Origin of the sequence: Helicobacter pylori FD535 (assembly GCF_000296015.2) — a bacterium.
Lineage (GTDB): Bacteria > Campylobacterota > Campylobacteria > Campylobacterales > Helicobacteraceae > Helicobacter > Helicobacter pylori_CT.
Genome location: NZ_AKHP02000045.1, coordinates 1 through 115,343, shown reverse-complemented (window position 1 = coordinate 115,343; position 115,343 = coordinate 1). Strand labels below are relative to the sequence as shown.

86 protein-coding genes, 1 other RNA gene and 7 pseudogenes (1 of these 94 running past the window's edge) are annotated in these 115,343 nt (G+C 39.3%); 29 read left to right on the top strand and 65 right to left on the bottom strand.

What is annotated here, in order from left to right; all coding sequences use genetic code 11:
* From DV63_RS15260 to DV63_RS15245, 4 genes are all read left to right on the top strand, one after another.
* On the top strand, nt 1-1,593 hold the 3' portion of the coding sequence (locus DV63_RS15260; protein WP_000634011.1) for a ribonucleoside-diphosphate reductase subunit alpha. It extends 774 nt beyond the left edge of the window; only the last 1,593 of its 2,367 coding nucleotides appear in the window; its start codon lies off the left edge, out of view; its stop codon occupies nt 1,591-1,593.
* A gap of 61 nt (nt 1,594-1,654) precedes the next feature.
* Nucleotides 1,655-2,602 carry a Gfo/Idh/MocA family protein gene (locus DV63_RS15255; RefSeq protein ID WP_000895523.1) on the top strand — a complete coding sequence of 316 codons (948 nt, stop codon included), beginning with the start codon at nt 1,655-1,657 and terminating at the stop codon, nt 2,600-2,602.
* Nucleotides 2,603-2,712: 110 nt separating this feature from the next.
* Nucleotides 2,713-3,480, top strand: coding sequence for a sulfite exporter TauE/SafE family protein (locus DV63_RS15250; protein ID WP_000356006.1), 768 nt, complete (start codon nt 2,713-2,715; stop codon nt 3,478-3,480).
* A 3-nt stretch (nt 3,481-3,483) separates the two neighbouring features.
* Nucleotides 3,484-3,990, top strand: coding sequence for a methylated-DNA--[protein]-cysteine S-methyltransferase (locus tag DV63_RS15245; RefSeq protein WP_031202622.1), 507 nt, complete (start codon nt 3,484-3,486; stop codon nt 3,988-3,990).
* Between the two features lie 64 nt (nt 3,991-4,054).
* Here the strand turns inward: DV63_RS15245 and xerH are convergent, their stop codons facing one another.
* From xerH to mqnE, 18 genes and pseudogenes are all read right to left on the bottom strand, one after another.
* Nucleotides 4,055-5,143, bottom strand: coding sequence for a tyrosine recombinase XerH (gene xerH / locus DV63_RS15240; RefSeq protein ID WP_000682391.1), 1,089 nt, complete (start codon nt 5,141-5,143; stop codon nt 4,055-4,057).
* Nucleotides 5,144-5,878: a hypothetical protein gene (locus tag DV63_RS15235; protein ID WP_238554914.1), complete on the bottom strand. Its 735-nt coding sequence runs from the start codon at nt 5,876-5,878 to the stop codon at nt 5,144-5,146.
* A 203-nt stretch (nt 5,879-6,081) separates the two neighbouring features.
* Nucleotides 6,082-7,254, bottom strand: coding sequence for a pyridoxal phosphate-dependent aminotransferase (locus DV63_RS15230; protein WP_000263084.1), 1,173 nt, complete (start codon nt 7,252-7,254; stop codon nt 6,082-6,084).
* A 158-nt stretch (nt 7,255-7,412) separates the two neighbouring features.
* The gene (locus tag DV63_RS15225) at nt 7,413-8,225 is read right to left on the bottom strand and encodes an outer membrane protein (RefSeq protein ID WP_000714967.1); all 813 of its coding nucleotides are present in this window, start codon (nt 8,223-8,225) and stop codon (nt 7,413-7,415) included.
* A gap of 240 nt (nt 8,226-8,465) precedes the next feature.
* Nucleotides 8,466-13,304, bottom strand: a pseudogene (locus DV63_RS18040) (type ISP restriction/modification enzyme).
* 78 nt (nt 13,305-13,382) lie between these two features.
* Nucleotides 13,383-14,672, bottom strand: coding sequence for a (Fe-S)-binding protein (locus tag DV63_RS15210; RefSeq protein ID WP_001014022.1), 1,290 nt, complete (start codon nt 14,670-14,672; stop codon nt 13,383-13,385).
* On the bottom strand, nt 14,669-16,042 hold the full coding sequence (gene hemN, locus DV63_RS15205; RefSeq protein WP_001193109.1) for an oxygen-independent coproporphyrinogen III oxidase: 1,374 nt from the start codon (nt 16,040-16,042) through the stop codon (nt 14,669-14,671). The genes DV63_RS15210 and hemN overlap by 4 nt, the downstream gene beginning before the upstream one ends.
* Nucleotides 16,042-16,557, bottom strand: coding sequence for a DUF2603 domain-containing protein (locus DV63_RS15200; protein WP_000413475.1), 516 nt, complete (start codon nt 16,555-16,557; stop codon nt 16,042-16,044). The genes hemN and DV63_RS15200 overlap by 1 nt, the downstream gene beginning before the upstream one ends.
* Nucleotides 16,558-16,594: 37 nt before the next feature.
* Nucleotides 16,595-17,692, bottom strand: coding sequence for a chorismate synthase (gene aroC, locus DV63_RS15195; protein WP_001094074.1), 1,098 nt, complete (start codon nt 17,690-17,692; stop codon nt 16,595-16,597).
* Complete coding sequence (rnc, locus tag DV63_RS15190) at nt 17,689-18,408, bottom strand: ribonuclease III (RefSeq protein WP_000792213.1); 720 nt, start codon at nt 18,406-18,408, stop codon at nt 17,689-17,691. The genes aroC and rnc overlap by 4 nt, the downstream gene beginning before the upstream one ends.
* Nucleotides 18,383-18,851: pseudogene (gene rnhA, locus DV63_RS0209415) on the bottom strand (ribonuclease HI). The gene rnc and the pseudogene rnhA overlap by 26 nt, the downstream one beginning before the upstream one ends.
* Nucleotides 18,838-19,854, bottom strand: coding sequence for a hypothetical protein (locus tag DV63_RS15185; RefSeq protein WP_001163490.1), 1,017 nt, complete (start codon nt 19,852-19,854; stop codon nt 18,838-18,840). The pseudogene rnhA and the gene DV63_RS15185 overlap by 14 nt, the downstream one beginning before the upstream one ends.
* 10 nt (nt 19,855-19,864) lie before the next feature.
* A complete protein-coding gene (locus DV63_RS15180) occupies nt 19,865-21,091 on the bottom strand; it encodes a SurA N-terminal domain-containing protein (protein WP_001225983.1) in 1,227 nt (408 codons plus the stop codon).
* Entirely contained in the window at nt 21,091-22,515 is a 1,425-nt protein-coding gene (gatB, locus tag DV63_RS15175; protein WP_031202610.1) for an Asp-tRNA(Asn)/Glu-tRNA(Gln) amidotransferase subunit GatB, read from the bottom strand. The genes DV63_RS15180 and gatB overlap by 1 nt, the downstream gene beginning before the upstream one ends.
* Nucleotides 22,515-23,813: a M16 family metallopeptidase gene (locus DV63_RS15170; RefSeq protein ID WP_000721888.1), complete on the bottom strand. Its 1,299-nt coding sequence runs from the start codon at nt 23,811-23,813 to the stop codon at nt 22,515-22,517. Before DV63_RS15170 ends, gatB begins: the two co-directional genes overlap by 1 nt.
* Nucleotides 23,814-23,818: 5 nt before the next feature.
* Complete coding sequence (locus tag DV63_RS15165) at nt 23,819-24,880, bottom strand: dehypoxanthine futalosine cyclase (RefSeq protein WP_017179817.1); 1,062 nt, start codon at nt 24,878-24,880, stop codon at nt 23,819-23,821.
* A 1-nt stretch (nt 24,881) separates the two neighbouring features.
* Nucleotides 24,882-27,677, bottom strand: a complete 2,796-nt coding sequence (gene bamA / locus DV63_RS15160) for an outer membrane protein assembly factor BamA (RefSeq protein WP_172635381.1) — start codon at nt 27,675-27,677, stop codon at nt 24,882-24,884.
* A 37-nt stretch (nt 27,678-27,714) separates the two neighbouring features.
* Nucleotides 27,715-28,797, bottom strand: a complete 1,083-nt coding sequence (mqnE, locus tag DV63_RS15155) for an aminofutalosine synthase MqnE (RefSeq protein ID WP_000346599.1) — start codon at nt 28,795-28,797, stop codon at nt 27,715-27,717.
* Nucleotides 28,798-29,094: 297 nt separating this feature from the next.
* Here mqnE and DV63_RS15150 point away from each other — a divergent pair, with 297 nt between their 5' ends.
* The 3 genes from DV63_RS15150 to DV63_RS15140 are packed head-to-tail and all read left to right on the top strand — an operon-like array spanning nt 29,095 to nt 31,655.
* On the top strand, nt 29,095-29,598 hold the full coding sequence (locus DV63_RS15150) for a ferritin (protein ID WP_000949223.1): 504 nt from the start codon (nt 29,095-29,097) through the stop codon (nt 29,596-29,598).
* Nucleotides 29,599-29,613: 15 nt separating this feature from the next.
* Entirely contained in the window at nt 29,614-30,237 is a 624-nt protein-coding gene (gene serB / locus DV63_RS15145) for a phosphoserine phosphatase SerB (RefSeq protein ID WP_001170396.1), read from the top strand.
* A gap of 38 nt (nt 30,238-30,275) precedes the next feature.
* Nucleotides 30,276-31,655 carry a glycosyltransferase family 10 domain-containing protein gene (locus DV63_RS15140; RefSeq protein ID WP_020982457.1) on the top strand — a complete coding sequence of 460 codons (1,380 nt, stop codon included), beginning with the start codon at nt 30,276-30,278 and terminating at the stop codon, nt 31,653-31,655.
* An 8-nt stretch (nt 31,656-31,663) separates the two neighbouring features.
* On the opposite strand, the gene DV63_RS15135 is transcribed toward DV63_RS15140, so the two are convergent.
* The 12 genes and pseudogenes from DV63_RS15135 to DV63_RS15080 form a co-directional block, all read right to left on the bottom strand.
* On the bottom strand, nt 31,664-32,254 hold the full coding sequence (locus DV63_RS15135) for a uracil-DNA glycosylase family protein (protein WP_031202604.1): 591 nt from the start codon (nt 32,252-32,254) through the stop codon (nt 31,664-31,666).
* Nucleotides 32,255-32,298: 44 nt separating this feature from the next.
* Nucleotides 32,299-33,705, bottom strand: coding sequence for an aspartate ammonia-lyase (gene aspA, locus DV63_RS15130; RefSeq protein WP_001217515.1), 1,407 nt, complete (start codon nt 33,703-33,705; stop codon nt 32,299-32,301).
* Between the two features lie 57 nt (nt 33,706-33,762).
* Nucleotides 33,763-35,031, bottom strand: coding sequence for a UDP-N-acetylglucosamine 1-carboxyvinyltransferase (gene murA, locus DV63_RS15125; RefSeq protein WP_000346558.1), 1,269 nt, complete (start codon nt 35,029-35,031; stop codon nt 33,763-33,765).
* A gap of 2 nt (nt 35,032-35,033) precedes the next feature.
* Nucleotides 35,034-35,441: a hypothetical protein gene (locus DV63_RS15120; RefSeq protein ID WP_000527569.1), complete on the bottom strand. Its 408-nt coding sequence runs from the start codon at nt 35,439-35,441 to the stop codon at nt 35,034-35,036.
* An 11-nt stretch (nt 35,442-35,452) separates the two neighbouring features.
* Nucleotides 35,453-36,274 (bottom strand): UTP--glucose-1-phosphate uridylyltransferase GalU, encoded by an 822-nt coding sequence (gene galU / locus DV63_RS15115; RefSeq protein WP_000591503.1) that lies wholly within the window; start codon nt 36,272-36,274, stop codon nt 35,453-35,455.
* Nucleotides 36,271-37,953: a lytic transglycosylase domain-containing protein gene (locus tag DV63_RS15110; RefSeq protein ID WP_001210354.1), complete on the bottom strand. Its 1,683-nt coding sequence runs from the start codon at nt 37,951-37,953 to the stop codon at nt 36,271-36,273. Before DV63_RS15110 ends, galU begins: the two co-directional genes overlap by 4 nt.
* 8 nt (nt 37,954-37,961) lie before the next feature.
* Entirely contained in the window at nt 37,962-38,255 is a 294-nt protein-coding gene (locus DV63_RS15105; protein ID WP_000577968.1) for a YggT family protein, read from the bottom strand.
* Nucleotides 38,252-39,571: a glutamate--tRNA ligase gene (gene gltX, locus DV63_RS15100; RefSeq protein WP_000943292.1), complete on the bottom strand. Its 1,320-nt coding sequence runs from the start codon at nt 39,569-39,571 to the stop codon at nt 38,252-38,254. Before gltX ends, DV63_RS15105 begins: the two co-directional genes overlap by 4 nt.
* Before the next feature lie 165 nt (nt 39,572-39,736).
* Nucleotides 39,737-40,389 (bottom strand): annotated as a pseudogene (gene frxA, locus DV63_RS15095) (NAD(P)H-dependent flavin oxidoreductase FrxA).
* A gap of 1 nt (nt 40,390) precedes the next feature.
* Entirely contained in the window at nt 40,391-41,248 is an 858-nt protein-coding gene (locus DV63_RS15090) for an NAD(P)-dependent oxidoreductase (protein ID WP_000690572.1), read from the bottom strand.
* A gap of 14 nt (nt 41,249-41,262) precedes the next feature.
* The gene (locus tag DV63_RS15085) at nt 41,263-41,766 is read right to left on the bottom strand and encodes an SRPBCC family protein (RefSeq protein WP_000605652.1); all 504 of its coding nucleotides are present in this window, start codon (nt 41,764-41,766) and stop codon (nt 41,263-41,265) included.
* Nucleotides 41,763-42,986, bottom strand: a complete 1,224-nt coding sequence (locus DV63_RS15080; RefSeq protein ID WP_000462335.1) for a CCA tRNA nucleotidyltransferase — start codon at nt 42,984-42,986, stop codon at nt 41,763-41,765. The genes DV63_RS15085 and DV63_RS15080 overlap by 4 nt, the downstream gene beginning before the upstream one ends.
* Nucleotides 42,987-43,048: 62 nt before the next feature.
* Here DV63_RS15080 and queC point away from each other — a divergent pair, with 62 nt between their 5' ends.
* Entirely contained in the window at nt 43,049-43,729 is a 681-nt protein-coding gene (gene queC / locus DV63_RS15075; protein ID WP_000434409.1) for a 7-cyano-7-deazaguanine synthase QueC, read from the top strand.
* A 42-nt stretch (nt 43,730-43,771) separates the two neighbouring features.
* Here the strand turns inward: queC and oipA are convergent, their stop codons facing one another.
* Complete coding sequence (gene oipA, locus DV63_RS15070) at nt 43,772-44,701, bottom strand: outer inflammatory protein OipA (protein WP_000709752.1); 930 nt, start codon at nt 44,699-44,701, stop codon at nt 43,772-43,774.
* A gap of 185 nt (nt 44,702-44,886) precedes the next feature.
* Between oipA and DV63_RS15065 the strand changes: the two genes are divergently transcribed.
* Together DV63_RS15065 and DV63_RS15060 are read left to right on the top strand one after the other, a co-directional pair.
* The gene (locus tag DV63_RS15065; RefSeq protein WP_000554076.1) at nt 44,887-45,333 is read left to right on the top strand and encodes a hypothetical protein; all 447 of its coding nucleotides are present in this window, start codon (nt 44,887-44,889) and stop codon (nt 45,331-45,333) included.
* 86 nt (nt 45,334-45,419) lie between these two features.
* Nucleotides 45,420-45,884 carry a hypothetical protein gene (locus tag DV63_RS15060; RefSeq protein WP_080220056.1) on the top strand — a complete coding sequence of 155 codons (465 nt, stop codon included), beginning with the start codon at nt 45,420-45,422 and terminating at the stop codon, nt 45,882-45,884.
* Between the two features lie 4 nt (nt 45,885-45,888).
* Here the strand turns inward: DV63_RS15060 and hydE are convergent, their stop codons facing one another.
* From hydE to DV63_RS15035, 5 genes are read right to left on the bottom strand one after another with little or no spacing between them, the layout of a single operon-like run.
* On the bottom strand, nt 45,889-47,427 hold the full coding sequence (hydE, locus tag DV63_RS15055) for a hydrogenase biosynthesis protein HydE (protein ID WP_000896172.1): 1,539 nt from the start codon (nt 47,425-47,427) through the stop codon (nt 45,889-45,891).
* 1 nt (nt 47,428) lies between these two features.
* Entirely contained in the window at nt 47,429-47,965 is a 537-nt protein-coding gene (gene hydD / locus DV63_RS15050) for a hydrogenase biosynthesis protein HydD (RefSeq protein WP_001290844.1), read from the bottom strand.
* Complete coding sequence (gene cybH / locus DV63_RS15045) at nt 47,962-48,636, bottom strand: Ni/Fe-hydrogenase, b-type cytochrome subunit (protein WP_000359964.1); 675 nt, start codon at nt 48,634-48,636, stop codon at nt 47,962-47,964. Before cybH ends, hydD begins: the two co-directional genes overlap by 4 nt.
* A 12-nt stretch (nt 48,637-48,648) precedes the next feature.
* Entirely contained in the window at nt 48,649-50,385 is a 1,737-nt protein-coding gene (locus DV63_RS15040; protein WP_000038102.1) for a nickel-dependent hydrogenase large subunit, read from the bottom strand.
* 9 nt (nt 50,386-50,394) lie between these two features.
* The gene (locus DV63_RS15035) at nt 50,395-51,537 is read right to left on the bottom strand and encodes a hydrogenase 1 small subunit (protein ID WP_020982455.1); all 1,143 of its coding nucleotides are present in this window, start codon (nt 51,535-51,537) and stop codon (nt 50,395-50,397) included.
* A gap of 158 nt (nt 51,538-51,695) precedes the next feature.
* Between DV63_RS15035 and mdaB the strand changes: the two genes are divergently transcribed.
* Nucleotides 51,696-52,280 (top strand): NADPH:quinone oxidoreductase MdaB, encoded by a 585-nt coding sequence (gene mdaB / locus DV63_RS15030; protein ID WP_000756639.1) that lies wholly within the window; start codon nt 51,696-51,698, stop codon nt 52,278-52,280.
* Between the two features lie 55 nt (nt 52,281-52,335).
* Here mdaB and DV63_RS15025 read toward each other — a convergent pair whose 3' ends face one another.
* The 4 genes from DV63_RS15025 to ispG all read right to left on the bottom strand — a co-directional run bounded on the left by DV63_RS15025 (nt 52,336) and on the right by ispG (nt 57,957).
* Nucleotides 52,336-54,384, bottom strand: coding sequence for a DUF262 domain-containing protein (locus tag DV63_RS15025; RefSeq protein WP_001264046.1), 2,049 nt, complete (start codon nt 54,382-54,384; stop codon nt 52,336-52,338).
* 215 nt (nt 54,385-54,599) lie between these two features.
* A complete protein-coding gene (locus DV63_RS15020; protein ID WP_000914838.1) occupies nt 54,600-55,658 on the bottom strand; it encodes a tetratricopeptide repeat protein in 1,059 nt (352 codons plus the stop codon).
* A gap of 11 nt (nt 55,659-55,669) precedes the next feature.
* Nucleotides 55,670-56,875: a 2,3,4,5-tetrahydropyridine-2,6-carboxylate N-succinyltransferase gene (locus DV63_RS15015; protein WP_000608579.1), complete on the bottom strand. Its 1,206-nt coding sequence runs from the start codon at nt 56,873-56,875 to the stop codon at nt 55,670-55,672.
* 2 nt (nt 56,876-56,877) lie between these two features.
* Nucleotides 56,878-57,957 carry a flavodoxin-dependent (E)-4-hydroxy-3-methylbut-2-enyl-diphosphate synthase gene (gene ispG, locus DV63_RS15010; protein WP_000892442.1) on the bottom strand — a complete coding sequence of 360 codons (1,080 nt, stop codon included), beginning with the start codon at nt 57,955-57,957 and terminating at the stop codon, nt 56,878-56,880.
* A gap of 119 nt (nt 57,958-58,076) precedes the next feature.
* Between ispG and DV63_RS15005 the strand changes: the two genes are divergently transcribed.
* Genes DV63_RS15005 through DV63_RS14990 form a run of 4 tightly spaced genes read left to right on the top strand, consistent with a single transcriptional unit; the run spans nt 58,077 to nt 63,169 of the window.
* Nucleotides 58,077-59,204 carry a succinyldiaminopimelate transaminase gene (locus tag DV63_RS15005; RefSeq protein WP_000142400.1) on the top strand — a complete coding sequence of 376 codons (1,128 nt, stop codon included), beginning with the start codon at nt 58,077-58,079 and terminating at the stop codon, nt 59,202-59,204.
* A complete protein-coding gene (gene murC / locus DV63_RS15000; protein ID WP_000894817.1) occupies nt 59,197-60,546 on the top strand; it encodes a UDP-N-acetylmuramate--L-alanine ligase in 1,350 nt (449 codons plus the stop codon). Before DV63_RS15005 ends, murC begins: the two co-directional genes overlap by 8 nt.
* A complete protein-coding gene (locus DV63_RS14995; protein WP_000500524.1) occupies nt 60,546-60,920 on the top strand; it encodes a hypothetical protein in 375 nt (124 codons plus the stop codon). The genes murC and DV63_RS14995 overlap by 1 nt, the downstream gene beginning before the upstream one ends.
* A complete protein-coding gene (locus tag DV63_RS14990) occupies nt 60,920-63,169 on the top strand; it encodes an endonuclease MutS2 (RefSeq protein WP_001063744.1) in 2,250 nt (749 codons plus the stop codon). Before DV63_RS14995 ends, DV63_RS14990 begins: the two co-directional genes overlap by 1 nt.
* 151 nt (nt 63,170-63,320) lie before the next feature.
* On the opposite strand, the gene ppa is transcribed toward DV63_RS14990, so the two are convergent.
* From ppa to DV63_RS14965, 5 genes are read right to left on the bottom strand one after another with little or no spacing between them, the layout of a single operon-like run.
* Entirely contained in the window at nt 63,321-63,842 is a 522-nt protein-coding gene (gene ppa, locus DV63_RS14985; RefSeq protein ID WP_001047358.1) for an inorganic diphosphatase, read from the bottom strand.
* A gap of 55 nt (nt 63,843-63,897) precedes the next feature.
* Nucleotides 63,898-64,911 carry a glycosyltransferase family 25 protein gene (locus DV63_RS14980; protein WP_000564176.1) on the bottom strand — a complete coding sequence of 338 codons (1,014 nt, stop codon included), beginning with the start codon at nt 64,909-64,911 and terminating at the stop codon, nt 63,898-63,900.
* 25 nt (nt 64,912-64,936) lie between these two features.
* Nucleotides 64,937-65,512 carry an adenylate kinase gene (locus DV63_RS14975; RefSeq protein WP_000811290.1) on the bottom strand — a complete coding sequence of 192 codons (576 nt, stop codon included), beginning with the start codon at nt 65,510-65,512 and terminating at the stop codon, nt 64,937-64,939.
* 16 nt (nt 65,513-65,528) lie between these two features.
* Complete coding sequence (aspS, locus tag DV63_RS14970) at nt 65,529-67,262, bottom strand: aspartate--tRNA ligase (protein WP_001256440.1); 1,734 nt, start codon at nt 67,260-67,262, stop codon at nt 65,529-65,531.
* 34 nt (nt 67,263-67,296) lie between these two features.
* Complete coding sequence (locus DV63_RS14965; protein ID WP_000251173.1) at nt 67,297-68,238, bottom strand: chemotaxis protein; 942 nt, start codon at nt 68,236-68,238, stop codon at nt 67,297-67,299.
* Nucleotides 68,239-68,316: 78 nt separating this feature from the next.
* Between DV63_RS14965 and ligA the strand changes: the two genes are divergently transcribed.
* The 4 genes and pseudogenes from ligA to DV63_RS14945 all read left to right on the top strand — a co-directional run bounded on the left by ligA (nt 68,317) and on the right by DV63_RS14945 (nt 72,518).
* Nucleotides 68,317-70,287: an NAD-dependent DNA ligase LigA gene (gene ligA / locus DV63_RS14960; protein WP_000597571.1), complete on the top strand. Its 1,971-nt coding sequence runs from the start codon at nt 68,317-68,319 to the stop codon at nt 70,285-70,287.
* Between the two features lie 106 nt (nt 70,288-70,393).
* On the top strand, nt 70,394-70,726 hold the full coding sequence (locus DV63_RS14955) for a ribbon-helix-helix domain-containing protein (RefSeq protein WP_000399938.1): 333 nt from the start codon (nt 70,394-70,396) through the stop codon (nt 70,724-70,726).
* 325 nt (nt 70,727-71,051) lie between these two features.
* Nucleotides 71,052-71,763: pseudogene (locus DV63_RS14950) on the top strand (ATP-binding cassette domain-containing protein).
* Nucleotides 71,763-72,518, top strand: a complete 756-nt coding sequence (locus DV63_RS14945; protein ID WP_000500922.1) for an ABC transporter permease — start codon at nt 71,763-71,765, stop codon at nt 72,516-72,518. Before DV63_RS14950 ends, DV63_RS14945 begins: the two are co-directional and overlap by 1 nt.
* A 56-nt stretch (nt 72,519-72,574) precedes the next feature.
* Here the strand turns inward: DV63_RS14945 and DV63_RS14940 are convergent, their stop codons facing one another.
* From DV63_RS14940 to DV63_RS14900, 9 genes are all read right to left on the bottom strand, one after another.
* Nucleotides 72,575-82,138 (bottom strand): vacuolating cytotoxin domain-containing protein, encoded by a 9,564-nt coding sequence (locus DV63_RS14940; protein ID WP_000639552.1) that lies wholly within the window; start codon nt 82,136-82,138, stop codon nt 72,575-72,577.
* A 118-nt stretch (nt 82,139-82,256) separates the two neighbouring features.
* Nucleotides 82,257-82,826 carry an outer membrane beta-barrel protein gene (locus tag DV63_RS14935; RefSeq protein ID WP_000725035.1) on the bottom strand — a complete coding sequence of 190 codons (570 nt, stop codon included), beginning with the start codon at nt 82,824-82,826 and terminating at the stop codon, nt 82,257-82,259.
* A complete protein-coding gene (hefC, locus tag DV63_RS14930; protein ID WP_000278419.1) occupies nt 82,823-85,909 on the bottom strand; it encodes an efflux RND transporter permease subunit HefC in 3,087 nt (1,028 codons plus the stop codon). Before hefC ends, DV63_RS14935 begins: the two co-directional genes overlap by 4 nt.
* A 12-nt stretch (nt 85,910-85,921) precedes the next feature.
* On the bottom strand, nt 85,922-86,626 hold the full coding sequence (hefB, locus tag DV63_RS14925) for an efflux RND transporter periplasmic adaptor subunit HefB (protein ID WP_000619649.1): 705 nt from the start codon (nt 86,624-86,626) through the stop codon (nt 85,922-85,924).
* A 10-nt stretch (nt 86,627-86,636) separates the two neighbouring features.
* Nucleotides 86,637-88,070, bottom strand: a complete 1,434-nt coding sequence (gene hefA, locus DV63_RS14920; protein WP_000848853.1) for an efflux RND transporter outer membrane subunit HefA — start codon at nt 88,068-88,070, stop codon at nt 86,637-86,639.
* Between the two features lie 9 nt (nt 88,071-88,079).
* Nucleotides 88,080-89,099, bottom strand: a complete 1,020-nt coding sequence (hemE, locus tag DV63_RS14915) for a uroporphyrinogen decarboxylase (RefSeq protein ID WP_020982454.1) — start codon at nt 89,097-89,099, stop codon at nt 88,080-88,082.
* 69 nt (nt 89,100-89,168) lie between these two features.
* Nucleotides 89,169-89,786 (bottom strand): hypothetical protein, encoded by a 618-nt coding sequence (locus DV63_RS14910; RefSeq protein ID WP_000577358.1) that lies wholly within the window; start codon nt 89,784-89,786, stop codon nt 89,169-89,171.
* Complete coding sequence (locus DV63_RS14905; protein ID WP_000887228.1) at nt 89,783-90,439, bottom strand: 3-methyladenine DNA glycosylase; 657 nt, start codon at nt 90,437-90,439, stop codon at nt 89,783-89,785. Before DV63_RS14905 ends, DV63_RS14910 begins: the two co-directional genes overlap by 4 nt.
* 117 nt (nt 90,440-90,556) lie before the next feature.
* Nucleotides 90,557-92,089, bottom strand: coding sequence for a flagellin A (locus tag DV63_RS14900; protein WP_000885496.1), 1,533 nt, complete (start codon nt 92,087-92,089; stop codon nt 90,557-90,559).
* A 123-nt stretch (nt 92,090-92,212) separates the two neighbouring features.
* Between DV63_RS14900 and DV63_RS18665 the strand changes: the two are divergent.
* The 4 genes and pseudogenes from DV63_RS18665 to pbp1a all read left to right on the top strand — a co-directional run bounded on the left by DV63_RS18665 (nt 92,213) and on the right by pbp1a (nt 98,218).
* Nucleotides 92,213-93,721 (top strand): annotated as a pseudogene (locus tag DV63_RS18665) (ATP-binding cassette domain-containing protein).
* A gap of 71 nt (nt 93,722-93,792) precedes the next feature.
* Nucleotides 93,793-95,094 (top strand): chemotaxis chemoreceptor TlpD, encoded by a 1,302-nt coding sequence (tlpD, locus tag DV63_RS14890; protein ID WP_000467794.1) that lies wholly within the window; start codon nt 93,793-93,795, stop codon nt 95,092-95,094.
* A 22-nt stretch (nt 95,095-95,116) separates the two neighbouring features.
* Nucleotides 95,117-96,238, top strand: a complete 1,122-nt coding sequence (locus DV63_RS14885) for an aminotransferase class I/II-fold pyridoxal phosphate-dependent enzyme (RefSeq protein WP_000491941.1) — start codon at nt 95,117-95,119, stop codon at nt 96,236-96,238.
* The gene (gene pbp1a / locus DV63_RS14880; protein ID WP_000913667.1) at nt 96,239-98,218 is read left to right on the top strand and encodes a penicillin-binding protein 1A; all 1,980 of its coding nucleotides are present in this window, start codon (nt 96,239-96,241) and stop codon (nt 98,216-98,218) included. It abuts the gene before it with no gap.
* Between the two features lie 2 nt (nt 98,219-98,220).
* Here the strand turns inward: pbp1a and DV63_RS14875 are convergent, their stop codons facing one another.
* From DV63_RS14875 to mltG, 11 genes and pseudogenes are all read right to left on the bottom strand, one after another.
* Entirely contained in the window at nt 98,221-98,799 is a 579-nt protein-coding gene (locus tag DV63_RS14875) for a tumor necrosis factor alpha-inducing protein (protein ID WP_000890848.1), read from the bottom strand.
* A 125-nt stretch (nt 98,800-98,924) separates the two neighbouring features.
* An RNA gene (rnpB, locus tag DV63_RS17715) (RNase P RNA component class A) lies at nt 98,925-99,240 on the bottom strand.
* A gap of 35 nt (nt 99,241-99,275) precedes the next feature.
* Entirely contained in the window at nt 99,276-100,748 is a 1,473-nt protein-coding gene (locus DV63_RS14870) for a disulfide bond formation protein B (RefSeq protein ID WP_001031082.1), read from the bottom strand.
* An 8-nt stretch (nt 100,749-100,756) separates the two neighbouring features.
* Nucleotides 100,757-100,921 carry a hypothetical protein gene (locus tag DV63_RS14865; RefSeq protein ID WP_000394834.1) on the bottom strand — a complete coding sequence of 55 codons (165 nt, stop codon included), beginning with the start codon at nt 100,919-100,921 and terminating at the stop codon, nt 100,757-100,759.
* A 103-nt stretch (nt 100,922-101,024) separates the two neighbouring features.
* A pseudogene (locus DV63_RS14860) lies at nt 101,025-102,900 on the bottom strand (site-specific DNA-methyltransferase).
* Entirely contained in the window at nt 102,897-105,833 is a 2,937-nt protein-coding gene (locus DV63_RS14855; protein WP_000575716.1) for a restriction endonuclease, read from the bottom strand. The pseudogene DV63_RS14860 and the gene DV63_RS14855 overlap by 4 nt, the downstream one beginning before the upstream one ends.
* Before the next feature lie 160 nt (nt 105,834-105,993).
* Nucleotides 105,994-106,554, bottom strand: a complete 561-nt coding sequence (locus tag DV63_RS14850) for a 2-oxoglutarate:acceptor oxidoreductase subunit OorC (protein ID WP_000388054.1) — start codon at nt 106,552-106,554, stop codon at nt 105,994-105,996.
* Nucleotides 106,554-107,375, bottom strand: a complete 822-nt coding sequence (locus tag DV63_RS14845) for a 2-oxoglutarate ferredoxin oxidoreductase subunit beta (RefSeq protein ID WP_000885323.1) — start codon at nt 107,373-107,375, stop codon at nt 106,554-106,556. The genes DV63_RS14850 and DV63_RS14845 overlap by 1 nt, the downstream gene beginning before the upstream one ends.
* A gap of 1 nt (nt 107,376) precedes the next feature.
* On the bottom strand, nt 107,377-108,504 hold the full coding sequence (locus tag DV63_RS14840) for a 2-oxoglutarate synthase subunit alpha (protein WP_001206901.1): 1,128 nt from the start codon (nt 108,502-108,504) through the stop codon (nt 107,377-107,379).
* Nucleotides 108,504-108,845 (bottom strand): 4Fe-4S dicluster domain-containing protein, encoded by a 342-nt coding sequence (locus DV63_RS14835; RefSeq protein WP_001096898.1) that lies wholly within the window; start codon nt 108,843-108,845, stop codon nt 108,504-108,506. The genes DV63_RS14840 and DV63_RS14835 overlap by 1 nt, the downstream gene beginning before the upstream one ends.
* Before the next feature lie 184 nt (nt 108,846-109,029).
* The gene (gene mltG, locus DV63_RS14830) at nt 109,030-110,019 is read right to left on the bottom strand and encodes an endolytic transglycosylase MltG (RefSeq protein WP_000208778.1); all 990 of its coding nucleotides are present in this window, start codon (nt 110,017-110,019) and stop codon (nt 109,030-109,032) included.
* On the opposite strand from mltG, the gene DV63_RS14825 reads away from it, so the two are divergent.
* The 6 genes and pseudogenes from DV63_RS14825 to DV63_RS14800 all read left to right on the top strand — a co-directional run.
* Nucleotides 109,937-112,870 (top strand): DUF3971 domain-containing protein, encoded by a 2,934-nt coding sequence (locus tag DV63_RS14825; RefSeq protein ID WP_001042336.1) that lies wholly within the window; start codon nt 109,937-109,939, stop codon nt 112,868-112,870. The genes mltG and DV63_RS14825 overlap by 83 nt on opposite strands.
* A 1-nt stretch (nt 112,871) precedes the next feature.
* A complete protein-coding gene (locus tag DV63_RS14820) occupies nt 112,872-113,102 on the top strand; it encodes a FeoA family protein (RefSeq protein WP_000174125.1) in 231 nt (76 codons plus the stop codon).
* 2 nt (nt 113,103-113,104) lie between these two features.
* Nucleotides 113,105-113,755, top strand: coding sequence for an endonuclease III (gene nth / locus DV63_RS14815; protein ID WP_031202567.1), 651 nt, complete (start codon nt 113,105-113,107; stop codon nt 113,753-113,755).
* 81 nt (nt 113,756-113,836) lie between these two features.
* A complete protein-coding gene (fliN, locus tag DV63_RS14810) occupies nt 113,837-114,208 on the top strand; it encodes a flagellar motor switch protein FliN (RefSeq protein ID WP_000004825.1) in 372 nt (123 codons plus the stop codon).
* Nucleotides 114,205-115,086, top strand: a complete 882-nt coding sequence (locus DV63_RS14805) for a hypothetical protein (RefSeq protein ID WP_017179684.1) — start codon at nt 114,205-114,207, stop codon at nt 115,084-115,086. The genes fliN and DV63_RS14805 overlap by 4 nt, the downstream gene beginning before the upstream one ends.
* Nucleotides 115,070-115,343, top strand: a pseudogene (locus tag DV63_RS14800) (siderophore-mediated iron transporter); the annotation flags it as partial. The gene DV63_RS14805 and the pseudogene DV63_RS14800, both read left to right, overlap by 17 nt.

Sequence of the window (115,343 nt, the reverse complement as noted above, 5' to 3'; positions counted from 1 at the left end):
ATTGACGGGCATAAAAATGCGAGCGCTGGCACGATCCCTTTTTTAAAAATCGCTAATGATGTGGCGATTGCGGTGGATCAATTAGGCACACGAAAGGGCGCGATTGCGGTGTATCTGGAAATTTGGCACATTGATGTGATGGAGTTCATTGATTTAAGGAAAAATAGCGGCGATGAAAGGCGAAGAGCGCATGATTTGTTCCCGGCTCTTTGGGTGTGCGATTTGTTCATGAAAAGGGTTTTAGAAGATGCGATGTGGACTTTGTTTGACCCTTATGAGTGTAAGGATTTGACTGAACTTTACGGGCAGGATTTTGAAAAACGCTATTTAGAGTATGAAAAAGATCCTAAAATCATTAAAGAATACATTAACGCTAAAGATTTATGGAAAAAAATCTTAATGAATTATTTTGAAGCCGGCTTGCCGTTCTTGGCCTTTAAAGATAACGCCAATCGGTGCAACCCGAACGCTCATGCAGGAATCATTCGATCCAGCAATCTGTGCACGGAGATTTTTCAAAATACCGCGCCCAACCACTATTACATGCAAATAGAATACACCGATGGCTCCATAGAGTTTTTTGAAGAAAAGCAGTTGGTAACGACAGATAGTAATATCACTAAATGCGCTAACAAGCTCACTAGCACGGATATTCTTAAAGGCAAGCAAATCTATATCGCTACCAAAGTCGCTAAAGACGGTCAAACGGCGGTGTGCAATCTGGCGAGCATCAATTTAAGCAAGATCAACACTGAAGAAGACGTTAAAAGGGTTGTGCCGATCATGGTTAGGCTTTTAGACAATGTGATTGATTTGAATTTCTACCCTAACCGCAAAGTCAAAGCCACTAATTTGCAAAATAGGGCCATAGGGTTAGGGGTTATGGGTGAAGCGCAAATGCTCGCAGAACACCAAATCGCTTGGGGGTCTAAAGAGCATTTAGAAAAAATTGACGCTTTAATGGAGCAAATCAGCTACCATGCGATTGACACGAGCGCGAATTTAGCGAAAGAAAAAGGGGTTTATAAGGATTTTGAAAATTCAGAATGGAGTAAGGGGATTTTCCCCATTGATAAAGCCAATAACGAAGCCTTAAAGCTCACCGAAAAAGGGCTTTTTAACCACGCTTGCGATTGGCAAGGTTTGAGGGAAAAAGTCAAAGCCAACGGCATGCGTAATGGCTATTTAATGGCGATCGCTCCTACTAGCTCTATTTCTATTTTAGTAGGCACAACCCAAACGATTGAACCCATTTATAAGAAAAAATGGTTTGAAGAAAATTTGAGCGGGCTTATCCCTGTCGTAGTGCCTAATTTGAGCGCAGAAACCTGGAATTTTTACACATCAGCTTATGATATTGACGCTAAAGATTTGATTAAAGCAGCGGCCGTGCGCCAAAAGTGGATCGATCAAGGACAAAGCATTAATGTGTTTTTACGCATAGAAAACGCTAGCGGTAAAACCTTGCATGAAATCTACACGCTCGCTTGGAAATTAGGGTTAAAATCCACTTATTATTTGCGCAGCGAAAGCCCTAGCATAGATGAAAAAAGCGTGCTGGATCGATCGGTGGAGTGTTTTAATTGCCAATAATATAAGCTTAAATAAGCTAATCTTTGCTAAAATGAGATTCAAAATTATTTAAGGAAGATGAATGCTTTTTGCGATGATTGGTTCAGGGGGGTTTATCGCTCCCAAGCACTTGCAAGCGATTAGAGATACAGGGCATTTTTTGGATTGCTCTTTTGATATTCATGATAGCGTGGGGGTTTTAGACGAGTATTTCCCGCAATCAGAGTTTTTTACCAATATTGAAGATTTTGAAAAGCATTTAGAGCAATCTAAGGCTATGGGTAAAGAAATCAACTATTTGAGTGTTTGCACGCCCACGCACACGCATTTTGATCACATCCGTTTCGGGTTGAGAAACGGCATGCATGTGATTTGTGAAAAACCCTTAGTGTTGGACCCTAGCGAAATACAAGAATTGAAAGATTTAGAGATGAAACACCAAAAAAGGGTGTTTAGTCTTTTGCCTTTACGCCTGCATTGCGACACGCTGGCCTTAAAAGAAAAAATTAAGAGCGAATTAGACAAAAACCCTAGCAAGGTGTTTGACATCACGCTCACTTATATCAGCGTTCAAGGGAAATGGTATTTTTCTTCATGGCGAGCGGATGTGAATAGGAGCGGGGGGTTAGCCACTCAAATGGGAGTGAATATTTTTGACACTTTATTGTATTTGTTTGGAAGCGTTAAAGAGAAGGTTATCAACAGAGAAGAGCCTGATTGCGTGTGCGGGATACTCTTTTTAGAGCATGCCAAAATAAGATGGTTTTTTTCCATCAATCCAGAACACATGGGAGTGGCTAAGGAAAAAGTTTATCATAAAATGATCCTAGAGGGCGAAGAAGTCAATCTCACGCAGAGCTTTGATAATCTGTATATAGAAAGCTACAAACAGATTTTAGCTCAAGGGGGGTTTGGTTTAGATGAAGCCACGGCGTCTATCAAATTGGCTTATGAATTAAGAAACCTCTCAGTCAGCGAACCCAATGAAGATTCGCATGTTTTATGTTGCAAAAACAAAACAGACCAATAAAAGCATTATTTTTAAAAGCGTTGTTTAGGGGGTTTTGGTTATCATTTGATTAAAATAGGGTTGTTTTTAATTTTCTTTTAAGAGAGGGTTTTACTTTTTTAAGGGTTTTTATGGATATTTATGCGTTATACATAGCGATAGGGCTTTTTACTGGCATTCTATCAGGGATTTTTGGCATTGGTGGGGGGTTGATCATTGTCCCTACCATGCTCGCAACCGGGCATTCTTTTGAAGAATCCATTGGTATTTCCATTTTGCAAATGGCGCTTTCATCGTTTGTGGGATCTGTTTTGAATTTCAAAAAAAAATCGCTTGATTTTTCTTTAGGCTTGTTGATAGGGGCAGGGGGGCTGATAGGGGCGAGTTTTAGCGGATTTGTTTTAAAAATCGTTTCCAGTAAAATTTTAATGGTTATTTTCGCGCTTTTAGTCGTGTATTCTATGATCCAATTTGTCTTAAAACCCAAAAAAAAAGATTTTACAGCGGATACTAAACGCTACCATTTGCAAGGTTTAAAATTATTCTTAATTGGTGCGCTCACCGGGTTTTTTGCCATCACTTTAGGGATTGGTGGGGGGATGCTCATGGTGCCTTTGATGCATTATTTTTTAGGGTATGATTCCAAAAAATGCGTGGCGCTAGGGTTATTTTTCATCTTGTTTTCTTCTATTTCAGGAGCTGTTTCTTTAATGTATCACCACATCATCAATAAAGAAGTGCTCTTAGCAGGGGCGATCGTGGGCTTAGGCTCTGTTATGGGCGTGAGCCTTGGGATTAAATGGATCATGGGGCTTTTGAATGAAAAAATGCATAAAGCTTTGATTTTGGGGGTGTATGGTCTGTCGCTATTGATTGTTTTATACAAACTCTTTTTTTAATTGATGGTTTTACACCACTACTATTTTAAGACCCCTAAGAGTTTCCCTTTAGAGTATTTGCATTTGTGCGCTAATGAGAGCCATTTATTAAGATTGGATTTTGATGCGGCCCATTTTTCTCATAACACCCCTATGAATACCCCATTAAAACTCAGCGTTCAAGCCTTGGAGCGTTATTTTTTGGGACAACTTTTTGAATTTAATGCGCCTTTGGATTTGATAGGGACTTCTTTTCAAAAACAAGTTTGGTCTGCGTTAATGGCTATCCCTTATGGCAAGACAAAAAGTTACGATGAAATCGCAAAGCTCATCAATAACCCTAGATCTTGCAGGGCTGTTGGCAACGCTAATCGCAATAACCCTATTTCTCTGATCGTGCCTTGTCATAGAGTGGTGCGTAAAAATGGCGCTTTAGGGGGGTATAATGGGGGCATAGAAATCAAAAAGTGGCTCTTAGAATTTGAAAGCAAAATGTTAAACCAGCAAGCTAAAAACTCTTTAATTTCTTAAAAAAATGGGGTTTTGGTTCTTTGATGGTAAAAATCATTTTTTAAGGGGGTAGGGGGGGTTTTTTTCAATTTTCTTCCCAAATGCTCGCCGCTTCTTCTAAACGCTGCTTGTCAAAATGCGTGTAAATCCTGCTCGTATTCAGGCTCGCATGCCCTAGAGCTTCTTGAACTAAAATCAAATCATGGCGTTTTTGATAAAGCAAGGTCGCAAAAGAATGCCTTAACATGTGCGCCCCATTTTTCTCCCGCCTGAGTCCTGCAAAATTGATGATGCGCTCCACTTGTCTATACAAATACGCTTGCGTTAAAGTGCTGCCTTTTTGGTTGCAAAACAATAAATCATTTTTAACAGGATATAATTCCCTTTCTATGAGCCATTCTTTTAAAAGGCTCTCAATGTGGAAAGCTTTGAGCATCACCGCTCTGTATTTATCGCCCTTACCTTTAATCAAAATCGTATAACAGCCATTTTCTAAAGTAAAATCCTTTATTTTAAGCTGTAAGGCTTCGTTGGAGCGCATGCCTGTAAAAACGATGATTTTAATGAGCAGGCGGTTTCTGGCACGCACTTTAGCGGACATTTCTATTTTATCAATGCCCTCTAAAAATTTTTCTAATTCTTCATTATTTAAATGAGTAGGGAGCTTGTTGCCCGCACTTTGATTCACTCCGCTGATGTTTTTAAGCGTGATATTATAAATATAAGATTTTTCATTTTCATCTTGATTTTGCTTGTCTATGTAGCTAAAAAGCCCGAGTAGGGCGATCCGGTAATTTTTCTTAGTAGCTAAACTCAAACCTCCCGTATAGACGCTCAAAAATTCAGCCAGCATGACTTCGTCTATACTTTTGAGCGAATTAAAAGCAAGCCTTTCAGTTATTAGTCTAGCTTTGCTGAAGTATTCATGAAATTTGAGTAGGGGCAATGCGTAGGTGTTGATCCCGAGTAATCCGGCGTTACGGGCTTTTTTACAAACTTTTTCTAATTGGCTTGAGCTGCACGCATGATTTAGTTCGTTCAAGCATTCAAAAACCTTGTTTTGGTCTTTCACTTGGGAATTAGACAGGCTCGTGCATTTGTAACGCAAAAAGCGCCCAATCCATAGCAAAAGATTTTCTATAGGGTCTTTTAATTCTTCTAGAGGGTGCTTCATTTAGGGTTTGTTAATAGAGTTATAAAGTTCTTGTTTGTTTTCAAAAAATAGAATTTCTAATTCTTTTTCCCTATGTTTATGTTTCACATTTATATGCTTACTCTCAAAGGCTTTAAGAATTAGTGGTGTTAAACTTTCTTTTTTAAATTGATTTTCTTCTTTTGTGGAATAAGATAGATTATTGTTGTATTTTATGGGAACAAGTTCAATCAAACATTGTTTATCTTCTTCTTTTAAAGCATATTCAAACTCAAAAACAATACGATTGTAATGTTTAGTGTCATCACTTATAAAATATTCTCGAATAAAATCTACATTAACACACTCGCAACCTATATGAATAGACAACTCATTATTATCATTAGTAGTAAAAAAAAGATAGAAAGCGTAAGAAAAATTTTTAGGATACCTACTGTCTTTGAGATAACTCTTTAGATTAGGATTGATATTATAAGAGCTATCTTTGAAAAATATAGATAACAGACCGCTATCTAGACCGCTATCTAAAAGAGAGTTTTTAACAATAAAAATTTTCTTTGTTTTTGGTGCAATATGTTTATAGTAAAAAATTGTAGGTTTCCATAAATTATTATCATTACTTTTAGGATCAGATGAAATTTTAGGATCAAGTGAGACAGTATAGCCTTCATTTTTTAAATACGCCATTAAAAGTTCAGTACCACTTAATTTAGAAAAAAACATTTTGCTATCTTTTTCACTACTAATAATAGGCATAAAAACACCCATTATCTGCATTTTCCATTTCTTCAGATCCTACAACCATGATTCCTTTATTCCTTTCTCAAAAATTCATTTAGTTATGAAAACTACACTTTTCAAACTTTTAAATCAAACCATTATACCACGCTACGCCACTAACTACAATATAAAATCCCAAACCAGATTAAAATCCCCCCTTTTAAAAATAAAAATTCTTTTTATCCTTTTGATTTGACAAAGCGAGCGATGCGTTCAATCCCCTTTTCAATCTGTTCTTCTGAGCAAGCAAAAGACAAACGGACATAGCCTTCCAATCCAAAAGCCTTTCCAGGCACTAACGCCACGCTTTCTTTTTCCAATAGCTCATGGCAAAATCGCATCGAATCCCCCCCACAAAGACCGCCAATGTTGATAAACAGATAAAACGCCCCATCAGGTTTTAAAGCATCCAGTCCTTCAATTGCATTGATTTTTGCGTGGGCTAAATCACAGCGCTTCTCAAAAGCCTGACGCATCGTTTCAATTTCCTTATCCACCAACCCTTCAAGCGCCACAATAGAAGCCATTTGCGTGATAGAATTGATATTGGAAGTGCATTGGCTTTGCAAGTTATTCATCAATTTGACTAATTTTTTATCCTTGCTCGCCGCATAGCCCATACGCCAGCCTGTCATCGCTACTGACTTGCTCAAGCCGTTAATAGTAATGGTGCGTTTGTTCATCTCTTCACTCACCGCCGCGCAAGAAACAAACTCCCCCTTATAAACAAGCTTTTCATAAATTTCATCGCTAAGCACCCAAATTGGAGTCTCTTTTAAAACTCCGCCTAAAGCCTCTAATTCCGCCTTACTATAAAGCATGCCGGTAGGGTTTGATGGGGTGGTGAGAATGAGCATTTTTGTTTTGGGGCTTAAAGCGTCTTTAAGCTGCTTGGGGGTGATTTTAAAGTGGCTTTTTTCATCGGTTTGAATGAATTTACTCACCCCACCGCTGTATTTCACAAGCTCAGGGTAAGTTACCCAAAAAGGCACAGGGATAACCACTTCATCGCCCTCCCCTATTAAGGCCTGAATCGCATTGAACAGGCTCTGCTTAGCGCCGTTGCTCACTAGAATTTCATTCGGTTCATAATCCAAGCTGTTTTCTTTTTTCAATTTAAAAGCGATCGCTTTTAATAATTCAGGGATCCCGGCCACCGGCGTGTATTTGGTGAAGCCGTCATTTAGGGCTTTTATAGCCGCATCTTTAATCGCTTGTGGGGTGTCAAAATCAGGCTCGCCCGCTGAAAAACTTAAAATATCTTTTCCTTGCGATTTCAATTCTTTAGCGAGTGTGCTGATAGCGATCGTTGCGGATTCTGAAAGGGATTGGATTTTAGAGGAATACACCATGCTTAATCCTTGTTAAATTTTTGAACTATCATAACATGATCAAAAAGATTTTAATTTTAATTTTCAAAAAACTTTTAAAAATGTTTCAAAAGAAAGCAAGAGATTGTGTAAGAAAACTCTAATTGAAAAATCAATTAGAGAAAAACAAGCGTTTTAAATCAGAAATTGTAACGATACCCCACATAAAGGCTGTATTGACGGCGGTAAGTGAAGCTCAAATTCCCATGGTTAAAATAATAAACATTGATAGTGGGAATCTTCACGCCAAAGTCAAATTCTTGGTGCTGACCAATATGGGTGCGAATCCCTAAATTAAAAAGGAACTGGAAAATCGCCGGATCAAGGCTGTAGGAGGTGTGCTTGTAAGGGCTTTTGGTTTCCAAAAAGGCCCCTGTCGTATTACCCCAAGAGTTACCCGCGATTTGAGCCCCAAAAAAGAACCCTAGAGTCGCATCCTCTTTATTGATGACATTGTATAAAGTGTCAATACCCACACCATAAGTGAACATGTCAGACAGATTGCCCATTGTCCCTACTTTGGTCGCGCATGGTTCATTGAGTTTGCACGCCCCACCATTATCTGATGTCAAAGCGTTCGCTCCAAACACGGCATGCCCATAATCCATGAAGCCGTAATAGCGTGCACCAAACCATCTCTTCTCCCCGAAAAACTGCTTATAACCCACAGTAAGCCCTAAGCCTTGCATAACGGCTAGATAGTCGGTTTTACCCACAGGAAACTTAGGATAGTTAAATTCACTGCTTTTGGGGGGGTTTTTAACGCTTTGCGAAGCCTGACCGACTTGATAGCTAATCCCCAAATACCAAGCGTTTTTCTCGCCTTTCACTACTTTATACTCTTTTGGCTTTTCCAATTGCTTTTGCACTTCTGTGCTGCCTTCTGCTGCCAAAAGATTATGACCTAACACTACCGATAAACAGAGCGCTTTAAACACTACAAACTTTTTCATACAACATTTTTCCTTCTAAAAGTCTACATTTCGTATAATAATAACATAATAATCTATAAAAAACCTAAATTCTTAAGAAAAACACCCCTAAAACTTAAAATTTTAAATTTTCTAAGGGGTTTTAGCGGTTTGGCTCGGTGATTTTTTCTGTTTTTGGGGGATTTTGGGATAGGTGGGGTATAAAAAGCGTTTGTTTTCACGCCCTTTTATACCCTTTTTATTCTTTTTGTTGTTGGTTATTCACTCAAACCTCTTCATGCTGATTTTTTCTATCAAATCCACGCTTTTTTCAGAGAGTTTGATGACCCTACAAAGGAGTTCAAAAACGTATTGGCCGCCGGCGTAATCATTCGGGTTGTTTTCAATCAGGCTTTCTTTATCCATAGTCTTTTGGTAGCGTTCGATCACCCAGTCAATCGCGCTTTTGCCATTCACCACATACTCAAAGGCTTTGTCAGGGATTTTAGTGATCGTGATGTTGTTGTTATATTGAATGCTATTCCCTTTTTTAGTCATTTTTTCCACATCATAATAACCCTTTTCTTCGGCGTTCATCAGTGTGGTGTATTTAACGCTTGTGTGCATTTCCCCGCTCTCATAATTCAAGTGCAATTTGGCTAATTCTTTGCCAAGCACAGAAAGTTCTTTAAAATCCTCGCTCAAAGCGATTCGCGGCGCGCTTCTTTGGCGAGGGAATTTTGGTATTTTTCCAAATAGCCTTTATGGTGGAAAATCGCATAAATGTAGTAAAAAATCTCTTCTTCAGTAATAGCATTATCTTTATAATGCCTCCTGAAGAGATTGAGCGCATAGCCGCTGATCGCGTAATGGCGATTCCCCAAATCATCGTAATAATACAAGGGGTAAGCTTGGTTGTTCGCCATTGTTTGGAAATCAGTAATCTCGTTTGCAATCAAGCAGGAAAAATTTCTTGAAGCCATTGAACTTGTATTAATCACCACATTACGCGCGCTTTTGTCCGGGAAAATTTTTTTCATTGAATAAAAACTCCAAGCAAGCTCTCGCTCGTAGTAAAAATATTGTTTATTAAAAGGGCGATACAAACTAACAGAGATTTTTTCTTGCGAGAAATCATCGAGTTTTTTCCCTTTTATCAGTTGCGTTTTAAGATTTTGAACCCATGCGATTTTCGTTTTATCGGTGGTGATTTCTTTATCGTTTAGGTGTTTGTAAAGATCGGCTGATTTGACGCCTTTGGTGCGTTGTTTGAAAGCTTCCCTGAAACGCGCATTGAAGCGCTTCAAATCAGCGTTATAAGTGTCAATGCAGTTTTGCACCGATTGGGTTAAAATGTTTGGAGAAAAGTTATACACCCAAGGATCACGACTTGTTTTCACCCCATTAGAATTGAGATCAAAAATAGTATCAAATATTTTGAGTTTTTTGTCTCTTTTTAAAGGGATGAGTTTGTCAAAAGCGTTGTCCCTCTGGTTGATCCAATCGTCTTTTTCGTTCGGGGTGATTGTTTCAAATTCCACCGAATCCAAATCTTCAAACTCTGCGAGCTTATTAAGCTTGGCCTCTCTTGTCAAATAATCCCCAATATCGTAGTAATGGATCGTGCTATTTTTTACGCTTGTGTCTTTCACAAAAAAGATAACCGCTATCGTCGCCCTGGATCCGCTATCAAAAATTTTCCCTCCCTCTTTTTTTGACACTTCTCCCGAAGTGCGCTGATTGCCCCTCAAATTCAACACATAAAGGTGCGAAAATTCTTTCGCCACGCATTTTCGAAACCCATCCGCGCTTTTAGAGTCAATGAAACTCCCGTTCACCACAAAGCCTAGCACCCCCTTATCTTTTAAAAGATCGCTCGCCATACGGATGCTTTGAATGAGCGCATCTCGTGTGGTTCTCCCGTTTTTGGCGCTGGAATTTTTGCCGTATTTTTCAGTAACTAATTTTTCAAGCTTAGGGTGTGAGAGGTTTTGGTTGTTATCGTTTTCGCTCTTCGCGCCGGCTGAATAAGGAGGGTTGCCTATGATGACTCTGATGTTTTGTTTTTCTATAGTGTCTTTGATTTCTCTGTTTTCTTTCAAATCCTCAAGGAAGTAGGAGAGCACCCCCTTATCGTTCTTTTTCTCATAAAAATCCAAGCTGTCCGTGAGCGCGATGTTTTTGAAAAATTTTAACGAGCCATCCCTATTTTGCGCGGCTTGGGTGATATTGATTAAAGCGATGTAATACGATAAAAGCACGATGTCAAAAGCGAACAAATGGTTTAAAAATTTCTCTTTTAAGGCTTCATCGCTAATGAGCTCATTTTCTTTGGAAAGCAAACGAGCGATAAAACTCCCGGTGCCGGTGAAGGGATCAAAAATCGTGATGTTTTTATCGTTAAAATCCGTGTTGAAATGCTTTTTCAAAATGCCGTTAGTGGCCCTTAAAATGAAATCCACCACCTCTATAGGCGTATAAACGATCCCTAGTTTTTTGCTTTGCTTTTTAAAGGCTTCTTTAAAGAAAGTGTTGTAGAGGTTTTTAATGAGTTCTTGCTGGCTTTTTTGGCTTTTGGCGCGCAAGGCTTCGGTTTTCACGCTTTCATAGAGGTTTTTAAGATCTTTGGTTTCCCCTTGTAATCCCAGATCGGAGAGTTTTTGAACCATTTTATCCAAGGCTTTTGCGATAGGGTTTTGGATATTGTCCCCAAAAAGCGCATCAAAAATGGGCTTAGTGATGATGTGAGAAGTGATCATATCCAAGGCTTCATCTTCTTTGATGTTTTTGATGGATATTGCCTCTTAAGGAATCTAAAAAGTCGTGGAAAAATTCAGGGTTTTTTTCAAAAATCATTTTCAGGCGGTTGTTCAAGGTCCTTGCGATGTTGCCCGTTTTTTTAGTGAAATTTTCCCAATAATTCCTGTCCCCTAATTTAGTGGGCATGACATTATACACAGCGTCCGCTAGATCTTGCAGCAAGATAGCGTCAAAAAGGGTTTTTTGGGCTTGTTTGGGATCTTGCTCTGTTTTATCTTTTTTCAGCCTTTCACCGCACGCCTCTCCATCGTTATGGTTGGTTTCATCGTTGCTGCCAAAGATTTTGATTTTTTCTTTGAAAGTGGCTTCATCAACCAGGCTTGGGTCATGGCTTCTTAAGGCTTTTATTACTTTCCAAATGTTTTTGAAATTGGTGTTATTGACGGCTTCATCGAGGTTTTGGATCTCACTCTCTTCTAAAGCGATAGGCAAAATGATATAGCCTCTTTGCTTGCGTTTGGCTTTTCGCATCACCCTACCCACCGCTTGGATAATATCCACCATAGCGCTTTTGCCATCAAAAAAGACGATGCTATCTAACGCCGGGACATCCACCCCTTCGCTCAAACACCTGGCGTTGCTTAAAACCTTGCAAGTGTTGGGTTGGAATTCATTGAGTTCTTCTAATTTTTCAAGCCTATCCTTACAATTCATGGTGCCATCAATGTGATCGATGCTGATTTTTAGGTTTTTAAAACTCTTTTTCTTCAACTCTTCATCATAGCATTCCATGATCGTTTCAAAGGAGTCTTTAATGCGTTTGCTCGTGTCAATGCTTCTACAAAAGCTTATGGCTCTTTGGGAAGCAACGGCGTCTTTTTTGTTTTGCAAGTCGTTGTCTTCTTGGTTTTCATCGTCTAAAGCGATTATATCCTGCTTGGCTAACCCTTTATGAGTGCCGATAATCTTACAAACAAATTCGTTATTGATGAGCTTTTTATCCAGTTTAGTGCCTTTGGCTTCAAGCTGACTGATCTTTTTATTCACGCTGTTAGTAACACCGCTTAAATTTTTTGATCGCACCGCTAAAATGATGACTTTGTAGTCGCTTAAGAGATCTAAAGCGATCGCTCTTTCAAAATTGAGCGTATAGATTTCTTGGCCAAAAATCTCTTCATCATCCATAGAATAGATGACATTATCGCTCTCTTTGGCTTTAGCTTTAGAGCTTTCGCTATACACTTTAGGCGTGGCGGTCATATACAGGCGTTTTTTAGCTTTGATATGTTCATCGTTATGGCACAGCGTGAAAGCGTTTTTATCGTCCCTTTCATTAGTAGAATACATAGCCCCTACCGTTCTGTGGGCTTCATCGCCAATGATGAGATCGATTTCATTCAAACCCATTCTTTGCGCTTCTTGGATACGCAACGCGCTTTGATAGGTTGAAAAGATGATGAAGCGCTTGTTTTCTTTTTGCGCTTTTTTGTGAACGCTTAAAATGTCTTCAAGGCGGGTGGAGGGCTTTAAAGGGAGCTCAGAAAAATTGATATCATCGCTGTTATCATCGCTTTTATTTTTCTTACCTTTCCCGACTTTATCATCGCTGCACACGATAGAAGCGTAAAAAGGCTCGCTTTTTTCTTGCGCGTATTCCCTAAAAGTTTGAGAAAGCAAAGCGATGCTTGGTGCTAAAAAAAGCGTGATCTTGGGATCTAAAGCTTCCATGATTTTTAAAGAAGTGTAGGTTTTGCCTGTCCCGCATGCCATAATGAGCTTGCCTCTAGTGTTTTTAGGGTCAGAAAAATACTCTTTGGTGGCGTTTATGGCTTCTGTTTGGTGGGTGCGCGGCTTTTTCTTGTCGCACAAGGGGAGTTCGCTTTGCGTGGTATCCAGCTTTTCCCAATCAATTTGAGAATAGATAAAATCCTCTTCAGTGATTTCATCAATATCAATACCCATTCCGTTGCTTCTGATTTGTTCAATGGCTTTAAGAGCGTTAGAGCTTAAGTTAGAAGTGGAAATGATGATCCCTTTTTTAAACCTAACCTCCCCTACCCCGCTTTGCAATTGGGTTAAAAAAGTCGCAATGTCGTTAAGCGAGATGTTGTTTTGATGGTATTTGCATTGCACGGCGATGTATTCTTTTGAAGTCGTTGTAACCACCATATCAATCCCTCGATCGCCTTCTTTCCCCCTTAATTCCCAATCGTTCCAAAGATCAATGGACTCGTATTCATTAGCGCTGTCATGCTCTTTTAAAAAATGCTTAGAAATTTTTTCAAACAAGCTCCCTTTTTGGTTGGGAGGTATGGCTTGCAATTTTTCTTTAATGAGTTTATAGGTGCTGATTTCTGACATTGTCACTCCTTTAAATAGCGGTATTAAAGTTCTGTATTATATAAAAAGATGTTGGGAAAGCGGGGTTAAAAAGGCTTTTTATTCAGCGCTTTTTAAAACTTTAGCGATGAGTTCTAAAGGGTGTAAAAATGGCGGGGTGTTAGGGTTATCTAAAGACTTTAAAGCGTTGTTTAATTGCATGTGGCATGCCCCGCATTCAGCGCTTAAGATTTCAGCTTTGGTGTCTATGATTTCTTTAGCCCTAAGAAGCCCCACTTTTAAAGAAAATCCCGCCTTTTCTGTTTGCATCGTAATCCCCCCAAAACCGCAACAATTGTCCGGCATTTCTTTGATTTCATAATGTGCATTGAGCAAGTTACGCACTTCTTTATGAGCGTTTAGGGTTTTTTTGGCATGGCAAGGGTTATGATAAGTGATAGTCTCTTTTTTTCCTTTAGGGATTGTTTCTAAAAGATTTTTTAAAGGGGTGTGTTTCTCTAAAAACACGCTCGCCAGATAGATTTTAGGCGTGATTTTTTCCAAACGCTTCACATACAAATCCTTATCTTTTTCGCCTAAAAACACCCTGTAATAATCGTTGATGAGCATGCTAGCGCATGTGGCTTCAGGCACAATGATCGCATCCACTTCATCTAAATAGCTTTCAAAGCATTCAATGTTTTTTTTCACTAAAAAAAGCGTGGTGTCTTTATCGCCGGTAAAATACGCAGGCGCTGAGCAGCATTCTTGCTTAGGAATGATCGCTTGAATGTTGAGTTTTTCTAAAATATACAACAAGCTTTCCCCCACTTGCTGGTAATGGTAATTGCTCAAGCACCCTATAAAAACCGCCACTTTTTGAACGGGGTTTTCTAAAGGCTTAATTTTTGCATGCTTTTGTAAAAAACTTTTTTGATTTAAGGGAGGCAGTGCGCTTTTTTTAAAGCGTTTGAACAAGCCTTTAAACACCACTCTAGGCTCTAAACTATCCCCTACTTGCTTGAAGATGCAAGGGGCTAAAAAATGCACCACCGAAAACACCCTATCCATTTTTTTGCGGTTTTTTAAAAGGGAAAAATAGGATTTTTTATACCAAGCAATGCCGTATTTTTGAGCGATTTTTTCTCTGGCTTTTTCTATTAAAGTGTCTATGGGCAAATGAAAGGGGCAAATTTCCACGCAAGCGGTGCATAAAAAACAAGTTTCTAAAAGGTGTTTTAAATTCGTGTCTAGTTTGAGCTTGTTTTGAGCGTTTAAGCGCATCAAATCTAAAAAGCCCCTAGGCGAAGTCGCCTCGTCTTTATGGATACGGTATATGGTGCAACCTGGAACGCATTTAGCGCATTTGACGCAAGCGTCCCCTACTTCTTCAAAAATATTCCCATTCATAGCGTTTTACTGAAATGTTTTTCGCCCCCACGCAAATACGCGTCAAACTCCATAGCCATGTTCCTTACGAGCATGCCCCCTGTTTTGGTCATCTCAAAGCCTTTAGGGTTAAAAACAAGCAAGCCCGCTTCTTCATAAGGCTTTAATTTCTCTAATTCTTTTTTAAAATGCGCTTTAAAATCAATAGGGAATTTTTCTTCAATCTTAGAGTAATCCAATTTTAAATTGCTCATCATCTGCATGATGACTTCCTTTCTTAAAACATCTTCTTTTGTGAGTGCCACACCTCTTTCTACCGGTAAATGCCCCAAATCAAGGGCTTTTTCATAGTGGTGCAAGTCTTTATAATTTTGCGTGTAATAATCGCTCCCTTCGCCAATGCTCGTAACGCCAATGCCAATGGTTTGAGTGAATTTCTTAGTGGTATAGCCTTGAAAATTACGGCGCAATTCTGCTTTTTGAAGGGCCAGATACAATTCATTATCGCTTTTAGCGAAATGATCCATGCCTATCATTTGGTAATGGGCTTTTTCTAAAAAACTGATGAGAGATTCTAAAATCTCTAGCTTGTCTCTAGGGCTTGGCAATAAGGTTTCATCAATTTTACGCATCGTTTTTTTCACCCAAGGCACATGCGCGTAATTAAACACCGCCAATCGGTCCGGATCCAGCTTCAAAACCAATTCCAAAGTTTTTAAAAAACCCTCTTTGGTCTGGTTGGGTAAGCCGTAAATCAAATCAAAATTAATGGATTTGATGCCGTAATCTCTGGCGAGCTTCACGGATTCTTGAACCATTTCAAAAGGCTGAATCCTGTGGATGGCTTTTTGAACTTCAAAATCAAAATCCTGCACCCCAAAACTCAAGCGGTTAAACCCCCTATCAAACAAGGTTTGCATGTGTTCTTTAGTGAAATGCCTAGGGTCAATCTCGCAACTCATCTCAATATCTTGACTGAAATTAGGGAAAACTTCTTGAATGCTTCGCGTGATTTCGTCTAATTGAAGGGGCGAAAAAAAGGTCGGCGTGCCGCCTCCATAGTGGAATTGCGCCACTTCTCTGTTGGTATCCATCGCATTTTTCAAAAGAGCGAGTTCTTTTTTAAGGTAGCTGATATAGCGGGTTTTTTTCTCTTCTAAGCTGGTGTAAATGACTGAACAAGCGCAAAAATAACACGCGCTCCTGCAAAAGGGCAAATGCGTATAAAGCGATAAGGGCATGGGGTTTTTGAGAGTATCATGGTTAAAAAACGCCGCCTTCAAGCTCTCTTCATTAAAATTTTCTTTAAATTCCACCGCCGTTGGGTAGCTGGTGTATCGCGGACCGGGCTTGGAATATTGTGAAAATTTTTCAAAATCAATGGTTTGCATTAAAAATTTTCCTCATCGCTATTGTCAAAGTTTTCAAAATGATTCTCATTGAAAGGGGGTTGTTTGAACATGGTGTCAAAATTAAAAAATAAATTAGGGTGTTCTTTTTTGATCTGTTTGACAAAGTTTAGGGTGTTGATATTAGGCAAATTCCCGTCTTTTTGGCGTAAATTTTCTAACAATTGCAACGAAACTTCGCGTACGTCTTCAAAATCAATCGGCGCTTGGGTGATAATATCCCTTTCTAATTCCGCCCTAAGCCTGGCTTCAAAAGCCTTTCTGGCGTTTTCTGCCAAAAGAGAGATCACATTATCTGGCACTAAAACATAATTTTTATCTTCTTCATCAGAAATAAAATAAGCTTCATTTTTTTTAAACGCCCCTTTTTCCAATTCTAAAAGCATTTCATTAGCGCTGATTTTTTTGAGAAAGGCTCTGTTTTTTTGGGTGGTTAGGCTCTTGATAAGTTTTTGTGATTTGGTTTTAGAAACTCGTTTTTTAGGTAATTTTTCCACTTTATATCCTTTTTAAGCTGATTGTATCCAATTTCGTTTAATTCTCATTATAAATCGTTTTTAAATACTCTATTTTTGAAGTCAAATTGAGTAATACCATATCAGCTAACACCAATGAAAGCAAACTCTCGCACACCACACTCCCTCTAATCGCAATGCAAGGATCATGCCTTCCCTTTAACAAGCATTCGCATTCATTATTGTTAATGTCTATGGTTTGTTGAGGTTGGAAAATGCTTGGCGTGGGTTTGAAATGCGCTTTTATAATAATTTCTTCCCCATTGCTCATGCCCCCTAAAACCCCTCCGCTACGATTGCTCAAAAACCCTTTTTGATCCATTAAATCATTATACTCTGAGCCTTTTAATAAAGAGCTTTCTACCCCCTTGCCTATTTCAACCGCTTTCACCCCGTTAAGCCCCATCATCGCTTCAGCGATTTTAGCGTCTAATTTAGCGTATAGCCCTTGACCTAAACCAATGGGGAGCTTTTGATTGGCTTTCACGCTCCTCGCTCTAATCAAAGCCACGCCCCCTATGCTATCGTGGTTTTTGATAGCGTTTTGAATGGCTGTTTTTTGCACTTCTTCTTGCTCTTTGTCTAGGGCAAAAATCTCGCTTTTTAAGGCGTGATTAAAATCATAATTTTTAGCTTTAATGCCCCCTATTTCCATAATCCCGCTTTCACAAACAATACCAATTTCTCTTAAAAGCATTTTAGCAAACGCCCCAGCAGCCACTCTTATAGCGCTCTCTCTGGCCGAACTCCTCCCCCCACCCCTAAAATCTCTGATGCCGTATTTATGAAAATAAGTGAAATCCGCATGGCTAGGCCTGAAAAGGTTTTTAATGTTATCATAATCCTTGCTCCTAGCCCTTTGGTTGTGGATTAAAAACCCTATGGGAGTCCCTGTGCTGAAATCTTCAAAAACCCCGCTTGTTATTTCCACTTTATCGTCTTCTTTTCGTGGTGTGGTGAAAGCATTCCTCCCCCCTTGGCGGCGCTTCATTTCATTTTCTAATAACGTATAGTCTATTTTAATCCCGCTAGGCATGCCGTCTAATACCCCCCCTATCACATCCCCATGCGATTCCCCAAAAGTCGTGAGTCTTAAAAAACGCCCCAAAGTGTTCATTTTGCTTCCTTCAGTTTTTGAAGCGCTTGATAAGCGCATTGCTGTTCGGCTTCTTTTTTGCTTTTGCCTTTAGCGGTCGCATATATTTTATCTTGAATGTATAGAGCCATTTCAAATTCTTTGTGATGGTCTGGCCCTTTTTCTTTGAGCAATTGGTAAGTGGGGATCACGCAAAATTGCGCTTGGGTTAATTCCTGTAAAGCGGTTTTATAGTCCATAAACAAATGCTCCAAATCCAAACGCTTGTAAGCGCGATTGAGTAAGTTTTGCATGATTTTGCGCACCTTAGCCAACCCCGCTTCTAAATACACCCCAGCCATTAAAGCCTCAAAAGCGCTTGATAAAATAGAGGGTTTTTCCCTCCCCTTAGAAATTTCTTCAGAAGAAGAAACGCGCAAATAATCTTGTAAAGCAATCGCTTTCGCTAATTTAGTAAAACCATGCGCGCTCACAATAGAAGCCCTTAATTTAGAGAGTTTGCCCTCATCGTATTGGTAGAATTTATGGTATAGCAACTCCCCTATCACCAAACCCAACACCGCATCGCCCAAAAATTCCAAGCGCTCATTGTTTAAAGCGAGCTTGCATGATTTATGCGTTAAGGCTTGCTCCAATAAACGCTTGTCTTTAAAAGAATACCCTAAAGCTTTTTCTAGCATTATATAAGAGTTATTAGGCGTTATGTAAGGGCTATTTTGAGAGCGTTTGTTTTTCATCGTTTTTCCCTTTAAGTGGTCGTTTTAGTGCGTTTTTGTGCCTCTAATTTAGCGAGGCTATCGCAGCGTTCGTTCTCGGCATGCCCGTTATGCCCCTTGATCCAAACCGCCATAATCAAATGCCCTTTAGAGACTTTTAAAAATTCTTCCCACAAATCCACATTTTTGACTTTAGAAAAATTCTTTTTTTGCCAGTTAGCCAGCCACACATTGATCGCTTGGCACACGTATTGCGAATCGCTATAAAGCGTGATACGGCATGGGCGTTTCAAAATTTTTAACGCTTCATTGAGCGCTCTTAATTCCATGCGGTTATTCGTGGTGAATGATTCGCCTCCACTGATGATTTTTTCTTTATCTTTATAGCGTAAAATCGCCGCATAACCGCCTGGCCCGGGATTGCCTAAAGAAGAACCATCGCAAAAAATTTCAATTTCTTGCATCCAATCCACTCCCATAGCTTTCTTTAGAAATTTTAAGCACCATATCCATAAACGCTAACTGGTAACACACAGGACACCTATGGCTTTCAAAAGGAAAGATTTGTTTGCAATGCTTGCAGCGGTATTCAAAAGTCAGACTCGCTTTTATAGGGCTATTCAACAGAGCGCGTAAAACCTCTAATTCAAAAACTTGGCAAGGTTTGTTATCCAAAAGCAGCCCTTGAGATCGCGCGATGTCTTGCAAAATGGCATGTTTTTCTAAAAGAAAAGCAGGGATATTCCTATCCCATAAAAGATCGATCACGTTTTCTAAACGCTCAGTTGTATCAATTTCTTGCCAAAAAAGATTTTCATCATGCGATTTTAAGTGATCTAAAGCGATTTTTTTCAAATCTAACGACGCTTTTGAAACATGCAAGATTTTAGCCGCATCTTCCTTATTCTCTATTAAATGCATGAGATAAAGGTAATTTTTAATCGTTTCAATTTCAGGCGTTTCTAATTCTTCCAAACATTCCAAAGTTTCTAAAGCCTTTGAATAGTCTTTTTCTAATTCATACGCATGCAAAAGTTTCAACAACGCTCCCACATTCCTTGGGGAAAAGCGCAAAATTTCTTTCACGGTGTCTTTTGTTTTCTGCAAATACCCCACACTAAAATAATTTTCAGCTAATAAATCTAAAACAGCGATTTTTTCTTCATCTTTTAAAGAGCGATTCAAAAGCCCTTTTAAGATTTCAATACTCATTTGTACATCCGCTTTAGAATACGCCCTGGCTAAAAACATCAAACTAGAAATCTTAGCATGCTTTAAAAGCTCGTCTAAATTCTCACTGCCCGCATAAGCGTTTTGATTTTGGGCGAATTTTTGTAAAAATTTTTTGTTTTTCTTTTGGGTGAAATACGCCCTAGCCTGTTCTAATAGAATCACAAGAGCGATAATGAAAGTGAATAAAGCGATAGAAAATAAAGAATCTTTATAGAGGAAATTGAAGTGTTGCACAATCTAAAAATCACTCTCTAATCATCACAATCCTAGACTTAACGCGCAACTTTTCAAAATGCTCTTCTAAAATCTTATCTTTGGATTCTTCCACTAATTTTTGGGCGATGAATTGCTTGGCCTGGCTGAAGCTCACTTCGTTTTTACCCTTTTTTTCCTTGATATAAAAGGTGATAAACTGCCCTCCACCTCCATTCATAACGGGCGTAAAAGAGCCTTGCTCATGCGAGATAAAGACTTGAGCGATTTGAGGGTTTAGGGTTTTCATCTCTATTTTTTCATTAGCCTTACTCACCCCTGGAATTTCCAAATTAGGGTCTGCCATAGCCCTTTCTAAATCTTCTTGATTGGTGGAAGTGTAGCGCACGGTTTCTATTTCAGTGGGGATACTAAATTGCTCCTTGTGTTTGTTGTAATATTCGCGCATTTTAGTTTCAGAGCTGGTATCCACATTCGTGAGCAAGATATTGCGCAACAATTCTTGCATTTCTAAATGCTCCTTAAGCTGATCCCTATAGAGTTTATAATGCCCCTCAGCCATAAGCATTTGTTTGAAATGATCCAAATCCATGCCTTGTTGTTGCGCCATCATCGCCATTTCTTGGTCTAGCTTGTCGTCATCTACATGGATTTTTAAGCGCTCAATTTCTTGGTTTTTAATGCGTTCAGCGATCAAACGATCCCTGGCTTGAGCTTTGCTCACTTTGGATTTTTCTTGCTCTTCTTGGATTTGATACAGCGTGATAGGCGAACCATTAACAAGCAAAGAAATGCCCCCCACGACCTTATCTTCAAGGGTGTTGCCTGCAGCTTCATTAGGATTACCAAAAATGGAATTGAATTGAGAGCTAGGGCTTGCTCCTTTATTTTTTTCAAGAATTTGGGGGGTTGTATTTTTTTCTTCAGGTTTTGGCGCATTATTTTGCATGTTTTGATTTTGCATGCCTTTAGCGCCCTCTTTGATTTTAGGAGGCGTTATTTTTTGAGCGGGATTTTTGGAATCCCCATGATGGACTTCTGCCCTGGGCTTTCTTTTGGCTTTTATTTCTTTCTTTTCTTCTTTATTTTTCAGTTCTTTATTCTTCAATTCCTTATTCTTCAATTCTTGGCGGATTTTTTTATCCAAAGAAGATTCTCGTTTCTTCCCTTCTAAGGCTTCCACTTTAGATTCAGGCTCTGCATAAGCGATCCCAATAAACAACAAAGCCTTCAAAACATAAGAAAAAATTTTCCTCATCAATCCAATTTCTCTTTCAAAATAGCATTCACCACGCTAGGATTAGCGCCTTTTAAATTTTTCATCGCTTGCCCCACAAAAAACCCAAAAAGCTTGTCCTTACCGCTTTTGTATTCAAGCACCTTATCAGCGTTGTTTTTAAGCACCTCTTCTATAACTTTAACAATCGCTTCTGTGTCATTGACTTGAGATAGGCCCATTTGTTCAATGAGTGCATCCACATCGCCCCCTTGCTCTTCTAAAAGCTTGTCTAACACATCTTTAGCGCTCTTGCCCGAAATCTTGCCCTCATCAATGCGTTTGGCTAAAGTGCCTAACATGCGAGCGCTAACTCCGCAATTTTCTAAAGTGGTTTCGGCTTTCAAGCGCCCTAATAATTCCACGCAAAGCCATGTTACACTCGTTTTAGCCTTAACCCCAAGATCGAGCATGCTTTCAAAATACTCTGCCAATAAAGGATCGCTCACCAATAAATTCGCATCGTCTTCTTTAACGTTAAAATCTCTCATGTAGCGGATTTTTTTCGCGCTAGGCAATTCATTGATCTTTTGAGCTTCTTTTAAAAGTTTTTCATTGATAAAAACAGGATACAAATCCGGATCTTTAAAATAGCGGTAATCCGCTGATTCTTCTTTATTGCGCATAGAAAGGGTGATCCCTTTATTGGTGTCAAAAAGGCGCGTTTCTTGAACCACTTCTTCACTATAACGCCCGCTTTCCCACGCCGCGCTTTGGCGCTCTATTTCGTATTCAATCGCTTTAGCGATGAATCTAAAACTATTCAGGTTTTTAATCTCCACTCTCGTGTAAAGCTTTTCATCGCCTTTGGGTCTAATGGACACGTTCGCATCGCACCTGAAATTCCCCTCTTGCATGTTCGCATCAGAAATCCCTATAAAACGCACGATAGCATGGAGCTTTTTCAAATACGCTATGGCTTCTTCACTATTTCGCATGTCCGGCTTACTGACAATTTCTAATAAAGGGGTGCAAGCGCGGTTCAAATCCACTAAAGAACAGCTGCCCTCATGGATATTTTTACCAGCGTCTTCTTCCATGTGGGCTCTTTCAATACGCACGATTTTTGCGCCCTCTTTAGTGTCAATCTCTAATTTCCCATCGCTCACAATAGGGACTTCAAACTGCGAAATTTGATAAGCCTTAGGCAAATCAGGGTAAAAATAATTTTTCCTCGCAAAAAGGGAATACTGGTTGATATTGGCTTCAATGGCTGTGCCTAATTGGATGGCTTTTTTAACCACTTCTTTATTCAATACCGGTAAAGCTCCCGGTAAACCCAAACACACAGGGCAGGTGTTGGAATTGGGGGATTTTCCAAAGCTTGTAGAGCAAGAGCAAAAGATTTTGGTTTTAGTGTTGAGTTGGACATGGACTTCTAGCCCGATTACAGCTTCAAAGGGCATCATTTGTCCTTCTTTTTATTGCTCACAATGGCAAAAGTCAAGTCGTTGATTTCGGTGTGCTCTTTAATGAAATCATTGATCTCTTTCAAACTCATTTTTTGGATTTGATTGAGTAGCGTTTGGTTGAAATTTAAAGGCAAACCTAAATAAAAATAATTGTAAGTGGTGTTCAAGCGGCTAGAGATCGTTTCATTCCTTAAAGGCTCAGAGCCTAGTAAAAACTTTTTAGCGTCGTCTAATTCTTGTTGAGTCATGCCTTTTTCTATAAATTCTTTGACTATTTTTTTAACTAATGCAACGCTTTTAGCTTGAGTGCTGAGCTTGGTTTGCAAATACCCGCTAGCAAAATGCGCCACTTTAGAAAAATTAGAACGGATATACACGCTATAAGCCAAGCCCTCTTGAACCCTGATTTTTTCCATCAAACGAGAGCCAAACCCTCCCCCAAGCACAAACATCATGACTTTAGATTTCGCTAAATCCTGTTTTAAATCCTTGATTTTAAAGGGCGCGCCAAAATACACGAAAGCCTGTTCAGTGTCTTTATAGAGGATTTTTTCGCTCTTTTGATCGCTCGTTTCAAAATAAGGCTCTTCATACGCTTTACCTTGCGGCAAGAAATTAAGAGCATTATTCAAACGCTTAAGGGTTTGATTGATTTTCAAATCGCCCCCAAGCACCACCACGAGTTTATTGAGTTCAAAGACCTTATCAAATTGTTGTTTCAAATCGTCTAGCTTGATTTTTTGAATGCTCTCTTTAGTGCCTAAGGCTGCGTTAGCTAAAGGGGTGTTAGCAAAAAGTTCTTGCTTTAAAGTCAATTTAGCCAAATAATCAAAATCGCTTTCTTTTTGTAAAAGTTGGGCCAACATTTGGGTTTTGACTTTTTCTAAAGCGCTTTGCGTGAAGTTAGGGGATTTTAAAAGCTCTTTTAAGCGCATGATGGCTTCATCTTCGTATTCTTTTAAAAATTCTAAAGTGATTTGCAAATCTTCTGTGCTGGTATCCACATTCAAACTGATCGCTTTTTGCTCTAACGCTTGCGCAAATCCCACCGCGCCAAGCTCTTTAGTGCCTTCGTTTAAAACTTGCGCAAATAGTTTCGCCAAACCCAACTGGTTTTTATCGCTTAAGCTCCCACCCCCCCTAAAAGCTAAATGGATAAACCCCATAGGCAACAAATGGTTTTCTTCATAAATCACAGGGACTTTAGCTTGATTGATTTCTTGGTGCATCAAAGCGCTCGCTTGTAACCCCATAAAAACTCCTAATAATAAAATGATCAAAATTTTTTTCATGCTGTTTATACCTTTGCTTTAGCCGGATAACGCTTTAAGATTTCATAAGCGGTGTTTCGTTTAGCCGCCACGCTCCCAATGTCTTCAATAAGCTCTATCATTTCCGCTTCATTCATGCAAAAACTCGTTCCGGCCGCTTTCACTACATTTTCTTCCATCATCACGCTCCCTAAATCATTCGCTCCAAATAATAAGGCTAACTGCCCTATCATAGAGCCTTGAGTAACCCATGAGCTTTGTATGTTTTGAATGTTATCTAAAAAAATCCTACTGCATGCCAAATAGCGTAAATACCGATTGGAACTCGCTTTTTTAATGCTTGGGATTTCTTCTTTTAAAGGGGTGTTGTTGGGCTGAAAACTCCATAAAATAAAAGCCCTAAAGCCGCCGGTTTCATCTTGCAAATCGCGCACTCTTTGTAAATGCTCCACCACATCTTCTTCATTATCCACGCTCCCAAACATCATGGTAGCCGTGCTTTTAATCCCACAAAGATGCGCCATTCTATGCACTTCAATCCACCGATCACTGCTCAATTTTTTAGGAGCGATCACACCGCGCACCCTATCGCTTAATATCTCTGCTCCCGCTCCTGGAATGGAGCTTAAACCGGCGTTTTTCAACCTTTCTAAAACTTCTTTTAAAGACAATTTAGAGATTTTAGAAATGTAATCAATTTCAACCGCGCTAAAACCATGAATGGTGATGGTGGGGAATTTTTGAGCGATATGGCTGATTAAATTTTCATAATAGTCTATTTTGAGTTGCGGGTGCACCCCCCCTTGAAAAAGGATCTGCGTGCCACCAATAGCGAGCAATTCTTCAATCTTTTGATCGATTTCTTCATAGCTCAACACATAGGCGTCTTTTTCTTTTAAGGTGCGTTTGAACGCGCAAAACTTGCAATCCACAAAACAAATATTAGTGTAATTGATATTCCTATCCACAATAAAAGTCGTCAAGTTTTCAGGGTGCAAGCGTTGCTTTACTCTCAAAGCCTTTTGCCCTAATTCTTTCAAGGGCGCGTTTTTCATTAAATCCAAAATTTCTTCTCTGTTGATGCGCATTTTAAAACCTTGTTCCCATAGAAAATTCAAAGTGTTGCGTGTAATCGTCCATGTTAGGGTTAAAGCACAGTCCTTTACATTTCTTGCCATTGCCATCGCCCCATTGGTTGAAAAACGCTATAGGGAAAATCAACACCAAAGGCCCCATGGGCGAAATCCATTCAATCTGCAAGCCTGTAGAAGCCCTCCAAGTCGCTCTTTCAAACCCAGCTCCTATAACGCCATAATCTTTAAAATTCGCTGTCGTGACGGGAGCGTTATAGAAGAAACTCCCTCTAGTTGGAGTTTTAAAGGTTAAGAAACCAAAGTCAAAAAACCACGCTAAACGCATTTTGGCCGCTTTTAGCACCCCATAGCTCAATTCAGTAGAAGCGGTAAAAATCCCATCGCCTCCAAGCCACAAGCCAAATTCATCTTTAGGCGTAACCGATCCGTTCCTAAAGCCTCTCACCGTGGTTACGCCCCCCATGTAGAAAGTGGAGTTTAAGGGCAAGTAATCATCGGTGTTATACCTAAAGATATAGCCTCCTTGCGTTTTAAAGCGAGCGATCAAATCTATCAATAAATATTTTTGCAAATGGTGGTAAGCGGCGAATTTACCATAAACTTTAGTGTTACGGACATTCCCGCCTAACCCGTTCCACGAATTGAGCGTGCCAGAGCTTGGCAAACCAGACATTGTCGCATAGGAGCTAAAGATAACCCCATTTCTGGGGAAATAATAATCATCGGTGTTGTCATAGCTCACATCAAGGGTGAAAGAGCTGGTGATAGGCGTATGGTAATCCCTATCCCAAATACCTTTTATTTCTGGTGAAGTGGTGATCGCTCCAGGACTAGAACAGCTTTCAGGTTGTAAGGGGGTTCTACCGCCTGATAAGCGATTGATAATCACTGATGCGGGGGTAGAACATTGCCTTGGAGAAACCACTTCATTAACAGAGGAATAGTAGCGGTTGTATAAAGGGCTGCTGAAACCAAGGAGCTTGGTAACATTCAAGTTATACCCTAAGCTCACATGGGTTCTGTTACCTAGCATGCGCCCGACATTCACCCCAAAGCCCCCGCCTTGTTGGACATATTGGTAGCTTATCCTGTAATCCGCATAAAGATTGATCGTAGAGCTATACCAGCTGTCAAAAATCCTTGGATTAGTCAAGCTCAAATTCCCGGCAAACATACGCCCCGCTCCTCTTGGCATGCCCGGATAAGATCTGCCCCCCCCTGTAGCGATGTTGGCATACAAGCTCATGCTTTGGCCTGTGCCAAAAAGGTTTCTTTCGCTCACGCTCCCATTAAGCATGAGCCCTCCATAAGAACCATAGCCTAACCCAAATTGCAACTGCCCAGTGCGCCCCTCTTCTACGCTCACTAACAAATCCATAAGTGAGCTATTCACCCTTTTTTCTTCAATTTTGACTTTAGAGAAAAACCCTAAACGCCTTAAAGAATTTTCGGAATTTCTCAGTTTGGTCAAGTTGTATTTATCCTTAGGCCCTAACAATAACTCCCTTCTGATGATCCTATCGCTCGTGCGCTGGTTCCCTGAAATGATGACATCATTGATATACACCATATCGCCCACTTCAATACGATAAATGACTTTCACAAGCCCGTTTTTTTCATCTTTATCCAAGTCTGGTTTCACCACCGCAAACGCATAACCCTTATCGGCGATTTCGGTTTTTAAAATTTGCGCATCCGCTCTCAAATGCTCAATATTAAAGACATCTTTTCTTTTAACTTTAAGCGCTTTTTCTAAGGTTTTTAAGGGGACTACCGGGTTGTCAATCTCTATTAAAATGTCTGAAATCCTGTATTGGATCCCCTCTTTGACTTTATAATGAAGCTTAGCGTCATGGGTAGAAAAATCCGTTTTCAAAAAAGGCGAAGAAATATGAGCGTCTAAGTAACCCCTGCGCATATACACATCTTGGATACGCAAAGAATCGTATTCTAATTGATCTAAACGCAATTTCCCATCATTCAAGCCCCACATCCAGCCCATGAAATCTCTTTGCTTGTTCGCGCTCAAAGATTCAATCATGCGGCGTTTTAATTTCGCGCTCCCCTCATAAATGGATTGTTTGATATAAATACTATCCCCCCTATTCACATCAAACACAATTAATAACGCGCCCTCACTGACCTTTTCTGTGCGCACCTCCACCACGCTCCCATAATAGCCCTGCCCCTCTAAAGCCGTTTTTAAAGCCGTTTTAGCATGCTCTAATTTTTGCTCATCAAAGGTGTCGCCCTTTTTGATCCCCATTTGGGATTTTAAGTCGCCTTTTTCCTTTTCGGTCCCATAACCCTTGATTTCTACCCCGGCAATCCTGGCTTTTTCATCAAAATGAAACTCTAATATGCCGCTTTCAAAAGTGGCATAAACGTCTTTAAAATACCCTTGATTGAACAAAGCCAAAACAGCGGTGTCTATTTTTTTAGAATCCACAATATCGCCCACACGAATCTTTACAATCTCATTAGCGAGCATGTCAGACATGTAAGAAAGCCCGACATAAGAAATGGACTTGACTTTCATTTCTTTAGGCGTTTGATCGGATTGAGAGGTTTCTTTTTGAGCTTCATTTTTTTGAACTTCATTTTTTGGAGCCTCATTCTTTGGAGATTCTTGAGAGGCTTCTTTTGGTGGAGTCAAATCGTTTGGTTTAGAGCCGTCATTTTCTAAAGCTTCAACGCTGGTATTCATACATGCGAAAACAAGAGAGGATAGAATAAATTTTTTAATACTGATTTCCTTAATAGATTTTAGCTTGAGTGTTGTTAGTAGCATTATTATAACTAATCATTCTTAAAAACGCTAAAAATTATTAAAATTTCTGTATAAAATTATACAAACTATCCCTTTCTACCGCAACAAAACCAGCGTCCTTGATTTTAAATATCAAATCTTCTTTTTCTAAACCATGCCGGCTCTTCGCGCCTGCTGCGCTTTGAATGCTCTCTATCTCTATTGTGCCGTCTAAATCGTTAGCGCCAAATTCTTGAGCCACTAAAGCCAAATTCAAGCCCAAAGTCGCCCAATAGGCTTTAATGTGGGGGACATTGTTTAAAAGAATGCGGGATATGGCGATGGTTTTTAAGATTTCTATCGTGCTAGGGGATTTTTCCACTTTCAGATAATTGTTTTCTTTTTGATACAATAAGGGGATAAAAGCGTTAAAGCCCCCTTCTTTGTTTTCTACTTTATGTTTAGGGCTCTGGATTTTTTTGATTCTTAGCATGTGATCGATGCGATGGATTTTATTTTCAATATGCCCAAAAAGCATGGTAGCGTTACTCATTTTGCCTAATTTGTGCCAATAAGCATGGATTTCTAACCACCGAGAAGATCCCACCTTACCATTACAGATTTTACGCCTTACTTCTTCATCAAAAATCTCAGCCCCCCCACCAGGCATGGAATCTACCCCGGCTTTGAGCATGTCTTCTAGCACCAATTCAAAAGGTTTGTTGAATTTAACACTTAAAAAATGCACTTCCGCAGCGGTCATGGCCTTTAAATGCAAATTAGGCATTTCTTGCTTGATGGTTTCAAACACCTTCAAATACCATTCATAAGAGTAATTAGGGTTATGAGCGCTCACGATATGGACTTCTTTAATCCCCTTGTTGTAGGAGTTTTTAACCTTTTCTAAGATTTCTTCTAAGCTCATTTCATAAGGGTTAGGGTTTTTTCTGTGGGCTGAAAAAGCGCAAAATTTGCAAGCGTCCGCGCAAATATTGCTGGGGTTTAAATGCCTATTGACATTAAAATACACGATTTTTTGGTGCATGTTCTGGCGCATGCGATCCGCTGCTTCCCCTAGCGTGTATAAATCATAATCATAAAGCCTCACTAATTCTTCACTTTCAGTAACTTGATTGTCTAATACTTTTTCTAAAAAGTCCATGGTTAAATTGCCCTTTCGTTTTAAAGATAAACATTGTAGCATTTTTAGATTTAAGAATGCTTTTTATATATTATATAAAAATATCCCCTTTTAACCCCCTAATTGGTGCCAACCCCTTTTTTTACTTAATTCTCATTAAAAGGATTTTTATGATAAAATCTAAACTTCATCAAGCCATTAGCTGGTGTTCTTTCTCATTTTTATAAGTTTTTAAAAATTTTCATACTCTTGTTTACTTTTTCATTATCATTTATGCTATAATTATGGGACAACTTAAACCAACACAAAGGAGATACTATGTTATCAAAAGACATCATTAAGTTGCTAAACGAACAAGTGAATAAGGAAATGAACTCTTCCAACTTGTATATGAGCATGAGTTCTTGGTGCTATACCCATAGCTTAGATGGCGCGGGGCTTTTCTTGTTTGACCATGCGGCTGAAGAATACGAGCATGCTAAAAAGCTCATCGTCTTCTTGAATGAAAACAATGTGCCTGTGCAATTGACCAGCATCAGCGCCCCTGAGCATAAGTTTGAAAGTTTGACTCAAATTTTCCAAAAAGCCTATGGACATGAGCAACACATCAGCGAGTCTATTAATAATATCGTCGATCACGCCATAAAAAGCAAAGATCATGCGACTTTCAATTTCTTGCAATGGTATGTGGCTGAACAGCATGAAGAAGAAGTGCTTTTCAAGGATATTTTGGATAAAATTGAGTTGATTGGTAATGAAAACCATGGCTTGTATTTGGCTGATCAGTATGTCAAAGGGATCGCTAAAAGCAGGAAATCTTAATTTTAGGGTCATTGAGTGCAAAAACTAGCCGTTTTTGATTTTGACTCCACGCTAGTCAATGCTGAGACGATTGAGTCTTTAGCGAGAGCGTGGGGGGTGTTTGATGAAGTGGAAAAAATCACTTCACAAGCCATGAATGGCGAGACAGATTTTCATAAAAGTCTTATTTTAAGGGTTTCTAAACTCAAAAACATGCCCTTAAAACTAGCCAAAGAAGTTTGTGAAAGTCTGCCTTTATTTGAGGGAGCGCTTGAGCTTGTTAGCGCCTTAAAAGAGAAAAATTACAAGGTGGTTTGCTTCAGCGGAGGCTTTGATCTAGCGACCAATCATTACAGGGATTTATTGAATTTAGATGCGGCTTTCAGTAACACGCTGATAGTGGAAAATGGCGCCTTAAACGGCTTGGTTGCGGGGCATATGATGTTTTCACACTCTAAAGGCGAAATGCTACTCGCCTTGCAACGCTTGTTAAATATCAGTAAAACGCACACTTTAGTCGTGGGCGATGGAGCGAATGACTTGAGCATGTTCAAACATGCCCGCATTAAAATCGCTTTCAACGCTAAAGAGATTTTAAAACAACACGCCACGCATTGCATCAATGAGCCTGATTTAGCCTTAATCAAGCCTTTGATTTAAAGATTTTTTTTGTAAAATACTCCTTTAAAAGGATAACCATGTTCCAACCCTTGCTAGACGCTTATACAGACAGTGCCCAAATAGAAGAGACAACCCATAAGCCCCCCTTAAAAATCGCTGTGGCGAATTGGTGGGGAAATGAAGAAATGGAAGAATTTAAAAAGAGCGTTCTTTATTTCATCTTAAGCCAACGCTATAAAATCACCCTCCACCAAAACCCCAACGAACCTTCAGATCTCGTCTTTGGCAATCCTCTTGGATCAGCCAGAAAGATTTTATCCTATCAAAACGCAAAAAGAGTGTTTTATACCGGCGAAAATGAAGTCCCTAACTTCAACCTTTTTGATTACGCCATAGGCTTTGATGAATTGGATTTCAACGATCGTTATTTGAGAATGCCTTTGTATTATGCCAGCTTGCATTATAAAGCCGAGCTTGTTTATGACACCACTTCGCCTTATAAGATTAAAACTGACAGCCTTTATGCTTTAAAAAAACCCTCCCATTGTTTTGAAGAAAACCACCCCAATTTATGCGCTGTGGTGAATGGAAAAACAGACCCTTTGAAAAGAGGGTTTGCCAGTTTTGTCGCAAGCAATCCTAACGCTCCTCAAAGAAACGCTTTCTGTGACGCTTTAAACGCTATTGAGCCAGTTACTGGGGGAGGAGCCGTGAAAAACACTTTGGGCTATAATGTCAAAAACAAGAGCGAATTTTTAAGCCAATACAAATTCAACCTCTGTTTTGAAAACTCACAAGGCTATGGCTATGTAACCGAAAAAATCCTTAATGCGTATTTCAGCCATACCATTCCTATTTATTGGGGGAGTCCTAGCGTGGCGAAAGATTTTAACCCTAAAAGTTTTGTGAATGTCCATGATTTCAACAACTTTGATGAAGCGATTGACTATATCAGATACTTGCACGCGCACCCAAACGCTTATTTAGACATGCTCTATGAAAATCCTTTGAACACCCTTGATGGGAAAGCTGTTTTTTACCAAGATTTGAGTTTTAAAAAAATCCTGGATTTTTTTAAAACGATTTTAGAAAACGATACGATTTATCACAATAACCCTTCCACTCTTTATCGTGATTTGAATGATCCACTAGTATCCATTGATAATTTGAGGGTTAATTATGATAATTTGAGGGTTAATTATGATAATTTGAGGGTTAATTATGATAATTTGAGGGTTAATTATGATAATTTGAGGGTTAATTATGATAATTTGAGGGTTAATTATGATAATTTGAGGGTTAATTATGATAATTTGAGGGTTAATTATGAGTGGCTTTTTCAAAACGCTTCACCTTTATTGGAACTATCTCAAAACACCTCTTTTAAAATCTATCGCAAAGCCTATCAAAAATCCTTACCCTTGTTGCGCGCCATAAGGAGATGGGTTAAAAAGTAAGGCGTATTTTAAGACTGATTAAGAAACTGGAGCGCTATTTTAAAATGCGCTAACGCTTCTTTTTTGAGCGTGGGGTTTTTGAGCATGTCCTCTAAAGCATGGGTGCTTAAAAAATGTTTTGTTTTTAAAGACACGATGTGCCCAAAGGATTCTTCTTTAGAAAGGTTTAAAAGGCGTTTGGGCAAAATCCCGCCAAAGACCACAATGACTTTTGAAGCGCTGTTGTCTAATTGCCAGGTTAAATGAAACAGGCATGCGTTGATTTCCTCTTCTAAATTAAGGCTGTTAGAGTCGCATTTAAGGAGCGATAAGATACTGCAATCTTTTAAGGGGCAGTTAAAAACCTTTTGGATAATGCTCTCTAACATGGCCGCTTTTAAATTGTTTAAGAAATTTAATTGGCTATCTAACATGGGGGTTAGCGTGATGAAAGTGAGCTTGGAAGTGGGGTTAAAAATCCCGATCACTGGTTTTGAATTTTGATGGCGTTTGCACAGATTGCAATTTTCTATGCCCTCATAAACTTGTTGGTTAAGGGGCTCATTTTGGGGCTTGGTGAGGTTGGTATTGGTGTAAGTTTCGCCCAAAAGACGCTCCATATAAAGGGAGCGTAAAGTTTGAAGGCGTGAATATTGCAAAGCGTTCAGTCTTTATGCTTTTTGAAAGCGTGAGGGCTTAGCATGTTTTCTGGCTTGAAAATATCGTCCAGTTGCTCTTTGGTTAAGATTTTCTTTTCTAAAGCGATGTCATAGATAGAGCGATCGCTTTTTAAGGCTTCTTTAGCGATCATAGCGGATTTTTCATAGCCGATATGAGGGTTTAATGCGGTAACAATGCCAATGCTGTTAAAGACATAATCGTGGCAAATCTTTTCATTAGCCGTGATGCCTTCCACGCATTTAGTCGTTAAGGTTTCAATCGCGCGCCCTAAAATCACAAAGGAATGGAAAAGCTTGTAAGCGATAACCGGCTCAAACACATTGAGTTGCAATTGCCCTCCTTCTGCGGCTAACGCCACGCTCAAATCATTCCCAATCACCGCAAAGCACACCTGATTGACCACTTCAGGGATCACCGGATTGACTTTACCGGGCATAATAGAGCTGCCCGGTTGCATTTTGGGCAAATTGATTTCATTCAATCCGGCTCTAGGGCCTGAGCTGAGTAGTCTTAAGTCGTTACAAACCTTAGAAAGTTTCACTGCAATACGCTTTAACACCCCACTCACTTGCACATACGCCCCCGTGCTTTGAGTGGCTTCTATCAAGTTATTAGCCATGACAAAGGGGCGGCCCGTTACTTCTTGGATTTTCTTTTCAATCAAACTGCGATAATCCGGGTGCGAATTGATCCCTGTGCCAATAGCCGTGCCGCCTAAATTAAGCTCTCTCACCCAATTCCTAGCGTCTAAAACCTGTTCAATATCCCTATCAACCATCAAGGCATAAGTTTCAAACTCCTGACCTAAAGTCATAGGCACAGCGTCTTGAAGCTGGGTGCGCCCCATTTTAATCACATGAGCAAATTCCTTAGCTTTTTGAGCGAAAGCGTCCCTTAAAGCCTTCATGGGAGCGACTAAATTACTCAAGCGCTCATAAATAGCGATTTTTAACGCGCTAGGATAAGCGTCATTAGTGGATTGAGAGCGGTTGACATGGTCGTTTGGGTGGCAAAATTGATACTCGCCCTTTTGATGCCCCATGTATTCTAAAGCCAAATTAGCAATCACTTCATTCATGTTCATGTTCGTGCTTGTGCCAGCCCCCCCTTGAACCATATCCACAATGAATTGATCATGGTATTTGCCATCAATGAGCAAATCGCACGCATGGCAAATCGCAATTTTAAGCTTTTCATCAATCAAGCCTAATTGCACATTCGCTAAAGCAGCCGCTTTTTTGACTTGAGCAAAAGATTTGATAAAAACAGGATAACTGCAAAGCTTATCGTTGGTAATGAAAAAATTTTCACTCGCTCTTAAAGTTTGAATCCCGTAATAAACTTCATCGCTAATTTCCATTTGCCCAATGAAATCATGCTCAATACGCATAAAAGCTCCTTATGTAATAATTGAAAAATATTCTAGCTATTGTAACCAAATATTGAGTTATTTTTCTTTTAAGCGCGCAACTTTTGCCCCTAAGGCGTTGATTTTATCCTCTAATCTCTCATAACCCCTATCCAAGTGGTAAATCCTATGCACCCTACTCACGCCCTTAGCCACTAAAGCGGCTAAAACGAGAGCTGAAGAAGCCCTTAAATCGGTCGCCATCACATCGCTTCCGGTAAGCTCTGTGGATCCGCTAACGGTAGCGACATTCGTTTTTAAGCTGATATTAGCCCCCAAGCGTTGCAATTCGCTCGCATGCATGAAGCGGTTTTCAAACAGCGTTTCTTCAATCACACTCGTCCCCAAACACTGCGTGGCTAACGCCATGAATTGCGCTTGCATGTCTGTGGGGAAGCCCGGGTATTCTTTCGTGGTGATTTCAAAGGCTTGGCGTTTTTTGGCCGGATAAATTTCTATAGAATTTTCTTGAATGTCTAGCGAAAAACCAATTTCTATGAGCTTGTCGGTGATCGCTTGAAGATGGTTAGGGATGATACGATTGATTTTAAGCTGGCTGTTAGTGATAGCCCCCACGCATAAATAAGTGCCCGCTTCAATCCTGTCTGGTATGATTTGAATGCCTTTTAAATTCAAAGCGTCATTTTCTACCCCCCTAATCTTTAACTCACTGCTGCCAACGCCCTCAATTTCTACCCCCCCACTCTGTAAAAACGCGCACAATTGAGTGATTTCTGGCTCTTTAGCAGCGTTAATGATGCGCGTGATCCCTTTAGCCAAGCTTGCTGCCATGAGAGCGTTTTCTGTGCCTGTAACGCTGATTTTATCAAATAAAATATCATTCCCTTTCAAGCCTTTAGGGGCTTTTGCATGGATATAGCCTTGCTCAATTTTGATTTCAGCCCCTAATTGTTGCATCGCTTTTAGGTGCAAATCCACAGGCCTTGCCCCTATAGCGCACCCACCGGGCAAACTCACTAAGCATTCTTTAAAACGCGCTAATAGTGGGCCTAAAACCAAAATGGAAGCGCGCATCTTGCGCACCAAATCGTAAGTGGCTTCGGTGTGGCGCAGGGATTTGGCGCTGAGTTGGAGCGTGTTAGGATTAAGCCATTCTAATTCTGCGCCCAAATTTTGCAACAATAACGCCATCGCCTTTATATCCACCACTTGGGGCAAAGATTTGATCTTGACTTCTTGTCGGCTTAAAAGCGTAGCGGCTAAAATGGGGAGCGCGGAGTTTTTCGCCCCTGAAATTTCTACCCCCCCTTTTAAAGGGACTTGTCCTACAATCTCTAAAAAATCCAATTCTATCCTTTTTCTTTTTTATTCTTAAGGGCTAAGCCGGTAGCGTTAGCGATTTTTTGCGCATGATTAGGGTTAGCGTTTTCTAATTCTTGCCCAAAATTAATAGCGTCTTCTAATTCAAAAAATTCTGAAGCGACTAAATTTTGGAGCGTTTCTAGCCACAGAGTTTCTTTGTCTTTGGGGCAAATCTTAAAACGCTCATTGAAGCTGTTTTTAAGTTTTTCTAAAGCTGGTGCGCTTTTAAGGTTTTTGATTTGTGCGTTCAAATCTTCTAAAGAAAGGCTTTTATTAGGAATATTTTGCTTTAAGGGGGGGCGAAAAAGCCTCCAAGCAAGCCCCATTAATAACACAGGAAGCAAGCATACAGAAAGGATCAAATACATGTAAGCGTAATAAGTCAAATTGCCCATGTTGATAAGATTTACAAGCGTTTTTTATAATAAGCGTTACTCGCTTCAATATAGCCTTCCACGCTCCCGCAATCGTATCGTTTGCCCTTGAATTGGTAAGCGATGATCCGCTTTCTTTTGGCTTGAGTGAGTAAAGCGTCTGTGATTTGGATTTCATTGTTTTTACCCGGTTTCGTCTCGCTTAAAATTTCAAAAATATCCGGGGTTAGAATGTAGCGCCCTATCACGGCTAGATTGCTTGGGGCGTCTTCTTGGCTTGGTTTTTCCACCATGTCTTTAATCTCATACACCCCCTCTTCTAACCATTCGCCCCTGATCACGCCGTATTTTGAAACTTCTTCTAGCGCCACTTCTTCAATGGCTACAATGGAGCATTGGTATTTTTGATACAATGAAGTCATTTGCGTTAGCACGCTTGGATAATCATGGCTTATGCACAAGTCATCGGCTAAAATCACCGCAAAAGGCTCATTGCCTATGAGGGCTTCTCCGGTTAAAATCGCATGCCCTAAGCCTTTCATTTGCTTTTGGCGCACATAGGAAAAACAGCATTTCTCTATAATGTTACGAATGCTTTTTAGGGCGTTTTCTTTGTTAGTGCCCTGGATTTGATGCTCTATTTCATAGCTCGTGTCAAAATAATCTTCTAAGCTTCTTTTGTTTCTGCCTGTAACGATCGCCATCACTTCACAGCCTGCTTCCATCGCTTCTTCTACAGCGTATTGGATTAAAGGCTTATCCACAATGGGCAGCATTTCTTTAGGAATGGTTTTAGTGATCGGCAAAAAGCGCGTGCCGTAGCCAGCGGCAGGAAAAAGGCATTTTTTAATCATGGTTTGTCCTTTGAGTTAAGAGTTTGTTCTAAAAATGCATCAACAGGGATGAAATTCCCAAAAATTTCTTGATAAATCAAGTAATTGAGCATGACCCTAAAGCCATACAAACGGGTTTCGCTATAAGGCATAAGCTCCATGCTAAGCCATGGCTCAAAATGATTTTTTTCTTTAAATCGTTTGGAGCTTTCTAGCCACCTCCTTAAAAACCCAGGCCCAGCGTTATAAGCGTAGGCGACAAAAAGGGGGTGGTTGAATTCTTTTTTCAAATGGTTCAAGTAATAATTGCCAAATTTGAGAGCGATATTGGGGTTAAACATGTCGTTTAGATCAATGTTATCCATGCCAAGGCGTTTAGCGAAAGGCCTTACATTAAAGGGCATGATTTGCATAAGCCCCAGAGCGAACGAGCGCGAAATGACTGCCGGGAGCAAAAAGCTTTCTTGCCTAGCGATCGCATACGCCATAGCCTTTTCATCAACATTTTGCCATTCAATAATGCCTTCATAAGGGGATAAATAATAATAAATCTTGTCTTTATTGCGTTGGCTTAAAAGATAGGTCAATTCAGGGGCGCTTTTTTCATAATACAAGCTTTTTAGCATCGCATTAAACGCGCCCTCATCCTTCAAACTCAAGGTTTTTTCCTTAAAAATTTGCCACGAAAAAGGGTCATAAGTGTTAAAAGGAGGGGCTTCTTGGCTTAAATTTTGGATGTGAGAAATGATGCGATAACTGGGCGTGGTTTGGAGCTTGCGACTCGCATAAAGACTATAGAGGTTTAAGGCAGGGCTTTGTGAAAGGCGTTCCAAAGTTTTTTTCTTTTTAGAGACTAAATACTGCCAAAAGATCGCTCTGTCTTTTGAAAAATCATCGTCCTTGACCACCGCTTCTGAGCGTTCAAAATACTTGAGCGCTTTAGAGGGTTTTTTGCGCAAGATTTCATTGATCCCTAGGATGAAAAAGGTTTGCGCGTTGCTGTGGGTAGCGTTACTTTTAGTGAGAGCGTCTTTAAAATGATCCAATTTAGGATCTAAAATAACCTGATAGATCAAGCGGTTAAACGCCGGGTAATTTTCATCTAAAAGGCGGTTTAACTCTTTAATAGGGATATGCTTTTCAAAAATTTGGAGCTTTTTTTCATAACTCAAATGATTGAAAAGCGCGCTAAACACTTGCGCGTTAGCCTTGAATAAAGAAGCGCTCACGTTCTTATTTTGCAAAATTTCTAATTCTTCATAAAGAATGGGGTAAGCCTCTTTGATTTTAATTTGTAAGGGTTTAAGGGTTTGGAGGGGGATTTTATCAAAATCTCTGATTTTTGATTTTAAAGCGGTAGCGATACAGCTTGCTTGGAAAGTGTCTGTTTCTTCTAGCATGCTTTCTAAAGCCGTTTGCTTGCAATAAATCTCTTCAGGCAATTTAACATCAGGGCTTTTTTCTGAATTGTCTGAGCCTTTTTCTTGCATGGCCTTTTGTAGGGCGTTGTTTTTATTTTGAGTCAATTCATAGGCTTTTTTAGCGTTTTCTAAAGTGGTTTTTTTATCGCTAATATAACGCCACAAATAATAATCCCTAACGATCCCGGCGGGCTTTTTTTCTAAATCTTTTAAATCCAACTCGGTTTGAGAAAAACCAACGCCAAGCATACCGATAAAAAATAAAATAAAAAAACGCATGGTTTTCTTTAGAGGTTTTTGGCGAGCATGAAAAGCCATTGAATGAGGGTTAAATCCAAGAATTTCAAAACAACAACCACCACTAAAGGAGCGAAATCCAACCCGTTAAACACAAGCTTGAATCTAGAGCGTAAAAAATAAAACACCGGCTCACACAAGCGAGCGAGGATTTGCATGATGGGGTTGTTCGGGTTAGGCTGCACAAAGCCAATAAGCGAATAAATGATCACCACCCACATATAAATCGTAATGAGCGAGCTTAAAATCACCGCTATCGCATTAAGAAGAGTGGAAAATATCATGCTTTGAGCCTTAAAACTTCTTGATAATGGCTTTGGATATAGGGGAAAATCAAGGGCAATTCAACGCCATGCGAGTTCCCGGTTAAAAGGATGCGTAAAGGTTTGAAAAAATCCTTACCCTTAAGCTGGCTTAATCGCATGGCTTCCTTTTTAAAACTTTCAAAATCCTTATACGCTTGAAAATCCATGCTTTTTAGAGCGTTAAAAAGCACTAAACAACGCTCTTTAAAATCTTCATTCTCATAAGTTTTAACAATATCTTTTGGCTCTAAAAACAACGAAATTTTTTCTTTCAATTCTAAAAGCGTGCCGCATTCTTCTATGAATAATCTTAAAAGCCCTAAGAGGTTTTTATCTTTGATTAAAGTGAGTTCTAATAATTTTTCATCGTCTAAAAGCTTTAAATGCTCGTGGTTTAAGTGTTTTAAATATTTTAAATTAAAATGAGCCGGGGAACTGGAAAGATTTTCTAAATCAAACCATTCTACCGCTTCATCAAGGCTAAAAACTTCCTTAGGCACTTTATTGCCGATAGTGATGAGGTAATTCACGATCGCAACCGGTAAAAACCCTTGATTCAAAAGCCATTTCACGCTGGACGCTTCGTCTCTTTTGCTCATCTTTTTACCGCTTGTTTCATCTAAAATAATGGGCAAATGCACATAAACAATCGGGTCGTTTGAGCCTAAAGCTTGCTGGATTAAAATTTGTTTAGGGGTGTTGCTCACATGATCTTCGCCTCTAATGATCAGACTGATTTCATAGAGCAAATCATCGCATGCGCAAGCGAAATTATAAGTAGGGCTTTTATCCTGTCTCAAAAGCACAAAAGAATCCAATTCATCAGATTCAAATTCCACTTCTTTTTTAATCACATCATTGAAAGACACCGCATGATTTGGGGCTTTTAAACGCACCACAGGGGCATGGCGTTTGTCTTTTTCTAAAGCCGCCCACTCGTCTAAATACCTGAAAGGGCGTTTTTCATTTTTGGCTTTTTCTTTTTCTCTTTCTAAAAACTCCGTGCTCGCATAGCAATAAAACGCTTTATTTTCTTTCAGTAATTTTTCTGCCATTTCTTGGTGGTAATTCAAGTTGTGGCTTTGATACACGAGTTTGTCCCAGCTTATCCCCATAAGCTTTAAAATCTCTAAAATTTCCTGGTCTTTGCCTTCAATGTTGCGCTCTTTGTCCGTGTCTTCAATGCGGATGAGAAAGGGTTTGTGTTGCTGTTTGGCCACAATGTAGTTGAAAATGGCTGCCCTTAAATTCCCTATGTGCATATCCCCTGTAGGCGAAGGCGCAAAACGAAGCATAAAAACCCTTTATTTAAAAATAGTTTTTGATTATACCTAAAGAATACTTAATTGTGTTGTGGTAGTTCTGTTTTTATCAAACATGAATAGGTGTCATTTAAGAGATTAGCGCTTGGCTAACGCCAAGCTTTTTATGGTTGGTTATCAAAAAGCTAAAAGCGTTGTTTATTCAATCACTTCATAAATAACTTCTGTCTTCCAGCGGGTTTTAGGGGTGATTTCTTGGTTGCGATAACCAAAACTAGCCATTACCGATACCCCAAATTCCGCCGTGTTCAGATAGCCTTTTTCCTTTAAATAAGCCTCCACTTTTTCTTGATCATACCCTTCAATCGGGCAAGAATCAATCCCTAACATGGCCGCTGCCATCATCATGTTCGCCATTTGGATATAAGTCTGCTTGCTGGCCCAATCAAACAAAGATCGTTCGCTATTGAGTTTCATATCGTTCTCTTGGAAATTTTTGATGATTTGAGCGAACCTGGAATTGGTGTCATAATCCCTTTTTTTAACCTCATGCATCACTTTCTTAACATAATCGCTGTCATAAGTAACGCCTTTTCGTGCAAGATAAATGACAAAATGGCTCGCTCCCTCTAAACTAGAAAGCGCCCCCCATGCCATCGGTTTTAAATCTTCTCTCATGCGTTCATTCTTTAATAAAAGCATTTTCCATGGTTCAAGCCCGATTGAAGAAGGGGCTAACCTCCCCACTTCAACCAACGCTTCCCAATCCTTTTGGGAAATACGGCGGTTGGGATCGTATTTTTTGCAGCAAATCGTTGGTGCTGTAAAGCGACCACTTGTTCTCTGTCCATTTTAATGTTCTCCTTTTTCTAAATAATGATAAACGGCCGCCATATCCAATGCGCCTAAACCGGATTTTTCTGCTTGAGAATAAAGCTCTTGCGCTTTGGATAAGAATGGCAATTGAATCGCCTCTCCTGCTTCATTGTTAGCTAAACGAATATCCTTGAGCATGAGTTTCAAACTGAAAGCGGCCGGATAGCTATCTTGTAGCCACATGCCTTTTTTAGCTTGAAAGAGAGGCGAGTTCATGCCAGATTGGCCAATAATTTGCAAAAATGACTCTGCATCAACCCCTAAATGTTTGGCTAACAGCAAAGCTTCTGAATAAGCAACCCCCATTTGAGCTAAAAGGCTATTAATGGATAATTTAGCCCCTGCCCCTTGACCAACTTTTCCCAAATAAAAGGTTTGACTCCCTAAATGCGCAAAAACAGGTTTGAGTTGAGTAACCACCTCTTCTTCACCTGCCGCTAAAATCAATAAAGCCCCGGCTTTGGCTGCGCCAACCGATCCTGAAACGGGCACTTCAAGGTAAGTTACTTGATGCTTTTGAGCGATTTCTTCTAAAGCCAAGCTTTCCAAAGGAGCGATGGTGCTCATATTCACCACGATTTTTTCAGACATCTGTTCCCAAAATTCTGGCACTAAAACAGCATCAATCGCCGTTTTATCCGAAAGCATGATAAAAATCAGATCCACTTTAGCGGCCAAATCTATAGGGTTAGTATAAACCGCTACGCCCTTTTCTTTTAAAGGGGCTGCTTTGCTCTCTGTTCGGTTATAAACCGACACTTCTAAATTTGCATCGTGCAAACGAGCCGCCATAGGAGTCCCCATAGCCCCAAGTCCAATCCATCCGATTTTCATTTAACCCTCACTGATTAGCGCGAATACGCCACTAAACCATCTAACCAAGCTTGATGGCCATTCAACATCGCATTAGGCACAGACGCTGCTAAAGCTTTAGCAGGGACTCCTAACTGAGTTTCTTGGGTTAGAATACGCACACGATTATGATCCAGTTTTTCAACTAGCCATGCATGATAGGCTTCAAGATACTCATCGCCTTTAGCTTCATTCCAACCTCTCCAAGCCAAACGCAGTATGGTGTCTTTCAATTCAAACTCTTCCACTTGCGCTTCAATGAGAAAGCCAAAAGTTTCAAAACAAAAACGAGTCTTATCTTTAAGAATGGTATTATCTTGATTATACACATGGACATTCCCTGAATTTTTGTAATACTTTTCCCAATGGGACGCGTCTCTTAAATGTTGCACCACTTTATTAAAATCCAAACCTTTAACAATGACTTCATTGGACACAAAATTATCAGTCTCTCCTGGAATCCATTTCTTAGGCCATGAAATCGCATTCATCATTATCATGCTTCTCCATTTGTCATTTTTTTGCTTATTGGCACAAGGTTTATAACATCATTAGGTAAATAATGATCCTTAACCCATTTTATCAGCCCTTCTAAAGCGTTGTTTTCAGGGTTAGCGATGACTAAATCTAAGCATGCGTTTAAAATTTTGCCGATTTGTTGGTGCTTATAACCCAAGCTTTGGAGCGCGCCGCCCTTAAGGGCTAGGTGTTCTTTTTTAAAAGGCTCGTTAGCGTTAAATATTTCTTTTAACAAGTTTTTAATTTTTAAAGCGTGTTTGGGGTTTTTGAGCGCATAAAAATCTAAAGCCAAATTAAAAGGCTCTGAATCGTAGTTTTTTAATAAAAATTTTAATTCTGTTTTGTTATGAATGTTTAAAAAAGCTTTATGGCATTCTTTAGCTTGAGCAAATAAAACACAAGTTTTTTTAGGGTAGCGTAAATTTTCTAAACTTTTTTGATGTTTAAAAAACCCTAACAATCTTAATTCCAGATTGAAAGGCGCGTTTTTTAAAAACCCTAAATTTTCTATTTTCTCTTGGGTAACCAACTCTAAAATTTCTTGATATTCTTTAGCCACTTCATAAGCGTTTTTCCCCATAAGAAGCTTATTCAATTCGCTTTGTAAGCGCTCTTTGGAGAGGTGTTTTAACAAATCCTTACACGCAAAAACCGCTCTTTTGGTGCTTGTTGCTATCTTAAAGCCTAAAGTCGCGCTAAATCGCAACGCTCTTAAAATCCTTAAAGCGTCTTCAAAAAACCTTAATCGCGCTTCCCCCACGCATTCAATCACTTGATTTTCAATCGCACTCTGCCCTTTAAAAGGATCAATAATCCCTTTTGTAGGGCTATAAGCGATCGCATTCATGCTGAAATCGCGCCGCTTTAAATCGTCTGTTAAACGAGCGCTAAAAACCAATTCTTTAGGCTTTCGGTGCTTGATATGCCCTTTTTCAATCCTAAAAGTTGTGATTTCATAGCTTTGATGGTTTTTAAGAGCCGTGATCGTGCCATGTTTGATGCCGGTTTCTAGCACCCTAAAATGGCGTTTTAAAAGAAGCTCTTTACTTTCATTGACTAAAGCGTTTGAGGTTAAATCGTAATCTTTAGGCGTAATTCCCATTAAACCATCGCGCACGCACCCCCCTACCAAGTAAAGCTCATGAGAGGATTTTTCATAAATGTCAAACAATTCTTTTAATTCTTTTTCTAACTCAAACACGCTTTTTACTCTTAAAATTTCTTTGTGTTATTATATCTTTTTAGAATTTTTAAGGAATTTTGATGGAACAAGAAATTTGTGTAATCGGTTTTAGCGGCGGGCAAGACAGCACCACTTTAGCCGTATGGGCGAAAAAGCGTTTTAAAAAAGTCTGTTTAGTGGGGTTTGATTACGCGCAAAAACACTCCGTGGAATTGGAATGCGCTCAAAAAATCGCTTCTCTTTTACAACTCCCCTATGAAATTATTCAACTGGATTTTTTAGAAAATATCACCCATTCTGCGCTTTTTAAAAACTCTAACGATTTGATGGGGCGTTCGCATGTGCAAAATAAAGATTTACCCAACTCTTTTGTACCTAATCGTAACGCTATTTTTATCACCCTTTTGCATTCTTACGCGCAAAAAATAGGGGCTAGTAACATCGCTTTAGGGGTTTCGCAAGCGGATTTTAGCGGCTATCCGGATTGTAAAGAAGATTTTATTAAAAGCATTGAGCATACCCTAAATTTAGGATCAAACACGGTGATTAAAATTGTAACGCCTTTAATGTTTTTAAATAAAGCGCAAGAATTTCAAATGGCTAAAGATTTAGGGGCTTTAGATTTGATCATCAAAGAAACGCACACCTGCTATCAAGGAGAGCGAAAGATTTTGCATGCTTATGGTTATGGGTGCAATGAATGCCCGGCATGCCAATTGAGAAAAAAAGGCTATGAAGAGTTTCAAACTAATAAAAAATAAGGTTTTTTAAAAAACCAACTAAAGAGCGATAAAAAGCATGCTTTAATGTTTGTTTTTAAAGTTGTATGTATAGTTAAGATAAACGCTCACCACTCTTTTATAATCCAATTTATCCCCATAATTATCGCTATAGTAATTGACTTTAAAGGCTGGCACTTTAACCCCTAATTCCACGCTAGAACCCCCAAGATATATTTCATCGCCATAGCGATCAACATCGTATTCATCATTATTCCAACGAACACCAAATTTTCCTTGCAACTGAAAAATCGTGTGGCTTTTGACTTGATTGAAAGGGGTGAGATTGTTACTTGCAAACCAAGTGCTACCCCCTATTTCCATGCCAATCACAAGCCCTGAAGATTTTCTAAATACATGCATTGATGCTTTTTTTAATGTGTTAGCGTCTAGCGTTCTGCCGGTCATGTCTTTGTAAAATATAGAGAGCCCTTTTACCCTTCGTTGAACGTATTCTTGGGACGCTCGCTTATCGTTAGTCCAATTAATGAGCAAATCCGTATTGAAACCATAAGGTAAAAAAGCAATTAAACCGCTGCCAGGAACAGAACCAACGCCACCAAGTTGGTAACCGAAAAAAAGAGAGTGCCTAAACCCTATAATCCTTTTTTTACCCAAAAAATATTTATACCCAAAGCTGAGTTCGCTAAAAAGACCGCCCGATCCACCATTTCCTGCGAATCGGTTAGCGATTTTTGTTGAATCTTTCACTTTATTTAAGGCGTTTTGCGCATCTCTTATGGCTTTTGTGTTTTGTTGGGGGAATACTGAATTTTTTGCGTTATTGATCGCTTCATTTAAGGCGTTTTCTGCTGAAGCTTTTTCGCCGATGCTGCCTTGCCCTTTGATATAGCTTCCTTCTAGAAAATTTAAACCTAAATAAAATCCATTCCTTTCAGCGTGGAGCCAGAACGAGAGAGAGAGAGAGAGAGTTAGTAAGAGAGCTTTTTTCATGGTTTTTCTTTGGTTTAAGATTTGATATTATGATTAGGTATTTTATCATAAAAATAAGATTTTAGTGGTTGGGTTTTAATGAAAAACACAATTAAAATAATAAAATAGCCACAAAACCACCGCTTAATGAATATTAAATTAAAAACATGTTAATCTTTAGTTATTTTTAAAATTTAGGAAATCCCATGCATCAAAACAATAAAACTTTTTTACCCAACCAATCCGCTCACCTCTCTAAAATCATTCTTTTTTTAAACACTGGCTTTTTAGCCTATCTGTTAAGCGCTTGTGGGGCGAATGTGCCCATAGAAGAAGTGCTAGTGAAAGATCCTAAAGAGACTAAAGCCCAAGAAGTCGCCAGAGAAGAAAGCGCCATCCAGCAAGAAAACGCCACTATTGATGCGCACACCACGCCTTTAATCAATCGTTTCACTAATTATAACGCTTATGGCTCTTTAAACGGCTTTTACAATTCAGTGGATAATCTCAATTCGCCCATGCAAAACGGGATGTATGGAGGCTATTACATGCCTTATTATTACATGCCTTATTATTACATGCCCTATGGTTTCATGCCTTATGGGTCTTATGGGTATGGAGCGCCTGGATACTTCCCTTACGCTTTTTATTGATTGAGTGGCTTTAGCGAGCGTGATTGGTGTTTTTACTCAAACGCGCTTGTGTTTTCTAATGGTTATTTCTAACATGCTAGGGTGATGTGATGGAAAAAGACTATATAGGAGATCTTATGCGTATAGTTAAAAATTTATTTCTTGTATCGTTTGTGGCTTATAGTAGCATGTTCGCAGTGGATTTAGAAACCGAGGCTAAAAGCGACAAAAAGCTTTATGATTTCACTAAAAATAGTGGCCTAGAAGGCGTGGATTTAGAAAAAAGCCCTAGCCTTAAAAGCCATAAAAAAAGCGACAAAAAGCTTTATGATTTCACTAAAAATAGTGGCCTAGAAGGCGTGGATTTAGAAAAAAGCCCTAGCCTTAAAAGCCATAAAAAAAGCGACAAAAAGTTTTACAAACAACTCGCTAAAAACAATATCGCCGAAGGGGTGAGCATGCCAGTTGTTAATTTCAATAAAGCTCTGTCTTTTGGACCTTATTTTGAAAGGACTAAAAGCAAAAAAACCCAATACATGGACGGCGGGTTGATGATACACATCCGCTTTTAAGCCCTTATTCATAATCCAAAAACGCATGCGTTTTAAGGGTTAGGGTTTTGGGGAAATATTGCACAAACAAATCCAAAAACACTTTTTCGCCGAAGAAATCTCCAGCGATCGTTACTTCTTGGACGCTGAAATTCTGTGCATTATCCCAAATGAAATTCCCTAAAAACTCCGCTAAAGAATCCAAAATCCCCAAACTCAAGATTTCATTTTCCACGCCTGCGAGCCTGAAACTCATCGCGCTGTGCATGATCTTTGAAAAGTTTAAAGCCATTTTGAAAGAATCGTTTTTAAGGATTTTATAATCAATCCTAGGGCCTTTAGGGCGTAAGCATTCTTTAGCCAAAGAAACAACGCTTTGGGCGCAAAAATCCTCACTATAACCCAAAACAAACCCTAAAATTTGGAAAAAATCCAATAAATTCGCGCCCCCTAGATTGTATTTAGAAAGCTCTAAAAGGCGCGCGTAAAAATTAGGGAATTTGGTAGCGTAGTTTTTTAGCATTCTAGAGGCTTTTTCATCTTGTTTGAGGAGGTTAAACGATTGATTGAAATCAAAACTGACGCTTAAAAGCGTTTTCAAAGAACCATTAGCATGCAATAACAACCTTGTAGGGCGCTTGAAACTGAGATACAAAACGATAGAATGCGGCGTTTCTTTTAAAAACTCTAATTCATCTTTAAAAGCAATGGCAGAAAGATTGTTTTCTAACACGAATTTTTTAGTGGGCGTGATCAGGCGCTTAGGGGTTTTAAAAAGCGCTTCATAATGCAAAAGCGCTTCTTGCGGATTGTTTGCATGGATAAAAACAAATTCTATACCCTCATCTTGTAAAATACGGCACAATAAATTCAATATGGGGTCAAAGGGTAGTTGGGCTATGATTTCATCGTTTTTAAAAGTGTCCTTAAACACGCTTTTTAAAGAGGCTTTGATAGAGGGTTTTTCCAAACTAGCCAAATATTTAGCGTCCTCTAAAGGCAATTTAGTGCAGCTCAAAACGCTGGAAAGATCGCTAAAAATAACGCTTGGAGAGGGATTTTTTAAAGAAAGGGATAATGCCCCCCTAGAAGTGTGAATAGGGATAAAATCTTGTGTTTTAAGCGCCTCTTTTAATTGGGTTAAGCAGTCTATAAGCTCTTTAGGGCTATGGATTATAGCCCCCTTAAAAGCGGTGTTTTTGACAAAACCCAACGCATTGGCATACAAAGATGAATCTTTGTCTAAAAAATCTTGATGCTCTTTAGCGTTCATAAAAAGGGGCTTTGAAAGGCTTGTTGTTTGGAAAAGATTTTCATCTAAAGGCTCTGTGATTTCCTTTAAAGACAAAAAGCTAAAATCTAAAGAAAAGGGCAGGATTTCGCTGAGTTTTTGCGCGAATTCTAAAGTGGTTTCAGCGCTCGCTTGGAGGTAGAAAGAAGTCGTATTGTCCTTATAAACGCTATAAAAACGCGCTTGCAAATTGAACGCCATTCGCTCTAAAAGGGGCGTAAAATTCAGGCTTGTTTCTTCATTAACGCATTTAAAAAGAAAGACAAACGCCAATTCAAAAACCCTTATAAGAGAGTTCAGCGATACATTCTAATGCGATATGATCGGTGCGTTGCATTGTAACCCCCCATGCGTTGAGTTGGGTTTCTATGGCTTTTAAGGCTGTTTCTAAAGCGTTTAAAATTTCGCTTGAAAGCTTGAAAGTGGTCTCGCTCCCTATCACAAAAGGCACAAGCCCCACGATAAAAGTTTTAGGCAAATCCCCTAAAAACTCCGTGAGCCTTAAAGTGTGTAGCATTTCCACTTCATGCGTGCTCCCAGCCCATGTGATTTCTTTAGGAGCGTCCTTAAAATCAAAGGCATAGACTGATCCTATCTCAACGCCTTTAGCGCTCACGCAATCCAAAATCAAAACCTTTTCATACGAAGTGATTAAAGGAATGAGTTGCTGAGCCATTGTCCCCCCATCTATAATATCCACGCTAGGGAAAAAAGAAAAATTCCTTTTGAGATAGTGGGCTAGATGCACCCCAATCCCTTCATCGCCAAAAAGGATATTGCCAATGCCTAGAATTAGGATTTTTTCACTCATTCTTTGGTATAACCATAGCCATTAATCATAGAATCCGCCCCCGAACTTTCATACCTGATAGAATGGAAAAACACCATATAAACATGCACAGGGACAAACAAAATAAACCCCCAAGTCGCTAAGTGGTGGATAAAACGAACATTCGCTAACCCCCCACAAAGCGCTTCAAACCACTTAAAAGCGCTTCCTAAAAACGCTCCAAGCCCCGCATGATAGACATTATAATACAGCACTATTCCGCTCAAACTCATCAACACTATCAAAACAATCAAGGTGGAATAAGCCACGAGTTGGATAGGGTTATACGATCCTTTAGTGTGGGGTTTGCCGCTGATAAGAAAATACGCTTTCATCTGATCGATCCAGGCTTTTGGGCTTAAAAGTTGGCTAAAACTCCTGCGCTCCATCAAGCTTTCTTTAGTGAAAAAAAGATAGGTTCTAAAGATTAAGGCGCTAATGAGCAAAAACCCAAACATGACATGAAAAGAGCGCACATAAGCTTGTAAAAGATACACCCCTTTATAAAAGCTGGAATTAGGCTGCAAAAAAGGGTAAGCGATGTAAAACCCTGTAGCGATTAAAGTAAAAATACTCAAAGCCCTAACCCAGTGGAAAAAGCGCACAAAACCGGAATATTCTTTGTGTAAAACGACCTTATTCATTTTATCCATGCGTAACCCTTTTTAGAATTTAGCGAAATTAGGCTCTACTTTAAACTCGTTTAAAGACTGCCCTTTAAAATCCATCACATGCACCGAGCATGCGATGCATGGATCAAAAGAATGGATAGTCCTAATGATTTCTAAAGGTTGGGTTAAATCAGCGATTTTAGTGCCAATCAAACTCATTTCATAAGCCCCCCTTTGATTTTGAGAATCTCTAGGCCCCGCATTCCAAGTAGAAGGCACCACCGCTTGATAATTTTCCACCACGCCGTTTTTAATACGCACCCAATGGCTTAGCATGCCCCTTGGCACTTGACCAATGTAGCGCCCTTTATATTCTTGATTTTTATCAATGTGATAGGGAGCGCAAGTGCTTTGATCGCTTTTTAGATTTTCCACTAACGCATCAAACGCCAAAAGGCCATTATCAGCGATCGTTTTAGCTTCAATACACCTTGCAGCTGTGCGCCCAAGCGTTGAAAACAACGCCTCTAAAGGCAGTTTAGTGTCTTTTAAAAACTTCGTAGCCACTTCAGTAACATAAGGGTTTTTCGCTGCTAAACCTACCACTACGGAACTTAAAGGGCCTACTTCCATGGGCTTACTATCGTATCTGGGCGATTTGATCCAAGAATATTTATTTTTAGTGTCAAGCACTTTAGCAGGGATGATTTTATTTTCAATCCCCACGCTCTCGCCGTCTTTTAAACCGGTATAATGCGGGTTAGTTTGCCCGTCATAAGGGTGGAGCTGCGTTTCTTTAGTGTCTTCATATTGATACCAAGAATGCGTAACTTCTTCTTTAATTAAACTCTCATCAATGGGGTGTAATTTAGAAATATCCCCATCAAGCACCACCCCACTACTCAAAAGGTATTTATCCCTCCCGAGCAACACTTCTTCATAAGCGATAAAATTCCTTAAACCACAGCCTTTAATAACGGATGGCTCATTAGCGAACATTTCGCCTGCCATCACCAAATCAGGATAGTAGGCATGGTTGATGAAATGAGCCACCACTTCAAACTTGCTCTTCCATTCAGCTAATCTAGTCGGATCCAATATATCCATAACACTCGTAACACCCCCTACCGTTAGGCTTTGTGGGTGAGGCTGTTTGGCCCCAAAAATAGCGGTCATTTTCGCTGCTTCCCTTTGGATTTCTAAAAGCTTGAGGTAGTGGCTTAAGACGATTAAATTTTGCTCTGGGCTTAAACGATAGGTTTTATGCCCGTAATAGCCATTACTAAAAGGCCCTAAAGATCCGCCTTTAGCGAAATCGTTCAAGCGTTTTTGAACCGCTTTTAATTCACCCGCACCGGTATTAATGGGATAAGGGCTGTATTTGAAAGAAAGTTTTGCCGCTTGAACGGGGTCGGCTTTTAAAGCGCTCATAATATCGCACCAATCAAGCCCATGCAAAGTATAGAAATGCACCACATGGTCATGAAAAAGCAACGCCATGTTCATCAAAGATCGCACCAATTGCGCGTTCAATGGGGGGGTGATGCCTAGAGCGTTTTCTACCGCAGTGATACCAGCCTTATAATGCGAATAAGTGCATACCCCGCAAATCCTTTGAGCGATAAAGCCTGCATCTCGTGGGTCTCTGCCCTTAATGATCGTCTCTAGCCCCCTAAAAAGCGTAGAAGAAGAAAACGCATCGGTGATCACATTATCATCATCTACAATCACTTCAATCCTTAAATGCCCCTCAATCCTAGTGATAGGATCGACTACGATTTTTTTTGACATGTTAATCCCTTACTCTTTGTTTTTGATCGCTTTAGAAAGGAGCGCATGCGCAGCAATGCCAATAGCGGTTGCGCTGAGTAAAGTCGTGCCGACTTTATCAGCCCCTAATCCATCAAAGGCGGTTTTAATGGAGCGATTCGCCAAAGGCTCTTCAAAAGGACTCATCGTATCCCAAAAATTAGGCTCAGAACACCCTATGCACCCATGCCCTGCACCTATGGGCCAAGAGGTGTGTGAATTGAAGCGGAGTTTGGAGCAATTATTGAAAGTGTAAGGCCCTTTACAGCCCATTTTATACAAACAAAAGCCCCTTTTAGCGTTTTCATCGCCAAAATGCTCCACAAACTCGCCCGCATCAAAATGCCCTCTCCTTTCGCACAAATCATGGATCCTATTCCCATAAGCCCAAGAAGGGCGGTTATACGCATCCAATTTAGGGAGAGCCCCAAACATCAAGTAATAAAGCACATTGCCCACGATATTTTTTTCACTAGGCGGGCAACCGGGAACATTGATCACAGGTTTATTGATGATTTTATGCAAGGGTTGCGCGTTAGAGGGGTTAGGGTAAGCCGCTTGAACGCCCCCAAAACTTGAGCATGTGCCTATGGCAAAAATAGCGGCTGCGTATTGGGCCGCCTTTCTGCACTCTTCAGCCCCCGTTTCAGCGTTCGGGCCTTGAGTGAGAAAGTATTCGGTGCCTTGGGGGATACCGCCCTCTACCATTAAAATGTAATTGTTTTTGTGCTTTTCTATGGCGTCATGCAAGCTTTTTTCAGCTTGAAAACCGCTCGCTACCATGATGGTCTCATGGTATTCTAGGTTGATGTAATCAAAAATGATGCTATCAATGGTGGGGTCTGCACTCCTTAACAAACTTTCGCTACAACCGGTGCATTCTGCCATGTGCAACCAAATCACGGGCAATCTGTTAGCCACCTCTACCGCCTTCAAAGTCAAGGGAGCAAAACTAGCCGGCAAAGCTAAAGTAGTACTCATCATGCCCGCCCACTTCAATAAATCGCGCCTGGAAATGCCCGCACCTTTAAACTCGTCTTGCAAGTTTTTATGCTCGTTGTGAGCGTTAAACGAGCTGACTATCTCAAGGCGTTCTTCAATCTTTTGATAGGTCTTTTTTTCATCGTAGAACATGACCACTCCTTAATTAGAAATTTTCATTATCTTAACATAATAAAAATAATACAACTGCAATGGATTATTTTTAGTTTTTATTTAGATTGAGGGAATTTCTTTAATCTTAAGTTTCATTTGGATAGAATTCCCCCCTATTTTATTAAAAAAGGAACAAAATGAAAAAAGTACTCATCATTAACGGGGCCAAAGCGTTCGGGCATTCTGGGGGGAAACTCAATGAAACCTTGACTGATCATGCAAAAAAGACTCTAGAGTCTTTAGGGCTAGAAGTGGATACAACAATCGTGGATAAAGGCTATGAAAAGAGCCAAGAAGTGGAGAAAGTCTTTAACGCTGATGCGACCATTTGGCAAATGCCTGGTTGGTGGATGGGAGAGCCTTGGATTGTGAAAAAATACATTGATGAAGTCTTTAGCGCAGGGCATGGAAAGCTTTATGCTAGCGATGGCAGAAGTTCGCAAAACCCCACTAAAAACTACGGGAAAGGGGGCTTGATGCAAGGCAAAAAATACATGTTGAGCTTGACCTGGAACGCTCCCATTGAAGCCTTTACTGATCCTAACGAATTTTTTGAAGGGGTGGGTGTGGATGTGGTGTATTTGCATTTGCACAAGGCGTTCCAATTTTTAGGGCTTTCAGCGCTGCCTACTTTTATTTGCAACGATGTAATGAAAAACCCCCAAGTAGAGCAGTATCTTAACTCCCTAACCGTGCATTTGTGCCAAGCTTTTGGCAAGTGATTTTAAAATTTTTTTAACCCCCCCCTATTTCTTTGGGGGGCTTGGGGGGGCTTGTTCATTCCACAATAAAGTCTTTAGGATTGAGATCACAGCCTAAGATGAGATCTTTAAGATTACTGCCCACCGTTTGATAACTCGCATTGCTCACAAAGTAGAATCCGTATTTTTCAAAAGGCACAACAAGAGTGCCATCTCTATCCCTTAATTGCGCTTTTGCCTTATCCCAACAAATATATCTTGGCTCTTCATCTGTGTAGCTTTCAAAGGCTTCTCTGGTGTTTTCTAGCAAGTAGTCTATGACAGCGCTAGCTAATTCCTTAGCGTTTCTTGCTATTTTCCTTTCATAATTGGGGAGCTTAACGCTTTGAAGATTATAGGAAGTTAAGTCATCATCAAGGGTTTTGTGAAGCTCTCTGGTGCGGTATTCTTTAGGCAAATCTTTAAACAATCCCACTTGACAAAATTGATCCGCTAAATATTCGCTCCTAGCCTTCACTTCCTCTATCCCCCAAGAATGGGTGTTATTGATGAAATAGTCGTTTAAATGCAAGGAGCTGTATTTTTCCATAAGCTCTATTTTTGCCTCGTAAGGTTTGTTGCCAAGCTTTTGATTTTGCCCTGATAAGGTTAGATTCCCAAAATTATTGAGGTAGTCTTGCTCAAAAGTGAAATAATCCCCCACCTTATCGCGCCATTCTTGGGTGGGGGTTTTGGGGTAGAAATGCTCCACTTCTAGATTTTCTTCTCTTGGCGGTTCGGCGTTGCTTAATTTTTCAATCTCAAGCAGGATGAATTTGCACACTTGATTTGCTGCATAAGCGTTACGCACAGCAAACGCCGCTTTAATTTTATCGTCATTAGGGAACGCCGTTCGTCCAACGCTCTTGCCCAAATACCGCTTCAACGCATCGGCTGAAACATTTTCCCCTAGCTGTCTGTATAAAGAATAAAGAAGTTCAGCAAGTGCAGGGGCAGGATCCCCACACACGCTCCGGCGCACGAAGTAGCTGATAAGGATTTGCAAAATTTCATGGAAGTTTTCATAATCCAATTTGCCTTCTTCAAAGTCTCTAGCGCAACGCAAAATAAAGGGCTTTGCCACGCCAAATTTGATTTTCACAAGATCTTTAATGCGCAGGCGTAAATTCGCTAACTGTTGCGGGTCTCCACGATGTAAAAAATAATGATCTCTGTCTAAAAAGATTTGATAGATTCTGCCATATTCACGCATATCGCTCATAAGACCTTGTATATTATCAGAGAAATTGTCTCTGTGATGGTCTTTTAGCGCGTAATACACTTCGCGCTCTCCCTCACTTAATTTCTTTTCAAGGTAGATTCTCAAATAGGTTTTGATAAAATCATTCAAATCCTTTTCACCAAGCCAATCTTCTAAAGGAACCCAATAAGTATTATAAAGATGATTTTGGTTATCAGAATTTTCCCCCATCATCAGATAGTTGCGGATGAGATCCAGCCCTTTTAATTGCACGCCTGTAGCGTTGATGCTTTCAAACACCACTTGCGGATCGTCTTCGCCTAACTCTAAGCCTATGGCTACGATTTTGAGCCGCAAAAACGCGCCATAAATCTCTTCTATGCGATACCCTTTGCTGATATAATTGTCAAGCTCTTTGGTGAAAAATTTATAATTATTCCTGATGTGTGATACGCCTTGTATTTCATGCGATCGATTTTGCATGACCAGATCAAAGGCTTCTTTGTCGCTTTTAATGGGTTTTAAGCGCAGCTTTTGTCCTGTAAGATTGAGCAGTCCGTCAATCTCTTTTTTTATCCCTTCATTTGGTATCTTGGTCTCTATGGCTTTAAGCAAAAGCATGAGAGTGGTAATCCTTTGCTGCCCGTCAATGATGACAAATTCTTGCAGTTGTCTTAAGCTCTTTTCATCATCAATCGAATGCAAAATATAAGTGATAGAACCCATGAAATGCGTTTTCTTGTTTTGAGAGATATTGATAATATCTTGCAGTAATTTTTCACAATTTTCTTCTTCCCAAGTGTAGTTCCTCTGATATACAGGGATAGAAAATATCGTGCCTGTTAAGGCAAAAAAGTCGTTAATGGTGCTTTCTTTCACTCTCATCGCTTTTCCTTTTAAATAAGATTAAAATCACACCGAGTATCAAATCAAAAAAAAAAAAAAAAAGATAGCTTAAATTTTTGAAAAAACCGCAATTTGAGGCTGAATTTATCTAAAAAAAGATAAAAGAGCTTGCACAAAGCAAACGCTAATCTCTTAAAAATGCGATCTTTTTGGGGGTTTAGTTATGGGGCGAGAATGATTTCAAAATACCCCTACTAGGGTATCTCATAAGAATGATACGGCATGAACAAGCGCCCGTAATTAGGATTCACGCGCAATAAATGCTCTTTGAAATTCCCGTAATTACGGCAGCTTGACTCAAAACCATTATCGCATGCATACGAGAATAAATCCAAAGCCCTTTGATCATCTTGAGGCACGCCTAAGCCCTTTTGATACAGCACGCCTAAATTGTTACAGCTCCCCAAAATCCCCCCATCGCATGCCATTTGGAAATATTTCGCTGCATAGTGGTTGTTCAAAGGAGCCCCTAAATCCCCATTCGCATAAATCCAGCCTAAATTCGCGCACCCCATCATATCCCCAGCGTTACAAGCCAAATAATTCAAATCCACTTGACTGAGCTTGGCCTTATCAATGCCATAAATATTATTCACATTAGACATCAAGCCCAAATTATAGCACCCCATATCATTCCCATTCTCGCATGAAAATTTATAATAACTTATCGCTTTGTAATAATCTTTTGGGACCCCACTCCCGTTAGCAAACATCCACCCTAAATTATTGCATGCGAGCATATCCCCCCCTTGACAAGCCACCGCATACAATTGCAAAGCGTTTTCTTTATCGTTCGTATCCGCATTTTTCTTGTTTTCATACATTTGAGCCAGATTCGCGCAAGCGGTTGCATCGCCCCCACTGCAACCCATTTCATAATAGCGAGCGGCTTTTAGTCTGTTCGTTTGGATCCCTACCCCGTTAGCATACATCGCCCCCACCGCAAAACACCCGGCCGCATTACCATTATCGCACGATTGGGAAAAAAGCCTAAAAGCCCCTTGATAATCGCCCTTTTTAGCCAGTTCAATACCGGCAGAAAGCTCGGTTTGAGCGTTTTCAGGCGAACCTAATTGGTCTAACAGGTTAGAGTTATCGTTTTTAGGGGTGATCTGGGTGTTAGGGTTTGGTGCGCCCTTAGCGTTAGCGGGGTTTAATTCAGGGGGCGTGTTTTTTGGGGCTTGATTATTTTCTTCAGCACCGCTAAGCTGTAAGGCTAAAAAAACAAGCAATAACAAACTTTTTTTGAGCATTCTTTTAATCCTTAATGCAGGTTTTGATTCAACTCAATTTTTTTCACGCTCCTAAAAGCGATCAGCTTGCCATTTTGGCTGTTGGAACGGAAATGCACGCCATTTTTTCCGGAAAGCTCTTTGCCTTTGTAAAGATTATTGGCATGTTTTTCTAAACCGCTATTCACTTCTAAAAGTTTTTTAAACTCATTTTCTTCAATTTCTACCACGCTCCCAGCTAGTATCGCAACGCCTGCATCCACAATACAGCCATCGCCTAAACTAATACCGGTAACGCTATTAGCCCCTAGCAAACAATTTTTTCCGATGCTAATGGGGTTGTTATTCCCTCCGCTTAAAACGCCTAACACGCTCGCTCCCCCACCAATATCAGTGCCTGCCCCCACCACCACTGACGAAGAAATACGCCCCTCATTCATGCACACTCCCATAGCCCCTGCGTTAAAATTCACATAACTAGCCCCGGGCATTTGAGTGTAACCACCGGTTCCTAAATACGCCCCAAAGCGCGTTTTTGAGCTATCCAATAAGCGGATATTATCAAACTCAGGGATTAGTTGCATCAAATAACGCGGAAATTTATCTATAAAATCAATGCTAGGGAAATGGCCTCGCATTTTTAAAGCCACTTCGTTCATTCTAAGCCATTCCAATTCATAAGGCTTGTTGCCGCTCCAAGCCGCATTAGAAAGCTGGTTAAAAATACCCTCTAAATTCAAACTCCTTAAAGGGGCTTTACCTAAAGAGAGCGCTAAAAGTTTCATATACGCGCTCTCCACACTCTCGCAAGGCTTATCTTCATACAAGATCACCAAGCGATAAAGAGACTCCCCATCGCTATTTTTCAGACGATTTTCTTCCAAAGCTTTTAAAAGCTCTAAAACCACCTGGATGTTTTTATGAGCCATTTTATTAGAATAGGCTTCATTCAAAAAGGGAGTATAAAAATCCAGTGCTTTTAACACAAAACTTTCATCAATCTCAATGACGCGCTCGCTCGCGCTTTCTTTTAGGATTTTTTCTTTAGAAAGCGAGTTGCAAAACACCGCATAAGAGCCTAAATTTTCATCTTTCCAGTTCAAAACGGGGTAAGTGGCGCATAAAATCTTTTTAGAAATAGGGGCAATATCCACTCTGGCAATGCCAAAACCTAAAGGCTCTTTATAGTGGTTGGATTGCTGGTAGTTGCTCACAAAATTTTTAAACTTATTGATCATGCCTAATCCTTTAAACTCTTTTCTCTTTCTTTAGCCAGATTTTCCACTTCTATCACAAAAGTTTCAAACAAATCCTTTTCAGCCAGTTTGTGAATGACTTTACCCTCTTTAATGATCAAACCGCTGCGATTCCCAAAAGCGATCGCCATGTCTGCATGCTTGGCTTCGCCTAAAGCATTCACCACGCAACCCATCACGCTGATGTCTAAAGGGGTTTTAATGTGGCTCAGGCGTTTTTCTACCTTGCTCGCCATATCCACTAAATTGGCTTCAATGCGCCCGCAAGTGGGGCAAGAAATCCAATTAATCCCTTCTTTCAAACGCCCGCTATGGCGTAAAATCGCTCTGGCCACTTTGATTTCATTTTCTAATTCCCCTGTGATGGACACGCGCATCGTATCCCCAATGCCCTCCATTAAAAGCCCCCCTAAAGCCATGGCGGATTTGATACTGGAGCTGAAAAGATTACCCGCTTCAGTAACCCCCAAATGGAAAGGATAGATCACAAGAGGGCGTAGCATTCTATAAGCTTCTATGGTGCGCATGACATCGCTCGCTTTTAAAGAAATCTTAAAATCAGTAAAATCCAAATCCTCTAAAAGCTTGGCGTTATACAAAGCGCTTTCCACCATGCCTTTTGGAGTGGGTCCGTATTTTTGATCAAACTGCTTTTCTAAACTCCCGGCATTCACGCCAATTCTTATAGGAATGTTGTTTTCTTTACAAGCACCAACCACCGCTTTGATCTTGTCTTTAGAACCGATGTTTCCGGGGTTAATCCTAATCGCATCCACGCTTTGAGCGGCAATGAGAGCGAATTTATAATGGAAATGAATATCAGCGATTAAAGGCAAAGGAGACACTTTTTTCAATTCTTTTAAGGCTAGGGCGTCCTTTTCATTACTCACCGCTACCCTCACTAAATCGGCTCCGGCGAGTTTGAGTCGGTCAATTTGATTTTTAGTGCTTTCAATATCAGCGGTTTTACTAAAGGTCATGCTTTGCATGCTTATGGGAGCATCACCCCCTATGGCCACGCCACCGATAAAAATTTGCTTGGTCTTAACTCTATTTTCCAGCATCAAACCTCTTCATCAGTTAAATTCTTACGCGCTATTATACTCTTTCTTGGTGGTTTCATACCATAACGCTTAAATTTTAGGTAAGATTAACCATTCCATTTTAAGATTAAAGTAGCCCTATGACCTTTGAGCCTTATCCTTTTGAACGATTAAGAGCCTTGTTTAAAGAAATCACCCCTAAAAAAAGGGGGCTAGATTTAGGCATCGGCGAGCCGCGATTTGAAACGCCCCAATTCATTCAAGACGCTCTTAAAAACCACGCTCATTCGCTCAATATCTACCCTAAAAGCGTGTTTGAAGAGAGTTTGAGAGAGGCTCAAAGAGGTTTTTTCAAACGCCGTTTTAAAATAGAATTGAAAGAAAACGAACTCATCTCCACGCTAGGATCTAGGGAAGTGTTATTCAATTTCCCTAGTTTTGTTTTATTTGATTATCCAAACCCCACTATCGCCTACCCTAACCCCTTTTATCAAATCTATGAAGGAGCGGCCCAATTCGCTAGAGCTAAAAGCCTTTTAATGCCCTTAACTAAAGAAAATGATTTCACTCCAAGCTTGAATGAAAAAGAGTTGCAAGAAGTGGATTTAGTGATCTTAAATTCCCCCAACAACCCCACCGGAAGAACCCTTTCTTTAGAAGAGCTGATTAATTGGGTCAAACTCGCTTTAAAACATGATTTTATTTTAATTAATGATGAATGTTATAGTGAAATTTATGAAAACACGCCTCCCCCTTCGCTTTTAGAAGCTTGCAAGCTTATTGGTAATGAAGCGTTTAAAAATGTTTTGGTTATCCATTCGCTCTCCAAACGCTCTAGCGCTCCAGGGCTAAGGAGTGGTTTTATCGCTGGGGATAGCCGCATTTTAGAAAAATACAAAGCGTTTCGCACTTATTTAGGCTATACGAGCGCTAATGCGATCCAAAAGGCTAGTGAAGCGGCTTGGCTAGATGATAGGCATGCAGAATTTTTCCGCAATATTTATGCGAATAATTTGAAACTAGCGCGAAAAATATTCAAAAACACGCTCATTTACCCTTATAGTTTTTACGTGTATCTGCCCGTTCAAAACGGCGAAAATTTTGCAAAAACGCTTTATCAAAACGAAGGCATTATTACTTTACCGGCTTTGTATTTAGGGCGTAATCGTATCGGCACTGATTGCGTGCGTTTAGCCCTTGTCTATGACACCCCCTTTTTAGAAAAGCCTTTAGAAATCATAGAATCTTATCGAGAAAGTCATGCTTGAAACCCCAAAAGTTTTACTCAAAAACATGCAAGATTGCAAGATCCATTTTATCGGTATAGGGGGGATTGGCATTTCAGGCTTAGCCAAATACCTTAAAGCGCAAGGGGCTACAATCAGCGGCTCTGATATTGCCATAAGCCCCAGCGTTAAGTATTTGAAAGCTTTAGGCGTAGAAATTAATATCCCGCATGATCCAAAAGCGATCAACAATCAAGATGTCATCATTCATTCCGCCATTATTAAAGAAGACAATACCGAAATACAAAGGGCTAAGGAATTAGAAATCCCTATTTTATCTCGTAAAGACGCTTTGTATTCTATCCTTAAAGACAAGCGCGTTTTTAGCGTGTGCGGGGCTCATGGAAAAAGCAGTATCACGGCCATGTTAAGCGCGATTTGCCCCTTTTTTGGAGCGATTATTGGGGCGCATTCTAAAGAGTTTGATTCCAATGTGCGGGAGAGCGCGAATGATAGCTTGGTTTTTGAAGCCGATGAGAGCGATTCAAGTTTTTTATTTTCTAACCCTTATGCTGCGATTGTGCCTAACACAGAGCCAGAACATTTGGAGCATTATGATCACGATTTGGAGCGTTTTTTCTTTGCTTATGAATATTTTTTAGACCATGCTCAAAAAAGAGTGATCTATAAAGAAGATCCTTTTTTAAAAAACTATTCTAAAGACGCTGTTGTTTTGGAAAAAAAAGACATTTATAATATTAAATACATTTTAAAAGATGGCGAACCTTACACTTCATTTGAATTGAAAGATTTGGGGGCTTTTTTGGTGTGGGGGTTAGGCGAACACAACGCCACGAATGCGAGTTTGGCCATTTTAAGCGCTTTAGATGAATTGGATTTAGAAGAAATTAGAAATAATTTATTGAATTTCAAGGGCATTAAAAAACGCTTTGATATTTTGCAAAAAAACGCGCTCATCCTCATCGATGATTACGCCCACCACCCCACTGAAATCAGCGCCACTTTAAAAAGCGCTAGGATTTATGCTGACTTATTGGACACGCAAGAAAAGATTGTAGTGATCTGGCAAGCGCACAAATACTCCCGCTTAATGGATAATTTAGAAGAGTTTAAAAAATGTTTTTTAGAGCATTGCGACAGATTGATCATCTTGCCCGTTTATAGCGCGAGCGAAGTTAAAAGAGATATTGATTTGAAAGCCCATTTTAAGCATTATAACCCCACCTTTATAGACAGGGTGCGTAAAAAGGGGGATTTTTTAGAGCTCTTAGTCAATGATAATGTGGTAGAAACGATCCAAAAAGGCTTTGTGATAGGCTTTGGAGCGGGGGATATTACCTATCAATTGAGAGGCGAAATGTAATGGGTGCAGCGGTTGTTTTATTTTTAACGCTAGTTTTATTGTTTTTAGTTTTAAGGGATTTTGGTTTAGCAAGCCCTAAACAAAAACTTGTGGCTTTTTTAATCGTAGGGATTATAGGAGCAAGCATAAGCGTTTATACTTATCAACAAAACCAGCAAAACCAGCAAGAAATCGCTTTGCAAAGAGCGTTTTTAAGGGGGGAAACCTTGTTGTGTAAAGGCATTAAAGTGAATAATCAAACCTTTAATTTAGTGAGCGGGACTTTGAGCTTTTTAGGCAAAAAACAAACCCCTATGAAAGACGTTCTTGTGGATTTGGATTCTTGTCAGATGCTTCAAAAAGATCCCTTAATCCAACCCTCAATGAACCCCTAATGAATAATAATAATAATACCCCACCAAAACCCCTAGAAGAAAGCCTGGATTTAAAAGAGTTTATCGCTCTTTTTAAAACCTTTTTTGCCAAAGAACGAGATACTATTGCTTTAGAAAGCGATCTCAAACAGGCTTTCACTTATTTAACTGAAGTGGATGCGATCGGTTTGCCCACCCCTAAAAGCGTGAAAGAAAGCGATCTTATTATCATCAAACTCACCAAATTAGGGACACTCCATTTAGATGAAATCTATGAGATTGTCAAACGATTGCGCTACATTGTCATTTTACAAAACGCTTTTAAAACTTTCACGCATTTAAAATTCCATGAACGCCTTAACGCTATTGTCTTGCCCCCCTTTTTTAATGATCTAATCGCTTTATTTGATGATGAAGGAAAAATCAAACAAGGGGCTAACGCTACCCTAGACGCTTTGAATGAAAGTTTGAGCCGCCTTAAAAAAGAGAGCGCTAAAATCATCCACCATTACGCCCACTCTAAAGAGCTTGCCCCTTATTTAGTGGATACGCAAAGCCACCTTAAGCATGGTTATGAATGCCTTTTACTAAAAAGCGGGTTTTCTGGCGCGATTAAAGGCGTTGTGCTAGAAAGGAGTGCTAATGGCTATTTCTATCTTTTGCCTGAAAGCGCGCAAAAAATCGCACAAAAAATCGCGCAAATTGATAATGAAATAGATTGTTGTATCGTTGAAATGTGTCAAACTCTAAGCCATAGTTTGCAAAAACACCTTTTATTTTTAAAATTCCTTTTTAAAGAATTTGATCTTTTAGACAGCTTGCAAGCACGGCTTAATTTCGCTAAAGCCTACAATTTAGAATTTGTCATGCCAAGCTTTACTCAAAAAAAAATGATTTTAGAAAACTTTTCGCACCCCATTTTAAAAGAGCCAAAACCCTTAAATTTGAAATTTGAAAAATCCATGCTCGCTGTTACCGGCGTGAATGCGGGCGGGAAAACCATGCTCTTAAAATCGCTTTTAAGCGCGGCTTTTTTAAGCAAGCATCTCATTCCTATGAAAATCAACGCCCATCATTCCATTATCCCCTATTTTAAGGAAATCCACGCCATTATTAATGACCCCCAAAACAGCGCGAACAATATCTCTACTTTTGCCGGCAGAATGAAGCAATTTAGCGCTCTTTTATCCAAAGAAAACATGCTTTTAGGCGTTGATGAAATTGAGCTAGGGACTGACGCTGATGAAGCGAGCAGTTTGTATAAAACCCTATTAGAAAAATTGCTTAAACAAAACAACCAAATCATTATCACCACGCACCACAAACGCTTGAGCGTATTAATGGCAGAAAACAAGGAAGTGGAATTATTAGCCGCTCTTTATGATGAGGAAAAAGAACGGCCCACTTACACTTTTTTAAAAGGGGTTATTGGCAAAAGCTATGCGTTTGAAACCGCTTTGCGCTATGGCGTGCCGCATTTTTTGATTGAAAAAGCGAAAGCCTTCTATGGCGAAGATAAGGAAAAATTGAATGTTTTGATTGAAAATTCCAGCGCGTTAGAAAGGGAATTGAAGCAAAAAAATGAACATTTAGAGAACGCTTTAAAAGAGCAAGAAGATTTAAAAAACGCATGGCTTTTAGAAATGGAAAAACAAAAAGAAATCTTTCACAATAAAAAATTGGAATGGGAAAAATCCTACCAACAAGCCCTAAATATCTTAAAAAGCGAAGTCGCTTCAAAAGATACCAGCTCCATGCATAAAGAAATCCATAAAGCGAGCGAGATTTTAAACAAGCATAAAACAAACCAAGAGATCCCCCAAATAATAACGAGCTTTCAAGCCAACGAAAAAGCGCGCTATAAAAATGAAAGCGTGCTGATTGTGCAAATTTTAGACAAGGGCTATTATTGGATAGAAACCGAGCTTGGCATGCGTTTAAAAGCGCATGGGAGTTTGTTGAAAAAAATCCAAAAACCCCCTAAAAACAAATTCAAACCCCCTAAAACAACCATTCCTAAACCCAAAGAAGCGAGCTTGCGCCTTGATTTAAGGGGGCAACGCAGCGAAGAAGCCCTGGATTTACTAGACGCTTTTTTAAACGACGCGCTTTTAGGGGGTTTTGAAGAAGTGCTTATTTGCCATGGCAAGGGGAGCGGGATTTTAGAAAAATTTGTGAAAGAATTTTTAAAAAACCACCCTAAAGTGGTAAGCTTTAGCGACGCTCCCATTAATTTAGGCGGCAGTGGGGTTAAAATCGTTAAATTGTAGTTTTTGGCGCTTTTTTATGGGGAATTAATACAAAAATCCGCTTTAAAACATAAAGCCATTTTTACACCAACACCCAATAAAAACAAAGCCTTTTTAAAAAAGCGTTAAAAAGGGCTTTTAAGCTTAATTGAGCCAAAACCCTTAAGAATCTTTAGCCTTGATAGGCTTTTATCGCTTTCTCTAAAACCTTAATCGCGCTCTCTTTGTTTTCAAACCCCTTGACTTTCACCCATTTATTAGGCTCTAAATCCTTATAAGTTTCAAAAAAATGCTTGATTTTATCTAAAGTGTGTTTGGATAAATCATCAATATCTTTGACATAGGAATGCGTGGGATCGATCTTATCTATGGGTAAAGCGAGTAATTTTTCATCCATTCCGCTTTCATCTTCCATGTTCAAAACCCCAACCAAGCGCGCTTTCACCACGCTCCCGGCTTGAAAAGCCACATCGCTTAAAACAAGCGCATCTACAGGGTCGCCATCAGATCCTAAAGTGTTAGGCACAAAGCCATAATTTGCGGGGTAATTTTGCGCTCCATAAAGCACCCTATCCACCATTAAAGCCCCGCTTTCTTTATCCAATTCGTATTTGATATTAGAATGCTTGGATATTTCAATTACCACGCACAAAGCGTCAGCGTCATGGCTAATTTCTAGTTTTTCTAAATTCATTGCAATCTCCTTTGAATAATAAAAAAGACTTATTCTAACATAAAGCCCGCTCTTTTTAAACCTCTTTAGGGGTTTTTAAAGGAGCGTATTGTTTGCTGTATTTGTGAAAGGCTTTTAAACGCTTTTTAGCATTGAGACTATAAAAGAAAAGCCCCCTAAAAGTTGATTTTTTAGGCGGAAGCGGGTAAGATTTCAAGCTCTTTTTTTGGGGCTTTTGGATGGTGCTGTCTAAAGAATGCTCGCTTAAAGAAACAGGGCAAGGCACATAGGTAAAGTTAGCAATGCCATGGTAAGTGGGGCTGTTTATGAACATATCCACCGGCTCTATGATTTTAAAACGCTCCGTGGCTTCTATAAAAGTTTTAGCTCCTTTAGGTGTGATATAGTATCCTGCTGTAGACGCCACATACACGCTGGTGAGATAGAAATGCTCTAAAAAAAAGGCTTCTTTTTCATGCGTTGAGTAACAGTTTCTTTGTATTTTTTTGAGAAAACCTAAAGCAAAATGGATGCATTTATAAACAGAAAGGCTTGAAAGCTTGCCAATAAAAATATTTGACATTTCTCTACATTTTTCTAAAATAGAGCGATTTTTTAAAGAAGAATCAAAGGGAGGAAATACAAATTCTTTGGGTAAAACATGGAATTTTGTATCGTGGTAATACCAATAGCACCCATAGAGTCTCACAAAATCAAAAGGGCTTTTCAAGCAATCTTCTAGGGCTTGCATCAAGTTAAATTCTAGCGCTGCATCATCTTCCAAAATAACGACCGGTTGGTTTGTTTTAACGCATTCTTTCCATAAAAAATAATGGCTTAAATAGCACCCTAATTCAGGCAAAGTCAAACCATCGCTAATGTCTGAATGATACCAATCAGATTGCAATAAACTCGGAGCGTCATAAAGCTCTTGAACGAATTTTTCAAAATCTTCATGTTTAGGGCTAATAGCGTCAAAGATTTGAAAAACACAACGCCCCTTAAATTTTTCATTGGATTCTGAAACGAGCTTTTCAGTATCCAAACGCCTTTGACTTTCTTTTAAAGAAATGATATAGACACAAATCACAGCTTATTTTCTTTGAGAGTGCATTTTAATTCCCAAAAGACAAAATATATTCTTGCATTTCGCCCACAATCTCTTCAATGCTCCTCTCCCCATTGATCACTTTATACACCTTCTTATTTTTGTAAAAATTTTGGATCTCACCCAACGGATCCAAAAACACCCGCATACGGTTATGAAACACCACCTCATTATCATCAGCCCCCCTAGAGCGTCCTAAAACCCTTTCTTTAGCGGTGTTTTCACTCACTTCCACTTCAATCACGCTTTTTAAGACCACTTCGTTTTGAGCGTTCAATTCCTTATCCAAAGCCCGCATTTGTTCCACGCTCCTAGGATAGCCATCAATTAAAATGATCCCTTTACTAGAACTTTTAATCGCTGAAAGGATCGTTTCTACCACAATTGCTAAAGGCACTAATTCGCCTTGAGAAGTGAATTTCTCAATCAATAAGCCTCGTTCGGTCTTTTTAGCGCTCTCAGCCCTTAGTAAATCACCGGTAGAAAAATGAGCGATTTTTCCGCTGTTATTCTTAGCGATAAGCTCTGCATCAGTGGTTTTACCACTCCCTGGGGCTCCAATAATCAAAAATAGTTGTTTCATATCTTATCCTTTCAAATTATTTTCTCAAGCGAATGTGTAATTCTCTCAGTTGCTCTTCATTAATGGGGCTAGGAGCGTCAGTCAATAAACATGAAGCTTTTTGCGTTTTAGGGAAAGCGATCACATCTCTGATGCTGTTGGATTTGGTCATTAGCATGATCAAGCGATCAAAGCCTATCGCAAAGCCCCCATGAGGAGGAGCGCCAAACTTTAGCGCTTCCAGTAAAAAGCCAAATTTCTTTTGTGCTTCCTCTTCGTGGATATTGATTTTTTCAAAGACTTTTTTTTGCATTTCTTCTTTATGAATCCTAATGCTCCCCCCACCAAGCTCCACGCCATTAAGCACCACATCATACGCATGCGCTTCAATCTCTTCTATATCTTCGCATTCTATATTTTTAGGCATCGTAAAAGGGTGGTGTGCGGCATGATAGCCGTTTTCGGTTTTTTCAAACATGGGGAAATTGACTACCCATAAGAAATTCAAAGCGTCTTTATCAATCAAATCAAGCGTTTCAGCCACCTTCAAGCGCAAACGCCCCATGTAATCTAACACGATTTTTTTATCCCCGGCTCCAAAAAAGACAATATCCCCAGTTTTTGCACCAGTTTTTTCTAAAATATTCTTAAGCCCCTTTTGGCTTAAAAATTTAACTAAAGGCCCTTTAATCCCGTCTTCTTTAATTTGCAAATACGCCAAGCCTTGAGCCCCAAATTGGTGCACAAATTCTTCTAATTCTTTTAAAACGCTGCGGCTAAAAACCGCATCAGCCCCCTTAACGTTCAAAGCTTTAATGCGTTTGTTTTTAGGATCTTGCGCGATATTAGAAAAAATAGCGTTTGAGCTGTCTATAAAACAATCCCCCACTTCTATTAAAGGCAATTCAAAGCGTAAATCCGGCTTATCGCTCCCGTAATTTTCCATCGCTTCCTTGTAAGGCATGCGTTTAAAAGGTTTAGAAATATCATGCCCAATCGCTTTAAAAATCTCTTGCAACAAATCTTCCACCACGCCCATCACATCATCTTCATCACAAAAACTCATTTCCGCATCAATCTGGGTGAATTCTGGCTGCCTGTCCGCTCTTAGATCTTCATCTCTAAAGCAACGAGCGATTTGAAAATACCTGTCCATTCCCCCCACCATTAAGAGCTGTTTGAACAATTGCGGGCTTTGAGGGAGCGCGAAAAATTCACCCTCATGCACCCTGCTTGGCACTAAATAATCCCTAGCCCCCTCAGGCGTGGTTTTAGACAAAATGGGGGTTTCAATCTCTAAAAAACCCTTTTGAGCCAAAGCGTTACGGGCGGTTAAAGCTACTTTGCTACGCAATTTAAAGATTTCATAAGCGTTCAAAGAGCGTAAATCCAAATAGCGGTATTTCAAGCGCAAATCTTCATTCACATTTTTATTGCCGATTTCAATCGGCGGGGTAGCGCTTTTATTTTCAATGACTAACTCTTCTAAAACAATTTCAATTTTACCGGTTTTTAGTTTAGGGTTTTCTAAACCAGGCCCTCTTAAACGCGCTTTTCCTTTAGCCACTAGCACAAATTCACTCCTAACTTCTAAAGCCTTTTCATAAGCCTTAGAGCTAGGATCACAGACCAGTTGCACTAAACCGCTCTTATCCCTTAAATCAATAAAAACCACGCCTCCATGGTCTCTATAAGTGTTACACCACCCAGCCACTTTGATGGTTTTACCCACATCTTTTTCACTGATTTCTGTGCAGAAATGACTTCGCATGTTTTATCCCTTTAAATTAAAACAAAAATTAAATTTATGAAAGCGTTTTTTTAAGCATTTCATGGATTTCAAGAATGTTAGATTTTACCACAAAACCATCCGCTTCTAAAGATTGGGCTAATTGGCGGTTAGAATCGCTGCTCATGGACGAATTGATAATCACAGGAAGATGCTCAGTCCTATTATCAGCTTTAATGGTTTTTAGCACTTCAAACCCTGAAATAACAGGCATTTCTAAATCCGTAATGACCACGCCGACCTGTTGGTAATGTTCTTTTTCATACAAATAATCCAACAATTCCCTCCCGTTCGGGAAGGCCAAATAACGCAATTCTAAAGTTTGAACGATTTTTTCTAGGGTTTTAAGAGCGCTTAGAGAGTCTTCAGCGATTAAAATGAGTTTTTGGCTTTGAATGGCTTCTATGCAACGCAAAGTCAAATCGTCTAAATCTTTCAAGCTAGGGAAAACATCGCTAATCATCTTTTCCACGTCTAAGATCTGCACCACTCTCTCTTCATCAAAACGAGTGATAGCGATAAGCTTACCCTCTTCATTAATGCCTTGTTTGTCCCCGGCGCTAATCTCAGTCCAATTTTTATGAATGATTTTTTCAATTTTTAAAACCTTTAGAGCGATGGAATGGTTAGAAAAATGGCACACAATCACCAAATTATGGTCATCTTTAACGCTGCATTCTGTTAAATTGCGACTTTTATCATTAGCGTTATAATGCAACCACCTTTTCACATCCACTAAAGGGATAGACTCGCCCCTAACGCTCAAAAATCCAAGCATCATGCCATCGCTCCCCCCAAGAATCTCTGTAACCTCCCCATCATAATGGATGATTTCTCGGATCTTAAAAATGTTTAAACCATAAAGCTGGGTGTCTTTTTCTTTATCCAATCTAAAACACAGAAATTGCGCTTCGTTGTTTAAGTGCAACGAAGTCGTTTTGTCAATATCTCTTACCACCTAATTTCCCCTAAAGCCCTATCAAAAGATTAAATGTTATAATACTACCCTAATTTAGTTTAAAAGGTTTTTACAAACATGATAAAAAGCCAAAAAGAATATTTAGAAAGAATTGAATATTTAAATAATCTTTCACACCATTATTACAACCTTGATGATCCGATTGTAAGCGATGCCGTCTATGATGAACTTTATCAAGAATTAAAAACTTATGAAGAAAAAAACCCTAATAATATTCAAGCTAATTCCCCTACCCAAAAAGTGGGGGCTACTACCACCAATTCGTTCAATAAAAACCCCCATTTAATGCGGATGTGGAGCTTAGATGATGTGTTCAATCAAAGTGAATTGCAAGCATGGTTGCAACGCATTTTAAAGGCCTATCCTAGTGCTTCGTTCGTGTGTTCGCCCAAACTTGATGGGGTTTCGCTCAATCTTTTGTATCAACATGGAAAGCTAGTGAGTGCGACCACTAGGGGCAACGGCTCAGAAGGAGAATTAGTTAGCACAAACGCTAAACACATCGCTAATATCCCCCACGCTATCGCTTATAAGGGAGAAATAGAAATCAGGGGCGAAGTGATCATTTCTAAAAAGGATTTTGACGCTTTAAACCAAGATCGTTTAAACGCCAACGAACCCCTATTCGCTAACCCCAGAAACGCCGCATCAGGGAGTTTGAGACAGCTTGATAGTAAAATCACTAAAAAGCGTAAATTGCAATTCATTCCTTGGGGCGTGGGCAAGCATTCTTTAAATTTTATAAGCTTTAAGGAGTGTTTGGATTTTATTGTCTCGCTGGGTTTTAGCACTATTCAATACTTAAGCCTAAACAAAAACCACCAAGAAATAGAAGAAAATTACCACACCTTAATTAAAGAAAGGGATGGCTTTTTTGCTCTGTTAGACGGCATGGTGATCGTTGTGAATGAATTGGATATTCAAAAAGAGCTAGGCTACACGCAAAAATCCCCTAAATTCGCTTGCGCTTATAAATTCCCGGCTTTAGAAAAACACACCAAAATCATAGGAGTCATTAACCAAGTGGGGCGCAGCGGGGCGATCACACCGGTAGCTATCTTAGAGCCTGTAGAAATTGCTGGAGCTATAATTACCAAAGCGACCTTACACAATTATTCTGAAATTGAAAAAAAGAATATCATGCTCAATGATAGGGTGGTAGTGATTAGAAGCGGCGATGTGATCCCTAAAATCATCAAACCTTTAGAATCTTATAGAGACGGCTCGCAACACAAAATTGAACGCCCCAAAGTTTGCCCTATATGTTCGCATGAGCTTTTGTGCGAAGAGATTTTTACTTATTGTCAAAACCTTAATTGCCCAGCAAGGTTGAAAGAAAGCTTGATTCATTTCGCTTCTAAAGACGCTTTAAACATTCAAGGCTTGGGCGATAAAGTCATAGAGCAACTTTTTGAAGAAAAGCTCATTTTTAACGCTCTGGATTTGTATGCTTTAAAATCAGAAGATTTAATGCGGCTAGACAAATTTAAAACTAAAAAAGCTCAAAATCTATTAGACGCTATTCAAAAAAGCAAAAACCCTCCCTTATGGCGTCTGATCAACGCTTTAGGGATTGAGCATATCGGCAAGGGAGCGAGTAAAACGCTGGCCAGATACGGCTTGAATGCGTTAGAAAAAAGCGAAGCCGAGTTTTTAGAAATGGAAGGCTTTGGGGCGGAAATGGCGCGCTCTTTAGTCAATTTTTATGCGAGCAATCAGGAATTTATCCGATCGTTATTTGATTTGTTAAACCCTAAAAACAGCGATATAGCTGAAGAAAAGCAAGAAAGCTCTTCTATTTTCAGTAACAAAACGATTGTTTTAACCGGCACGCTTTCTAAACCACGGCAAGAATACGCTCAAATGTTAGAAAATTTAGGGGCAAAGATTTCTTCAAGCGTGAGTGCTAAAACCGATTTTTTAATCGTTGGAGAAAACCCCGGCTCAAAACTCGCTCTAGCGCAAAAACATGGCGTGAGCGTTTTGAATGAAGAAGAATTATTGAAGCGCCTTAAAGAATTGGATTAAAATTAAATTCTAAAGAAAAATTCCAATTTTCATTCTTAATGGATTTACCCACAAAATCCTATTTTATAGTAGAATGCGAAAAATAAAGATACTTTAAGGAGCAATAATGGAACACCATAAAGTGCACACAACCATTCAAGCTTTACAAGCGAAACGCAAAAAGTTGCTAACCGAATTAGCCGAGTTAGAAGCAGAAATAAAAGTGAGCAGCGAACGAAAGAGCGGTTTTAACATTTCGCTCTCGCCCAGTTTGTTAGCTGAAATAGAAGAAATAGAATACGAAGAAAAAACAAGTAAAGAGCGAAGAATCAACCATAGCGTTTTGCTCTCGCCTAGTTTTATGGCTAAAGTGGATGAATACATGAAAGAGAAAGGTTTTTCTAACCGCTCGCTCCTCTTTGAAAAAGCGTTGGAATTTTACATGTTAAAACACCCATAAAACCAATAACGGACAAAAAATGAGAGGGTATTTAGGGTTTTGATAATGAAAAATCAAAAACCCCGTTGATTTTTTAGGGTCTTTCTTATTTAAAGCTTTGGCTTTGTCTGTTTTTTGGAGTTGGAACGCTTTTTAAAATCGTTTTATATTTATTGTTTTATACGATTAGAGCGTATCTAATAGTAATACTTTTGGCTCGTTTTAACAAAGATTGGTTAATTTTTTAGCAACATTGCGCTAAATAAAACCATCATTTGAATACAATGACCCTAGATGGGATTTTAAATCATTTCTATCAAAGGGGATTTTATGCAAAGGGGATTTTATGATTTCTAATATCAGCATCACGCCTATAAAAAACATGCTCAAAAACGCTTTAAATATACAAGATTTTTCATTTAAAAATCATACTAGCACAGCTATTATTGGCACAAATGGTGCTGGAAAATCAACGCTTATCAACACTATTCTAGGCATTAGATCAGACTATAATTTTAAAGCACAAAACAATAATATTCCATACCACGACAATGTTATACCACAACGCAAACAATTGGGAGTTGTCTCTAACCTATTCAACTATCCACCTGGATTAAACGCAAACGACCTTTTTAAATTCTATCAATTTTTTCACAAAAACTGCACTCCAAATCTATTTGAAAAAAATCTTTTGAATAAAACCTACGAACACCTAAGTGATGGACAAAAACAGCGCTTAAAGATTGACTTAGCTCTTAGCCACCACCACCCCCAATTAATTATTATGGATGAACCAGAAACCAGCCAGTTTAGAGCAAAATGCTCTTATAAGACTATCAAATCTCATAAGCTTGCGCAACACCCAGAAACTTACAAGTATCATCGCCACTCATGATCCTATTGTCTTAGAGAGTTGCGAATGGGTATTGCTCCTTAAGAATGGCAACATTACTCAATACAAACCTTTAAACTCTACATTAAAATCTGTAGCTAAAACTTTTAACTTTAAAGAAAAACCAACCACAAAAGACTTATTAGCATTACTAAAGGATATTTAGTGGGAGCAATTCTATCTATCCTAAAACTTGAAATCAAATCTTATCTCACCAATACAAGCGCACTATTTTGGACTTTTATTTATCCTATTTTAATGCTCCTATTACTAATTTTTGTTTTTTCAAAAAATACCACTGAAATTTTTTACTTTAATAATATTATAGGTCTAATGGGACTCCTTATTATTTCTAGCGCGATCTTTGGTCTCACTCAAGCTATAACAAGCTCTAGATCGCATAATATATTCTTGTTCTACATGCTATCACCAGCAACTTTCAAACAAATAACTCTAGCATTAATCGCTTCAAGACTAATCGTTGTAATCCTATATGCTTTTATCTTTATTGTTCTCTCTTTTTATGCGCTCAATATCATCACTATTCTTAATTTTAAAGCGCTTATTTTGGGGTTTGTTAGTGTTTTTTCAAGCACATTGTTTTGTTTTTGCTTGGCAATTTTTGTAGCTAGAATTTTTCAAAACGAACAAAGCATCTTAGGATTTTGTAATATCATCAATCTCTATGCACTAATGTCTTGTAATGTTTTTGTTCCTTTAGAATACCTACCTAATATTGGTCAATTATTTATCAAAACATCTATTTTTTACTACCTTAATCAACTTCTAATCAAAGCTTTTCAAGGGATTGATATTATACTGGTTTTAGCAACTTCAACATTTTTCATTATTGGTGGCATTATTTTATTTTTACTAAGCGCTAATCGCATGTTACTAACACCAAAAGAACGCATGCGTTAAATACTTCCCATCATTGATTCGTTTAATGGCTCAAAAAAGGGGTAAGCCCCCACCTTTTAAAACGCTAAACGCATTCCAATATTTCCGGTGATGTTGATCATTTTGTAATCCAATCCAAACCTAGCCCCCACCCCAGCATTCGCATAAAAGCTTTTAAACAACCTCACTTCCCCGCCTGTAGTGATGCTCGCAAAAGTGTTATAAAGCTCGCCCTTTCTGTAACTCAAAGTGTTGTTACCAATGAAACGCACCAATTTATCCCCCATAGATCTCACAAGCAAATCCCTGCCAATGCCGCCAATCGCATAAAAATAAGAGTTTGTGTTAAAATAATGGCGGTTCTCAAAAGCAAAATCAATCGTTAAAACGGATTTTTTAGACGGATCCGCATTTGCTTTAAACTGGTTATAGAGCGTGTTATTCATCACTCCTTCTAAACCAGTCATGCCAATATAGTAATACCTTAAACCAATTTGAGGTTTTAAAATGATGCTTTTATTTTTAAACATGAAATCATACCCATAATTGACTCTCGCGTTCGTCGTCCATGTGCTGTAGTTATAAGACTGGTTGATCACAGAAAGCAAAGTGTCAGCAGAACTGATTTGGGTTTTATTAGCCCCCCAAGTTTCATTAACGCTAAAGGTCAGCTCGCTCTTTTTGGTAAAAGCCCTCGCATACAAGCCCACATCTACATTATCCGATTTAGAACTAGTGATGCGTTCATAAAACCCGCTATACCCATAAGCCGCATACCCTCCAACAATCACACCCTTAATGAATCTGTCATAGCCTACATTGACACCATAGAGCGTCCCTGTGCCATTTCCCACAAAGCTTACGCCCCCAACGCCGGTTGCCCAAAGGTTGTTTTTTAATTTATTCCTTTGAGAGTATTTTAAAATCACATCCATCGCGTTAGGGATTGCATCAGCAAATCTTTGGTTTTTAAGGCTGCTCAAGCGTTCGCTAAAATCCGTTGAATCAAAGGAAGCGAAATTAGAAAGCTTGGCTAGACGGCCCATTTGTTGCGTGTAAGTGTTGAGTTGCAAAACATCGGTGGAATTGTTTTTGAGACTGGGTTTAGTGAGCATGCCTAAAGCGCTGCTCACATCTTCCATTAAAGTCACAATGTGTTTGGTGGGCGTGTCTTGCAAATAGTAAGGTGCGAACAAGGGATTACCTCCTTTAGCCACAAAAAGCGCATTCAACCAATTGACAGCGTTATGGTTAGCCGATTTGATCGCATTCAAACCGGCACTGCCTTGAATGTGTTGGATATAGTATTCCAAACTAGGTGCATGAATATCCATGGGTTTCTCTGAAACAGTGACCTGAACCTTATCATAAAGGATAGATGAATACACCATTTGCCCTTGATTGTCTTTAAAGCTTACCACAAGACCCCCATCTTTAATATTGACCGGTTGGTTGTCATAGCTTAACGAATCGCCATTTAATTGCATGCGTTTGCCATTAAAGTCAATCAAAGTGTAGAGTTTGAGGTAATCGCTCAAGCTCCCTCCACGAATGATTTGATTGTCATAACCATAAAGCATGCGTTTAGCGTCCATAAGCGTGTAAGCGCCCTGTTTAAGTTGGGTGTTTAAGTTGATTAGAGTCTGGTTGTTATAAGACATGATCGTGGAAGTGCCAGTTACATTAATAATCGTTTGATGGGTGGGGTTATTAAGATTAAAGATTAATGACCCTTCGCTCTTGAAATCGCCCCCCACATTCAAACCATTTTCATTCGTGCTGAGGATCGCTCCTTTTAGCACATTGAGATTACCGCTAATATCAGCCCTATGATTAGACTTGTTGTTAAAAGCGTTATTCACGATCAAGTTATTGGCTTTAAAAGTGGCGTTCGCCCCTAAATCCAAAGTTCCGATCGTGGTATTTTGTAAGACTTTTGAAAAATCCACTAAGCCGTTCGCTTTAATTGTTCCTAAGAAAGCAAAATTATTCGCATTCACTTCTAAAGTTTCATCGGTTGGAGCGCTTGTGTTTGAAGAATTAGCTTTTTTCTCGCTCATGCAATTTAGCACATTCACGCAAATCTGACCTTTTTGAACGCTAATGTCATTTTTAGGAGCATTCAGCGTTAAGCCGTTGGTAGCGTTTAAGGTATCTAGTGAAATGTTAGAAAAATCTTGAGAAATAAATGAAAGCCTGCCCTGATATTGCGTGAAATTAATGGTGTTTTTCCCGTTAAAGATAATGGACTTGCCCGCTACAAAATCCAATTCCCCCCCTGTGGCGTTATTGAACGAGCTGTTATTCACAAACACATGGTTTTTAGCCACGAAATTAAAATTCCCTTTTTGCCAGAGATTGTGCAAACCTTTAGGTTTGAGCAAAGAACCCATGCCCAATTGTTTTAACTCATCTTGTAAAGGTTTAGGCAGTATGGATCCCAAACCTTGATAATAAACGCCTCCAAAGCCCTTATCGGCAATAATCTTATTGATCATTTGCCCTAAAACTTGATTGCTCATGATTTTATCCACTACGCCTTCGCCTAACAAATCGTTCAGCACTTTTTGACCCATTCCAGAAATCGCGCCCAATAATTCCTTACTAGGATTAGTGATGCTATTTAAAGCGATATTCACTAACACGCTTAAATCCTGCGGACCCAGCCAAGAAATGAGCTTATTGATTAAGGGGGCTTGATGGATCATTTGATTGAGAATATCCCCAAAGGTCGTTTTGTCTAAGAAACTCTGTAAGTCTTTGGTATCAGAGTTAGAACCTATTTTATCAAGGGCTTGATTTAATCCTCCAGGCACAAAATTATTGGCAAAAGAACTCAAGCTTTGTTTTCCATACCAGTTATTGATGAAATTCTCTACATTTTCAATCCCTAAAGTTTTAACGATGAATTTTTCAAACCCTGAAGAATGGGCTTGGATTTGTTCTAAAAGCATTTGATCGATTTCTTTTCTTTTTGCTGGATCCAATGCGTTTAAAAGCCCGTTTTCACCAAAAACATCGCCCACTGTTTTAGAATTTAAGATTTCCATGATCGCGTTTTTGAATGCGCTCACGCCTAAGAGGTTATTCACTTCAGTAGGGCTAAGCAAAGAGTTTAAAGTCTTAGATCCAAAATCTTTAGGGATCATGCTGGCTAGATCTTTAGGGATAGCGTTATTGTTCAAACTCTCTTCATAAATAATATTAGAAAGGATATTCCCCAAGCCCTTTTCCCCAAAAAGCTTTTCAATGCCACCTTGCCCCAGATAAGAAAAGATTTTATCGGTCCCTTGAGCGTCAATATTGGCTTGATTGAGCACCAAATTAGTGCCGCTTTCAAAAGACACATTCGCGCTCCCTCCGCTCCCCCAAGCGTTCCCGCTGCCGATGGTTCCGGTAATGTAAATGTTTTTAGCCCTAAAATTAGCGTTAATGTAGCCTAAATAAGGCGAAGTGGAATGGAGCAGTTGCCCTAAATCAGTTTGTCTGAACATCTGGCAAGTGTTATCCCCAATTGCGCATGGATTTTTATACCCATCGCCTCCAAACCACACCACGCTGTTAGTGTTCGTTTGCCCCTCTTTGATTGCCCCTACCACGAGATTGCCTTGAGAGAAATGATAATTAGCCGTGTTGGAAAAACCATTGATAATACCTAGTAAGCTCTTCCAATTTTCTTGAGTTAAAGTGATACCATATTTCTTTAAAATATCAAAAAGAGTTTCAAAACTATTCGGGCTATTGAGATTGAGATGATCTAAAGCCCCTGAAGATAAAAGATTGGCTATTTTAGGCAAAAATTCCTTACCCAAGCTGGCAATAACGCTTAAATCTTGTTTAGTGATAGCCTGATTATAAATGTGTAAGGCTTGTAAGGGTTGGTTTTGCGCGTTATAAGTCCCGGGTATTTCATGGTTTTGATTAAAGCCTTTGATATTGCTATTCAAATAATAAGTACCGGTCTTATCGCTTGTGTAATTATAGGAATTCGCGCTTTCATCATAAGGGTTTTTTTGGTAATCATACAAGCTAGGAGCGAGATTAAATGCCGTATTATTAGAAGCGCCGTTTTGAGAGATCTGCACTTTCAAGCGGTTGTTATGCAAGGTTTCTGTAATCGTTTCAGTCGTATTGAGCGGGTTAGTGAAACTCCAAGAATGAACGCCGTTATTAAACGAGTAATCAGCCTTGTCAATCTGTATGCCGTAAAAACGGATCTTCTCATAGCCGTTATTCCCCATCAAACCCTGAATGTTTTGAGCTTGTAAAATATTATAAACTAAGGGCTTGTTTTCTGCATCAAATAAATTCACATTAGACAGATTCAAAATCCCTTGAGTTCCAAAGCTGAAATTCCCGCTTGCATTAATAAATAAAGCGTTATTGCCATTGCCTAAAAGGTTTAGAGCGCCATTTAAAAGAACGCTTTGAAAATTCAGGGTGCTGTTGTTGCTTAAATCAAATGAAGCGTCTGCATTAAAGGTTGCTAGTTTAGTGAAAGAAATTTGAGAATTATTGGCATAAAAACTCACAGGAGCGTTAAAAACGCTATCACCATTGAAGTTCAACAAGCTTGAGCCGTTGAGGTTGAAATTCGTTTCCCCTTCTACGCTAAGCGTATTAAAGCTCGCTTGAGAACTTTCAGCTAGATTCATCGCAGAGTTTTGTTTAAAAGTGGAAGCCCCTTGGAAATTGATATGGATATTTTTAGCCCTTAAATTGAGCGTGGCTTGATTAAAATTCGTATTCCCTTTGAAATTGATAAGGCGTGTGGAGTTGCCAAAATCAGGCGTTTTACCAAATAGCGGGATGCCATAAAAGGTTACATTAGCGTTATTGAAATTTGCTTGATTGAAGCTTACTTGAGCGTTAGGGTTCAAATTCAAATAAGACACCCCGTTAAAAGCGGTTGTGCCGTTAAAATTCACCACGCTGTTGTTGTAAAAAGAAAGGCTTGAAGCGTTTTCTAAAGTCGTCTGAGTTTGGCTATCCCCAATATTAATAGCAGCGTTGGGCTTGACTGAAAGCCTGGAATTATTGAAAGTCACATTCCCATTCAATGAAGACTGATTCACATTCTTAGACACATCAATGACTATTTGAGAGTTATTGAAAACAATGTTATTAGCTTTCAAATCATAGCGGATGCCCCCCCCTAAAATGGAATTAGAAAAAATCAAATCCGTATTCGCAACCATATTCACATACGATGAGCCGCTCTCAGTCGCTCCGTTAATATTGGTCCAGCCGCTAAAAGTGGTGTTTTCAAAAGCGATACGCCCTGAATTGAAATTAAAGCCTCCCCATGTGAAATCTCTAAAGTTAGAGTTTTTAATTTCCATAGAAAGCTTGGAATTAAAATTCGCCCATGAATGCTGGCTCGCGCTGGTTTGTAAGCCCATAGCCACGGTTTGGAAATTCGTGTAATCCAACCCGTCAGCGTTCAAGGTTTCATCAGCGTTAAAACTGATCGTCGCCCCACCGCCAGCGTTAGGGTTGCCGACATTAAAATTATTCGTTAAAAAGATATTAGTCGCGTTGAAATTGCCATGCAAATACAGCAAATTATTCTTACCAAACCAGATAGATCCGCCATTGTTATTGGTCTTTTCTTGAGCGCTCCCTAAAAGCAAAGTCCCTACCACCGTAGCCCCAAAGTTCAGCGACCACGCAAAAGCGCTAGAGCCGATAAGGTCTTGATTTTTATAAGGCGCGATATAGCACACGCCAACACACACAGGGGTTTTTCCTGGAATGAAATCAAATTGCTTCCTCACTTGACTCCAAATATCCTTAGAATCAGCGTCTGTGTGGAAAGGCGAAGAATGGATAGTGAAATATTTGTAAGTGATAGAGTTAGAATTAAAAGTTTCTTCAAAAACAAATTTTTGGCCGTTGCTTTGAGTGAATTGCACAAAAAAAGTGTTATTATCCGCTCTTAATAAAGTCCCTCGTTCGCCACCATAATGAATCAGATTCCATAAATTTTTTGAAAAAGCGTTATCCGCCGCAATTTCATTATTATATTTAATGTTATTCCCGCTTAAAAGCGTGTAGGTGGTGTTGTTGGTCAAATCCCTTTCAATGTTAAAAACACTATTATGGTCAATAGCGATTGATCCTTGAAGGCGGCTGAAAGGATCGCTGTTAATGAGCGTGTTTACGCCTTTAAAGGTGGTGTTTTTAGTGTCGTTAAACGAATAGCTCCCGCCATTAAACGAGTTGTTGTTAAAAATTAGATTTTGCGCTCTGGCGTTGATATTGTAAGAATTGAAAGTGTTGTTTTCTAGGGTTAGGGAATTTCCGGCACTGCTTTCACCCCCTTTATAAATCAAAGTGCCGTTATCGCTAAAATTAACATTCTTAATCACGGCATTTCCGTTAGCGCTAGCGTTATCCACGCCAAAATTCCCCTCTCCACTCACAGACCCCCCATTAAAAGTAATATCATTCGCTTTAAGGTTAAAGCCTCCATGCGGAGTTTGGTTTCTAAAATTTGCGTTTGTTGCATTCAAGTTGCCGTTATTGACAATGAAATTCATCCATGAATTTTGCAAACCGGCTTTATCGCTATCCAAACTAGCGTTAGCGATATTCAAACGCTTTTGAGCGTTAAACACCAAAGTCGCACCCCCACCGGTTTTAGCCCCATTGCCGGAGCGAATCGTGCCGGTAATATCAATTTGATTGGCTTTAAAAACGCCTTGAATATAGCCCACTAGCCCCCATTCAGCCCCTGAAGTTTTCCCAAAACCCACCACGCTATTAGAAGCGGGATTCGCTCCAGCAAGAAAAGGGGTGGTTTGGTTGAACACTAAAACGCTGTTAGCGCCGCTATAATCTTGCGTGAAAACGCCTGTGCCAGCAGTCTTCCAAGTCGTCATGCCATTAAGATAGAATACGGTGTTACTGGCGTTATTATTGATATTTTTAAGATGAAATACATCATTATGGATATTCACGCAATGCGTATAGCCTAGAGTGCATAAACGAGTGAGCGTGATCCCATTATTAAAATTTTCTTTGATGTAGTAAGTCAAGCCGTTATCGGTGAATTGGACATTATAAATTTTAGTGCTGCTTGGCGCGGATTGATTTTTATCCACTAGCGTGCCGCTAGGGTTTTCCCCACTAATCCAACGCAACATTTGATACAAAGCGTTATTGTTATCCTTATAATCCACGCTTTTAGCGTTAAGCAATTGGTAAGTCGTGCCTACGCTTAGGCTGCTCAAAAGCCCTTGCATGTTGAAAATAACGCCCTTATTGAAAGTAAAATCCGTTTGAGCGCCGTTTATTTTGAATTGGTTATTCACATTAAAGGTGTCATCAGTAAAACTGACTTTAGGAGTATTATTGAAATTAAACACGCCCCCATTGAACGAGTTCCCACTAAAATCCACTTGCTTGGCGTTAAAATTAAACGATCCGCCATTAAACGAGTTGTTGTTGAAAGCGTCTGTCTGCTCTGCATGGTTGAAATTAAACGAACCACTATTAAATTTGTCTTCATTAAAGGTGTTATTCGCGCCATCAAAAGAATAAGAAGCGTCATCTAAAACGGATTTTTCAATGGTGGTCTTGCCTTGAAACTTAAAATTCCCTGCTAAAAAGTTCGTGTTTTTAAAAGTGTAAGAATTTTCAGCGCCTTGAAATTTGTAATAGGCTTTGTTGAAATTCACGCTATCAAAAGCGCCATTACCGGTAAAATCATACCCCCCACCCGTCCAATCGTAAAAATCAGACTGAGAAACATTGATTTTAGCGCTCCCAGAGCCATTCCCTAAAGCGACAAAAGTCATGTAAGAGTTTTGTGAAGTGGTTTTTAAGTTTTTAAAGGTAGCCCCGGCGATATTGACTTCAGTCGCACCCACAAAATTCAAAGTCGCCCCCCCACCGGTTTGAGCGCCGTTACCAGTCATCATGTTACCGGTGATATAAACCCTATCGGCTGTGAAAGTGCCGGTGATATAGCCCGTTTTCCCCCAATTGACTCCCTCATACCCCCCAAAACGCACCGTGCTGTTAGATTTAGGGATGCTGCCATTAGCCCAAGGGGTCGTAGCGTTAAAGACTAAAGCGCTGTTTTTCCCGCCATAGGTTTGAGCAAATCTCGCATTAGTGTAATTCCAAGTGTTTAAGCCGTTAAGATAAAAAATCGTGTCAGCTCTATCATCTTTAATATTTTTTAAATTAAAAACATTGTCATGGATATTCACGCTATTGGTGTAGTAAATATCGTTCGCGCCATAATAAATAGATTGTAAAACAATAGAATCAGGGCTAAAAATTTGTCTAAAATGATAGAGCGTGCCACCTAAATTGTAGGTTACATAGTAAGTGTGGGTGTTGTTGGAAGTAGCGTTTTTGCTGTTGTCTTTTGTGGCTTGCGTGTTTTTAAGCCTGATGATATTCCATAAATTACCCACATCATTATAAGTGATGTTGCCATTTTTCATGCTAAAAAGCGTGTAAGCGCTCCCTATGCTAGGCGTGTAATTTTGAATATTAAAAATCGCATTAGGATTAATGGTAACTTTAGCGCTCATATTAACAAAGGGTGAAGTGGGGTTGTTGATCGTGGTTGTGCCTTGAAAATTAACATTAGTATTAGATCTATTAAAAACAAACCAACCCCCATTAAAGGTCAAATTATTAAAAGTAATATTACTCGCATTAAGAATGTAGGCGTTTCCTATAGTATTAGCGTTGCCATTAGGCATGCTCCCTAGAGTGCTGTTATTAAAGGTAACGCTATTGGCGTTAAGATTGAGTTTATAATGATTGATATTAGAGTTAGTGAAGGTGATGCTCCCCCCAATACCATTCCCACCCTTATAGGTGAGCGCGCCGTTATTATTGAAAGTCACTCCGCTAATGGTGGTTGTGCCGTTGCTATCCACATTATCAAAGCCAAAATTCCCACCATTGACGATCCCACCATTATAAGTAATCTTTCGCCCCATAGCATTAAAGCCCCCATTAGGGGTTTGGTTGCCAAAATCCGTGTTTGTCAAATTCACGCTGTTATTGGAAATCAAATTGATCCAAGAAGTTTGCGTCCCGGCTCTGTTATTTTGAAAATAAGCCCCGTTAGTGTTTAATTCGTTTGAGCTTTCAAAAACCAGTATCGCTCCCCCACCGGTTTTCCACTCATTACCTGAGCCAACAGCCCCTGTGATAAAAATGTCTTTTGCCTTAAAAACCCCTGTAATAAAACCTACATAGCCCTTTTCCCCAAACCACACAGAAGAATTATTGGGCGTTGAAGAAGCGTTTTTTGTCCCTATATACAATTTGCTGTTGTTGTAGTTTTGCGTAAAACTCCTACTCCCCCCAGCCCAAGTGCGTAAAGGGCTGATATAGTAGGATTTGTTGTTATTATTTTCATTCACGCTATTGAGCCAATACACCGAACTATTATAATCTTCAGCACTCAAAGCTGAAACAAACCCTAGCCCTAAGAAGATTTTTTTGTTAAAGGATAGAGAAGAATTTGAATGCGTTTTTAAGGAGTAAATTGTCAAAGGCGAGTTTTTGATTGTATATTTTTTAGCGATTTTCTTTTTAATGCCCTTAAAAGAGCGGTTTTTGCTAAAGCGTTCATTCTTTAAATCTATTTTATTGTTTTTATAAATCATGGCTTAACCCTTTTAAGAGTTATTATACAGCAAAAATAACCCAACTCCCTTAACAACCAGCAATCTATCTTATCAATCTTAATAGCAACGATCAATCAGTTGCTTGATAACGTGCCCTTTAAAAAGCGTAACTATAAGCCGCATGGATAAAAACGCTCTCTAAAAAATAAGGATTTTTAAAAGAATTTCTGGTGTTTGAAAAAGGGATTTTAGCCCCAATCTCTATGCGGTGGTGGTAATCAATCGTGCTGCCAAGCCCCACATTAAACAAGCCGTTATAACCCATAAACGAACTATTTTTCATGCCCAAATGGTTGCTTTGATAAAAATACCCTATCCCAAGCCCCCCATACACCCCAAAGCTGTATTTTTTGTAAGTGTAAAAATCGCTCAACACATCTACATTCATGCTCAATAAAGAAGTGTTAATCGTGTGCAATGCGGTGGGTTTTACCGCCATAAGGTAGGAAAATTCACCCCTTAGCGCTAGAGCTTTAAAAAAAGCGAATTGATACCCCCCTTTAGCCCCCCATAAAAAAGCCGTATAAGAAGAATCGCTAACGGGTTTTGGGGTTATTTTAATAGGGGCTAAACCGACCATAGCCCCAAAATAAATATGACTTTTTTTAGGCTCAAACGCCCCTAACAAGCCCGCCCATAAAGCCAAAATTAAAACAATTTTTTTCATTCTAAAGTTTTTTGGTTTTGATAAAACCGCTTGATTTTGTCGTCTATGGGAGCGAGCAAACGATAAAACACCGGCACAATGAGTAAGCTTAACACCATAGAAATCATCAAGCCCCCACTCATCGCAATCCCTATAGGGGATTTCATCGCCGCTCCATCCCCACTCGCCAACGCTAAAGGCAGCATGCCGCAAACCATCGCAATGGTCGTCATTAAAATCGGTCTCAGACGGGTTTTGCCGGCAAACAAAATGGCTTCTTGGATATTCAAACCTTTTTTACGCTCTTCATTCGCCACATCAATTAAAAGCGTGGCGTTTTTACCCACCATACCAATGAGCAAGATCAAGCCTATCATAGAGAACATGCTCAAAGGCTGATGGACTAAACCTAGAGCAAAAAACGCCCCTGAAAAGCTTAAAGGCATGGTAACCATGATGATAAAAGGCTCTAAAATGGACTCATACAACGCCGCTAAAATCATATAAATCAACACAAACGCTGTCGCTAGAGCGATCAAAAACTCCCCATTGCTCTCTTTAGCGTTATCCGCTTCACCGGCAAATCGGTAATTCGCCCCTTCAACCAGCCATTCTTTAGTGTTTTTGCTCACTTGCGTTAAAATCTCGCCCAAAGAAACGCCCGCATTCCTATTAGGCTCAGCAAGCACCGTAACGCTGCGTTGGCGGTTATAGCGAGAAATACTGGACGGGCTTTTAGTTTCTGTGATTTCCACTAAAGCGTCTAAAAACATCAATTTATCGTATTTGTTACGCACTTGCAAGCGTTTAATGTCTTCTACAGAAACGCGCTTGTCATCAGGCACTCTAATGATCATGTCGTATTCTTTACCATCCTCTTTGAACACGCTCGCTTGAGAAGTCCCAGAGAAAGCAGAGCTCACCACTGATCCAATGGTTTGAGCGCTCACGCCGTATTTGTTAGCGTTTTGTCTTAAGATTTTCAGTTGCAATTGCGGTTGCGATTCGCTCGTGCTTGTACGATAGCTTTCAACCTTGCCTTTTAATTCAGGGCTTTCTAATAAGAATTTTTTCAAATTCTCCACGCTTTTATCCACCGCTTCTTGAGAATGGGAAAACACAAAGGTTTGAAAAGGCGAACTATCCCCACCGCCCCCTAAAAGAGCGACTTCAGAAAGATTAATAGTATCTAAACCTTTAGCTTCAGGCATGCTTCTTAATTCCTTCCTTAAAGCGCTCATCAACTCAAATTGCCCCAATTGGTGCTCTTTTTTGCGCTCTTTTAAAGGCTTGAGTTGCACAAAAATTTTCGCTCTAAAAGGGTTTTGTGTGGTGCCATAACCCACTTGCAAAGTGGTAAATTCCACTTCAGCATGCTTTTCAATCGCTTTTTGAAAGATCTTACTCTTTTGTGTCATGTAATCTATGCTCACGCCCGGTTTAGCCTTAAGCCACACCAAAAACCTCCCCCTATCTTCTTTCAGCATGAACTCCATACCCAATTTAGAAGCCACAAAAAGCGAACCCACAAACACCAAAACCACCGCTATAGAGATAATGAGCTTGTGGTTTAATACCCATTGGAGCAATCGGGTATAACGAGACTCTAAAGCCTTAAAAAAAGGCTCACTCCACACATAAAAACGAGAATGCCTGGGATTGACCACGACTGAGCTTACCATGGGGATAATCGTAACGACCACCACATACGAGAGAGCGATCGCTAAAGCCACCGTGATCCCAAAGCTTTGGAAAAAGCGCCCGATAATGCCTTTCATGTTCCCTATAGGCACAAAAACAGAGAGCAGCATCGCTGAAATCGCTACTAGAGCAAAGCCAATCTCCCTCACCCCCTCATAGCTCGCTTTTCGTTTACTCATGCCCATTTCTAGCTTTTTATGGATGTTTTCAATCACCACGATCGCATCATCAATGATAATCCCTATCGCTAGCGTTAAAGCCACCATGGTGAGCATGTTTAATGAAAAGCCCATCCATTGGATGAGCGCAAAAGTCCCCATGATAGAAATGGGGATAGAGATCGCTGAAACGAGGGTGATCGTGCCGTTACGCAAGAACACAAACACCACTAAAACCGCTAAAATCGCCCCTAAAATCAAGTCAAATTTCACGTCTTCAATAGAGGTGCGGATATAGCTCGTGGTGTCTAAAAAGGGTCTGATTTCATAACTAGGGCTAATGGCTTGAATGTGTTTTAAAGCTTCATACACCCTATCTACGATTTCAATTTCATTCGCTCCGGCAATCTTTTGGATTTCTAAAATCACACCGGGTTTGTCTTTAAAGCTCGCAAAAGTGTTGTCTTCTTCCAAACCGATTTCAATCTTTGCAATATCGCTAAGACGCACATGATTGCCCACTTGAATCTTTTCTACATCCGCGACGCTGTAACTATTCGCATTCACTAAAATAGACCATTCCCTTTGGCTATTGACAATGCGCCCCCCATCAATTTCCACATTCTCCGCTTTAAGCGTGCTGAAAAGATCGGCATAAGTCAGGTTGTATTTATTCATCAAAGTGGGATCGGCATAAATCCTAATCTGGCGCTCCCTAAAGCCGTTGAGCTGTACGCCCCCTACCCCATTGATTTTTTGGAGCATGGGTTTGATGGTGTTTTTAGCGTAGTCATTAAGGGTTGTAGCCGGCACGCTTGAACTGCTCACAAACAATGAAATAATGGCTTGGCTGTCAGTATCAAATTTATTGATAGAGGGTTTTTTAATGTTAGAGTCATCAAAACGCACCGAAGAAATTTTATTAACCACATCGTTTAAGGCTTCTTCATTAGGTTTTTCTAACTCAAATTCAATGACGACGATACTCACGTTTTTAGAACTCGTAGAAGTAACCTTTTTGATCCCATCAATCCCCATCACCGCTTCTTCAATCTTATCGGTTACCTTACTCTCTATGATTTCAGCGCTAGCCCCAGGATAAGTCGTAGTAACCACCACTGTAGGCAAATCAATTTTAGGGAAAAGCGCCACGCTCAATTTTTTAAAACCCATAGTCCCAAAAAAGACAATCGCCAAAGCAAACATTAAGGTCGTAATAGGACGATTAATCGCTGTTTTATACATCAAAATATCCTATTATTTCGTTTGGATAAACCCATCGCCAAAAAGCCCCACTGCCATAGGCTTAGACAAAAGGGCTTCAGCGCTCACTTTCCTGGTGTTTTCATCAACGGTGGGGTAAATCTTAGTGATTTTAATTTCATGCTGATTGGAATCCCCATCTATAGAATAAGTGTAAGTGTCCCCCACTTTGACTGCATTAATATATTTAGAATCAAATTCAATAACCAATTTCCTAGCATGGCTGACTAATCTCAATAACACGGTGTTATTCGCACTCACCCCTTCGCCCACTTGAATGTTTTTACTCGCTATTACGCCATCAAAAGGGGCTCTTAAAATGGTTTTATTCAATACCGCAATAGAATAAGCGTAATCCGATTCCAAACGCCTGTAATTGAACTCATAACTCTCTAGAGTGTTTTTATCCACAGCGCCCCCAATTTTGCTGTATCGTTGGTATTGCTTTTTAGCGAAAATGAGTTGTTGCTCGGTAGAATCGCTTTGAGCCTGTTTTTCTTGATTATACAAAAGCAACAAAACATCGCCCTTTTTGACCACGCTCCCCTCAGTAACCTTAATGCTATCCACAATCCCTGTGCTATCCAGAGTGAGCTTGGAATCTTGTATCGCTTTCACATTGAAAATCGCATACACTTTTTCGCCAGCTTCCATGCTCAAAAAACTCAAAAAAAGTCCTATTAAAATTTTTCGTATCATTTTTATCCCCTTAATGCACATAGTCGTCTATTTTATGCCCGCTGTTGAAAATGTAATTGGCTTTTTGCACTTCATAATTGTTGAGCGCTAAATTGTAAGCCACTTCCGCATCAAAGCGCGTGGTTAAGCCCCTTAAATAGGTGGTGAAATCCACTAAATTAGCGTCGTATTTCCTTTTAATATTGGCAAAAGAAAGATTAGCTGCATCCAAACTAGCCTTGGAAGATTCAATCTTGGCTCTGGCGATATCAAGCGATTTTCTGTAAAGCTGTTCGTCTTTTTCTTGCTCTAATTTTTTATACGCTAAATTCTTTTCATTCGCTAATTGGCCTAGCATGATAGATTGTTTTTGCAAGCTCAACCCTATATCATCAAAAATATTCAAAGTCGCAGTAACCCCAGCCGTGTTTTGCTGACCGGGGAAGAAGTTCCCAAAACTCCCCAAAGCGTAAGCGGGTTTTTGGATCCAAAAAAGCCATGAGTCATACACATCTATCTTGGGGTAATAATTGAGTTGCTTGTTTTGGTATCTGAGTGCAGAAATTTGCTCCCTTAAAGAAACCAAATCCTGCCTTTCTCTTAATTGCAAATTAGGCGCATCAATCGTAGTCTTTTTTAAATTTTTCACATTGAGATTAGTGAGGTATTCTAAAGTCAAGCGGTTTTGCTCCAAAGCAAATTGCATGTCTAAAATATCGTATTCGCTCAAATTCCCTTGCGCTTTTAAGCTTTGCAAATCATCAATCGTGGTTAGCCCTTTATCATAGAGTTTGGTAACCCTTTTAATGTCCGTTTTGATTTGCTCTAATTTCTTTTGCAAAGCGATCATGCGAGCTAAATTATTAAAATACTCATAATATTGTTGCACCACTTGCAAATACACGCTTTGGCGGCTATACTCTAAATTAGCCACAGTGGATCGGTAAGTCGCAGACTTTTCTTTGACATTATTCACATCGCTAAAACCATTAAACACATTCAATTTGACTTCAACTTGGAGTTGTTGCGTGTTGTATTTCTTAAAGTGCGGAGTATCCCTATTTTCATTCTTAAAATTATAACTCGTATTTAAGGTGGGTAAAAACATCGCTTTGGCGATGGTGTGGTTTTTCATCGCTTGCTTGACGCTGAGTTCTTGCGCTTGCAAACTGAGATTAGAGGTAGCCCCCTTTAGCAATTCATAAAGCCCCAAAGCGGCTTTATCGCTTTTTTCATGGTATTTAGCAATCTCTTGATTGATAGTGGTCGCTGTTTCTTTAGGCGAATGCAAAAAACCCGGTGTTGCTTCTAAAGAACTTGTCGGCGGATCAATGAGCTTTAAATTCTTATGGCTGTAATTGTTAAGGATTTGCTTGATTTCATCGGGGGTTTTAGAGGGGGTTTGGGCTAGAGTTAAAGCCGCACACAAGCCCCATAAACTAGCATATCTTATAATCGTTTTCATCAAATCCCCCTATCGTTTAGTTTTAGCATGCACTAATTGCACTAAATATTTTGCATTTTCTCTGGGTAAATCCGGCAGCATCCCATGCCCTAAATTAAAAATATGCCCTTGATGGCCCATGACTTTTAGAATCCTTTCAACCCCTTCTTCTAAAGCGTTTTTATCATAAAGGCGGGTGGGCTCTAAATTCCCTTGCAAAACATACTTACCGCCTAAAATCTTTTTTGCCGCAGTTAAAGGCGTGCCCCAATCCACGCCAAACACATCAAATTCCCCATCTATGCTATCCAAATAAGCGCCAATCCCTTTAGGGAAAAGGATAACCGGGATATGCGCATAGCGTTTTTTAAGCTCTTTAGAGATTTTTTTCAAATAATCCCAACTGAATTCCAAATACGCTTCTTTTTCTAAAGCGCTAGCCCATGAGTCAAAGATCATCACTGCATTGACCCCTGCTTGGATTTGAAGGCTCAAATACTCTATCAATTCAAGGCTTAATTTTTCTAAAAGCGCTTTTAAAACTTCAGGCTCGCTATAAAGCATTTTCTTGCTTTTAGCATACGATTTGCTCCCCTCGCCTTCTATCATGTAAGTCGCTAAAGTCCAAGGCGATCCGCAAAAACCGATTAACGCTTTCTCTTTAGAAAGCTTTTGGCGCGTTTGAGAAATCGTATCATAGACATAGTTCAGTTGTTTATAAGCCCCTACTTTTAGGCTTTCCACGCTTTTTAAATCCGTAATAGTCTCTAAAAAATGCGGCCCCTTTTTAGGGGTAAACTCCAAATTCAAGCCCATTTCCAAAGGCACTACTAAAATATCGCTAAACAAAATAGCCGCATCCACGCCTAAAATCTCTACCGGCTGTAGGGTAACTTCTGTGGCTAAATCGCTATTTTTACACAATTCCAAGAAACTCCCCGCTTTTTTACGGCTCTCTTGGTATTCGCTAAGGTAACGCCCCGCTTGCCTCATCATCCAAATGGGCGTATAAGGTATTTCCTTTCTAAAACATGCATCAATGAAAATCATCATAAATCCTTAAAGGTTTGTCTAATTATGGTTTTTATACTCTATAATTTGGTTATCAAAATGAATATTTTACCCTAAAAATCTCGTAAAATCATAAAAGGTGAAAGTGATACCAACAGAATAGATGTTCAATCGTGGCGTGCCAAAGGCTTTAGAAAATTTGCTTTGGATGAAATAAAAAGGGATACCACCCCTTGCTTCTATACTCAAGCCAAAATTTTTAGCCGCATTGAAAAACAAGCCCACACTCCCCACCGCTGATTGGATATTGAATTGATACTTATCAATCTTAGCCCCTAAAATTTGGAGCTGGTAGCCTAAGGCGATTTTAGGGATAACCCACCCCTTAAAAAGCCTAACCCCAGCCATAAATCCAGCGCTCATGAAATACGAATCGCCCATTCCTGCATCCAAATACCCCCCTAATAAAGCTTTCTTTTTTAAAACGAACCCTGCTTGAAAGCCTAAAGAAGCGTCATGATAAATTTTATCCATTAAAATAGGCGGGCGGTTTTTAGGGCGGATGGGGGATCTTTTAGTCGTTTCTGCATGCTGGTAAAGGTAGCCGATTTTAAAAGAGCCAAAATATTTTTTAGTAGGCTCTAGAGGTTTGAAAAAATCCCCATCCTTTTTGGCCAATAAAACGCCTTTTAAAAGGCTTAAGATTAAGAAAAATCTAAAAATCAAAGCTTTAATTCCCATTTTTGTTTGGAAAATTCTACAATCTTTCCATGGAATCTCGCATAAAGTTGCGCTAAAGAAATGGTGTTTTCATAAAGCGCTAAGGCGGAATTTAAATTCTCTTGAACGCCTTTTTCAAAAAAATGTTGCAATTCGTCATAATCTTCTATCTCTATGCCTAATTTTTTTAAAAAAAGATAGCTGTATTTATCCACCACCATCACTTCTTTAGCGCACACATAGCATAAAATCGCATCCGCGCTTTCTTTGCCAATGCCCTTTTGGTCTAAAAGCCACTCCCTGGTTACTTCTTGTTTAAAATTTTCAAAACTTTGAAAGTCTTTTAAAATATTCTTGCTCAAATCAATCAGCCGTTTGGCTTTTTGGTTATAAAACCCGCTAGGGCGGACACACTCTGCAAGCTTTGAAAACTCCACATAAGCGATTTTTTTAAGATTGATTTCATCATCATCTTCTAAAATAAAAGCGTTTTTTAGATTTTCTAAAGATTTCAAAACGGCTTCAAATTTCGTGTTTTGCGTTAAAACCACCCCTAGTAGAGCTTCAAATTTCAAAGCGTTAGGCCACCACCAAGCAGGGGCGTTTTTCAATAAATCCAAGCTCTTTAAAGCCTTTAAAATCTCAAAACTATCCAACACAATCACCGCCTGTAATAAAAAGAAATCAAAAAGAGTATTTCATTAAAAAAGAAGTAAAAATTAAAGCCAAAAGCCAACGCTTAAAGCGTTAGCCCCATACAAACACCTTTCTTAAAACTAAGTTAAAAGCCTTAAGATATTTTGTTGGACGGTGTTGGCTTGACTCATCGCGTAGCTGCCTGATTGCGCCAAAATGTTGTTTTTATTGAAATTCGCGCTCTCTTCAGCAAAATCCACATCCCTGATTTGAGATTCAGCCGCTTTAACATTCACTTGAGTGATGCTGATGTTATTCACGGTGCTAATCATTTGATTTTGCACAGAACCTAAATCAGAGCGGACTTTATCCAACATTTTCATCGCAGACTCGGCAATATCAATCACCACCATCGCGCCTCTTAAGGTTGTAACCCCAGATCCCAAGCTTTGATTGCCACTAGCGATGACAGCGTTATAGTTCGCGCCACTAGCTGATTTGACATTAGCGTTAAAATTCCCGGTAACATCGCGCAAATTCACCGTGGTTTCTGCCACTTGAGATTCCCCAAAACCAATCGCTGTGAAGCCTAAATGCTGTGAGTCAGAAGCTGAAACCACATTGATGCTCTTAGCGTCTAATCGTGTGAGAGAAAGCCTTCCGTAGTTAGTAGAGCCTTTTGTTAAATCCTGACCGCCATTAACCATCGTTAAAGCGCTAGGCCCGTTACTGACGCTATCGGTTTTAATTTCAATCCCACGACCATCTATACTGCGCAAATTCAAGCGCCCTTTTTGATCGGTATAAGCTTCCACGCCGGTTTCTGAAGTGACCGCATTGATCGCTGCGACCAATCTCCCATCTGAGTCATTTTTCTTAATATCTGCGATATTACCCAAATGGATCCCATTTAAGGTTAAATTACTCAAACTTCCTGACTGGACCGCCACATCGCTTGTGGTGATAACACTCGCATAAGCTTTAACCCCTGTTCGGTTAGAGTTCTTGTTAATCACTTCTGCTAACACGCCAATCCCTGTGCCTGCTGAACTAGAGACTTTGACGCTCTCTAAAGTTACATCATTCACACCATCCACTTGTTTAAAAGTCAAGCTAATATCCCCAGAAGCCGTGATTAACGCGCCTGTAGCGATACGAACTTGACCGATTTTATCGGAAGTGGTAGAGCCGATAGAAGCCTTAATACTTTGGTTAGAATAAGCCCCTACTTGGAATTCTTTGTTAGTGAATTGACCAGACAATAACGCTTGCCCGTTATAAGTAGTTGTGTTACCGATATTGTCTAAACCTTGAATCAAACGAACGATGTCAGATTGAATCGCTTTACGAGATTCTGTAGTTTGCCCATCTTGAGCCGCTTGAGTCGCTTTAACCTTAACGGTGTCTAAGATTTTCAACTGCTCATCCATAGCCTTATCCGCAACCTGGATAATCCCCATGCCGTCATTCGTGTTGGCAATCGCTTGACCCAAACTGCTCGCTTGTGAACGCAAAGAATCCGCCACCGTCATGCCTGATGCATCATCAGCCGCTTTATTAATCCTCAAACCTGAACTCAATCTCTCCAATGAAGTTTTAAGCGCATTTTGAGTGAGTGCGGATTGCACATGCGCATTCATCGCATTGATATTTGTATTGACCTGAAAAGCCATTGTTGTAACTCCTTGTTATAAAAAACCCAAAGGCATCCTTGCTTTTGGTTGGAACTATTATCGGTTAAAGTTTGAAATTTTAAAGGGTTTTATTTGAAAAGCAAAATTTAAAGGAGCATGAAAATGGGCTATAATCAAGAAAATTTATATCAAATCTTATTGCATGCAAACACCAATGGATACCATAAACTCACACAAGTTAAAAATCTAAACTTTTTTGAAAATAAAGACCATACTATCAAGCTTAACACTATCCATAACGGACTGCACATCCGCCCCCTAAATTATGTCAGTAATCTCTTTTTCAATCTGCAACGCATTATAGGGCTTGTAAGTTTGTTTGGGATATTATTTTCCATTAGTATTTATCTACCCTTTATAATGATTTTTGCAACAGTGCCTTGTATTCTCATCTCCAACCATATAGCAAAAAAACACAGCGCTTCCATAGATAAGCTTCAAGACCAAAAAGAGAGTATGCAAAATTACCTATACTCTGGATTAGATAACCAAAAGAACAAAGACAACCTATTATTTAACTTCATGCTAAATTTTCATCATAAATTTATTGAAAACAAAGAATTATATCTCAATCATTTTGTGAAAGTAGCCCAAAAAAACTTAATATCTACCATATATGCTGATGTTTTAACCACCATTCTAAGTATTGCACTCTTTTTTCTAATGGTTTTTATTATCCTTTCAAAATTAATTGGTGTGGGAGCAATTGCTGGGTATATCCAAGCATTTAGCTCTACTGAGCAGCAACTACAAGATTTATCGTTTTATGGAAAGTGGTTTTTTGCTATCAATAAATACTTTGAAAATTATTTTTGTATTTTAGATTACCAAACACCAAAACCAGAAACACAAATCAAATTAGAAGAAAAAATCCATAGCATTACATTTGAAAATGTTAGTTTCTCTTATCCTAATTCAAAACCTATTTTTGAAAACTTTAATCTCTCTTTACACTCTGATAAAATTTATGCATTAGTCGGCAAGAATGCTAGCGGAAAAACCACGCTGATTAAATTATTACTAGGGTTTTATACCCCAAATTCAGGTCAAATTATTATCAATAATAAATACTCATTACAAGATTTAGAGCTAAACAGCTACCACCGACAAATGAGCGCTGTATTCCAAGATTTTTCTCTTTATGCTGGGTATAGCATTAATAATAATCTTTTCATGCAAAACAACCCCACAAGAGAGCAATTAAAACAAAAGAGAGAAATGCTAAAATCTTTTGATGAAAATTTTCAAAATTGTCTTAATGATTACAGCAACGCATTATTTGGAACACAATATAATGGAATAGATTTTTCTCTGGGCTAAAAGCAACGCATAGCCACTATAAGAGCCTTTTTAAAGCCAAATCATTGTGTTGTTTTAGATGAGCCAAGCAGTGCTATTGATCCCATTATAGAAAAAGAGTTTTTGGATTTTATTTTTAAAAAATCGCAATCTAAGATGGCTTTAATCATTACGCACCGCATAGGTAGTGTCAGACAGGCTAATGAAATTATTGTGTTAGACAAAGGCAAACTTGTGGAACAAGGCAACTTTGAAACCCCTATAAAGAAACAGGGCTTATTTTCTGAATTGTATTTGAAGCAACAATACTAACAAGCGGTTAAAATGTTTGGTAATTTTGGGTATAATCCCAAAAGATTCAAATTTAAATAAGGAATGCCACCATGTTTGGGAATAAGCAGTTGCAACTTCAAATCAGTCAAAAAGATTCTGAAATTGCGGAGTTAAAAAAAGAAGTCAATCTCTATCAAAGCCTTTTAAATTTGTGCTTGCATGAAGGTTTTGTAGGGATTAAAAACAATAAAGTCGTTTTTAAGAGCGGGAATCTTGCAAGCTTAAACAATTTAGAAGAACAAAGCGTTCATTTTAAAGAAAATGCAGAGAGCGTTAATTTACAAGGGGTTTCTTATTCTTTAAAAAGCCAAAATATTGACGGCGTGCAGTATTTTTCGCTAGCCAAAAAAACAGGGGGTGTGGGAGAATACCATAAAAATGATTTGTTTAAGACTTTTTGCGCGAGCTTAAAAGAAGGCTTAGAGAACGCGCAAGAAAGCATGCAGTATTTCCATCAAGAAACCGGCTTGCTCTTAAATGCGGCTAAAAATGGTGAAGAGCATTCTGCTGAAGGATTGGGGACTGTTAATAAAACGGGTCAAGACATTGAATCGCTTTATGAAAAGATGCAAAACGCCACTTTATTAGCGGACTCTCTGAACCAACGGAGCAATGAAATCACTCAAGTCATTTCTTTGATTGATGATATTGCAGAACAAACCAATCTATTAGCCCTAAATGCCGCTATTGAGGCCGCACGAGCGGGCGAGCATGGGAGAGGGTTTGCGGTGGTGGCTGATGAGGTGAGAAAACTCGCTGAAAAAACCCAAAAAGCCACTAAAGAAATCGCTGTTGTCGTTAAAAGCATGCAACAAGAAGCGAACGATATTCAAACCAACACCCACGATATTAATTCTATTGTAGGCTCTATTAAGGGCGATGTAGAAGAGCTTAAATCCACCGTGAAAAATAACATGATTGTCGCGCAAGCGGCAAAATACACCATCTACAATATCAATAACCGGGTGTTTTGCGGTCTGGCCAAACTTGATCATGTGGTCTTTAAAAACAATCTTTATGGCATGGTCTTTGGCCTCAACTCCTTTGACATTACCAGCCATAAGAATTGCCGCTTAGGCAAATGGTATTATGAGGGCGCGGGCAAAGAGAATTTTTCCAACACTTCAGGCTATAGAGCTTTAGAAAGCCACCATGCGAGCGTGCATACTGAAGCTAATGATTTGGTTAAAGCCGTTCAAGAAGACCACATTACCGATTTAAAATACCTAGAGCATAAAGTGCATTTAATGGAAGATAGCGCTAAACATGTTAAAGAAAATATTGATAAGATGTTTTACGAAAAACAAGACGAGCTCAATAAAATCATTGAAAAAATTCAAAAAGGCGAATGATTCCATTCAATGAAGTGTTTTGATGTTTTCTAAATCCTTAGAAGCCCTACGCCATGCCAAACGCTACCGCAAAAGAGAGTTGTTTGACCCTTCATTAAAGGATTACGCTTCTAATGATTATCTGGGTTTGAGCGTTAAAAAAGACTTGCTTCAAAACGCTTTTGATAAGCTCCAATCCTTTAGCACTCATTCCCCCAAGGCTTCCATGCTAGTGAATGGCTACCACCCTTTGCATGCAGAATTAGAAGAACGATTAGCGGACTTGTTGGGGTTTGAAAGCGCTCTTTTAGTGGGGAGTGGTTTTTTGGGTAATCTGGCTTTAATAGACGCTCTTTTAGTCAAAAACGCCCTCTTATTCATAGACGATCACTACCATGCAAGCGGGATTTTTAGCGCCAAAGCGAAACCCAATCAAGTGGTTTTTTTCTCGCACAATGACGCTAAAGATTTACAACAAAAACTCTTTAACGCTCCTAAAAATAAACTCAAATTCATCGCCATTGAGGGGGTTTATTCTATGGATGCGAGCATCGCTCCCTATGATTTTTATGAGATCATTCAAGAGATTCCTAACGCTTTTTTAATCGTGGATGAAGCCCATAGTTTTGGGACTATCGGCGAGAATTTATTGGGTTTTTTAGAATATTACCGCATCAAAGAAAAAGACAAAATCATTAAGCTCAGCACTTTCTCTAAAGCGCTTGCGAGCTATGGGGCGTGTATTTTAGCCCCTTTACAAATCATAGAGTTTTTAATTAATCGCGCTAAAAGCGTGATTTACACCACCGCTTTAAGCCTGTTAGACACCGCTTTAACTTTGGCCCATTTAGAATACTTTATCGCACAAAAACAAGAATTAAAAAATGAGCTTAGCAAACACCAACAGATTATTTTTGAAACCTTAGGGATTAAAACGCCCACAGGATTTTTTACTTTAGAATTTGAAAACAATCTTGCTCTTTTAAACGCTCATCATTTTTTGAAAGAAAAGGGGTTTTTAGTGGGGGCTATCCGCCCCCCTACGGTTTCTAAACCCCTTTTACGAGTCTCTTTATCCCTCAAAAACAGCTTAGAAGACACTAAAGAGCTTGCGAACACCCTTTTAAATTATTCTAAAATACAATCTTCTTTTAAGAGTGATTAAATGCTAAAAAAGATTTTTTATGGTTTTATCGTTTTATTTTTGATTGTCATAGGGTTGTTAGCCATTCTTATCGCTCAAGTTTGGGTAACTACGGATAAGGATATTGCTAAAATTAAAGATTATCGCCCAAGCGTCGCTTCACAGATTTTAGACCGAAAAGGGCGTTTGATCGCTAATATTTATGATAAAGAATTCCGTTTTTATGCGCGTTTTGAAGAAATCCCCCCACGATTTGTTGAAAGCCTTTTAGCGGTAGAAGACACTCTCTTTTTTGAACATGGGGGGATCAATTTAGACGCTATCATGCGCGCTATGATTAAAAACGCTAAAAGCGGTCGTTACACCGAGGGGGGTAGCACCCTAACCCAACAACTCGTTAAAAACATGGTGCTCACACGAGAAAAAACCCTAACCAGAAAGCTCAAAGAAGCTATCATTTCTTTACGCATTGAAAAAGTCTTAAGCAAAGAAGAGATTTTAGAGCGCTATTTGAACCAAACTTTTTTTGGGCATGGGTATTATGGCGTGAAAACCGCAAGTTTAGGGTATTTTAAAAAACCTCTTGACAAACTCACGCTTAAAGAAATCGCCATGTTAGTCGCCTTGCCTAGGGCTCCAAGTTTTTATGACCCTACCAAAAATTTAGAATTTTCACTCTCTAGGGCTAATGATATTTTAAGACGGTTGTATTCTTTAGGCTGGATTTCTTCTAACGAACTCAAAGGCGCTCTCAATGAAGTGCCAATCGTCTATAACCAAACTTCCACGCAAAACACCGCTCCCTATGTGGTAGATGAAGTGTTGAAACAATTGGATCAATTAGACGGATTAAAAACTCAAGGCTATATTATAAAGCTCACGATAGATTTGGATTACCAACGCTTAGCGTTAGAGTCCTTGCGTTTTGGGCATCAAAAAATCTTAGAAAAAACCGCTAAAGAAAAACCAAAAACTAATGCGTCTAATGAAGATGAAGACAACTTGAACGCTAGCATGATCGTTACAGACACGAGCACCGGTAAGATCTTAGCTTTAGTGGGGGGGATTGATTATAAAAAAAGCGCTTTCAATCGCGCCACGCAAGCCAAACGGCAGTTTGGGAGCGCGATCAAGCCTTTTGTGTATCAAATCGCTTTTGATAATGGCTATTCCACGACTTCTAAAATCCCTGATACCGCACGAAACTTTGAAAATGGCAATTATAGTAAAAACAGCAAACAAAACCATGCATGGCACCCCAGCAATTATTCCCGCAAGTTTTTAGGGCTTGTAACCTTACAAGAAGCTTTGAGTCATTCGTTAAATCTAGCCACGATCAATTTAAGCGATCAGCTTGGCTTTGAAAAAATTTATCAATCTTTAAGCGATATGGGGTTTAAAAACCTCCCTAAAGACTTGTCTATTGTGTTAGGGAGCTTTGCTATCTCACCGATTGAAGCGGCTGAAAAGTATTCTTTATTTTCTAATTACGGCACCATGCTCAAACCCATGCTCATTGAAAGCATTACCGATCAGCAAAACAATATCAAAACTTTCACGCCCATGGAAACCAAAAAGATCACCTCCAAAGAACAGGCTTTTTTAACCCTTTCAGTGCTGATGAATGCGGTAGAAAACGGCACAGGGAGTTTGGCTCGCATTAAAGGTTTAGAAATTGCCGGTAAAACCGGGACTTCTAACAACAATATTGACGCTTGGTTCATTGGCTTTACCCCCACCTTGCAAAGCGTGATCTGGTTTGGGAGGGACGATAACACGCCTATTAGCAAAGGAGCGACAGGAGGCGTTGTGAGCGCGCCTGTGTATTCGTATTTCATGCGTAACATTTTAGCGATTGAACCCTCTTTAAAAAGAAAGTTTGATGTCCCCAAAGGCTTGCGTAAAGAAATCGTGGATAAAATCCCCTACTACTCAACTCCTAACTCCATCACCCCCACCCCCCAAAAAACAGACGATAGCGAAGAACCCTTATTGTTCTAATCCTACATGGCTATAGGGACTTTAACATCTCCGTAATTGATAGAATCTTTAAAGATTTCTTCCACTTTAGCCACAAGGATACTCACCGCTTGATTGTCTAATCCCATTTTATGCAACCCTTCGCTCAAAGCGTCCTTATCAAAACCACGCGCACGCACTAACGCAAACACTTCCTCATTGTTAGGATTGATATAAATCCCTAAACGATCCACATTCATCAAGCTGTCATAAATGGGCTGTGTCATTTGGATAAACATTTCATTAGTGATCTTTTGCTTGATGCGGTTGGATTTGGAAAGGTAAGCCTCCTTGAGTTTATGCACGATGTTTTGCGCCACTCTTATTGTCGCTCTTTTGGTAGCGATTTTTTCTATTTCTTCAGTTTTCTTACCATCCACAATGTGCGAGCTATCCACCCCTTGCGTGAGATACTGACTGCGATTTTGCAACATCCAATAAGGCACATCTTGTAAAAAAGAATTCCTTTGCGAAGTGTTTGGGCAAGTGCAAGCCTGCAACATCAAAACACCCAATCCGCATAAAAATAATTGCTTGCTTTTTAAAAAAGATTTTTCTAACACGCTATCCCCTTTGATTTTGATTTTACAGAGTGTAACACAAATCTTTAAGATTTTAAACAATAATCAGGTAAAAAATAAAAAAAAATAAAATGATTGAAACTTTATTTAAAAAAATCAACACGCAGTTGAGCATTAGAATAAGCCGGGTTCTGTCAATGGATGGCCATTTATCTGGGAAATATTTTGCAATATTCCTCAAGCGAAGCGTGTATCAATTTAGACTTACCATGCGCTTCTTGCTACAAATTGGGTTTACCCAAACAAGCTAAATTGCTTTAGCTCTGGTGGGCTCTTACCCCACCCTTTCACCCTTACCTTAAAAAGGCGGTTTGCTTTCTGTGGCACTTTCCCTTAGCTTGCGCTAGCCATCCGTTAGATGGAATTTTGTCTAATGTAGCCCGGACTTTCCTCTATTCTAAAATAGCGACCATCTTCTAATGCGTTGATATATTAGAAAAAAGTAGCTTTAAAAGAGTTTAAAAATTAAGGGTGTAGAGAATATTTTTATTATTCTCATAGCTCACAAGGATAAGCTCATTATCCCTAAACCCTCCAGCGCTGATATTTTTAATCTCTTTAGGCAAGCCATAAACTTCAAGAATCTCTTCTTTTGTAGGGTCTATGACTAAAAGCGTGTTAAATTCCTTACTGAACGCATAAAGCTTATTATCCTTTAACGCTAGTGCGCTGATAACTAACTCGCCCAGTTTCCTTTTTTCTTTAAGTTTGGCATTGCCTAATTCAAGTAAAAACTCCCCATGCACTTGCTTGTCGCTATTAAGCATGGAGATGATAATCAAATCCTTATAACGCTTGTTAGGAGCGGTGATTAAATAAGTGGATTTAGCCCCTCTTCTTGCAGCACTGACATAATAGTTTTTCGCCCTAGAAGTTTTCAAGCGGCTGCGTTCCACTTCATCAAAAGAGTCAGCCCCTTCTAAAAAATAAGGGAAGTTTTTAAGCGCGTTAGCGTTTTTGTTAGGAGTGATTTCCACGCTCGTTTTATTATTGCCCATGATCACAATGTTTTCATCTTCGTTAAAATCCGCCCCCACAAACGACCCCACCGTCGCGCTATAATAACTATCCAACACCATATGGCTGTGAATGGTTTTCAAATCGTTACCCGTAAGATAAAGGCCTTGGTTTTCTGTGGTAAGGATCGCCCTGTCTTCATTGAAATTCAAATCCGTGATCGCTCCATTCAGTTTTAAAAAAAGCTCTTCTTTTTTTCCAATCTTTAGAGTTTTTGTAATTTCTAAAGGCGAATGATCATAATCATTATCTTTAGGCAAAGCGCTCAATTTCAAAGGCTCGCCCACATCTCTTCTGCCAAAAACGCTTCTTGGGAATTTCAAATGATTCCAATTCTCCATAGACCAGACCGATTCTTTCAAATTCCACGAAAAACGCACCGGATCGCTTTGCCCTATGTAAGGGAAAGGCCCGGTAGAGAAAAACGCTTGCACGGCGTTAGAACCCACCACCATAAAGAAAACATAAAAAGCGCTTTTTTGGAGCGTGTTTAATGAGCGATCTTTAAAAAGTTGGGTATTAGGAGCAAAAAAGAGCAAAACCGCTAAAAGCGCCACCACGCTAAAAAAGACAAAAAGCGCCCAAAACTGCGTGTGCAAGCCCAAAATAGCGAGCGCAAAGCCCTGCCCCACATCTTCTAAAGCATGGCTACTGGTATGATAAAAGCTCTCATATAACCCGCTACTAGCCATGAGCAATAGCAGGGCAATGTATTTAGGCTTAAACCCAAAACGCACCACCAAAAGCGCCACAGCCCCTATTAAAATCATGTTGATGCGTTGTGCCCAGCAAAAAATACAAGGCGAATCTTTCAAAACATAGCCAAAATAAAAATTCGCCAAACCCACAGGAAAGATTAAAATCCCTAAGATCGCCAAAGAAAAAAGATTATAAAATCGGATTTCTTTATTCATGCATCCCCCTATAAATTCATATTAGGCAAAACGCTAGAGCTGTGGGCTATAAAAATAATCAGCTCCACTAACCACACCACCATCAAAATCCCAAACGCCCAATTTTCTTTTTCAGGCTTTTTAAACGCTATCAAAATAGCGAATAGACTCAAAAGCAGTCCTAAAAACTCCATGCCATTCCTTAAAATTTTCGTAGGATTATACTCAAAAACAAACTATGGGTAAATAAAAGATTAGGGGCGAGACCACTCAAGCGGTTTTTAACCCCTTTTCCAATCAATACACCACGCTCAAACGCTCTTTAAAGCTAGCGTTGAGATTGAGAAAGGCTTGTAAATCAATCTCTTCATAGCCGTCTAAAAATATCCTTTCGTTTCCACTTTTGGCTAAATATTCTTGCGCTTCTTCAGCGCACACGATACAAAAGTAAGCGTCTTCGCATTTATAGAGTTTATCTTTGATGATAATCTCTAGCGATGAATTGAGCGTTTTGCCGCATTGTAGGGCTAAATTTAGGGCTTTGTCAAAGGGCGTTAAATGAGAATGGTTGAAAAGCGTTATTCCCTCTTTGTCGTTTGTAATTTGCGCTTTGTCTTCTAAGGTATAAACTTTAAAGCCACAATTTAAATCGCTGTCTTTTGATGATTGGATTATTTTTGAAGCGGCTCTTTTAACCCTTTCAATGGTAATGTCGCTAATGACAGGCTTTGCGCTTTTTAAAACATTCTTACAAAAATCATAAGCGCTTTTATCTTCTTTTATCTCTTCATCAATTTGAACTAAAATAAATTCCCTATTGCCCTTATCTTCTGCGTTTAATTCCATCACCGCATGCGCGGTTGTCCCGCTCCCGGCGAAAAAGTCTAAGATGATGTCGCCCTCGTTTGTAGAAGTTGAATGCAGAATGATTTTTTTCATAAATTCTACGCCTTTTGGATAAGGAAAATATTCTCCCATTCCCAAACTTAAAAGCTCTTTTGTTGCGGTTTGATTCATGTAACAATTATCGCTAAATATTAAACTATCAAAAGTTTTTTGCGTGGTTTTTAAATCCTTTAAATAGCGTTTATAAATAAAGCCTCTTTCATTTTCCTTATGCTCTTTTTTAAAACAAATCCTCCCCTCATCAATGTGTTTTTGTAAAGTATTTTGAGAAAAAAGCCAAAATCTACCTTCTGGCGGATAATCCACTTTATTCGTATAAGGATTAGTAACCCCAAAATATCCTGTTTTTATATTCCCGCTTTTTGCACTAGGGTTATCATTAATCCATGCTCCATTAGGGTCGTTATCGGGGTTTTTGTAATTTTCCAAATTCTTTTCTCCCCCCAAGAGATTTGTATAATTTTTATCTTTAGCATAACAGAGCAAAAACTCATGCTGGTAATTTAATCCGATTTTTGCATCGTTGGTTGTGGATTTTGTTTTACGGATAAAATCTCCAACAAAATTATCTTCCCCAAAAATTTCATCGCATAAAAGTTTGAGTTGGGCGCATTCGTTATCGTCAATGCTGATAAAAATCACACCATCTTCTTTAAGCAAATCGCGCGCTAATTTTAGGCGAGGCAGCATGAAACTAAGCCACCCGCTATGGCTCCTACTCCACTTGAATGTTTTTAAAAAATTTCAAGCTCTCGCTTTCTGTTTCCTTTCCGTTTTCATCTATTTCCATTAAGCCCACTTCCCTTAAAATCTTTTGATAATCTTTCCTGAAATTATCCGGATAAATAAATTCATCGCTTTGCGTGTTGTAGGGCGGATCAATGTAAATCATCTTTATTTTTTCGCTGTAAGCGGATTTTAAAAGCTTGAGGCCATCAAGATTGTCGCCTATGATAATAGCGTTGTTGGGGTGTTTATTTGCTGAAGTTTGGGGCGTAAAGCTTTCTTGTAATTTGAGTAATTTGTGGCAAGGTTGAGAGTAAAGGGCGTTAGCCAAGCCTTTGCCCGTCCAAGTGAGCTCATAGCCGCTTATATCATTCATGCTTTCATTGAAGCCTAAAAGCGTTTTGATAGCACTCAAACTCACTTGTCCGTCTTTTATCGTTTGCGGGAAGTTCTTTAAAAGCATCTCAAAAAGGGGGTTATTTTCTTGCTGGCTTTGGATGGTGTTGATACCCATTTTTTTGGCTTGATTTTTATCTGTCATGGCGTGTCCTTTAATGCGTTTTTAAGCGCGCTTAATAAATCTTGTTGGTTGATGCGTGTGGCAAAAACGACTCGTATTTTTGCGTTTTTTAAATTTTGAGATAGCGTTTTAAAAAAGATCTTAGCGTATTCAATTTTACGCTTTTCATCTTGCGGGATGTCGCTCTCTTTTTCATAGCCTTTGGTTTCGCAAACAAAAAAGATTTTTGTGCCCTTGTTGTCTTTAAGCAAATAAGCAAAATCAGGCTCATAGTTTTTATAAGGCGTTGGGATTTTAAATTTAGGGAGCTTGGCAAAAACTTCCATGCTTTTACCTTCCACTTTTACCCGCTCTTTGCTCACTTCTTCTTCAATTTTAGAATCATAAATGATCGTATCATAAAGATAGTTTTGGCTTGGAGTTTGCGCGCTTTTGTATTTGCCTAATTGGTGTTTTTCAATCTCAGTTTTGGGCGAGCCGTCTTCAAAATAAAGCGGATCGGTTTTATCAAAAGCCGTGTTAGAAAAGGCGTTTTGGCAAAATTCATAACTCACGCAAGAAAGCAAATTCGCATGCAATTCGTCTTTGATGATGCCTTTAAGCAATTTAAAGGCGTTTTTGGGTGAGTTTAAAAAATGCTCTTTGTTTAAAGCGTTGTAGAGTTCAAGCGTGAATTTTAAGGGCAACGATTCGTCTTTGGCAAAGTCAAGCAAAAGCGCGTTTATTTCTTTTTGTAAAGCGTTAGCGTAGTCTCTGATTTTTAGGGTGCTTGATTGCTCTGTAATGATCCTGTTGGTTTTTGGGTCATACCATTGGCTTTCAAATTTGATTGCCTCAGCGCTCACATGGCTTTCATTAAACGCTTTGGCGATAGATTCTATCAGCTTGGTTTTTTGGATATTTTGATAGTTTATACGGCTTTGCGCGTTGATGGTTTGCCATAACTCTTTAAATTCCTTAGCTAAATTTTGGCGGATTTTGACTTTTTCCTGAGACTGGTTAGCGTTTATAACTTGATCGCGCTTGTTGGTTGGATTTTCAGCCATTTTAAAGGCGCTTAAAACGGCGCAATATTCTTCATCGCTTAAAAAGTCTTTTATCGTTTTTTCGTTGTTTTGCATCGTCTCACAAATAGGGGCAATGATTTTGTAAGCGTTGTTGGTTTCATCAAATTCTACGGCGTTTAATGTTTCCAATGTATCGCAAAATTTATTGATCTTTCTTTCATTAAGCCCTAACTTGGCTAAATCCTCTCTGTCTAGCGTATTGCCACCACCAATAAAGCTGCTCGCTTCAATCTCTTTTTGCAAACCCTCCATAAAGCCCACTTCTTCGCCACTCACTAGCATGTCAAGGTGGTTTATTTTATAAAAAATGTCGTCGTTTGCCTTTAAAAATCCATGCGTAACGCGCTTGCCCTCTTGATTGAGCGCGATTCTTAACCCGCGCCCCACTTGCTGATGGCGGCTTGTTTCGCTGGTGGAGTTTGCCAGTTTAATAAGGGTAAAAATGTTGGGATTGTCCCAACCCTCTTGCAAAGCCCACACGCTAAAGATAAAACGCAAAGGCGTTTGAAAGGAAAGCAGTTTTTCTTTTTCGCTCAAAATCATTTTAATGTCGTTGGCTTCAATGTTTTCTTTATTGCTTTCTTTTCTGCCTTTATTGAGCGCTACGCTATCGCCGCTAAAATAGCCTTGATGGACGCGTAAATTACCGCTCTCATCAAAATCTCTCGCTAAATATTCTTTATAGCTTGGCGATAAATTTTCCCTTGCTAGAATTGAAGCGCGTTTGAGTTTGTAAAGCCTTTCAAATTCGGTTTTAATAAAGGGTGCGCCTTTGTTATCAATTTGCCTAAAATCCTCAATTTTTGGGATAAAAAACAGGCTTAACGCTTTAATGTTTTGCTCAAATAAAAACGCCTCTTTTTCAAAATGCAAGTCAATGGCTTTTTCTAAAAGGGTGCTGATTTCATCTTGCGTGAGTTTATAAGAAGCCTTTTCAAGCGTAGCGCCATCGCTCAAATAAGCCCTATCTTTGGTGATTTTAACCAAGCTAACGCCGTTAAAAGACGCGCCAATTTTGCCTAAATCCTCTCCTTTTGAAAGCGTGATTCGTTTGAGAATGCCCGCTTTGTAAAAGGCAATTTTTGCGCTTTTTGAATCCGCATTGAGCAAAAACGGGCTTTGCGAATCTTGCATGACAGAATGGATGCGGATTTGTTTGACAAGGTAATTTCTAAACGCGCTGATTGAATCCAAACAAAAGGCTACATTGCTTAAAGCATGCTCTTTTTCTTTTGCAAAAGTCGCCCCAAAGCGAAAATAAAGCGTGCCTATTTTGCCAAAATACTTACCAAACGCTTCACCTTTAAGCAAATGCGGCTCGTCTATGATGGAAATAGGCTTTAAATCAGCGATATTTTCAAAAATGCTTTTGGCGTTAAAAAGGTTTTCGCTGTTTTTATTGAGTATGTTTTTTTCACCCTTGTCAATCGCGCTGTTAGTGAGGAGCAAGACGCTCAGTTCGTCTTGGTTTTTAATGTAATGATTGATGATATTGCTTTGCGATTTATCCCCTTCATAAGTGTAGGTTTTCAGGTGGCGTTTGAATTCTAAATAAAAATAATCTTTCGTAAGGCGGATATTTTGCTTAACCGACTCTAAAATGGCTTTTCGTGGGACAAAGATGATGAATTTATTTTGCCCATAAGCCTTATGGAGCGCAAAGATCAAATTCAAATAAGTGAAAGTCTTGCCCGTGCCTGTTTCCATTAAAACATCAACATTGAGCTTGCCGCTTAAATTTTTGACAGGGATCTCGCATGCGGTGTGGAATTGATTTAAACAATCTTTTAGATTTAAGGCATCGTGGCGCTTAAAATCAAAGCCATCTAAAAGCGTGATAATGTTGTTAACACACTCTTGCTGGTAGTCTTGTTTTTCAAAAATCATTGGTGTTTTTGCCTTTGGTGTTTGCGAGCGTCTTAACCTGAAATGGGTAAAAATATAACCCAAAGCCCCTTTTTAGAGCTTGAATTATCTTACACCCATCACAATCAAGTTTTCAAAAAATTCATCAAGAGAATCAATTCAAAACAAGAGTTTAGAGCCACTAACCTCTAACTTTCAAAGCTTCTAAAGCATGTTTTTTGCCAATTTCAAAGGCTTTTTTGTTGGTGTCAGCGACTTTTGCAGGGACTTTTTTAAGCATGGTGTCTAGCACGATATTTTCTTCTACGCACTTAGTAAGCTCCACGGTAATGGCTAAGGCTACCACAGATTGCGTGATGATATTACCCACTTCATCTTTAGCGATACTGATGATAGGGATTTTATAAATTTGATACTTTTCTTCGTCTTCTTTAGTGGGAGTTACCAGATTGGGATCAATGACAACGATACCGCCTTGTTTAATATCGCTTTTAAACTGGTTGTAGCTGATTTGAGCGACTGAAAGCATGAAATCAATCTCGCCCTCTTTAGCATAAGGGAAAATGATTTCATCTCTGTCTAGCAAAATATCCACTTTAGTGGGCCCTCCACGCACTTGCGAAGTATAGGTGGAAGTCTTAGTGCCATAGCCCCCACTCACAATCTTAGCTTCAGCTAAAATCTCCCCCGCTAACAACACGCCTTGCCCTCCAACGCCCGTAAATCGTAATTGCGCTTCCATTATTGTTTTCCTTGTGCTTTTTCAATGATTTCTTGATACGCTTCGCAATATTCTTTCCTGTCCGTGTCATGCTTTAAAACGCCTGTAGGGAATTTATCCACCCTTTCTTCAGGGCTCATGGCTTCAAATTGGCGTTTGCTCACCAATCGGCTTTCCATCCATTTTAGCATTTGAGACGCTTCGCCCATTTTATTCTTACGCCCTAAATTGATATGGCAATTGCTATGGACATCAAAGAAGCTAAAGCCCTTGTGCGAGAAACCTTCTTTAAGCACTTTTTCTAATTTTTGAGGGTCTAAAACGCTCTCTCTAGCCACAAAACTCGCTCCGGCGGCGGTGGTTAAAGCGCATGGGTCAAATTGGTTATCAATATTCCCCCATTGAGCCGTAACCGTCCACATGCCATTAGGCGTGGTGGGCGAAGTTTGGGAGTTGGTCAAACCATAAATGAAATTATTCACTAAAATAAAATTCAAATCAATGTTTCTTCTGCATGCATGCATGGTGTGATTGCCTCCAATCGCAAAGCCATCGCCATCGCCAGAAACCACGATCACATGCTTACTAGGATTAGCCATTTTAATCCCTGTCGCATACGCCACAGCCCTACCATGCGTGGTGTGAACGGTGTTGCAATTCACATACGAACTCATGCGCCCGCTGCAACCAATCCCGCTCACCAAACACACATCATCCATTTTCCAACCTAAAGCGTCAATCGTGCGGATAATGGATTTCAAAATCACGCCATCGCCACAGCCCCAACACCACAAAGTGGGTATTTTATCCACACGCAAATATTCATCATAATTAAACGCCATTTTAAAGCTCCTTCAATTTTGCGATGATTTGTTTAGGCGAAATCGTGCGCCCATTGGCTTGCCCCAAGAAATGCACCTTTCTTTGCATAGCCCTTTCAATCTCTTCTAAATACTGCCCTTTATTCAATTCAATCACAAGGATTTTTTCGTATTTATCCCCTATTTCTTTCAAGCGTTTAGCCGGGCTTGGCCATAAGGTTTTAGGCCTGAAAAAGCCGACTTTTTGCTTGCTTTCTTTATTGTAATCTTTCAAGGCTTCTTTAACCGCTAGAGAAACCGAACCATAAGCGATAACAACGATTTCAGCACCCTCTAAATCCATTTCCTCATTTTCATTGATAATGTCTTGCTTGGATTCAATCTTATTAAATAATCTGTCAATCAAATCCCCACCGATTTTAGCGTCTTCAGTAGGAAAGCCAATAGGCCCATGGTGCAAGCCTGAAACATGGTAGCGATAGCCTTTAAAGAAAGGGTTTAAGACAGCCGGCTCGTCTTGCGCGACCCCATAAGGTTTGTAATCTTTCTTATCGCCTACAAATTCCTTACGATTAATGGTCATTTTTTGCACTTCTTCTAAATCTGGGATTTGCACCTTGCCATACATATGCCCTACGGTTTCATCCATGAGCAAGAATACAGGGGTCATGAGCATTTCAGCCAAATTGAACGCGCGAACGGTCTCTGTGTAAGCTTCTTCCAAACTAGCAGGAGCGAGCGCGACGGCTTTAAAATCCCCATGTATGGGGTGTTTTAAGAAACTCACATCGCCTTGAGCCACACGAGTGGGCATTCCGGTTGATGGGCCTGAACGCATCACATCAGTGATCACTAAAGGGATTTCTGCCATGAAAGAATAACCGATTTGCTCCACTTTCAATGAAATACCAGGCCCAGAGCTCGCTGTCATAGACTTCGTCCCACTCATGCTCGCCCCTAAAGACACGCTAATCCCACTGATTTCATCTTCCATTTGGATAAAATGACCGCCGCATTTGGGCAAAGCCACGCTCATCGCATGCATAATATCCGAGCTTGGCGTGATAGGATAGCCCCCAAAAAACCGACACCCCACTTCAATCGCCGCTTTAGCGACTAATTCATTCCCGTCAGAAATAATCTCACGCATTATTTGCCTCTCCCTTCTAAAATAGTCTCTTCTAAGAGCATGTATTTATTGTCCTTAACCTTTTGGCTTCTTTCTTGGGCTTCTTTAGAAACTTTAGCGAATTTGAAATCTTTCCTATCAGCCACATAAATCGCAAAATCCGGGCAGTGCAACTCGCATTGCACGCAACCGATACAACTCTCTGGATAGGCTACTTTAGCCACTTTTCCAAGCACCCTTTCTTTTTCAATCCCCATGCCAAGAACCCCAGCAGGGCATACCGATACGCAAATATCACAGCCCTTACACCTGTCTTCATTCACCCAAACGGCAACCCCATCTGGAGCGCTCATTTTAGCCATTCACTCTCCTTTGTGCTAAAAGCTGTATTTAAAGCCCTAGCCATCAAAATTTGCCTAAAATTGTAGCAAGCCTTTTTTAATAAAATCTAAAATGCTTTAATAGTAAGAACTTAAAATTAAAATGAGAAAATACTAAACACTTTTTACTCAATTTAAAAGAAAAAACGCCCCATTTACCTTAATTTTAAAAATGATTATTAGAAAGATTAATGTTTTTTAAATGCTCTTTATAAGTCGCGCTGAAAGCATGTTTTTTATCCGGCATTTTCACAAAATACAAGAAATCCGTTTTTTTAGGGAAAATCACGGCTCTAATCGCTTCTAGGCTCACGCTCCCTACAGGATTTTTAGGCAAACCCTTAAACTTATAGGTGTTGTAGGGGGTGTTATCGGTTTTAATGCGCTCTTTGGTTACTTTAGCGTGTGAAAATTCCTGATAATTCAAAGCCCCATCCATTTGTAAAGGCATGCCTTTTTTCAAGCGGTTAAAAATCACGCTCGCAATCAAGGGCATTTCTTCAACATTAGCGGCTTCTTTTTGCACAATAGAAGCGAGAATGATTTTTTCAAACCACTCTTCTTTATGGTAGTATCCAAGCCATTGTTTGCTTAAAGCTTCGTGTTTTTTGAGAGATTGACTGATCAAAGTTTGCATGATTTTAAAAGCGTCCTCCCCTAAAGGCAAATGATAAGTGTCTGGCCATATCACCCCATCTTCTATCACAGCGCCATTCAATCGTGGAGCGATGCTTTCATAAGCCTGATTGAGATCGCTTGTTTCTAGTTGGTAAGTCTCGCTCAAAATTTGCGTGAAAAAATAGCGGCTTTCTCCAGGGATTAGAGTCGCGCTTTTTTGCGCCGCTTTTGCCTTAATCAAACGGACTAAAAAATCCCCCTTTCTTAAAGCCCCATCGCCCATATCAATATAACCTTTTTTAGGCATGCCTATTAGGCGTAAAAAAAGCAAATCCAAAGCGTTAATATCCACGCCTTGCTCTTTTAAAGAAAAAAACACTTTTTTGATCGAACCTTGCGGGACAACCACCACTTTGTTAAGATAAATTGGTATACTTAAATAAAAAAGAATACTGATGAATAAAAGAAAACATGTATCCAAGAAAGTATTTAATGTCATTATCTTGTTTGTGGCAGTATTCACTCTTTTAGTTGTCATCCATAAAACCCTTTCAAACGGCATTCACATACAAAATTTAAAAATTGGGAAGCTTGGCATTTCTGAATTATACTTAAAACTCAATAACAAGCTTTCTTTAGAAGTTGAACGCATTGATCTCTCTTCTTTCTTCCATCAAAAACCCACTAAAAAGCGTTTAGACGTTTCTGATCTGATTAAAAATATCCGTTATGGCATTTGGGCGGTGTCTTATTTTGAAAAACTTAAAGTCAAAGAAATCATTTTAGACGATAAAAATAAAGCCAATATCTTTTTTGATGGGAATAAATACGAGTTAGAATTCCCGGGAGTCAAAGGGGAATTTTCCCTAGAAGATGATAAAAATATCAAGCTTAAAATCATTAATTTGCTTTTTAAAGATATTAAAGTCCAAGTAGATGGCAATGCCCACTATTCGCCTAAAGCTAGGAAAATGGCGTTTAATTTGATTGTCAAGCCCTTAATTGAACCCAGTGCTGCAATTTATTTGCAAGGGCTAACCGATTTAAAAACCATAGAATTAAAAATCAACACTTCTCCAATGAAAAGCCTGGCGTTTTTAAAGCCTCTTTTCCAACACCAATCGCAAAAAAATTTAAAAACATGGATTTTTGACAAGATCCAATTTGCTAGCTTTAAGATTGATAACGCTTTAATCAAAGCTAATTTCACTCCTAGCGAGTTTATCCCATCGCTTTTGAAAAATTCTGTAGTTAAAGCCACTTTGATGAAGCCTTCAGTCGTTTTTAATGATGGCTTATCGCCCATTAAAATGGATAAAACCGAATTGATCTTCAAAAACAAACAGCTTCTCATACAGCCCCAAAAAATCGCTTATGAAACCATGGAATTAACCGGCTCTTACGCCACTTTTTCCAATTTGTTAGAAGCCCCTAAGTTGGAGATTTTTTTAAAAACGACCCCTAATTATTATGGCGATAGCGTTAAGGATTTATTGAGCGCTTATAAGGTCGTTTTACCTTTGGATAAAATCAGCACGCCATCTAGCGCGGATTTGAAACTCACCTTGCAATTCTTAAAAAACACCGCCCCTTTATTTAGCGTTCAAGGCAATGTTAATTTGCAAGAAGGCACCCTCTCGCTCTATAATATCCCCCTTTATACGCAAAGCGCTAGCGTAAACTTAGATATTACCCAAGAATACCAATACATCTATATAGAAACTACCCACACCCGCTATGAAAACATGCTGGATTTAGACGCTAAAATCGCTTTAGATTTGAATAAAAAAACCCTTTCTTTGGATTCTTTAGTCCATAAAATACGATTCAACACTAACAATAATATCAATATGCGTTCTTATGGCTTGAATAACGACCAAGATAACCCACAGCCTGCTAAATTTTCTTTAGATTTAAAAAGCTTGCATTCTATTATTCAAGAGGGTGAAAACTCAGAGGCGTTTAGAAGAAAAATCATAGACACCATTAAAGCCCAAAGTGAAGACAAATTCACCAAAGATGTTTTCTATGCTACAGGAGACACTCTTAAAAACCTTTCTTTGAATTTTGATTTTTCTAACCCCAACCACATGCAATGGAGCGTGCCACAACTTTTATTAGAGGGCGAATTTAAAGATGACGCCTATGTTTTTAGAATCAAAGATTTGAAAAAAATCAAGCCCTATTCCCCTATTATGAAATATTTCGCCTTAGAAGATGGCTCTTTAGAAGTTTCTACGAGCGATTTTGTCAATATTGATTTTTTTGCTAAGGATTTAAAAATCACTTTACCCATCTATCATAGCAACGGCAGGCAATTTGATTCCCTCTCTTTATTTGGCTCTATTAATAAAGATGAAATTTCTGTCTATACTCCAAGCAAAAGCATATCTATAAAAGTTAAAGGGGATCAAAAGGATATTACTCTTAATAACATTGATTTGAGTATTGACGATTTTTTAGATAGCAAGATGCCAGCGATTGCGGGATTATTCTCAAAAGAACGAAAAGAAAAGCCTAGCTCTAAAGAAATCCAAGATGAAGATATTTTCATTAGCGCCAAACAACGCTATGAAAAAGCCCACAAAATTATCCCCATCTCTACACGCATCCATGCTAAAGATGTCGTGTTAATCTATAAAAAAATGCCTTTTCCTTTAGAAAATCTTGATATTGTCGCTCAAGATGACAGAGTGAAAATCGATGGCAATTATAAAAACGGCATGATCATGGCGGATTTAGTGCATGGGGCTTTGTATCTTAAGGCCCATAATTTTAGCGGGGATTATATCAATACCATCCTCCAAAAAGATTTCGTAGAAGGGGGCTTATTCACGCTTATTGGGGCTCTTGAAGATCAGGTTTTCAACGGCGAATTGAAATTCCAAAACACAAGCTTGAAGAATTTCGCCCTCATGCAAAACATGATCAATCTCATCAACACCATTCCCTCTCTCATTGTCTTTAAGAACCCTCATCTAGGGGCTAATGGCTATCAAATCAAAACCGGATCTGTTGTTTTTGGGATCACTAAAGAATATTTAGGGTTAGAAAAAATTGATCTTATCGGCAAAACGCTTGATATTGCTGGCAATGGGATCATTGAATTAGACAAAAACAAATTGGATTTGAATTTAGAAGTTTCCACTATCAAGGCTTTGAGTAATGTCTTAAATAAAATCCCTATTGTGGGCTATCTTGTCTTAGGAAAAGGAGGTAAAATCACCACTAATGTGAATGTCAAAGGCACGCTGGATAAACCTAAAACTCAAGTAACTTTAGCATCAGATATTATCCAAGCGCCTTTTAAAATCTTGCGCCGTATTTTCACACCCATTGACATCATCGTGGATGAAGTCAAAAAAAACATTGATTCAAAAAGGAAGTAAAATGACGCTCAATGAAGCCATTAAAGACAAAGTTTATGAAATCGTAGAAATCGCTGACTGCGATGAAGCCCTTAAAAAACGCTTTCTGTCTTTTGGTATCCATGAAGGGGTTCAATGCACCCTTTTGCATTATTCCATGAAAAAAGCCACGCTTTCGGTTAAAATCAACCGCATTCAAGTGGCCTTAAGATCCCATGAAGCGCAATACCTTGTCATCAAAGAAAGCGTGTGAAAATGGGTTTAAAACGCGCTAAAACTTACCAAAAAGCCCAACAAATCAAAGAACTGCTTTTAAAACATTACCCCAACCAAACCACCGAATTGCGCCATAAAAACCCCTATGAATTGCTAGTAGCTACCATTTTAAGCGCTCAATGCACGGACGCTAGAGTGAATACAATAACGCCCAAGTTATTTGAAAAATACCCAAGCGTGAATGATTTAGCGCTCGCTTCTTTAGAAGAAGTTAAAGAGATCATCAAATCCGTTTCGTATTTCAACAATAAAAGCAAGCATTTAATCAGTATGGCGCAAAAAGTGGTTAGGGATTTTAAGGGCGTTATCCCCTCTACGCAAAAAGAACTAATGAGTCTAGATGGCGTGGGGCAAAAAACCGCTAATGTGGTGCTTTCAGTGTGCTTTGATGCAAATTATATAGCCGTAGATACCCATGTGTTCCGCGCAACACACCGATTAGGTTTAAGCAACGCTAACACGCCCATTAAGACCGAAGAAGAACTCAGCGATCTTTTTAAAGACAACCTATCCAAACTCCACCATGCTTTAATCTTGTTTGGCCGCTACACCTGCAAGGCTAAAAACCCCTTATGCGGCGCGTGTTTTTTAAAGGAATTTTGCGTTTCTAAGGCTAGCTTTAAAGCGTAGTGGCTTTATTTGTTATAAAATTTATAGTAAAATTAAGATTTTATAATCAAAGTCAAATCATTCTTGAAAGAGCAGGGTTTTATGTCAGAAACAGAAGCTAATAAGTTGAAAATAGCCGAAAAAGAAAAAGAGAAAGCGAATAAAGAAAGAGAACTAGAGCTTTCCACTTATTTAGAAGAACTCATTTGCGATTATAAAAACCTTTTAGACATGGAGATTGTTTTTAGCGCCGAACTTGGCTCTACGCAAATCCCTTTATTGCAAATTTTGCGTTTTGAAAAAGGCTCTGTGATTGATTTGCAAAAACCCGCCGGAGAAAGCGTGGATACTTTTGTGAACGGGCGGGTGATTGGTAAGGGTGAGGTGATGGTTTTTGAAAGGAATTTAGCCATTCGCTTGAATGAAATCCTAGATTCTAACGCCATTGTGTATTATCTCGCTAAAAATTCATGAGATTGTTATTCTTGTTATTGAGCGCTGCTTTTATGTTACTGGCTGAAGAAAAAATACTTTTAAACGATGACGCCCCTATTAAATTAGTGCATTGGCAAAATGCATTAAAAGAAGTCCAACCTGATTCAAACGCTCCAGCAACACCCCCCATAAAAGCCGTGCAAACCACGCTCACTTTTGAAACACCCTTTAACAAAACGCCTAAAATCATGGAAGTTGGAGGGCAAAAGGTGATCGTTTTAAAAAACGCTAAACTGGATTCTAAAAAAACCATGGATTTTAAAGAAGCCTCTTTGAACGCTTTAGAAATGTTTTCCTACCAAAATGACATCTACCTCTTGTCTAAAAAAGCTAAAATGGAATTAGAGATCCAAGCTTCAAACAGCAAGGATAAAAAGCAACTCCGCTTTCTTTTTTTGCCTAAAGGTTTTCATTTAGCCCCACCGCCTAGCCTGAAAGAACAATCTCAGCATGCCAATCTCGCAAGCCAAGATGGAAAAGAGCGAGCCAAAAGTCCCTTAAACACTCTAGAGTTAAAACCCCCACTAGATTTAAGCCATGCTTATAAGGCGCTAGCAGTTATTGCTGCCTTACTCTTAATATTGTATATAATCAAAAAAAAAATTGTTCCTGCACAAGGGTCTTTTTCTGCAAAAGATTTTAAGTTAGAAATTAGTGTTTTGGGTCGTGTTGGCGCGAACCATAAAATCATTTCAATAGAAACCAATAAGGAGCGTTACTTGGTCTTACTAAGCGATAAATACGGCCTGCTTTTAGACAAAATAAGCCCAAAAACATCTAAAGAAGAACTGATTAAAGAAGCTGAAAATAATATAAAGAATTCAAAATTAGGAAATTTATATGCCAGAAAATTCTAAACTGCAACCTGCTAAGTTAGGGAAAAATTTTGACCCTGTGGATCATTCTAACAGGAATTTTTTCTTTTCTCTCATTCTGTCTGTATTGTTACACTGGTTGATTTATTTTTTATTTGAACACAGAGAAGATTTTTTTCCTTCAAAACCCAAGCTTGTTAAATTAAATCCTGAAAATTTATTGGTTTTAAAAAGAGGCCATTCGCAAGATCCTAGTAAAAACACCCCGGGCGCTCCTAAACCCACGCTGGCTGGCCCCC

Excerpts from the sequence above, each read along its gene's own strand:
- DV63_RS15255 (WP_000895523.1), top strand. The coding sequence starts at position 1,655 with ATGCTTTTTGCGATGATTGGTTCAGGGGGGTTTATCGCTCCCAAGCAC.
- DV63_RS15250 (WP_000356006.1), top strand. The coding sequence starts at position 2,713 with ATGGATATTTATGCGTTATACATAGCGATAGGGCTTTTTACTGGCATT.
- DV63_RS15245 (WP_031202622.1), top strand. The coding sequence starts at position 3,484 with ATGGTTTTACACCACTACTATTTTAAGACCCCTAAGAGTTTCCCTTTA.
- xerH (WP_000682391.1), bottom strand. The coding sequence starts at position 5,143 with ATGAAGCACCCTCTAGAAGAATTAAAAGACCCTATAGAAAATCTTTTG.
- DV63_RS15235 (WP_238554914.1), bottom strand. The coding sequence starts at position 5,878 with ATGCCTATTATTAGTAGTGAAAAAGATAGCAAAATGTTTTTTTCTAAA.
- DV63_RS15230 (WP_000263084.1), bottom strand. The coding sequence starts at position 7,254 with ATGGTGTATTCCTCTAAAATCCAATCCCTTTCAGAATCCGCAACGATC.
- DV63_RS15225 (WP_000714967.1), bottom strand. The coding sequence starts at position 8,225 with ATGAAAAAGTTTGTAGTGTTTAAAGCGCTCTGTTTATCGGTAGTGTTA.
- DV63_RS15210 (WP_001014022.1), bottom strand. The coding sequence starts at position 14,672 with ATGAATGGGAATATTTTTGAAGAAGTAGGGGACGCTTGCGTCAAATGC.
- hemN (WP_001193109.1), bottom strand. The coding sequence starts at position 16,042 with ATGCAAACCATTGATTTTGAAAAATTTTCACAATATTCCAAGCCCGGT.
- aroC (WP_001094074.1), bottom strand. The coding sequence starts at position 17,692 with ATGAACACTTTGGGGCGTTTTTTAAGACTCACGACTTTTGGGGAATCG.
- rnc (WP_000792213.1), bottom strand. The coding sequence starts at position 18,408 with ATGAAAAACAAACGCTCTCAAAATAGCCCTTACATAACGCCTAATAAC.
- DV63_RS15180 (WP_001225983.1), bottom strand. The coding sequence starts at position 21,091 with ATGAGGAAAATTTTTTCTTATGTTTTGAAGGCTTTGTTGTTTATTGGG.
- gatB (WP_031202610.1), bottom strand. The coding sequence starts at position 22,515 with ATGCCCTTTGAAGCTGTAATCGGGCTAGAAGTCCATGTCCAACTCAAC.
- DV63_RS15170 (WP_000721888.1), bottom strand. The coding sequence starts at position 23,813 with ATGAAAAAAATTTTGATCATTTTATTATTAGGAGTTTTTATGGGGTTA.
- DV63_RS15165 (WP_017179817.1), bottom strand. The coding sequence starts at position 24,880 with ATGCGCATCAACAGAGAAGAAATTTTGGATTTAATGAAAAACGCGCCC.
- bamA (WP_172635381.1), bottom strand. The coding sequence starts at position 27,677 with ATGCTACTAACAACACTCAAGCTAAAATCTATTAAGGAAATCAGTATT.
- mqnE (WP_000346599.1), bottom strand. The coding sequence starts at position 28,797 with ATGGACTTTTTAGAAAAAGTATTAGACAATCAAGTTACTGAAAGTGAA.
- DV63_RS15150 (WP_000949223.1), top strand. The coding sequence starts at position 29,095 with ATGTTATCAAAAGACATCATTAAGTTGCTAAACGAACAAGTGAATAAG.
- DV63_RS15140 (WP_020982457.1), top strand. The coding sequence starts at position 30,276 with ATGTTCCAACCCTTGCTAGACGCTTATACAGACAGTGCCCAAATAGAA.
- DV63_RS15135 (WP_031202604.1), bottom strand. The coding sequence starts at position 32,254 with ATGGAGCGTCTTTTGGGCGAAACTTACACCAATACCAACCTCACCAAG.
- aspA (WP_001217515.1), bottom strand. The coding sequence starts at position 33,705 with ATGCGTATTGAGCATGATTTCATTGGGCAAATGGAAATTAGCGATGAA.
- DV63_RS15120 (WP_000527569.1), bottom strand. The coding sequence starts at position 35,441 with ATGGGCAATTTGACTTATTACGCTTACATGTATTTGATCCTTTCTGTA.
- galU (WP_000591503.1), bottom strand. The coding sequence starts at position 36,274 with ATGATTAAAAAATGCCTTTTTCCTGCCGCTGGCTACGGCACGCGCTTT.
- DV63_RS15110 (WP_001210354.1), bottom strand. The coding sequence starts at position 37,953 with ATGCGTTTTTTTATTTTATTTTTTATCGGTATGCTTGGCGTTGGTTTT.
- DV63_RS15105 (WP_000577968.1), bottom strand. The coding sequence starts at position 38,255 with ATGATATTTTCCACTCTTCTTAATGCGATAGCGGTGATTTTAAGCTCG.
- gltX (WP_000943292.1), bottom strand. The coding sequence starts at position 39,571 with ATGCTTCGTTTTGCGCCTTCGCCTACAGGGGATATGCACATAGGGAAT.
- DV63_RS15090 (WP_000690572.1), bottom strand. The coding sequence starts at position 41,248 with ATGAAAATCGGATGGATTGGACTTGGGGCTATGGGGACTCCTATGGCG.
- DV63_RS15085 (WP_000605652.1), bottom strand. The coding sequence starts at position 41,766 with ATGATAATGATGAATGCGATTTCATGGCCTAAGAAATGGATTCCAGGA.
- queC (WP_000434409.1), top strand. The coding sequence starts at position 43,049 with ATGGAACAAGAAATTTGTGTAATCGGTTTTAGCGGCGGGCAAGACAGC.
- oipA (WP_000709752.1), bottom strand. The coding sequence starts at position 44,701 with ATGAAAAAAGCTCTCTTACTAACTCTCTCTCTCTCTCTCTCGTTCTGG.
- DV63_RS15065 (WP_000554076.1), top strand. The coding sequence starts at position 44,887 with ATGCATCAAAACAATAAAACTTTTTTACCCAACCAATCCGCTCACCTC.
- hydD (WP_001290844.1), bottom strand. The coding sequence starts at position 47,965 with ATGAGTGAAAAAATCCTAATTCTAGGCATTGGCAATATCCTTTTTGGC.
- cybH (WP_000359964.1), bottom strand. The coding sequence starts at position 48,636 with ATGGATAAAATGAATAAGGTCGTTTTACACAAAGAATATTCCGGTTTT.
- DV63_RS15040 (WP_000038102.1), bottom strand. The coding sequence starts at position 50,385 with ATGTCAAAAAAAATCGTAGTCGATCCTATCACTAGGATTGAGGGGCAT.
- DV63_RS15035 (WP_020982455.1), bottom strand. The coding sequence starts at position 51,537 with ATGTTCTACGATGAAAAAAAGACCTATCAAAAGATTGAAGAACGCCTT.
- mdaB (WP_000756639.1), top strand. The coding sequence starts at position 51,696 with ATGAAAAAAGTACTCATCATTAACGGGGCCAAAGCGTTCGGGCATTCT.
- DV63_RS15025 (WP_001264046.1), bottom strand. The coding sequence starts at position 54,384 with ATGAGAGTGAAAGAAAGCACCATTAACGACTTTTTTGCCTTAACAGGC.
- DV63_RS15020 (WP_000914838.1), bottom strand. The coding sequence starts at position 55,658 with ATGCTCAAAAAAAGTTTGTTATTGCTTGTTTTTTTAGCCTTACAGCTT.
- DV63_RS15015 (WP_000608579.1), bottom strand. The coding sequence starts at position 56,875 with ATGATCAATAAGTTTAAAAATTTTGTGAGCAACTACCAGCAATCCAAC.
- ispG (WP_000892442.1), bottom strand. The coding sequence starts at position 57,957 with ATGCTGGAAAATAGAGTTAAGACCAAGCAAATTTTTATCGGTGGCGTG.
- DV63_RS15005 (WP_000142400.1), top strand. The coding sequence starts at position 58,077 with ATGACCTTTGAGCCTTATCCTTTTGAACGATTAAGAGCCTTGTTTAAA.
- murC (WP_000894817.1), top strand. The coding sequence starts at position 59,197 with ATGCTTGAAACCCCAAAAGTTTTACTCAAAAACATGCAAGATTGCAAG.
- DV63_RS14995 (WP_000500524.1), top strand. The coding sequence starts at position 60,546 with ATGGGTGCAGCGGTTGTTTTATTTTTAACGCTAGTTTTATTGTTTTTA.
- DV63_RS14990 (WP_001063744.1), top strand. The coding sequence starts at position 60,920 with ATGAATAATAATAATAATACCCCACCAAAACCCCTAGAAGAAAGCCTG.
- ppa (WP_001047358.1), bottom strand. The coding sequence starts at position 63,842 with ATGAATTTAGAAAAACTAGAAATTAGCCATGACGCTGACGCTTTGTGC.
- DV63_RS14975 (WP_000811290.1), bottom strand. The coding sequence starts at position 65,512 with ATGAAACAACTATTTTTGATTATTGGAGCCCCAGGGAGTGGTAAAACC.
- aspS (WP_001256440.1), bottom strand. The coding sequence starts at position 67,262 with ATGCGAAGTCATTTCTGCACAGAAATCAGTGAAAAAGATGTGGGTAAA.
- ligA (WP_000597571.1), top strand. The coding sequence starts at position 68,317 with ATGATAAAAAGCCAAAAAGAATATTTAGAAAGAATTGAATATTTAAAT.
- DV63_RS14955 (WP_000399938.1), top strand. The coding sequence starts at position 70,394 with ATGGAACACCATAAAGTGCACACAACCATTCAAGCTTTACAAGCGAAA.
- DV63_RS14940 (WP_000639552.1), bottom strand. The coding sequence starts at position 82,138 with ATGATTTATAAAAACAATAAAATAGATTTAAAGAATGAACGCTTTAGC.
- DV63_RS14935 (WP_000725035.1), bottom strand. The coding sequence starts at position 82,826 with ATGAAAAAAATTGTTTTAATTTTGGCTTTATGGGCGGGCTTGTTAGGG.
- hefC (WP_000278419.1), bottom strand. The coding sequence starts at position 85,909 with ATGTATAAAACAGCGATTAATCGTCCTATTACGACCTTAATGTTTGCT.
- hefB (WP_000619649.1), bottom strand. The coding sequence starts at position 86,626 with ATGATACGAAAAATTTTAATAGGACTTTTTTTGAGTTTTTTGAGCATG.
- hefA (WP_000848853.1), bottom strand. The coding sequence starts at position 88,070 with ATGAAAACGATTATAAGATATGCTAGTTTATGGGGCTTGTGTGCGGCT.
- hemE (WP_020982454.1), bottom strand. The coding sequence starts at position 89,099 with ATGATTTTCATTGATGCATGTTTTAGAAAGGAAATACCTTATACGCCC.
- DV63_RS14900 (WP_000885496.1), bottom strand. The coding sequence starts at position 92,089 with ATGGCTTTTCAGGTCAATACAAATATCAATGCGATGAATGCGCATGTG.
- tlpD (WP_000467794.1), top strand. The coding sequence starts at position 93,793 with ATGTTTGGGAATAAGCAGTTGCAACTTCAAATCAGTCAAAAAGATTCT.
- DV63_RS14885 (WP_000491941.1), top strand. The coding sequence starts at position 95,117 with ATGTTTTCTAAATCCTTAGAAGCCCTACGCCATGCCAAACGCTACCGC.
- pbp1a (WP_000913667.1), top strand. The coding sequence starts at position 96,239 with ATGCTAAAAAAGATTTTTTATGGTTTTATCGTTTTATTTTTGATTGTC.
- DV63_RS14870 (WP_001031082.1), bottom strand. The coding sequence starts at position 100,748 with ATGAATAAAGAAATCCGATTTTATAATCTTTTTTCTTTGGCGATCTTA.
- DV63_RS14865 (WP_000394834.1), bottom strand. The coding sequence starts at position 100,921 with ATGGAGTTTTTAGGACTGCTTTTGAGTCTATTCGCTATTTTGATAGCG.
- DV63_RS14855 (WP_000575716.1), bottom strand. The coding sequence starts at position 105,833 with ATGATTTTTGAAAAACAAGACTACCAGCAAGAGTGTGTTAACAACATT.
- DV63_RS14850 (WP_000388054.1), bottom strand. The coding sequence starts at position 106,554 with ATGGAAGCGCAATTACGATTTACGGGCGTTGGAGGGCAAGGCGTGTTG.
- DV63_RS14845 (WP_000885323.1), bottom strand. The coding sequence starts at position 107,375 with ATGGCGTTTAATTATGATGAATATTTGCGTGTGGATAAAATACCCACT.
- DV63_RS14840 (WP_001206901.1), bottom strand. The coding sequence starts at position 108,504 with ATGCGTGAGATTATTTCTGACGGGAATGAATTAGTCGCTAAAGCGGCG.
- DV63_RS14835 (WP_001096898.1), bottom strand. The coding sequence starts at position 108,845 with ATGGCTAAAATGAGCGCTCCAGATGGGGTTGCCGTTTGGGTGAATGAA.
- DV63_RS14825 (WP_001042336.1), top strand. The coding sequence starts at position 109,937 with ATGAATAAAAGAAAACATGTATCCAAGAAAGTATTTAATGTCATTATC.
- mltG (WP_000208778.1), bottom strand. The coding sequence starts at position 110,019 with ATGACAACTAAAAGAGTGAATACTGCCACAAACAAGATAATGACATTA.
- DV63_RS14820 (WP_000174125.1), top strand. The coding sequence starts at position 112,872 with ATGACGCTCAATGAAGCCATTAAAGACAAAGTTTATGAAATCGTAGAA.
- nth (WP_031202567.1), top strand. The coding sequence starts at position 113,105 with ATGGGTTTAAAACGCGCTAAAACTTACCAAAAAGCCCAACAAATCAAA.
- fliN (WP_000004825.1), top strand. The coding sequence starts at position 113,837 with ATGTCAGAAACAGAAGCTAATAAGTTGAAAATAGCCGAAAAAGAAAAA.
- DV63_RS14805 (WP_017179684.1), top strand. The coding sequence starts at position 114,205 with ATGAGATTGTTATTCTTGTTATTGAGCGCTGCTTTTATGTTACTGGCT.